At 37.4% G+C, this 83,785-nt stretch carries 67 protein-coding genes, 1 pseudogene, 1 riboswitch and 1 other annotated feature (1 of these 70 running past the window's edge); of the genes and pseudogenes, 43 read left to right on the top strand and 25 right to left on the bottom strand.

Annotated features, from left to right (window positions below; genetic code table 11):
• Positions 1 to 465 precede the first annotated feature (465 nt).
• From ACIP9G_RS16585 to ACIP9G_RS16555, 7 genes are all read right to left on the bottom strand, one after another.
• On the bottom strand, positions 466 to 1,665 hold the full coding sequence (locus ACIP9G_RS16585) for an MFS transporter (protein ID WP_340822955.1): 1,200 nt from the start codon (positions 1,663 to 1,665) through the stop codon (positions 466 to 468).
• 10 nt (positions 1,666 to 1,675) lie between these two features.
• On the bottom strand, positions 1,676 to 2,944 hold the full coding sequence (locus ACIP9G_RS16580) for a TRAP transporter large permease (protein WP_340822957.1): 1,269 nt from the start codon (positions 2,942 to 2,944) through the stop codon (positions 1,676 to 1,678).
• The gene (locus ACIP9G_RS16575; RefSeq protein WP_340822959.1) at positions 2,925 to 3,422 is read right to left on the bottom strand and encodes a TRAP transporter small permease; all 498 of its coding nucleotides are present in this window, start codon (positions 3,420 to 3,422) and stop codon (positions 2,925 to 2,927) included. The genes ACIP9G_RS16580 and ACIP9G_RS16575 overlap by 20 nt, the downstream gene beginning before the upstream one ends.
• 126 nt (positions 3,423 to 3,548) lie before the next feature.
• Positions 3,549 to 4,595 (bottom strand): DctP family TRAP transporter solute-binding subunit, encoded by a 1,047-nt coding sequence (locus ACIP9G_RS16570; protein WP_401020795.1) that lies wholly within the window; start codon positions 4,593 to 4,595, stop codon positions 3,549 to 3,551.
• A gap of 56 nt (positions 4,596 to 4,651) precedes the next feature.
• Positions 4,652 to 5,695: a DctP family TRAP transporter solute-binding subunit gene (locus ACIP9G_RS16565; protein ID WP_340822964.1), complete on the bottom strand. Its 1,044-nt coding sequence runs from the start codon at positions 5,693 to 5,695 to the stop codon at positions 4,652 to 4,654.
• A gap of 356 nt (positions 5,696 to 6,051) precedes the next feature.
• Positions 6,052 to 6,720, bottom strand: a complete 669-nt coding sequence (locus ACIP9G_RS16560; protein WP_340822966.1) for a response regulator — start codon at positions 6,718 to 6,720, stop codon at positions 6,052 to 6,054.
• Entirely contained in the window at positions 6,717 to 8,204 is a 1,488-nt protein-coding gene (locus ACIP9G_RS16555) for an ATP-binding protein (RefSeq protein ID WP_401020792.1), read from the bottom strand. The genes ACIP9G_RS16560 and ACIP9G_RS16555 overlap by 4 nt, the downstream gene beginning before the upstream one ends.
• Positions 8,205 to 9,169: 965 nt before the next feature.
• On the opposite strand from ACIP9G_RS16555, the gene ACIP9G_RS16550 reads away from it, so the two are divergent.
• Together ACIP9G_RS16550 and ACIP9G_RS16545 are read left to right on the top strand one after the other, a co-directional pair.
• Positions 9,170 to 10,441, top strand: a complete 1,272-nt coding sequence (locus ACIP9G_RS16550; protein WP_340822969.1) for an L-lactate MFS transporter — start codon at positions 9,170 to 9,172, stop codon at positions 10,439 to 10,441.
• Between the two features lie 354 nt (positions 10,442 to 10,795).
• Positions 10,796 to 11,488, top strand: a complete 693-nt coding sequence (locus ACIP9G_RS16545) for an AIM24 family protein (protein WP_340822970.1) — start codon at positions 10,796 to 10,798, stop codon at positions 11,486 to 11,488.
• 540 nt (positions 11,489 to 12,028) lie between these two features.
• Here the strand turns inward: ACIP9G_RS16545 and ACIP9G_RS16540 are convergent.
• Positions 12,029 to 13,279 carry a BaiN/RdsA family NAD(P)/FAD-dependent oxidoreductase gene (locus ACIP9G_RS16540; protein ID WP_401020788.1) on the bottom strand — a complete coding sequence of 417 codons (1,251 nt, stop codon included), beginning with the start codon at positions 13,277 to 13,279 and terminating at the stop codon, positions 12,029 to 12,031.
• Between the two features lie 198 nt (positions 13,280 to 13,477).
• Between ACIP9G_RS16540 and asnB the strand changes: the two genes are divergently transcribed.
• The 4 genes from asnB to ACIP9G_RS16520 all read left to right on the top strand — a co-directional run bounded on the left by asnB (position 13,478) and on the right by ACIP9G_RS16520 (position 19,583).
• Positions 13,478 to 15,325 carry an asparagine synthase (glutamine-hydrolyzing) gene (asnB, locus tag ACIP9G_RS16535; protein WP_340822972.1) on the top strand — a complete coding sequence of 616 codons (1,848 nt, stop codon included), beginning with the start codon at positions 13,478 to 13,480 and terminating at the stop codon, positions 15,323 to 15,325.
• Positions 15,326 to 15,578: 253 nt separating this feature from the next.
• Positions 15,579 to 17,192, top strand: coding sequence for a putative polysaccharide biosynthesis protein (locus tag ACIP9G_RS16530; protein WP_401020786.1), 1,614 nt, complete (start codon positions 15,579 to 15,581; stop codon positions 17,190 to 17,192).
• An 8-nt stretch (positions 17,193 to 17,200) separates the two neighbouring features.
• Positions 17,201 to 17,914: a pseudouridine synthase gene (locus ACIP9G_RS16525; protein WP_401020784.1), complete on the top strand. Its 714-nt coding sequence runs from the start codon at positions 17,201 to 17,203 to the stop codon at positions 17,912 to 17,914.
• A gap of 163 nt (positions 17,915 to 18,077) precedes the next feature.
• Positions 18,078 to 19,583, top strand: coding sequence for a GGDEF domain-containing protein (locus ACIP9G_RS16520; RefSeq protein ID WP_401020782.1), 1,506 nt, complete (start codon positions 18,078 to 18,080; stop codon positions 19,581 to 19,583).
• A 74-nt stretch (positions 19,584 to 19,657) separates the two neighbouring features.
• On the opposite strand, the gene ACIP9G_RS16515 is transcribed toward ACIP9G_RS16520, so the two are convergent.
• Both ACIP9G_RS16515 and ACIP9G_RS16510 read right to left on the bottom strand, forming a co-directional pair.
• Entirely contained in the window at positions 19,658 to 20,830 is a 1,173-nt protein-coding gene (locus ACIP9G_RS16515; protein ID WP_340822979.1) for an MDR family MFS transporter, read from the bottom strand.
• Positions 20,831 to 20,968: 138 nt separating this feature from the next.
• Positions 20,969 to 21,190, bottom strand: coding sequence for a DeoR family transcriptional regulator (locus tag ACIP9G_RS16510; RefSeq protein ID WP_025220342.1), 222 nt, complete (start codon positions 21,188 to 21,190; stop codon positions 20,969 to 20,971).
• A gap of 358 nt (positions 21,191 to 21,548) precedes the next feature.
• On the opposite strand from ACIP9G_RS16510, the gene pepV reads away from it, so the two are divergent.
• The 8 genes from pepV (at position 21,549) to ACIP9G_RS16470 (ending at position 30,654) form a co-directional block, all read left to right on the top strand.
• Entirely contained in the window at positions 21,549 to 22,952 is a 1,404-nt protein-coding gene (gene pepV / locus ACIP9G_RS16505; protein ID WP_401020780.1) for a dipeptidase PepV, read from the top strand.
• A gap of 177 nt (positions 22,953 to 23,129) precedes the next feature.
• Positions 23,130 to 23,984 carry a D-amino-acid transaminase gene (gene dat, locus ACIP9G_RS16500; protein WP_401020778.1) on the top strand — a complete coding sequence of 285 codons (855 nt, stop codon included), beginning with the start codon at positions 23,130 to 23,132 and terminating at the stop codon, positions 23,982 to 23,984.
• Positions 23,985 to 24,184: 200 nt separating this feature from the next.
• The gene (locus ACIP9G_RS16495; RefSeq protein WP_340822989.1) at positions 24,185 to 25,192 is read left to right on the top strand and encodes a nuclease-related domain-containing protein; all 1,008 of its coding nucleotides are present in this window, start codon (positions 24,185 to 24,187) and stop codon (positions 25,190 to 25,192) included.
• Between the two features lie 3 nt (positions 25,193 to 25,195).
• Positions 25,196 to 26,149 (top strand): diacylglycerol/lipid kinase family protein, encoded by a 954-nt coding sequence (locus ACIP9G_RS16490; RefSeq protein ID WP_401020776.1) that lies wholly within the window; start codon positions 25,196 to 25,198, stop codon positions 26,147 to 26,149.
• Positions 26,150 to 26,226: 77 nt separating this feature from the next.
• Positions 26,227 to 26,874, top strand: a complete 648-nt coding sequence (gene trmB, locus ACIP9G_RS16485) for a tRNA (guanosine(46)-N7)-methyltransferase TrmB (protein ID WP_340822991.1) — start codon at positions 26,227 to 26,229, stop codon at positions 26,872 to 26,874.
• A 21-nt stretch (positions 26,875 to 26,895) separates the two neighbouring features.
• On the top strand, positions 26,896 to 27,759 hold the full coding sequence (locus tag ACIP9G_RS16480) for a YtnP family quorum-quenching lactonase (RefSeq protein ID WP_401020773.1): 864 nt from the start codon (positions 26,896 to 26,898) through the stop codon (positions 27,757 to 27,759).
• A gap of 539 nt (positions 27,760 to 28,298) precedes the next feature.
• Positions 28,299 to 29,327, top strand: a complete 1,029-nt coding sequence (locus tag ACIP9G_RS16475; RefSeq protein ID WP_340822993.1) for a PTS sugar transporter subunit IIC — start codon at positions 28,299 to 28,301, stop codon at positions 29,325 to 29,327.
• 100 nt (positions 29,328 to 29,427) lie between these two features.
• Entirely contained in the window at positions 29,428 to 30,654 is a 1,227-nt protein-coding gene (locus ACIP9G_RS16470; protein ID WP_401020770.1) for a carboxylate--amine ligase, read from the top strand.
• An 820-nt stretch (positions 30,655 to 31,474) separates the two neighbouring features.
• Here ACIP9G_RS16470 and ACIP9G_RS16465 read toward each other — a convergent pair.
• Positions 31,475 to 31,789, bottom strand: a complete 315-nt coding sequence (locus ACIP9G_RS16465; protein WP_173477578.1) for a hypothetical protein — start codon at positions 31,787 to 31,789, stop codon at positions 31,475 to 31,477.
• 166 nt (positions 31,790 to 31,955) lie between these two features.
• Between ACIP9G_RS16465 and ACIP9G_RS16460 the strand changes: the two genes are divergently transcribed.
• The 9 genes from ACIP9G_RS16460 to ACIP9G_RS16420 all read left to right on the top strand — a co-directional run bounded on the left by ACIP9G_RS16460 (position 31,956) and on the right by ACIP9G_RS16420 (position 42,130).
• Positions 31,956 to 33,032 carry a M42 family metallopeptidase gene (locus tag ACIP9G_RS16460; protein ID WP_401020767.1) on the top strand — a complete coding sequence of 359 codons (1,077 nt, stop codon included), beginning with the start codon at positions 31,956 to 31,958 and terminating at the stop codon, positions 33,030 to 33,032.
• Positions 33,033 to 33,090: 58 nt separating this feature from the next.
• A complete protein-coding gene (locus ACIP9G_RS16455; protein ID WP_340822999.1) occupies positions 33,091 to 33,612 on the top strand; it encodes a DUF84 family protein in 522 nt (173 codons plus the stop codon).
• A 94-nt stretch (positions 33,613 to 33,706) separates the two neighbouring features.
• The gene (locus ACIP9G_RS16450; RefSeq protein WP_340823001.1) at positions 33,707 to 34,225 is read left to right on the top strand and encodes a hypothetical protein; all 519 of its coding nucleotides are present in this window, start codon (positions 33,707 to 33,709) and stop codon (positions 34,223 to 34,225) included.
• A gap of 73 nt (positions 34,226 to 34,298) precedes the next feature.
• Complete coding sequence (locus tag ACIP9G_RS16445) at positions 34,299 to 35,120, top strand: DUF1444 domain-containing protein (RefSeq protein ID WP_401020763.1); 822 nt, start codon at positions 34,299 to 34,301, stop codon at positions 35,118 to 35,120.
• Positions 35,120 to 35,734 (top strand): YtpR family tRNA-binding protein, encoded by a 615-nt coding sequence (gene ytpR / locus ACIP9G_RS16440; protein ID WP_340823005.1) that lies wholly within the window; start codon positions 35,120 to 35,122, stop codon positions 35,732 to 35,734. Before ACIP9G_RS16445 ends, ytpR begins: the two co-directional genes overlap by 1 nt.
• Before the next feature lie 206 nt (positions 35,735 to 35,940).
• The gene (locus ACIP9G_RS16435; RefSeq protein WP_401020761.1) at positions 35,941 to 39,333 is read left to right on the top strand and encodes a DNA translocase FtsK; all 3,393 of its coding nucleotides are present in this window, start codon (positions 35,941 to 35,943) and stop codon (positions 39,331 to 39,333) included.
• 222 nt (positions 39,334 to 39,555) lie between these two features.
• Complete coding sequence (gene murC, locus ACIP9G_RS16430) at positions 39,556 to 40,869, top strand: UDP-N-acetylmuramate--L-alanine ligase (RefSeq protein ID WP_173477571.1); 1,314 nt, start codon at positions 39,556 to 39,558, stop codon at positions 40,867 to 40,869.
• A gap of 116 nt (positions 40,870 to 40,985) precedes the next feature.
• A complete protein-coding gene (locus tag ACIP9G_RS16425) occupies positions 40,986 to 41,492 on the top strand; it encodes a DUF948 domain-containing protein (protein WP_340823007.1) in 507 nt (168 codons plus the stop codon).
• Between the two features lie 134 nt (positions 41,493 to 41,626).
• A complete protein-coding gene (locus ACIP9G_RS16420; RefSeq protein WP_340823008.1) occupies positions 41,627 to 42,130 on the top strand; it encodes a YtxH domain-containing protein in 504 nt (167 codons plus the stop codon).
• Positions 42,131 to 42,338: 208 nt separating this feature from the next.
• On the opposite strand, the gene ACIP9G_RS16415 is transcribed toward ACIP9G_RS16420, so the two are convergent.
• Entirely contained in the window at positions 42,339 to 44,495 is a 2,157-nt protein-coding gene (locus tag ACIP9G_RS16415) for a cell division protein FtsA (protein WP_401020758.1), read from the bottom strand.
• Positions 44,496 to 44,667: 172 nt separating this feature from the next.
• Here ACIP9G_RS16415 and ACIP9G_RS16410 point away from each other — a divergent pair, with 172 nt between their 5' ends.
• Positions 44,668 to 45,753: a bifunctional 3-deoxy-7-phosphoheptulonate synthase/chorismate mutase gene (locus ACIP9G_RS16410; RefSeq protein WP_340823011.1), complete on the top strand. Its 1,086-nt coding sequence runs from the start codon at positions 44,668 to 44,670 to the stop codon at positions 45,751 to 45,753.
• Positions 45,754 to 45,928: 175 nt separating this feature from the next.
• Complete coding sequence (gene ccpA, locus ACIP9G_RS16405) at positions 45,929 to 46,939, top strand: catabolite control protein A (RefSeq protein WP_340823014.1); 1,011 nt, start codon at positions 45,929 to 45,931, stop codon at positions 46,937 to 46,939.
• 243 nt (positions 46,940 to 47,182) lie between these two features.
• Here ccpA and ACIP9G_RS16400 read toward each other — a convergent pair whose 3' ends face one another.
• The 3 genes from ACIP9G_RS16400 to ACIP9G_RS16390 are packed head-to-tail and all read right to left on the bottom strand — an operon-like array spanning position 47,183 to position 49,647.
• Positions 47,183 to 48,343 carry an acetoin utilization protein AcuC gene (locus tag ACIP9G_RS16400; protein WP_401020756.1) on the bottom strand — a complete coding sequence of 387 codons (1,161 nt, stop codon included), beginning with the start codon at positions 48,341 to 48,343 and terminating at the stop codon, positions 47,183 to 47,185.
• On the bottom strand, positions 48,343 to 48,990 hold the full coding sequence (locus tag ACIP9G_RS16395; RefSeq protein ID WP_401020754.1) for an acetoin utilization AcuB family protein: 648 nt from the start codon (positions 48,988 to 48,990) through the stop codon (positions 48,343 to 48,345). Before ACIP9G_RS16395 ends, ACIP9G_RS16400 begins: the two co-directional genes overlap by 1 nt.
• 24 nt (positions 48,991 to 49,014) lie before the next feature.
• Positions 49,015 to 49,647: a GNAT family N-acetyltransferase gene (locus ACIP9G_RS16390; RefSeq protein WP_340823020.1), complete on the bottom strand. Its 633-nt coding sequence runs from the start codon at positions 49,645 to 49,647 to the stop codon at positions 49,015 to 49,017.
• Positions 49,648 to 50,167: 520 nt separating this feature from the next.
• On the opposite strand from ACIP9G_RS16390, the gene acsA reads away from it, so the two are divergent.
• From acsA to ACIP9G_RS16365, 5 genes are all read left to right on the top strand, one after another.
• A complete protein-coding gene (gene acsA, locus ACIP9G_RS16385; protein WP_401020751.1) occupies positions 50,168 to 51,895 on the top strand; it encodes an acetate--CoA ligase in 1,728 nt (575 codons plus the stop codon).
• Positions 51,896 to 52,129: 234 nt separating this feature from the next.
• Positions 52,130 to 53,164: an N-acetyl-gamma-glutamyl-phosphate reductase gene (gene argC / locus ACIP9G_RS16380; RefSeq protein WP_401020749.1), complete on the top strand. Its 1,035-nt coding sequence runs from the start codon at positions 52,130 to 52,132 to the stop codon at positions 53,162 to 53,164.
• Between the two features lie 91 nt (positions 53,165 to 53,255).
• A complete protein-coding gene (gene argJ, locus ACIP9G_RS16375; RefSeq protein ID WP_401020746.1) occupies positions 53,256 to 54,488 on the top strand; it encodes a bifunctional glutamate N-acetyltransferase/amino-acid acetyltransferase ArgJ in 1,233 nt (410 codons plus the stop codon).
• A complete protein-coding gene (argB, locus tag ACIP9G_RS16370; protein WP_401020744.1) occupies positions 54,451 to 55,215 on the top strand; it encodes an acetylglutamate kinase in 765 nt (254 codons plus the stop codon). The genes argJ and argB overlap by 38 nt, the downstream gene beginning before the upstream one ends.
• Positions 55,216 to 55,288: 73 nt before the next feature.
• A complete protein-coding gene (locus ACIP9G_RS16365; protein WP_401020742.1) occupies positions 55,289 to 56,419 on the top strand; it encodes an acetylornithine transaminase in 1,131 nt (376 codons plus the stop codon).
• 261 nt (positions 56,420 to 56,680) lie between these two features.
• On the opposite strand, the gene ACIP9G_RS16360 is transcribed toward ACIP9G_RS16365, so the two are convergent.
• Positions 56,681 to 57,562 carry an NAD-dependent epimerase/dehydratase family protein gene (locus ACIP9G_RS16360; protein ID WP_401020739.1) on the bottom strand — a complete coding sequence of 294 codons (882 nt, stop codon included), beginning with the start codon at positions 57,560 to 57,562 and terminating at the stop codon, positions 56,681 to 56,683.
• Between the two features lie 89 nt (positions 57,563 to 57,651).
• Complete coding sequence (locus ACIP9G_RS16355) at positions 57,652 to 60,729, bottom strand: transglycosylase domain-containing protein (RefSeq protein ID WP_340823029.1); 3,078 nt, start codon at positions 60,727 to 60,729, stop codon at positions 57,652 to 57,654.
• A 102-nt stretch (positions 60,730 to 60,831) separates the two neighbouring features.
• Positions 60,832 to 61,034, top strand: a binding site (T-box leader).
• 72 nt (positions 61,035 to 61,106) lie between these two features.
• Between ACIP9G_RS16355 and tyrS the strand changes: the two genes are divergently transcribed.
• Positions 61,107 to 62,375: a tyrosine--tRNA ligase gene (gene tyrS, locus ACIP9G_RS16350; protein ID WP_401020736.1), complete on the top strand. Its 1,269-nt coding sequence runs from the start codon at positions 61,107 to 61,109 to the stop codon at positions 62,373 to 62,375.
• Positions 62,376 to 62,448: 73 nt separating this feature from the next.
• On the opposite strand, the gene ACIP9G_RS16345 is transcribed toward tyrS, so the two are convergent.
• Both ACIP9G_RS16345 and ACIP9G_RS16340 read right to left on the bottom strand, forming a co-directional pair.
• Positions 62,449 to 63,258, bottom strand: a complete 810-nt coding sequence (locus ACIP9G_RS16345) for a cobalamin-binding protein (RefSeq protein WP_401020734.1) — start codon at positions 63,256 to 63,258, stop codon at positions 62,449 to 62,451.
• A 121-nt stretch (positions 63,259 to 63,379) separates the two neighbouring features.
• Positions 63,380 to 64,585 carry an iron-containing alcohol dehydrogenase gene (locus tag ACIP9G_RS16340; protein WP_401020731.1) on the bottom strand — a complete coding sequence of 402 codons (1,206 nt, stop codon included), beginning with the start codon at positions 64,583 to 64,585 and terminating at the stop codon, positions 63,380 to 63,382.
• Positions 64,586 to 65,475: 890 nt separating this feature from the next.
• Here ACIP9G_RS16340 and ACIP9G_RS16335 point away from each other — a divergent pair.
• Both ACIP9G_RS16335 and ACIP9G_RS16330 read left to right on the top strand, forming a co-directional pair.
• Positions 65,476 to 65,581 (top strand): annotated as a pseudogene (locus ACIP9G_RS16335) (KGG domain-containing protein); the annotation flags it as partial.
• 274 nt (positions 65,582 to 65,855) lie between these two features.
• Positions 65,856 to 66,413, top strand: a complete 558-nt coding sequence (locus ACIP9G_RS16330) for an integrase (RefSeq protein WP_401020728.1) — start codon at positions 65,856 to 65,858, stop codon at positions 66,411 to 66,413.
• A 320-nt stretch (positions 66,414 to 66,733) separates the two neighbouring features.
• On the opposite strand, the gene rpsD is transcribed toward ACIP9G_RS16330, so the two are convergent.
• Positions 66,734 to 67,336, bottom strand: a complete 603-nt coding sequence (gene rpsD / locus ACIP9G_RS16325) for a 30S ribosomal protein S4 (RefSeq protein WP_173477557.1) — start codon at positions 67,334 to 67,336, stop codon at positions 66,734 to 66,736.
• Between the two features lie 467 nt (positions 67,337 to 67,803).
• Here rpsD and ACIP9G_RS16320 point away from each other — a divergent pair, with 467 nt between their 5' ends.
• Positions 67,804 to 69,687, top strand: coding sequence for a sensor domain-containing diguanylate cyclase (locus ACIP9G_RS16320; RefSeq protein ID WP_340823036.1), 1,884 nt, complete (start codon positions 67,804 to 67,806; stop codon positions 69,685 to 69,687).
• A gap of 84 nt (positions 69,688 to 69,771) precedes the next feature.
• On the opposite strand, the gene ACIP9G_RS16315 is transcribed toward ACIP9G_RS16320, so the two are convergent.
• Together ACIP9G_RS16315 and hisJ are read right to left on the bottom strand one after the other, a co-directional pair.
• Positions 69,772 to 70,251: a GAF domain-containing protein gene (locus tag ACIP9G_RS16315; RefSeq protein ID WP_401020724.1), complete on the bottom strand. Its 480-nt coding sequence runs from the start codon at positions 70,249 to 70,251 to the stop codon at positions 69,772 to 69,774.
• A 20-nt stretch (positions 70,252 to 70,271) separates the two neighbouring features.
• Positions 70,272 to 71,069, bottom strand: coding sequence for a histidinol-phosphatase HisJ (gene hisJ / locus ACIP9G_RS16310; RefSeq protein WP_401020722.1), 798 nt, complete (start codon positions 71,067 to 71,069; stop codon positions 70,272 to 70,274).
• Between the two features lie 199 nt (positions 71,070 to 71,268).
• Between hisJ and ezrA the strand changes: the two genes are divergently transcribed.
• The 4 genes from ezrA to ACIP9G_RS16290 all read left to right on the top strand — a co-directional run bounded on the left by ezrA (position 71,269) and on the right by ACIP9G_RS16290 (position 76,042).
• Positions 71,269 to 72,972 carry a septation ring formation regulator EzrA gene (ezrA, locus tag ACIP9G_RS16305; RefSeq protein WP_340823040.1) on the top strand — a complete coding sequence of 568 codons (1,704 nt, stop codon included), beginning with the start codon at positions 71,269 to 71,271 and terminating at the stop codon, positions 72,970 to 72,972.
• A gap of 277 nt (positions 72,973 to 73,249) precedes the next feature.
• A complete protein-coding gene (locus ACIP9G_RS16300) occupies positions 73,250 to 74,410 on the top strand; it encodes a cysteine desulfurase family protein (protein ID WP_401020719.1) in 1,161 nt (386 codons plus the stop codon).
• Entirely contained in the window at positions 74,407 to 75,615 is a 1,209-nt protein-coding gene (thiI, locus tag ACIP9G_RS16295; protein WP_401020716.1) for a tRNA uracil 4-sulfurtransferase ThiI, read from the top strand. Before ACIP9G_RS16300 ends, thiI begins: the two co-directional genes overlap by 4 nt.
• Positions 75,616 to 75,829: 214 nt before the next feature.
• Positions 75,830 to 76,042, top strand: a complete 213-nt coding sequence (locus tag ACIP9G_RS16290) for an alpha/beta-type small acid-soluble spore protein (protein ID WP_173477551.1) — start codon at positions 75,830 to 75,832, stop codon at positions 76,040 to 76,042.
• Between the two features lie 115 nt (positions 76,043 to 76,157).
• Here ACIP9G_RS16290 and thiE read toward each other — a convergent pair whose 3' ends face one another.
• From thiE to thiM, 3 genes are read right to left on the bottom strand one after another with little or no spacing between them, the layout of a single operon-like run.
• Positions 76,158 to 76,790: a thiamine phosphate synthase gene (gene thiE, locus ACIP9G_RS16285; RefSeq protein ID WP_401020713.1), complete on the bottom strand. Its 633-nt coding sequence runs from the start codon at positions 76,788 to 76,790 to the stop codon at positions 76,158 to 76,160.
• Complete coding sequence (thiD, locus tag ACIP9G_RS16280) at positions 76,777 to 77,604, bottom strand: bifunctional hydroxymethylpyrimidine kinase/phosphomethylpyrimidine kinase (RefSeq protein ID WP_401020710.1); 828 nt, start codon at positions 77,602 to 77,604, stop codon at positions 76,777 to 76,779. The genes thiE and thiD overlap by 14 nt, the downstream gene beginning before the upstream one ends.
• Positions 77,604 to 78,359, bottom strand: coding sequence for a hydroxyethylthiazole kinase (thiM, locus tag ACIP9G_RS16275; protein WP_401020707.1), 756 nt, complete (start codon positions 78,357 to 78,359; stop codon positions 77,604 to 77,606). Before thiM ends, thiD begins: the two co-directional genes overlap by 1 nt.
• 91 nt (positions 78,360 to 78,450) lie before the next feature.
• Positions 78,451 to 78,549: riboswitch (TPP riboswitch) on the bottom strand.
• A gap of 194 nt (positions 78,550 to 78,743) precedes the next feature.
• Between thiM and mbcS the strand changes: the two genes are divergently transcribed.
• The 5 genes from mbcS to ACIP9G_RS16250 all read left to right on the top strand — a co-directional run.
• Positions 78,744 to 80,330 carry an acyl-CoA synthetase MbcS gene (gene mbcS / locus ACIP9G_RS16270; RefSeq protein ID WP_340823050.1) on the top strand — a complete coding sequence of 529 codons (1,587 nt, stop codon included), beginning with the start codon at positions 78,744 to 78,746 and terminating at the stop codon, positions 80,328 to 80,330.
• A gap of 184 nt (positions 80,331 to 80,514) precedes the next feature.
• Complete coding sequence (gene sppA / locus ACIP9G_RS16265; protein ID WP_401020704.1) at positions 80,515 to 81,528, top strand: signal peptide peptidase SppA; 1,014 nt, start codon at positions 80,515 to 80,517, stop codon at positions 81,526 to 81,528.
• Between the two features lie 12 nt (positions 81,529 to 81,540).
• On the top strand, positions 81,541 to 82,140 hold the full coding sequence (locus ACIP9G_RS16260) for an RDD family protein (RefSeq protein ID WP_340823053.1): 600 nt from the start codon (positions 81,541 to 81,543) through the stop codon (positions 82,138 to 82,140).
• Between the two features lie 177 nt (positions 82,141 to 82,317).
• The gene (tpx, locus tag ACIP9G_RS16255) at positions 82,318 to 82,821 is read left to right on the top strand and encodes a thiol peroxidase (RefSeq protein ID WP_340823054.1); all 504 of its coding nucleotides are present in this window, start codon (positions 82,318 to 82,320) and stop codon (positions 82,819 to 82,821) included.
• Positions 82,822 to 82,909: 88 nt separating this feature from the next.
• Positions 82,910 to 83,785: the 5' portion of a class I SAM-dependent methyltransferase gene (locus tag ACIP9G_RS16250; protein WP_340823055.1), read on the top strand. The gene runs 54 nt beyond the window's last position; only the first 876 of its 930 coding nucleotides appear in the window; the start codon lies at positions 82,910 to 82,912; the stop codon falls past the right edge of the window.

Here is an 83,785-nt window from a genome sequence, read left to right as displayed (position 1 = left end):
ATTTCCGCTACGGGCGAGCGCTTTCCGCGGGCACAACGTAAGCCACAGGAGTCTACATGGATTTTTACTTGGTAAGTCATAAAACATCCTGGTAAATTGTTTGAGTGCCTGGCACTAAGCGTATTCTAAATAAGAACTATTGCCACCGTTGATTTCCGCTACGGGCGAGCGCTTTCCGCGGGCACAACGTAAGCCACAGGAGTCTACATGGATTTTTACTTGGTAAGTCATAAAACATCCTGGTAAAATGTTTGAGTGCCTGGCACCTCTCTTAGATTCCTGGCATAATACCGGCTCCTAAAGCGTAAAAATCCACTGCGCTTTCCGCGGGCACACACGTAAGCCGCAACCCTCGCTAACGCGCGGTTTGTTGCGTCTTACGTTCTGTGCGTTCCTGCAGGTGTCTACGTGGATTTTTTCTTGGAATTTGAGTGTCTGCACTTTTGTAGGTACATGGCACTAAAATTACTGTGTATCTTTTTTATGCAATGTGTAATTTAGAAACAGTATATATATTATAGGAAGGAAAACGGTTGTGATGGCGATACCCAACCAATTAAAATGTAGCCATATCGGACTGAGTAACGTACTTCCACAAGCAACACCAATATAATAAGAAACGAGATACAGGCTTGCCGCACTGCCTTTTTGGTGGATAGCTGTACGACTAACGGTTGCTGATGTTAAGGCATGGGCGGTGAAAAAGCCTAAACATGCAATGCAAAGTCCCACAATTACGATAATGAGTGAATCGTTTAATGTTAGGATTATTCCACTAACTAATAAAAACACCCCATATGTTCGAACGCGATTAATGCCTTTTTTTTCTGCAAGTGAGCTGGCAATAGGTGATCCGACGATACCTAAGCTATACGCTAAAAAAATAAATGAAATCATTTTTAATGAAAGCGAAAAGGGCGGCTCTATTAAGTAATACGGAATGAAGGACCACATACCACTAAATGATGTTTGGAGTACAATGCCTAGTCCGAACAAGATAAGCAGTTTTGGATTTTTTAGATGGAGCCAAAAGCCTTGTAAATCTTTTGAAATCGTACGATTGTTGACAGTAAAATTTCTTGATTTCGGAAGTGTAAGCAACACCATTATAAAAATTGCTATACCTAACAAAGCTAGTGAACTAAACGCTGTCTCCCAAGAATAGTGTTCAGTTACATAGCCCATTAACAAACGGCCAATCGTTCCTCCTAGCGCATTACATGAAATATAGAGAGAGGTAGCAAATCCCATTGACTGGCTATCAATCTCTTCGCTAATATAGGCGAGTGCCGCAGCAGGAACACCAGCAATAGCAAAGCCTTGAATAAAGCGTAATAGTATAATGGTTACAAAAGAATCAGTTAATGGCATAAATAGAAAAGGAATGACAGTCAGAATGATTGATAGTCTAATAAAAAGAATTCTTCCATGTCGATCCGATAAAAACCCTAAAACAATTAATCCGATAATAACCGATATCGTCGTAATCGAAACTGCAAGGCTAGCAAATGAAACTGAGACATGAAACTGTTCTGTAAAAAAGGGGAGCAATGGTTGAACTGAATACATCGCGGCAAAAACAAAAACCGATGCTCCTCCTAAACTAATAATAATCTGCCAAAATTGACGATCTTGAATGGAATACCCCTTTGTGCCACTGTCCATAAGGAAGCCCTTACTTCATTTGCTCTGGTAACCAAAGCGACAATTGTGGAAGTACAACTACGATAGCTAAGAACACAATCATTAAAATAATAAATGGAATAACCCCTTTGACAACTTCTCCGAGTTTTTCCTTCGCAATACCACTTACCACGAAAAGATTCAGACCTACTGGAGGTGTAATCATACCTAGTTCCATATTGATTGTCATAATAATTGCAAAGTGAATAAGGTTGATATCGAAGTGGACAAGAATTGGTAGCAATATTGGTAATGTAATTAAAATAATTGAAACGGCTTCTAAGAACATACCCATAATAAAGAATAAAACATTCACGACAATCATGAAAATCCATTTATTTAAATCACTCTCTGCAATCCAAGCACCAACTTGCTGAGGAACTTGTGCGTTCGTTAAATATAAACCGAATAGTGAAGCTGCACCGATAATTAAGAAAATCATCGCTGTAATATTAATGGACTCTACTAATACTTCACGAAAATCTTTTAACTTCATTTCACGATAAATGAATAGTGATACTAATAAACCGTAAAATACGGCAATAACTGCTGACTCAGTAGGTGTTACAACACCAGAATAGATAGTTCCTAAAATTAAGAACGGTAAGAAACCACCCCAAATGGCTTTTAATGATTTACGGCCACGTTCTTCCCAAGAGGCAGGCTCATCTCCTTTGAAACCATTGCGCTTTGCATAGAAGATAGCAGCAACAATCAAAATGCCTGTTAACGCAAGACCAGGAATAACACCAGCCATGAACAATTCACCAATGGATTGTTCGGATGTAATACCATAAATGATTAACGGAACACTTGGAGGAATTAAAATTCCTAGCGTACCACCAGCTGCAACAAGCCCCATTGAGTATCGCTTTTTATAGCCTGCAGAAATCATCGCAGGAACCATAATTGAACCGATTGCAGCGGCTGTTGCAGGTGAAGAACCTGAAATCGCTGCGAAAATAGCACAGGCAACGATTGTTACGACTGCAAGTCCTCCAGGCAGGTGACCAATCCAAGCACGTAATGCCTCTATTAAATATTTAGAAATTCCACCACGTGCCATGAGCACACCAGCAAGAACGAATCCTGGAATGGCCATCATCGGGAATGAATCTAGCGCTGTAAAAATTCGCTGTGGAATCATATTCATATTAAAGTCGATTTGGAAGAATACTAAAATCGTTGAAAGTGCTAAGCTAACTGCGACAGGTACACGTAAAAATAATAAAACAAAGAAACTAAGTAAGAGGATTAGCATATTCTTCGTCCTTTCCTCGTATAATATTGACTAATCTTTCTACGAATCTTAGTAAAAATAAAACGCCTGAAATCGGTAGTACTAAGTAGACCACCCACATTGGAATGCCGATATCAAGTGATACCATGCCTGATGTATAGCGATTCTCAACTAATACAAAACCAAAGTACGTATAAATTAAACAAAATACGATACTTAAACTTGTTGCGACTAAATCTAAAATGCGTTTATTTGATGGTTTTAATTTATCGTATAAAATATCTACTTGGATGTGCTGATTGTGACGAAGAGCTAAACCAAAGCCAAGAAACGTTCCCCAAATAATTGCGTAACGTGCTAATTCTTCTACCCACGCTTGAGGTTCGTTAAAAATATAACGCATCATTACACCGTAGAAGATTAGTGCAATACCAGCTACGAAAAAGAATCCAGCAAGAATTTCCTCTAAATAGCCCCATACTTTATGTAAAACATTCATCCTGATGCCTCCTTAAAATATAAGATGATAAGATTTTTCTCCTATAAAGTAAAACGGGATTGTAAGCGATTTACTTTAAGAAAAAGAGTGAGTGTCGATTACTTATCGACACTCAGTTTAAAGAACTTATTTCAAATCACGAATACCATTAATTAATTCTTCCGTAATAGCTTTACCGAACTCTTCGTAAACTGGCTCAAGCTCAGCTTTAATAGCGTCTTTTTGAGCAGATGTTAATTCAATCACTTCAATACCAGAGTTCTTAATGTTTTCAAACGATTTTGCGTTTTCTTCAGCAGCTAATTCCCATGCTAAAGTTGTAGCTTCAGCTAAAGAATCCTCAACTGCTTTCAATAAATCAGCAGGGATCTTTTCCCAGAATGGTTTGTTAACAAAGATTGCATAGTCAAGACGACCGTGTTCAGATACTGAGAAGTACTTTTGAACTTCTTGGTATTTTTGTGTATCGAAGTTGTTGAATGTGTTTTCTTGTCCATCAACTGTTCCTTGTTGAAGAGCAGCATATGTCTCACCGAATGAAATCGTAGCTGAGCCAGCATGTAAAGCTTTAAATTGTGCTTCTAGTACTTTACCTGCCTGTGCACGGAATTTTAAACCTTTAAAATCTTCAACATTGACAAGCGGATGTTTGTTATTTGAAAAATGTTTAAAGCCATTTTCCCAGAATACTAAACCTTTAATATCATTTGCTGCTAATTGATCTGATTCAAGAATTGTTTTTGCTACATCTGATTCAAAGAACTTGCGAGCATGCTCTTCATCTTCAAAAAGGTAAGGCATGTCCACGTACTGCCAACGAGGGTCAATTTTCACCATTTTTGTAACAGATGGTGCAATCATATGTACGTTTCCAGATACTAAAGCATCAAGCTCGTCATTATCGCCATATAATTGAGATGATGGATAAACTTCAACTTTTACTTTACCTTCTGTTTTCTCATCCACTAATTTTGCAAAAGCTTCAGAAGCTTTCCCTTTAACACTATCAATTGATGTTACGTGAGAAAATTTTATAACAAGTGGTTTTTCTTTTGTATAGCCACCATCTCCATCAGCTGCTGGAGCAGAAGCTGCTTCTTTTTTATCGCCACTACATGCAGCTAATGCAAGCATAAGCACAGTTATAAGTGACATTAAAAGCCATTTTTTCAATTCAAATCCCCCTTAAAGTTTTGATTATAGTTAAAAGGATCCCCTTTAAACCCAAGTTAGTGACGTGATTGGTTTTTTGGCAGCGCAAGTATGTATTTCTTGCTATAACTTTTGGCGTAATAATCATAGACTGGTTCAAATGCTGACTCCCATTTCTTAACATCCTCATCCGTGAAATAATGAATATTGATGCAATTACAAGCTTCCATTTCTTGCAAACGTTCTGCTGTAAGATTTTCTGCAAGTTGCCATTCCCATTCCTGTACCTCTGCAAGTGTATCGATAAGCAATGTTTGAACATCCTTCGGTAAGGACTGCCAAAATTCATTGTTCATGAGTAGTAAATAACCTAAATAACCATGATTACTAATTGTTAAGTAGTCTTGTAGGGAATGTAGATTTTTACTAGTAATATTCGTGAGTGTATTTTCTTGTCCATCTACATTTCCTTTTTGTAATTGATGGAAAACGGTATTGAAATCTATTCTCTTTGGGTAGGCGCCAACACTAGAAAACTGCTCTGCTAAAATATCACTTGGCATAATACGCATGCGTAAGTTTTTCAAGTCAGTGATATCATGAATAGGGCGGATACTATTACTAAACTGTTTAAACCCGCTATCCCAAACTCCGATTGAAAACAGATTATGGTCATTTAATTTCTTCATTAAAGATTGACCAACATCACTATCAACGTATGTATGCACTTCTTCTGCATTTTTAAATGCATAGGGTAAGTCCATAACTGACCACTCAGGTACGAGCGTTGTAATTTTTGAAATAGCTGGTGCGATCATTTGAATATCTCCACGTAAAAGTGCATTCATTTCTTCACCGTCTTTATAAAGAACCCCATTTGGAAAGACCTGAATTTCTACATGACCGTTACTGCGCTGCTTAATAAGTTCGGCAAATTTGATTGCCGCCATTCCTTTTGGTGTGTTTTCACCAACTACATGTGAAAATCGAATGACAATTTGTTCTTCATGACTTAACTGCTCATTATCAGTAGGAAAATCTTGTTGCTGACAGGAAACTAACAGAACTGTCAGTAAAATGAGAACGCTAACAAATTGCTTGTTAATATGATTGCGCCACATACAAATTCACCTCTAATCTATTTAAGATGTGAACGCTTCTTATTCTATTGTAAATATTAAAATACACAATATTATGGTATTAATGAACATTTTGGTATTTATGGTATATAACAATTTATTATTTTGAAAAACTGTTACAAAACAGCTACATTGCTATTTTTGTAAATTCTAGTAGGGTTGCTTCTATATAAAAAAAGAATCTGCTAATCTTCTATGGGAAATGAAAGCAAGCAAGGTGTGATAGGCAAAGTGTATACAGATGCCTGTTGCTTTCCCGTGAAAAGTGAACAGATTCTTGGTATTTAGCTATTATTGGAATGGTCAACAAAATAGAGCGATAATATACCAATTCATTATTATTTAATAGAATAGTATTTAGTTGGCCGTCCTACAGTTCCGTATTTTAATTCAATATGCACAGTACCTTTTGTAGCTAAAAAGTCTAAATACTTTCGTACAGTTACTCTTGCCATACCAACATTTTGTGCAAGCTGTTCAGAAGTAATCGGTGCTTGATGTGTCGTTAAGTAACCTAAAATTTGCTCCATTGTAATGTTATTTAAGCCTTTTGGAAGTTCTAATATTTCATGTTGTATACCTAACCATTGATCGATATCCTCTTGATTAATAGTAGCTGTACTTAATAAATTTTTTGTAGAGTTTTTATATTGTAGCAAAGCCCTCTCAAAGCGATCAAAACGAAATGGCTTTATAAGGTAATCGATTGCACCTAGTCGAAGGGATTCTTGTACAGTGGGTGCATCTCGAGCAGCTGTAATCATAATAATATCTGATGGAATACGTTGTGCACGAATTTTTAAAAACAATTCCATTCCTGTCATATCTGGCAAGAACATATCAAGTAAAATAAGGTTTGGTTTTTGAATAATGATTTTTTCATATGCATCACGTCCATTGACCGACTCCCCTATGAGTTGAAAGCCGCTCATTTTATTCAAAAACCCTTTGTTTACCTCAAGCACCATTGGATCATCTTCTACGATAAAAACTGTGATTTTGCTCATTGTTCTTCTATCACCCCTATATTAATTGTAATTGTTGTACCCATATGAACAGTGGATTCTACTTGAATCGTGCCGTTGTTGGATTCGACAATTTGTTTGACAAGTGCAAGTCCAATGCCATGTCCTTCTTTTTGTTTCGTACTAAATCCGTAATCAAAAATTCGTTGGGGTATGCCTTCAATACCTTTACCACTGTCCTGTACTTCTATAATTAAATAATGCTTATCACCAATGATTGTTAAGTGAACATCCTTGTGTTCACATTCAAAGCAAGCTTCCATTGCATTGTCCAATAAGTTGCCAATGATTGTAATAATATCGCCACTCGATAAGCCACTCATAAAATCAACAAGATTAGATTCTTCATCAATTGTGAGTTCAACCCCTAGTTCCTTAGCACGTGAGTATTTGCCGAGTAATAAACCTTGAATTGAATAATCCTGAAATTTATCATGCAAGCTTTGAATTAGTTCCTCTTCATCCGTAATTTCATCGATAATGAGGCTTAAAGCATCATCATTGCGCTCCAATTGAATAAGCCCAGCAATACTATGGAGACGGTTCATGTATTCGTGTTGCTGTGCTCGCAAGGAATCGACGAGCATTTTAATACCTGTTAATTCTTCAGCAAGCATATTTGCCTCTTTTCTGTCAGTTAACATGATAAGATAGCCAGCATTTTGTTCCATAATACGAATGGGAAATGTCCGAACTAAATACATTTGCTCGTACATTAAAAGTGGTCGATAAATCTCATGCTGTTGAATGGTGTCTTCAGCAAGCCATGTGTCTTTAAACAAAGTTTTTCTAGAAACTTTATGTCCAAAGTAATGCGTATACTGACGGGCCAAACGGTTAATAAATGTTACGTTTCCACTTTCGTCTGTAGCTAAAATGCCTATATCCATCGCTTGAATAATACCTGAACGTTCTTCCACTAAACGAGCGATTTCGTAAGGTTCTAAGTTAAAGGTTTGACGCTTTAAATGGTTAGCAACCCAAACAGATCCACCTAACCCTATTACTAGACCCCCAAAAAGGGAGACTAATATATCAAATTGATATTCGTCTAGAAGGTCATACCATTTTGGTGCTAGTAGCCCAACAGTAATAACACCGACTTGCTTCGTGCCTTCCTCGTTCATAATTGGTACGAATGCTCGTATGGAATAACCAAGTACACCACGTGCCTTAGATATGTATTCATGCTGTGAAAAAGCTTCTATTTCGTCGCCCCCTTCAAAAACGGTACCAAGCTTACTTTCAGAAGGATGCGAATAACGAATGCGTTTCATATCGATGATGACAATATAATCAACATCTGTTGTTAATCGAATGCGTTCAGCAATCGGCTGAATAATTTCAAATCCCTCTTTAGTACCTACGTTTTTTTGTACTTCTGTAAGCTGAGAAACAGTTCTTGCTATAGCTATTGCACGGGCTCCAAATTCCTTCTCTAAAGCACCAGCTAAATTATGAATCATAATTGCCCCACTCGTAGTGATAGAAAAAATAACGATAATGAATGAAAATATAAACATTTTGAGTCGTAATGATATGTTTTTCATAACAATGAAAAGGAATGCCAGATTAGCAGCCTTTTATTAATTCATCACCTCTATCTTGTAATATTTCAATATGTAGGAAAATCCTATTTTAATGGAGAGAAGCAAAACCCATTTTACTAGCAATGAACTAGGACTATCATTCTATAATAAAGTACCATAAAAGAATAGCTTGTTGTAATACAATAACAGCTATAAAGTATCTGTTTTAATTGTGTACTATAACAATTTGTTTTCTAATATCACATTAGTATTAGGAAATAAATAGGAAGTGGTATAGAAGTTTATTTTTTTTCAAAATAAAAATTTATATTTGAATAATAAAAAATAATTGGCTATTTATCTTTAGAATGAGGTTATACAAGATAATTTTAAGAAATAATTTACATTTAAATAATATAATGGTTTAACTTACTTATGTTATAGATACTTCAATTTTTTTGCGCAAAGAAAATTTGCTTTGTTATCGTTTTAAAATTCTCTTTCGTTCTTAATATTTCTGTATGTCGATTATTTCTATTTTTACGTAACAAACTAATTCCTATTTTTTATCTAGCTGTCTTATAGTGAGAAGTATTATTTTCTATGTGAAATTATGCACATATTTAATTATTTTAAGATAGTTTATTTAAACCGATAAAGTACAGTAGAAAAGTAATAATAGCTAAAAAATGTTGATGTTATTGTCCGATAAACGTATTTTTTCTTAGAGGCTGTAGTGATTTCTGTATTATTAATATATGGTGAACGATAAAAAACTTTTTAGAGAAATAATATTTTTTAGAAAAACATCTTGCATTTGAATAATTATAAGTGGTAAATTGTTTTACATGGACGTTCATAGAATTTTCACAGGTAGCAAAAGAGGGGAGAAATGAGAATTTATGAATAAAAATAGATGGTTAATTGCATTATCTGCAATCGCTATTCACCTTTCAATTGGTGGAGCCTATGCATACAGTGTATACAAGCTGCCGATTGTCACAGAAATGGGATGGAGTGAAACGAAGGTTACGATTGCCTTTACAATTATGATGGGGCTTGCAGGTTTTTCAGCAGCGCTATTTGGTAGTTTAGTAGAAAAAATGGGTCCACGTAAATCTGCTATGGTAGCTGCAGTGCTGTTTGGAGCAGGACAAGCAGGAGCAGGTGTTGCGATTTCTATGGATTCTGTAACATTGTACTGGCTAACTTACGGCTTACTAAGCGGATTAGGTATGGGGATTGGTTATATCGCACCTGTATCAACTTTAGTTAAATGGTTCCCGGATCGCCGAGGTTTAGCAACAGGTATGGCTGTATTAGGGTTTGGTTCGGGTGCACTTATTACTGCACCAGTAGCAGCGAACTTAATGGAAGCAGTCGGCATTTCTACAACTTACTTTATTTTAGGGGCATGTTACTTCACGTTAATGATTTTAGGGGCTTCATATATAGCACCGCCAAAACCAGGTTATATGCCTGCGAATATGAAAGCGGCTGCAGAAAAAGGCAAGAAAGTAGTGAAAACGGACTTAGCTGTTATGTCAGCTCGTGAAGCTGTGAAAACAAAGCATTTCTGGATGTTATGGTCAATGCATTTAGTAAATGTAACAGCGGGTATTATGATGATTTCTGTAGCATCTCCGATGGCACAGGAAATTGTGGGCTTATCAGTTGCGGGTGCCGCAGCAATGGTAGGAGTAATGGGGTTATTCAATGGTGGTGGCCGATTAATTTGGGCTGCTGTGTCTGACTATATTGGTCGTCCAAACGTCTTTGTTATTTTCTTTACAGCACAACTTATTACATTTATCGTATTACCACATACGACAAACGTTATTATTTTCCAAGCACTTATTTTCTTAGTAGTTAGTTGTTATGGTGGTGGTTTCTCAAACCTACCTGCATTCGCAAGTGATCTATTTGGTACTAAACAACTTGGTGTCATCCATGGTTATTTACTGACAACTTGGTCATTAGGTGGCGTATTTGGTCCACTTCTAGTGAGTACTATTAGAAATGCTTATGACAGTTACATTCCTGTCTTTTATATATTTGCAGGATTGATTGCCATTTCATTCATTATTTCAATAACGTTGCGTGCTGATGTACGTAAACAAACAGCTTTAAAAGCAGCATCACAAAAAGTTGGAGACGTCTCCGCTACACGATAATTTTCACTTTCAATTCACACTTGAAGGTATAGCCGTATTAGTGTCATTTCGCATATGACACTGATGCGGTTTTTATTTGTAGCGATTGTTATACAACACTTGATTAATCTCCGTCTAACATATAACAGCTGTTTGTTGATGTCAACATTATTATGGTAAATAAAGTGATTTTGGTACTAAAAGAGAATTTTTGCAACGATATTCTTTTATTGATGACAGCACATTACTGTGGAGATAATCAAAATTATCGTAAATGAATGTGTTCTTTCCGTTTGGCTGATGAAAGTAACAAGAGTAAGTGAATCTTTTCGTGACATGCAACGTATATAAGGTAATAAAGAGGAGGAGATGTACATGGGGAAGTATTCATTGAACGACTTCGTAAACACGACACAACAAAATGATCATGTAAACGAATATTTTGAGTTAGAAACGGAACGTGTACTAGAGGTTAACTTAGATGGTGAGGTCTGGTCTAAAATGGGGGCTATGATTTCATACATAGGCGATATTAAGTTTGAGCGGGAACGTGTTTTAGAGCATGGTCTTTCAAAAATGTTTAAAAAGGCACTGACAGGCGAAGGAACGCAACTTATGAAAGCAAAAGGGAAGGGACGTCTCTATTTAGCTGATCAAGGGAAAAAAGTGACTATTTTTGATTTGAAAGATGAAAGCATTTGTGTAAACGGAAATGACTTACTGGCATTTGAACCAACTATCAATTGGGACATTCATTTAATGCGTAAAATGGCTGGTATTATGTCTGGTGGATTGTTTAATGTAACATTACAAGGAAGAGGTAAGGTAGCCATTACAACTCATTTTGAGCCTTTAACTTTATTAGTGAAGCCTGGTGAGACGGTTTATACAGATCCACATGCTACAGTAGCGTGGTCAGGCAATTTAACACCTGAATTTAAAACAGATATTAGCTTCCGTACGTTTATTGGACGTGGAAGTGGTGAATCGATTCAAATGGCTTTCTCTGGCGAAGGGTTTGTCATTATTCAGCCATATGAAGAGGTTTATTTGTCTGGTGAAAGTTAAAAGAAGCGCTACGGTATCAGTAATTCAAGGTTGCAAAGAAGCAGAGACAAAAGTGAAAAAGTGTGAGATTGACTGCCATCAATCTCACACTTTTTTTTGTAATGCCGTTGATGTCCGCTACGGCGGTTGCTTTCCGCGGGTACACACGTAAGCCGCAACCCTCGCTAACGCGCGGTTTGTTGCGTCTTACGCTGCGTGCGTTCCCGCAGGAGTCACCGCCTTCGCTACCATCAACTAGTGCATTCTTCTAAATTTCTTATTGCAAAAGTAAGCATAGCGAAGGCTTCATCCATTTTGCGTAGCGGGAAAATGCCAACAATCCAACCCTTTTTGCAATGCCGTTGATGTCCGCTACGGCGGTTGCTTTCCGCGGGCACACACGTAAGCCGCAACCCTCGCTAACGCGCGGCTTGTTGCGTCTTACGCTGCGTGCGTTCCCGCAGGAGTCACCGCCTCCGCTACCATCAACTAGTGCATTCTTCTAACATATTTTAAAGTTTTGTCCTGGCACCTTTGTCGTTGCCAATCGAATCGAGTTATTTATAATGCGGCGTTCATTCCTGCAATTCGCCCTGTTACTAGTGCAGATGTAATATTGTAGCCGCCTGTATAGCCATGAATATCCAAAATTTCACCACAGAAAAATAAACCTGACTTTTTCTTGGACGCCATCGTTTTCGGTTCGATTTCTTTTACAGATACGCCACCACCTGTAACAAATGCTTTGTCGAGAGATTGCGTACCACTAACAGTCATTGTGAAATTAACTAGTAGATGTGCTAGAGCGCGGATTTTTTCTTGAGATAATTCAGTGCCAGTCATTTGAACATCAATGTTTGCACGGTCACATAAGAATAATAGCCAGCGTTCTGGTGCGACACCTTTCCAAACGTTTTTCACAGCTTTTTTCGGTTCTTCTTTAATAAGTTTATTTAAATATTGCAAACATGTTTCTTCATTGTAGTCCACAAGTGTTTGAATTCGCATTGTGACAGGCTCGTAACCAGTTTTCATCAACTCTTTGACAACAAATTGACTACAGCGTAAAACGGCAGGACCGCTTAATCCGAAATGCGTAAAGAGCATGTCCATTTGATGTGTTACAATTGGCTTGCCTTTTTTATTGAGAACTGAAACCGCAACATCTCGTAATGCTAGTCCTTGGAGCTCTCTTGTTTGAATAAACTCTTCCTTCGATAAAATGGGTACTTCAGTTGGAAATAGTGTTGTTACATTGTGGCCAGCTCTCTCAGCCCAAGGATAGCCGTCACCTGTAGAACCTGTTTGAGGGACTGCCTTTCCTCCCACTGCAACAACAACGGCCTCACATCGTACTTCTATACCGTCCGCTAAGCGCACACCAATAATTTTTTCTTCATCCATTAATAATTTGTTAACAGGAGTATTTAAGCGAACTTCAACATGTAGTCGTTGCAATTGACGAATAAGTGCATCGACGACATCTTGCGCACGATTTGACACAGGGAACATACGACCATGATCTTCTTCTTTTAATGCAACACCTAGGCCCTCGAAAAAGGCAATAATATCTTCATTGCTATAAACAGTGAATGGGCTATATAAAAAACGACCGTTGCCAGGAATATGTTTAACAATTTCTTCAACAGGGAGTCTGTTCGTTACGTTACAACGCCCACCTCCAGAGATTGCGAGCTTTTTACCAAGCTTTGTCCCTTTTTCAAGTAGTAAAACTTTCTTTTTTCGTTCTCCAGCAGCGATAGCAGCCATTAATCCAGAAGGGCCACCACCAATAACGATTACATCATACATATATGTGAACTCACTTTCTTTTCATTTTTAGGAACTTTTCCTATTATACATGAAGTCTATATAGAGGGCGGCTACTTTACATTGAAAATTATAATAAAGTGCATTATAATTTTTTATCTATAATGACTGCATGAAATGAACGGCTTTTCGTGCTATGATGGTAGAGGTTATGCACTAAATTATGAGGTGAAAAAATAGATGTGCGGATTTATTGGCTATATTAATGGAACAAATGTGATTGATCATCACCAAACAATTGAAAATATGATGAATACGATTATTCACCGTGGACCGGACAGTGGTGGTATTCATAGTGACGATAAAGTAACGTTAGGTTTCCGTCGTTTAAGTATTATTGACTTATCAGACGTGGCAAATCAACCTCTTTATAGCCCAGATGGCGACATCGTGCTTGTTTTCAATGGGGAGATATATAATTTCCAAGAGTTACGTGAAGACCTTCAAGCAAAGGGTCATACGTTTAAAACTAAATCAGATAGTGAAGTATTAATTTTCGGCTATATCCAGTACGGTGTAGAATTCGTCAAACAGCTTCGCGGGATGTTCGCATTCTGTATATGGGATAAAAAGAAAGATTTACAATTTATCGCACGTGATGGCTTCGGCATTAAACCGTTGTACTATACGGAAAACACAACGGATGGAACATTTATTTTTGGTTCAGAAATCAAATCTTTCATGCCACATCCAGCTTTTATTAAAGAATTAAACAAAAATGCATTACGTCCTTACTTAACATTCCAGTATTCTTCAATGGACGAAACATTCTTTAAAGGTGTGTACAAATTACCACCAGCGCACTATATGGTCATTCAAAATGGACAAAAACAAATTGTGCAATATTGGGATAAAAAATTCCATGCTAAAGAAGCGCCAATTGAAAAATATGTGGAAAATATTCGTTCAACAGTGAAAGAATCTGTAGACGCCCACCAAATTAGTGATGTAAAGGTTGGTTCTTTCTTATCTGGCGGTATTGACTCAAGTTATATTACATCATTATTACGCCCTGATAAATCATTCTCTGTCGGCTTCTCTGACTATGAAGATATGTTCAATGAAACAAACTTAGCAAAAGATTTATCAGATACATTAAACATTCAAAACGAGCGTAAATATATTTCGGCGGATGAATGTTTTGAAGCATTACCAAAAATTCAGTGGCATATGGATGAGCCACAATCAAACCCATCTTCTGTACCGCTTTACTTCCTATCAGAGCTAGCGGCGAAGGATGTAACAGTAGTCCTTTCAGGTGAAGGTGCGGATGAAATTTTCGGTGGCTATTCTTGGTACCAAAACTCAGGTAGAATGCAAAAATACGAGAAGGTGCCATTCGGTATTCGAAAAGCATTACGTGGTGTTGCAGAAGCGTTACCTAAAAACCAGTACACGCATTTCCTTGTAAAAGGCGGTCAAACCGTAGAAGAACGATTTATTGGGGAAGCGGTTGTTTGGGATGAGGAAGATGCTTTAAATGTTCTAAAACCTGACTACAAAAACGGTCCTTCTGTCAAAACGATTACAAAACGTATTTATGATGAAGTACCAGGTGATGATGATATTACAAAAATGCAGTATTTAGATTTGAATTTGTGGATGCCTGGAGATATTTTATTAAAGGCTGATAAAATGAGTATGGCGCATTCTATTGAATTGCGTGTACCGTTTTTAGACAAAGAAGTAATGGAACTTGCAAAAGACATTCCATCAAAATACCGAGTAAATGATATCGATACGAAATATGTGCTTCGTCAAGCAGCGCATCAAGAGTTACCAGAAGAATGGGCAAAGCGTCCAAAGCTTGGATTCCCAGTACCAATTCGCCACTGGTTGCGTGAAGAAAAGTATTACAATATGGTGAAGGACATGTTTACAACTGACTTTGCCAATGAGTTTTTTGATACAAAACAATTAGTTGGTTATTTAGATGAACATTATGAGGGCAAAGCAAATCGTGGTCGCTATATTTGGACAGCTTATGTGTTCTTAGTATGGTATAAACAATTCTTTGTTGATATGTAACATAGAAGTAGCAGTTCAAAGAATCTATCCGATTTTTTGAACCGCTATTTTTTTGGGAATGTGCTAATTATTTAACATCAAATTAATCGATTGAAGTTTGGGATGTTGCTTCGAAAATTTTTCAGCGTAATTATGCATCTGTTTTCTTTTAAATATGTTAAGATAACAGTTGGTTTACTTATTTATTGTTTCAAAAGTGATGACGTTTGATCACTTATAAAAGCTTGATTTTACTAATGAATGGATGGATACGATGTCCAATTTAATGAAAGGTACAGCGATATTAACTTTAGGGATGTTTTTATCCAAGGTGCTTGGATTAATTTATATTTTTCCCTTTTATGCGATTGTTGGGCAAGAAAATATCGCGCTGTATCAATATGCATATATTCCTTACTCAATTATGCTAGCAATAGCCATTTCAGGCGCACCCATTGCTGTTTCTAAGTTTGTTTCTAAATACAATGCAATGGGAGATTATCAATCAGGTCGCAAGCTGATGAAGTCAGGTATACTCATTATGATGATTACGGGTATTGCGTCATTTGCTGCACTTTTTATACTTGCAACACCGATTGGTGAGCTCGTTATAAAAAGTGATGAACAGAAATTTACAGTTGAGCAAATTGCTTCTGTTATCCGCTGGGTAAGTTTTGCACTGATTGTTGTGCCATTTATGAGTTTGTGGCGTGGCTTCTTCCAAGGCTATGACAAAATGGAACCAACAGCAATCTCGCAGTTAGTGGAACAAATTGTCCGAATTGTCGTGTTATTAGGTGGTTCTTTCTTAGTAGTAGTTGTGTTTAATGGCAAACCTGAAACAGCAGTTTCTTTTGCCGTATTTGCGGCCTTTATCGGTGCAATTGGTGGTTTAATGGTGCTCTATTACTATTGGAAAAAATATCAACCTGAATTTAATTTATTGCGTAGTCAAAGTGTTACTTCAACACAGCTACCAATGTCGAATATTTATAAAGAAGTGATAACATATTCGATTCCTATGGTATTTGTAGGGGTTGCCAATCCATTATTTCAATTAGTGGATATGCTAACGTTTAATGGAGCGATGAGTTCAATTGGCTTAGCGAAAGTTACAGATGAATATTTATCGATGATCAACTTTACAACACATAAAGTTGTAATTATTCCAGTTATGCTAGCTACTGGCTTTTCGATGGCACTAGTACCGACAATAACAAAATATTATACACAGGGCGAGTATTTATCGCTACGTCATGCGATGGATAAAACGTATCAAATATTGATTTTCATTACCTTGCCTGCTGTTGTTGGTATTTCATTATTAGCAAATGAAATTTACTTTATGCTTTATTCAGAAAGTGAGATGGGCGCAGCTATTTTAGCACATTATGCACCAGTTGCGATTTTATTTGCGTTGTTCCAAGTAACGGCTGCACTGCTACAAGGCATCGACTTTCAAAAGTGGATTGTCTTCAGCTTACTATCAGGTATTTTAGTCAAACTAGCACTTAATATAACGTTCATTCGTTGGTTAGAAGCAGATGGAGCTATTTTGGCAACTGCAATTGGCTACAGTGTATCCATTATTATTAATATGTTAGTCCTTAGAAAAACGCTTAATTATAAATCAGAAATGGTATTACGTCGCGTAATGCTTATTACACTTTTAACAGCTGCGATGGCAGTAAGTGTATTAATTGTCCATAAGCTATTAGAACTTGTGATGGGACCAGTGGATGGCAAATTCTCTGCGCTCGTATACTCTGTTATTTGTGCGGCAGTGGGTATTGCTGTTTATGGATATTTGTCATTACGTCTAGGCTTAGCACAAAAATTACTTGGTGAGCGATTGACACGTATTACAAGTAAATTTGGATTTAAATAGGAGGAACTATGCGTTTAGATAAATTACTAGCGAATATGGGCTATGGCTCACGAAAGGAAGTTAAGCAACTCCTAAAACAAAAGGCAGTTTCCGTTGATGGCACATATGTGAAGGATGCAGCAATGCATGTTGACCCCGAACAACAAAATGTTGTCGTCTATGGTGAACGTGTTGTATATACAGAATTTGTGTACTATATGATGAATAAGCCTCCTGGTGTTATCTCTGCAACTGAAGATTTACGAGATGAAACGGTCATTGATTTATTAGATCCCCTACACCAGCATTTTCAACCATTTCCTGTTGGGCGTTTAGATAAAGATACAGAAGGCTTGTTACTGTTGACGAATGACGGTGTATTGGCACATAATTTATTATCTCCAAAAAAACATGTACCAAAAGTGTACTATGCCAAAATTGAGGGCATTGTTACGCAGGAAGACGGAGAAATATTTGCTCGTGGTGTTGAGTTAGATGATGGCTATGTAACAAAGCCAGGCGAGCTAGTCATTTTGAAATCTGCACCGCAATCAGAAATTGAATTGACGATACAAGAAGGTAAATTTCATCAAGTGAAACGTATGTTTGAAGCAGTTGGTAAACATGTTATCTACTTAAAACGCCTTTCTATGGGTAGCCTACTACTTGATGAAAGTTTAGCATTAGGTGAGTACCGTGAGTTAACGTCTGAAGAATTAGCAGGTTTACAAAATAGAGATTAAAAAAATCCTCGATGCTGTACTTTTAGTATCGAGGATTTTTTTATACATGTTTGTCCCAATAACTGTATAATATAATATATCAATAAAATATTATAGGGGATTATAGCGTACCGAAAATTTTATGTTCAAATAATGATAGTGAAGATGAGTAGAGGACATGTTAATGAAAAAACTACGAATTAAATTATTAATATCTTTAATTGCCTTTGCGTTAATACTTGTTGCTGTAATTTCTTCTGTAAATAGGCAAATACTTGTGGCAAATATTGAAGACCAAGAAGCTAGTAATCGAACATTAATTGAAAATCATATTCTAACGGATATGCAAACTGTAGACAATGCACACTTTTATTTTGATAAAAATATTTCGGAAGACATGGAACAAGAACTGCAAGCATTAGCTATTTATTATAAGGAAAATCCTAATCTTGCTACGTGGGATTTACAGCAAATGAAAAGCAACCATGGCATGGATATATACATATTAGATAAAACGAATACCGTCATTTATACAACATTTGAAAAAGATAGAGGGCTGAATTTTTCCCTTTGCTGTAAAAACTTTTCTGCTTTATTAGATGAAAGAAGAGCGAGTGGACAGTTTTATACAGATGGCATTGATATTTCGACAACTACAGGTGAGTATCGAAAATTTAGTTATTTGGCAACGCCTGATAAAAAATATTTATTAGAGCTTGGCTTGAAATTAAGTGAAGTGCCTGTTTTTCAAACGTTCAATTTTGGGAAAACCGCTGATTATTTAATTGATAAATACGCTGATTTGCTAGATTTACGAACGATTAATGCAGGGGGTATTTTTTTCTCAGACACAGATCCCAGTCGAACTACTGTAAAAAACCAATCAAAAAAATTTCAGGAGCATTTTAAGTTAGCTCTTCAAACGATGGAGCCAGCTGAATATCAACAAGAGTTAGGCAATGGTTATATAGAGACATATCGTTTTATACCATATGAGGCAGAGGCTATTCGAGGTGCATCTACAAAGCGAGTAGTGTATGTGAAATATGGTAACGATACGAAGCTGACTGCACTTGCCAATAATACGAGACAGTTTTGGTTTGTTCTGATGATTGCATTAGTAACATCATTTATTATGCTGATGGTTATTAATAGATTGTTATCTAAAACGATACAATTAGCAACGTATGACCCACTAACAAATGTATTCAATCGTGCTACATATATAAGTAAAATGGATAAGTTATTAAGAAAAAGAAAAGCCAATACGCCTGGTTTATTATTAATAGATTTAGATAACTTTAAGCAAGTAAATGATCAATTTGGTCATGCAGAAGGCGATAGAATTCTTATTAAAACAGCCAATATTTTAAATGAAGCCGTGAAAAACAATGGCTTTGTTGTAAGATTTGGCGGCGATGAATTTGCAATTGTTTTATATGATACGAACGATGAGCTTATGGTGCAGTTAGCAAATGCCATTTTAGCGAAAATACGAGGTTTAAAGAATGTCGATAATATGAAATGGTCTGTAATTTCTGTTAGCATGGGCGGGGTAATTTGTGAAAAACCAAATGAAACAGAATTGAGTTTATTTGAACGAGCTGATAAAGCATTGTATCTGTCTAAGAAAGCAGGTAAAGACCAATACTCCAGTTATGATGAAGTTGCATCGACAGAAGAAAAGTGAAAAAGCACGAGACAAGTAGGAACAGGTAAACTGCTGACCTACGTGACTCGTGCTTTTATAAGTGAAGTGCATTGTTAGGAAGCACCTTGTGTTTTGGAACGATAGAACAGTGAACTACATAAAACAAGGACAGCTATTACAACAAACATTGCATCAATATAATGCGTTAAAAGCCATCCGCCAATTATAGGACCAATAAAACCACCTAAATTTTTAAACTGGGATGCGCCTAAATAGGTTGCCTTTTGTGTATCTGGCGCAATTTCATCGATCATAACATTCATCGTTGGGAAAGCAAATATTTCGCCAATCGTAAAAATGACCATTGCACAAATGAACAGTGGATATCCCGTAGATAAGCCAAATAACGTTAAACCAACCGCAAAGAACAGGATACCAATAAGAAGGATGGTTGATGATGAAAAACGCTCTGAAAAAATACTAATCGGTAATTGTAGTAAAAGTACAACCGCCGCATTTAACGAAATTAGTAAAGAATAGAGCTTAGCACCATCTTCGATTTTAAGCTCAATAAGTTGCGGAAGTGTTGAATCAAATTGGGAGTAGCCAATATTTATTAAAATTGCCCCAAAAATAAAGCTCAGTAATACTTTGTTTGTTAAAAGAATCGTAAAGGTTTGAAGCACTTTTGTTTGTGTTTTAGCTTTTTGTTGCTGCATTTCATAACGATTCAAAACGAAAAATAAAAATATTGCATAAATAATGTACATAGCACCTGTCAGCATAAACGGAATGCTAGGACTGGATAACTGTGCTATATAAACACCAATAAGAGGCCCTATAACTGCGGCTATATTAATGGCTGTATAGCGCAATGAAAACAATCTTTTACGTTTTTCTGCCGGAGTGAAATCAATCATTAATGCTTGTGTGGAAGGCTCAAAGAACGAGCGACATAAACCGTTCAACGCATTTAGTACGACGAAGAACCAAATCGTATGTGCTGTAGCAAAGCCGAAGAAAACAATACTCCAAACGAGTATCGTAAGTAAAATGACACTTTTGCGACCAAAGCGATCTGTTAAGTAACCACCAAAAAAACCGCCTACTGTGGAAATTAATGGTGCAATACCAATGGTCAGCCCTATTTGTAAAGGGGAGGCATCAATTTCGTTATGTAAATATATAGCTAAAAAAGGCATTGCCATAAAGCTTGCAATACGTGTAAATATAGTACCACCTAAAATAATCCAAACGAGTGGGTGGAACATCTTGGATAGTTGCATAAAAATCCTCCTCTCAACATGTAGAATGTTTCGAGTGTAACGGATTGTGAAGAGACTGTAAATAGAAAAAAAGAATGACCCCGACGAAAGGTCATTCTTTTTTTCTTACAAAAATGCTTTACGCAACGTGCGCAAAAACTAAGACGTCAATTTTACTTTTTTACTCGTCGTTGTCCATTTGCCTCGACTTGGACTCATCACCAAATCGTTAAAGGCTAACACGTTCAAATCTCTTTGAACGGTGCGAGGAGTGATGCTAAACTCTTCGACTAAATCCTGTGTAGACACGGTTCCTTTGTCTAAAATAAACATGTACACGTCTTTAATACGATTAAGCATTCGATCAGTAGTTGGTTTCATAAATGAACCACTCCTTCATCTTAATTCACTTGGCATAGACTAGCGGACGACACTATGTGCGGAGTGCACTGAGGCTTTTTAAATAGCTGCCTTAGACATCCCCTTTTCTAATTTTATGTTCAGAACAACAATTCTGATAACTCTATTATATAGAAAAACGAAGCAATTTTCTAGTGAATGCAATAGAAATTTACAATATATACATAAAGAATTGGCTGTATTTTGTGGACATTCGTGTAAAAGATGCTATATGTGGTAGTGTAAAGGGAAGATAGGTAAATGATAGTTAGAAAGACGATTGTATTTTTCTAAGTAAAGAGTAGAATAATCTTATTATAAAATGGAGGAGGTACATAGTATGGATTGGTTACACGCTGCAAAGGAAAGACAAGATGAATTAATAAGAGAGTTGCAAGAGCTCGTGCAAATTAATAGTGTATTGGATGAAAAAACGATAACAGCAGATGTGCCGTTTGGTGATGGACCGTTAAAGGCGCTGGAATGGTTGTTAGCAAAAGGTGAAGCTGAAGAGCTACAAACGAAAAATGTTGATAATTATGCTGGACATATTGAAATGGGCCAAGGTGAAGAATTGCTCGGTATTTTATGTCATGTTGATGTTGTGCCTGAAGGTGATGAAACGAATTGGACGTATCCACCTTTTAGTGGCACTATTGCCGATGGGAAATTATTCGCCAGAGGTGCTATTGACGATAAAGGCCCAACAGTTGCTGCATGGATGGCGATGAAGCTTGTGAAAGATGCAGGCATTCAATTAAACAAACGTGTACGAATGATTATCGGGACGGATGAAGAAACAGGCTTCCGCTGTGTCGACCATTATTTTAAAAATGAGGAAATGCCAACATTCGGTTTTGCACCAGATGCAGACTTCCCACTCATTAATGCCGAAAAGGGCATCGCTGAGCTTGTGTTCTCTCAAAATAAAACTGGGGATGCGACGAAAGAACAGCTACTACTATTTAATGCTGGTAAGCGTCCAAATATGGTACCAGATTTCGCAAAAGCGACAATTCAATTCGTATCTGGACAATTCGAACAGAATTTTCAAACATTTTTAAGCAAAAATCAGCTAGAAGGCTCTTTATTAATAGAGGGTTCTCACTATATAATAACTATCAAAGGAAAAGCAGCTCACGCAATGGAGCCTGAGAAAGGTGTCAATGCAGCTGTTTACCTTGCAGCATTTTTACAGCAAGAGTTGACGACAGAAGGAAGTAAGCAATTTGTCGATTTTATCGCAGATGTATTCCATCAAGACCATTATGGCAACGCATTAGCATTACAATTTAAGGATGATATGTCTGGTAAAACGACATTAAATCCGGGTATTGTAACATATGATGTGGCGCAAGGTGGCAGTATGGTAATTAGTATGCGCTACTCTGTAACTTATCCATTTGATGAAAAAATTACAGAGGCTCAACGCTTAGCTGCTAATAAAGGATTTTCACTCGATATTCAAGATGATTCAAAACCGCATTATGTAAGCGAGGATGACCCATTAATCCAAGCGTTAGCCGGTGTTTACCGCCGTCAAACAGGTGATAACGAAACACCGCTCCTTTCTACTGGTGGTGGTACGTATGCACGCGTTATGAAAAAGGGTGTGGCATTCGGTATGTTATTCCCTGGTGAGCCAGATGTGGCACATCGTGCGGATGAATTCGTTGTCATTGAAAATTTAGTAAAAGCTGCGGCTATTTACGCAGAAGCAATTGTTGAACTTGCGGGAAAGTAAATGTAATCAGCAAGAGAGTGATGTCTTGACGCGCTTAGATAGACAAGCGCTACGTGCAACGCTCTTCACTGAATAAGTACTTTGATTTCCTATTTCTAGTCTTACTTTATTGTGTAATAGGAAACACCGCACTTGTAAATGCGAAAAACAACTCAAAAATGAAAAGGATGTATGAACATGGCATACTCATTATGGAATGATCAAATCGTTGAAGAAGGATCTATTACAGTTTCACCAGAAGACCGTGGTTACCAATTTGGTGACGGTATTTATGAAGTAATTAAAGTTTATAACGGAAATATGTTCACAGCACAAGAACACATTGATCGTTTCTATGCTAGTGCCGAAAAAATTCGTCTTGTCATTCCTTATACAAAAGACGTTTTACACAAATTACTGCATGATTTAATCGAAAAAAATAACTTAGAAACAGGTCATGTTTATTTTCAAATTACACGTGGTACGACATCTCGTAACCACATTTTCCCTGATGCAAGTGTACCAGCTGTGCTAACAGGTAATGTTAAAGCTGGTGAGCGTTCAATTGAAAATTTTGAAAAAGGTGTTAAGGCAACATTGGTAGAAGATGTTCGCTGGTTACGTTGTGATATCAAGTCTTTAAATTTACTTGGAGCAGTGCTTGCAAAGCAAGAGGCTTCTGAAAAAGGCTGCTATGAAGCAATTTTACACCGTGGTGATACTGTAACAGAATGTTCATCTGCTAATGTTTACGGTATTAAAGCCGGTAAACTTTATACACACCCAGCAAATAACTACATCTTAAATGGTATTACACGCCAAGTTATTTTGAAATGTGCAGCAGAAATTAATTTACCTGTTATTGAAGAGCCTATGACGAAAGGCGATTTATTAGCAATGGATGAAATTATCGTGTCATCTGTTTCATCTGAAGTAACACCCGTTATTGATGTAGATGGTCGTCAAATTGGTGCAGGTGTACCTGGAGAATGGACTCGTAAATTACAAAAAGCATTTGAGGCGAAATTACCACTTTCAATCAATGCTAAATAACAGTAAGTAATTAAAAAGAGCTACCTAAAACTTGGTTAATAGCCGAGCTGCTAGGCTAGCTCTTTTTTATAGAACAAAATATGCATGTATTCTCCTGAAACGTCATGTAAAATAAAAAGGATAGAGCCTTTAATTGGTATTAGTAAAAACCGCAATGAGGTAAAGTTGATATGGGGCAGTAAGATTGGAGTGACCTAAACATGGCACAATTAGTGAAAATACAAGATTATATTTCACGTTATCAAATTGATTTAGCTAGATATCCTACACAGTTTGTACGCTTAAAAAAAAGTCAATGGGAGCGTATTAAACGTCAATGGGAATTAGGAGAAGATATTACCGAATGGCAACATACTGAGAATGAAAAAGACAATGATTCATTTGATGAAAAGGAACGCTTCTCATTATTTAAAAAGATTTTTGCAGGGCGCCAAAAAGAAGAAATACAAGAAGATATTGAGCAAGTAGATATTACGAACGAATTTGCTAATGAGGAAGATATAATTCCGGAAGAAGAAACAACATTATCATTTGAACCTAATATTGTTTACGCACCTCAGTCCATCCATGAACTGAAGCGGATGTTTATTGACCAGTTTTTTCATTTTCAAATGAAATGGGCAAGCTCCACATTGCGAGAAAAATCGTATGTAGACCCTCGATTTATGCGTGATTCTTTGTTACGTACGTTGCTGCAAAACTTACCAGATAACTATTTAGTTTTTTACTATCCGATTTTACAGGTGAGAAAAGCACCAATCGAGTTAGATGTTGTGTTAATGTCACCGACAGAGTGTATTTGTATTACTGTGCTTGAAGCAGAGAATCAGGCGGTGTACGTAGGTGGCAGTGAACGCTTCTGGGTGAAAAAAGTTGGAACAAAGGATTCTAAAATACTGAACCCGATGATTAGCTTAAGCAGAATGGAATCTGTCTTAACACAATTATTTAAGCAAGACCAAATAGACATGCCGATTCGCAAGGTCATTTTAACACGTAATGGTTATTTTGATTACCCTGGTTCATCTTTTAGTGTTCGATTAGTCGATCGTCGTAATTATCATGAATGGATGCAATCATTGAAAAATGTTTCCTCTCCTATGAAACATATGCAAATTCGGGCAGCACAAACAATTTTAAATAACGTGCAAACGACGTCGTTTAATCGTGATATTTGGCAACAGACATCTTCAAAAGCTGAGGACTAACAAATGCGTGTATTATTTATTGTTAATGAGTGTGCAGGGAATGGAAAAGGTAAAATTGTTTGGAATAGACTACAGCAGCATTTAACCATTGACTATCAAGTCGTGCTCACACAATATGAAGGGCACGGTCAAGAAATTGCTAAGCAATGGGTGCAAAAAGACCAAACAAAAAAGTTAATCATAGTAGTTGGCGGGGATGGCACCGTTCATGAAGTTGTTAGTGGCATTGTACATAATAATTTAGTCGTTATTGCCGTTGTTAGTGCAGGCTCTGGTAATGATTTTGCACGTTATTTTCAAACATTTAAAAATGCGAAACAGATTGAAACATATGTGAAAACTGAAATGCCTTCTACTATGATGGATATCGGAAAGCTGCAGCTAGGAGCTATTCAACACGAAGTGTTCGTCAATAATGCAGGCATCGGCTTTGATGCCTATGTCACAAGGCAAATAAATAAGTCACGTCTTAAATACTATTTCAATAAAATAGGACTAGGAAAGCTATCATATGCTGCTGCGGTTGTTAGAGGGCTATTTCGCTTTACTTGTTTCGATGTTACAGTTCTTGCGCAAAATGAAACGCTTCACTTTCAAAATGTCTGGTTTGTTGCTACGAGCAATCAACCGTATTTTGGCGGTGGTATGAAAATTTCACCTATGTCTAAAGCAGATGATGGCAAAGTTGAATTAACTATTGTTCACAATATTTCAAGAGTAAAGCTGCTATTAATTTTCGCCACTGTTTTTTTTGAAAAGCATACTAAGTTTCGAGAAATATCTTTTTTACAAAGTGAACAATTTGAGATTATTGTGCATGCAAATAGCGTTGATTGTCATACTGATGGGAATTATATTGGCGCGATTGGGCATGATGCGGTTGTGCGATGTACAGTGCAACAACATGCGTGGAAATGTATAACATTGGAAAAACCGAAAAACGTCATTTCGCAATAATTTTATGCGAATGTGACGTTTTTACGTTATACTAATAAAAAATCAATAATTTAACTATTAAGAAATGAGGAAGAGAATTGAGATTAAGAAATAAGCCTTGGGCAGAGGAAATGATTACAAATCATCCAGAGGTGATTATTCCAAATCCTGAAGACTTTAAAGGAAATTGGCAAGCTGCTTTTGGTAACGATCACCCACTACACATTGAAGTAGGTACTGGGAAAGGTCAATTTGTAACTGGAATGGCCCTCCAAAATCCAAATATCAATTATATCGGTATTGAGCTTTATGATAGCGTAATCGTTTGCGCATTAGAAAATATATTAGAAGCTAAATCTCCAGCGAATTTACGTTTGTTAAAAGTAAATGGCGCAGATTTATATAAATTTTTTGAAAAAAATGATGTAGACCGTGTGTATTTGAATTTCTCAGATCCTTGGCCGAAAATACGCCATGCAAAGCGTCGCTTAACGCACGAGGGTTTTTTGAAATTATATGAGTCGATTCTAGTGGATAATGGGGAAATCCATTTTAAAACGGATAACCGTGGTTTGTTTGAGTATTCGTTAATTAGTATGTCTGAATATGGTATGTTATTAAAGTATGTATCACTCGACCTACATGCAAATATGCCAGAAGATAATGTTATGACAGAATATGAGCAGAAATTTTCTGCAAAAGGACAGCCGATTTATCGTTTAGAATCGCAATTTATTAAAAAATAGTAAATAGTAGGGGGAGTATGGATGGATCAGTTACAGTTTCACAATATGTCATTATCATGGCTAAACGGGGGTGTCACTTGCCTTGATGGCGGTGCAATGTTTGGCGTAGTACCAAAACCACTTTGGTCACGCAAATATCCAGTAAACGAAAACAATCAAATCGAATTACCTACAGAGCCTATCTTAATTCAATATGATGGGAAAAACTATATTATTGATACGGGTGTTGGTTTTAACAAATTAAATGAGAAGCAATTGCGCAACTTTGGCGTAACAGAGGAATCGACTCTAGCTAATAGTTTGCAAGAGCTTGGCTTAACAACAGCTGATATCGATGCAATATTAATGACGCATTTACATTTCGATCATGCAGGTGGACTTACGCAATGGGAAAATGAAGTGTTAGTCCCTACATTCCCTAATGCAAAAATTTATGTAACAAAAATTGAATGGGATGAAATGCGTGAGCCGAATATTCGCTCTAAGAATACGTATTGGAAAGAAAATTGGGAGCCTGTTCAGCATTTAGTAGAAACATATGAAGGTACGTTAGAGGTTGCTCCTGGCATTGAAATGATTCACACAGGTGGACATAGTGATGGACATGCTATTATTAAGTTAACACAAAATGGTGAAGTAATGTTGCACATGGCAGATATTATGCCAACACATGCACATCAAAATCCATTATGGGTTTTAGCATATGATGATTATCCAATGACGAGTGTATTTGCCAAGGAAGGTCTTATGAAAGAAGCTTTAGCAAACGGCTACAGTTTTATTTTCTACCATGATGCGTATTACCGTATGATTAAATGGAATGAGACTGGCAAGGAAATTGTTGATAAGTTAGAACGCAGCAGACAAGCTGTTATTACATTTTAAATGTTGGCTTAATGTGTAAGCACTTTTAAAGCCCGCATGACAGACTATAGGCAAGCCCCAACAATTTGGAGGCAAGTCTATAGTCTTTTTTATTTTAAATCGTATGAGTAAGACGCGTGCATCCGCAATAAAATTCTTTAATTAGTAACTACTGCTTTTGATTTCCGCTACGGGCGGACGTTTTCCGTCAGGCACACCGTAAGCCGCAACCCTCGCTTGCACGCGGTCAGTTACGTCCTACGTTTTGTGCTGTTCCCGCAGGAGTCGCCGCCCTTCGCTCCAACCAATAAGTATCGCTTTCTTTTCCGGACAGAAAAGGCAGTTTGCGTAAAGTCTGATTTTTTGTTAATATTTCAAAATATTTTTTTGCATTATTCAGCTATTTGAAAACGACTACTTTCTTAGTGGTGGTATAATATGCTGTTTACCAATTTTAACATGTAATATTCTGAATATTACATATTGACTGATTAATCTAATATTAATATACTGAGATAACATCAAAGAGCGTTAGATTGACAGAAGGGAAATGAAATACAATGAAAAATTTTATCAATAATGTACTGACTGGTATGAGCATGGGGATAGTTGTTTGTTTAATTCCCAATGCATTAGTAGGTGAGATATTAAAACTAATAATCCCCTATGTGCCGCAGTTAGAAATCATTTTAAATACATCCGTATTAGCAATGAGTCTACTGCCAGTTATTATTGGGGTTATGACAGGAATTTGCTTTAAATTAACACCTGTCCAAACATGTAGCGTTGGACTAGCTGCTTTTGTCGGTAGCGGTGTATATACAATTGATTCTGAGGCAGGCATTACAATTGCCGGTATTGGTGTTGTTATTAATATTGGGATTACGACAGCTTTAGCTGTGTTATTTGTGCAATTTTTAGGGAATAAGCTGAAAGACTTTACACTTTTATTAATGCCTGCACTTGCTATGTTTGTTCCTGGGTTAATCGGGAACGCCCTTTTACCATATGTGCGAACAGGCTCAGGATATGTTGGTCTTATTATTGAGCATTTAACGACGTTACAGCCAGTGGTAATGGGCTCGCTCATTGCTATGATTTTCTCAATATTAATTATTTCACCAATTTCTACAATAGGTGTAGCGACAGTAATTATGTTATCAGGTATCGGTGCGGGTGCAGCAAATCTCGGTGTTTGTGCATCTGGGGTAGGTATGTGTATTGCCAGTTATAAGGCTAATAATATTGGTACTGCCATTGCACATGTTGCATCTGCAAAAATTCAAATGCGTAATTTTTTCATGAAGCCAAAAATAGCATTTCCGATGATTATTACTGCGGGAATATTAGGCGCATTAGCAGGGCTCTTTGAAATTGTAGGTACACCGTACAGCGCTGGTTTCGGTCTAGGAGGCTTTGTTGGCCCGTTGAAGTATTTAAGTTTAGTTGGTTGGACTCCTTATACACTAACTATAGCAATTACGTTATTTATCGCTCTACCGATTCTATTAAATGTTGTCTTACTACGAATCTTCTCGATGAAACTGAAATGGATTACATCTGAAGACTATAAGGTGCATTATGAATAATTGAAAAGTCTCCGTTTGGGGGCTTTTTTTTCGTGAACATTTTGGAAAATATGATACACTAAAAGCTATACTAAAACACAAAAGAGAGTTGAAATAGATTATGGTAACGGAGCAACCATTTTTACCAGTATTATTAGGATCAGATATGAATGCATACGGCATGGCACGAGCATTTTATGAGGCATATGGCATTAAGCCACTTGTTTTAGGACGTTCGCATTTAACAGCAACACAAGATAGCCATATTTTGGATTTTAAAGAAATTGATCGTTTAAATGAACAGGACGTATTTGCACCAGCACTTGCTCAAATCGCAAAACAATATGCTGATAAAAAATTACTGCTACTTGCTTGTGGCGATGATTATGCAAAGCTCATCATTAAAAACAAACCTGCACTACAGGAGCATTTTACAGTACCATATATTGATGAATCATTAATGGATGAAATTTTATTAAAAGAGAATTTCTATAAAATGTGTGAGAAGTACGACTTTAAATATCCGGGTACAACAACGGTGACAGCGAAAAACTATGAAAACTTCACACCACCGTTTAACTACCCAATAATTATAAAAGCATCGAATTCAGTAGAATATTGGGCATGTAAATTCCCAGGGAAGAAAAAGGTGTTCATTGCACATGATGAAGCGGAAAAAAGTGCAATTTTAAAAGCTATTTATAGCTCCACTTATCAAGATACAATGATTATTCAAGAATTCATCCCTGGTGATGATTCTTATATGCGCGTGTTAAATGCCTATGTTGGAAAAGACGGAAAAGTGAAGCTAATGTGCCTAGGTAACCCGATTTTAGAGGAGCATTCGCCAGAAGGTATCGGAAGCTATGCAGCAATCGTAACGACATACGATAAAGAGCTTATGGACCAAGTACGCCACTTTTTAGAGGATATCGGCTATACAGGCTTTGCTAATTTCGATATGAAATACGACATTCGCGATAAACAATATAAGTTATTTGAAATTAATTTACGTAACGGTCGCTCAAGCTATTATGTAACGGCAAGCGGACATAATTTAATGAAATATGTAGCGGATGACCATATGTTAAATATCGAGCAACCGTTAACATATGTAGAGGATAAGCATTTATGGATGATTATTCCGAAAGGCGTGTTATTTAAATACGCATCAAACGAAAAGCTTAAGCTTGAAGCGCAAAAATTGATTCGTGAAGGGAAGTATACAAATTCTCTTTACTTCAATAAGGACATGAATGCGAAGCGTTGGGTAAAACTTACACTAAACAATTTAAATTATTATCGAAAATATAAAAAGTATTTTAATAATAAAGGTCTAGAAGAATAAGATTTATTAAAAGGAGGTATAACACATATACCTCCTTTTAAATTGTAGAAAAGTTTGAAGAACGATTCCTGCTATTGATTTTCGCTACGGGCAGGCGCTATTTTGCGGACACACCCTAAGCCTCATTAATTGTTTGAGTGCCAATTGTTTGAGTGCCTGACACTTAGCATAGGTATCTAACAAAATAGCGGCACCTAAATCGTAAAAATCCACTTCGCTTTCCACGGGCACAGTGTAAGCCACAACCCTCGCTGTCGCGCGGTTTGTTGCGTCTTACGTGCTGTGCTGTTCCCGTAGGAGTCTACGTGGATTTTTACTCGGACAGTCAAAAAATTCATGATTAGCAAAGTAAATTGTTTGAGTGCCTGTCACCCTCCCTCGTGGTTTACGCACGGAGCAAGGTGTGAATTCCGCGAAGCAAGGAGTGAATTCCGCGGAGCAAAGGGTGAATTCCGCGGAGCAAGGAGTAAATTCCGCGGAGCAAGGAGTAAATTCCGCGGAGCAAGGAGTGAATTCCGCGAAACAAGGGAGTAATTCCGCGGAGCAAGGAGTGAATTCCGCGAAGCAAGGAGTGAATTCCGCGGAGCAAGGAGTGAATTCCGCGGAGCAAAGGGTGAATTCCGCGAAGCAAGGGAGTAATTCCGCGGAGCAAGGAGTGAATTCCACGGAGCAAGGAGTGAATTCCGCGAAGTGAGGAGTGAATTCCGCGAAGCAATGGAAAATCCATGCCAGTAGCGAGTCCTTCGCTAATTTATGTAGTTATAAAAAAATAGCATGTGGAGACATCATAATGTCCACATGCTATTCTAACTTGTATTGTTTAGACTTCAGTCAATTCTACGACAACGCCAGAGCGTGCATCTGCAGCGAACTCGAATGTTTGCATTTCACCTTCGTGCATGCGTGAAATACCACCACGATAAACAGGAATAGTCATAAATCCGTTTGTGAAATTGTCAGTTTTCATAAAAATCCAAGAACCGTCTATTGGCGAATCTTTTTTAAATTCCTTTTTTATGTTTTCAAGTACTTGTCCTGCGGGTACATACGGAGAAACTTTTTCACTGGCTTCTTTAATAATGACTGCCGCGGCGAGGCCTGTTGCAACACCAATTAAAAAATCACGTAATTTCATGGGTAATTTCCTCCTTTTCCTATAGCTCTATTTTAGCATAGCACAAAGAAGGAAAGCACGTTCATTGTAAAGGACTTTCAAGAAATGTATCAATATTTCGACTTCTGAAATAATTATGATACAATAAGCAAGGAAGAAAATTCTACTTCGTGGGGAGAGAGTCATCATGAATGAGGAAACATTACAATTATTTAAAACATTAACTGAATTACCTGGCGCTCCAGGCAATGAGCATGCGGTGCGTGCATTTATGCGAACTGAGCTACAGAAGTACTCAGATGAGGTAATTCAAGATCATTTAGGTGGTATTTTTGGTGTAAAGCATAGTGCAGTATCAGATGCCCCTAAAATTCTAGTAGCTGGCCACATGGACGAAGTGGCTTTCATGGTTACATCGATTACTGATAATGGATTAATTCGTTTTCAAACACTAGGTGGCTGGTGGAACCAAGTTATGCTAGCACAACGTGTAGAAGTGTACACGAAAAATGGTGCAATTCCAGGTGTTATCTCGTCTATTCCACCGCATTTACTAACAGATGCTGAACGTGCAAAGCCAATGGAAATTAAAAATATGCTAATTGATGTTGGTGCAGACAACAAAGAGGATGCTATTGCACTTGGCGTTCGTCCAGGACAGTCAATCATTCCAGTATGTTCATTCACACCGATGGCAAACCCGAAAAAAATTATGGCAAAAGCATGGGATAACCGTTATGGCTGTGGACTTGCAATTGAATTAATGAAAGAAGTAAAAGATGAAAAATTAGCTTCTCATTTATATTCAGGCGCAAATGTAATGGAAGAGGTTGGACTTCGTGGTGCTCAAGTATCAGCTAATATGATAAAGCCAGATTTATTTTTCGCTTTAGATGCATCGCCAGCCAATGATATGTCTGGAGATAAAAATCAATTTGGTCAACTAGGTAAAGGGACATTATTACGAATTCTTGACCGTACAATGGTAACACATCGTGGTATGCGTGAGTTCGTGTTAGATACGGCAGAATCTAATCATATTCCTTATCAGTATTTTGTATCACAAGGTGGCACAGATGCTGGCCGTGTACATACATCTAATGACGGTATACCAAGTGCTGTAATTGGTGTTTGCTCACGTTATATCCATACATCAGCTTCTATCATTCATATTGATGATTATGCTGCGGCTAAAGCACTAATCGTAGAATTAGTGAAAAAAGCTGATCGTTCGACATTAGAAACGATTCGCGCTAATGTATAAGTAAAAGAAAAGGTGCCTATTAGGGCATCTTTTTCTATGCAAAGAAAGAGGGATTATAATGGAAATAGCGATTGGGACAACGAATAAAGCGAAAATCCAGTCAGTTCAAGCAATTGTTAATCAATATTTTGAAAAAGTAACTTTTACATATTTTAAGGCACCATCACAAGTTTCCAATCAACCAATAACTACGGAAGAAACAAGACTTGGTGCGATCAATCGTGCAAAAAATACATCGATTGCTACGGGTGCAATGCTTTCTTTTGGACTAGAAGGTGGCGTTACGGAAATAGATGGTGATATGTACGTCTGTAACTGGGGAGCTCTTACATTAGCTGATGGTACTACATATACAGCTGCAGGTGCACAAATTATATTGCCAGAAGAAATTGCCCAGGAAATAAGAGCAGGCAAGGAGCTGGGTCCGATAATGGAACAATACACTCAGCGATTAGATATTCGTCAAGGAGCAGGGGCGGTAGGTATTTTTACGCAAGGAATTGTGACTCGTCAGACGATGTTTGAGCATATTGTCTCGCTGCTTATTGGACAATATTTGTTCACATTAGCGCAAAAATAGTGTCTTTGAACTAGTGAGAATGGAGCAGTGATGTTGCAACTTATGTAGAATTTTTTTAAAATAGAAAAAAGTTAGCAATGAAAGGAAGATAGAAATGTCTCGTGTATGGCTACAAGCACTAGGATTAATGCTTTTACTATTGGGGCTTTCTGGCTGTAATCAATCGGTTGATGAACAAATTGCTAGTGGACTTCAAATAACGGAAACGGTATTTGCAGAAGAGCCAGAAGCATATACCGACAAAATTGGTCATGTACAATTGTTTTTACCGTCAAAATTTAAAATTGATGATAGTTCAGATGCCTATAATATTTTAATATCAAAAGGAATGGATTCTTATATTCTTTTTATCAATGATCGTGAAAAAGCCAATAGTAAACTCTATTATAATTTACTAAAAGAAGATAGCTCTAAAAAAGTCATCAATGAAACTACCTATGAAAAGGATGGTATTTTCGGTTTTGCTGCTGTTTCTAAAACGGATAATAAAGATGAATTTGAGTTAATTGTAAGCTGTGGTGGCGTAAAGATGACAACCATTTCACAAGTGAAAAATATTGAAAATAATCTTCATGAGATGACGAAAATCGTTCATTCGGTTAAGATTAAATAATTGCATAGTTTTGACCAAAGCGGTTCACAAAATTATGTGAGCCGTTTCATTATGAAGAAAGGACGTGAGCTAATTGAAACAAATAAAATCAGAGCAACTTGTGTCCCTATTAAAAAAGCAGTTAAGTGAGCAAAAATTTGATTTTCAATTTGACAAAAAGCAAGATAAACTACGCTTGAATCATAAAAAAATAGGCAAAGGGATGGAGCTCTCTTTACCAGGTATTTTAGCAAAATATAATAAAAAGCAAGAGGCAGCTGTTGAAGAAGTTGTTTATACGATTGAGCAAACTTTTTTGGCGATGGAGCAGGAGCAAGAGCGAGGCTTCAAAGAATCAGGGCAAATTTATCCGGTTATTCGTGCAACATCGTATCCGAAAGCTTCAAAAGAAGGACATGCATTTATCACTACAGAGCATACTGCAGAAACTCGTATTTTCTATGCGCTTGATTTGGGAAAAACGTATCGCTTTATTGATGAATCGATGTTAGAAGAACTAAAATTAACAGTGGAACAAATACGAGAGATGGCACGATTTTCTGTCAAGCAGCTACCAACTGTCTATAAAAAAGATGAAGTAGCAGGAAATGTCTTTTATTTTGTTAATGCAAATGATGGCTATGATGCCAGTCGTATTTTAAACGAAAACTTTTTAAAAGAAATGAAAGCAAAAATTGAAGGGGATATGACTGTATCTGTACCTCATCAAGATGTGTTAATACTAGGTGATATTCGTAATGAAACAGGGTATGATGTATTAGCACAGATGACGATGCATTTCTTTGCGGTAGGGACAGTACCGATTACGTCATTATCATTTATTTATGAAGATGGGGAGCTTGAACCAATCTTTATACTAGCAAAAAACAGAGTAAAAAAGGAGCAAGAAAAATAATGAATGTATTTTACAACAAAGAGCATGTAGGAGACGTATTATTAGTACAGTTGGCAACAGAGGCGATTGTAAAAACAGAATTAGTACGCGCTGGGGATATTGCCATTTTAAAAGAAGCACAAACAGGGGAAGTAAAAGCATTTAACTTATTTAATGCGAGCAAGTATGTTCAAGTAGAGGCGAGAGGGAATGTTGAGCTTACACCAGAGTTTGTAGCACAACTTGAAGCCGCTATTGAAAGTAATGGCGCTGCGATTAGCCTTGATGTAGATTTCACACCAAAATTCGTTGTAGGCTACGTAGAAACAAAAGAAAAGCATCCAAATGCTGATAAATTAAATATTTGTACTGTAAATGTAGGTGAACAAACACTTCAAATTGTATGTGGTGCACCGAATGTTGATGCTGGTCAAAAAGTAGTTGTTGCTAAAATTGGCGCTGTAATGCCTTCAGGAATGCTTATTAAAGAAGGGAATTTACGTGGTGTTGATTCATTTGGCATGTTATGCTCAGCGCGTGAATTAGCTATTCCTAATGCTCCATCTGAAAAAGGTATTTTAGTTTTACCTGAGGATGCAGTAGTAGGCAGCGCGTTTGAAACACCAACTCGATAATTATATAAATTGTAAAAGAATCGTTAGACTACCAAATAGCTGGTGGTATAACGATTTTTTGTCTAGGTCGGGCCTATAAATACAAGTTTCTATATCATTTTTATGGTATGCTTTTTTATGTGGACATTGAACTTAGTTTTATTAGTCAATTATTGAAAACTAAAACAATGCTATAAATGAAGTGTAAGAGAAATGAGTGAAACAACGTGAATTGGTTTAAAAAGAAAATTGAAAAAATTTTAAATAGAGATGAATACGAATATGATGAATATTATGAGGAGTATGAAGAACAACCGGATCACCAACAGCCGTTAAATGAAACATCGGATACGAGACAAAAAACTTTCCGATTCCCTTTAATCGATGATAAAGAAGATATGCCTCAAGCTTCACAATCAAGAGACGTATATGATCAAATGGATGACTCATATGGACAAATTGAAGATTTAACATTACCAAAACATTTAAATCATAAAATGGCAGATTCTCGTGTTTACGATATAGAGGTATCTGGTATTCGTGAATTATTAGAAAATCGTTCGAAGCGAACTGGCAGAACGACGACTACACGAAGTCAGCCTAAGCAACAGCAAGAATATCCAACTAAAGCAAGTATGGTTTTTCGCGATGCACAAGTTGAAGCTAAACCTGTTCAAAAAGAGCCAATTGTGAAACAGGAAAGTAAAGTAGAGGATATTTTACAACAGAATCGAAAACGCTTTGTGCCAACGGATGTCCCTTCACCAGTTTATGGCTTTGCAAAACCAAGCCCAATTGAGCAGTTATTAAATAAACGGAAGGAAGAACAGGAAGCCGAAATGCCTTCTGTGGCTAAGTTTGCAAAAGAAGCGACAACAAACGAGCCTATTGAAAATATACTAGAAGAAAAAGAGCCTATCAAAGCCTCCATTGATGTCCGTGAATTGCTTGAGATACCTCGCTCTAACGAAGCGCCATCAAAGCAACCACGTGCAACTGAGGAAATTGAAGCAACTGAGCAAAGCCAATCAACGGATGAAGTGAATACGGAAGAACCTTCAAAGCAGCTTATTACATTTGAAGAAGTTGAAGTAGCTGAGCAAAGCCAATCAATGGATGAAGTATATATGGAAGCGCCATCGAAGCAACCGATTACATTTGAGGAAGTTGTAGCTGATGAGCAAAATCAAATAACAGATGACGATAATTTGGAGCTACCTGTACCACAAACGACATCATTTGCAGTGAATTTTGAAGAGCAAATTAAGGAAGCGGTACAGCAAGAACTTGCTGTCGAGCAACTTTCTGCTGATCAGTCTGAAATTCATGTGAAAGAAGTAGTTGTGGAACAATTACAAATTGAGAATTCTACGATTCATATAGGAGAAGTGACAGTAGTCCAGCCAACTAATGAAGAGGTCAATCAAGAAATAGTAGAGGAACCATCTGTAAAGCAAGAAAAGAGTCGCATTCCATTTAATGTTTTAATGTTAAAAACAGATAAAGAGAAATGGCGAATTTCACAGCAATTAAAATCGATATCAAAAACAACTACAGAAGAAAAGCAAATGGAGAGTGCGTTTATTCGCGATAATTATGAAGCTGTAGCGTTGTCAGAAGACAAATCAACACCTTCACATGAACCTATTGTTGAAGTAGAGCAATCGAATCAAGAGCCATCACCGAGAGAGGCAGAGACAGAAAATATTTCTGTCATTACGATGTCACCTGTAGCAACAATGACACATGTGCCAACTAAAGAAAATATAGCGATTGAAGCTGAGGTAATGGAAGAAATTGCAGCAACAACGTTTGTAGATAATGTTTTACCACAAGAAGAAACTCCAGGTATTGAAGTTGATTCAATTGAAGAAGAATCAGCACCAATGATGTTTGTAGAAAATGTTCTGCCACAAGAAGAAACTCCAGTGATTGAAGCTGGAACGATTGAAAATAAGCCAGCAATAATGATTGAAGAAAATGCTTTACTACAAGCAGAAAATCCAATAATAGAAGCTGAGCTAATCGAAGAAAATACAAACCCAGCGTCTGTGAAAAATGATGTTGTACTTGCCGAGCAAACAGAAGAAACCATAGCAATTCAAAGCATTGAAGAATCTGAAATAGTCGAGGGGAATCTTACTGATACATTGGTCATTTCTGATGTTGAAGCTATAGAAAATGAAGTTAGTCCTCCAAAGCCTATTCATGTTTACCAAAAACCAACGGATGAATTTTTAGAGCCGCCTGAGGAAAAAACACAAGATACAGAGTGGATGGAGCAACAAGGGGACACACTAGTTGAAGCACTATCTTATTTCCAAGTGTCAGCACAAATTGAATCGATTATGCAAGGTCCAGCGGTAACTCAATTTGAAATTACAGTAAGTCATGGTACGAAGGTAAGTAAAATTCGTAACTTAGCAGATGATTTGAAACTTGCTTTAGCTGCAAAGGACATTCGAATTCAAGCACCGATTCCAGGAAAAAGCTCTATCGGAATAGAAATTCCTAACCGAGTATCTCGTGCTGTTCGTTTATCGGAAGTGACAAATAGCGCTTCTTTCCTCGACTCCGATTCACCACTAGAAGCTGCATTAGGTCTAGACTTAACAGGGAAGCCTGTGACGATTGATTTACGTAAAATGCCACATGGCTTAATTGCCGGGGCGACTGGTTCAGGTAAGTCTGTTTGTATCAATTCTATTTTGGTTAGTTTATTGTATAAAGCTGCACCACATGAATTAAAACTAATGCTGATTGATCCAAAAATGGTAGAGCTTGCTCCGTTCAATCATATTCCTCATTTAGTCAGTCCGGTCATTACGGATGTTAAGGCTGCTACAGCAGCGTTAAAATGGGCCGTAGAGGAAATGGAACGACGTTATCAGTTATTTGCTCATGCAGGTGCACGTGATATTACACGTTATAATGCTTTAGCAGATAAAAATAATGAGCATAGTTTAAAATTACCGTATATTTTAATTGTCATTGATGAGTTAGCAGATTTAATGATGATGTCGCCTGCTGATGTCGAGGAAGCGATTTGTCGTATTGCTCAAAAGGCACGTGCTTGTGGTATACATTTAATTGTTGCAACACAAAGACCTTCTGTAGATGTTATTACAGGTCTTATTAAATCCAATATCCCTACACGAATTGCCTTTGCGGTATCTTCACAAATCGATTCGCGTACAATATTAGATGGGCAAGGAGCGGAGCGATTATTGGGACGAGGCGATATGCTATATTTAGGTAATGGCATGTCTGCACCAGTACGTTTGCAAGGGACGTTTGTTACAGATGACGAAATCGAATCGATTATCGATCATGTTCGTGAGCAAGGCGAACCAGATTATATATTCGACCAAGAAGAACTTTTAAAGAAATCAGAAGTTTCGGCAGAGCAAGATGATCTGTTTGAGGATGTTTGCCGTTTTGTATATGAGCAAGGTGGGGCCTCTACATCTCTTATTCAACGGAAGTATCATATTGGGTATAATCGTGCTGCACGATTAATTGATATGTTGGAATCGCATGGTTTTGTGTCGGAGGCAAGAGGCAGTAAACCACGTGAAAGCTATATTACCGAGCAAGATTTAATTGCTATGTTTGAATAAGAATTGCATTGTTTTCGTAAAGATTATCTGACTTTCGTCAAAATTAGTTTTTTTAGAAAAGTTGCACATTTATCCTTGTGCATAAATAGTGCTATAATAGACAAGATGTTTTAACATAGTACGTATTTTTCTGTACGTGTAAAGGTATTAATACCTAGTGCAAAATACGATACACCTAATAGATGATAGATGGGATTTTGTATTTCCCGGGGGGTTTAATTAATGACAGTTTTTCATTTCACAGGCATTAAAGGTTCTGGCATGAGTTCGCTTGCACAAATCTTATTTGATGCTGGTGAACAAGTACAGGGCTCAGATATTGATAAATATTTCTTTACGGAACAGCCGTTGCGTGAACGAAATATTCCAATTTTCACATTTAATGCGGATAATATTAAAGAAGGTATGACAGTAATTGCAGGGAATGCTTTTCCTGATGACCATCCTGAATTAGTTCGAGCACGAGAAATCGGTGTTGAAATTATTCGTTATCACAAATTTCTTGGTGAGTATATTGGCAATTACACATCGATTGCCATTACTGGCGCACATGGTAAAACTTCTACAACCGGCTTAATGGCACATGTTGTAGGCGGCTATAAACCAACTTCTTATTTAATCGGGGATGGTACAGGTGCAGGCCATGAAAATGCTAACTTCTTTGTGATGGAAGCGTGTGAATATCGTCGACACTTTTTAGCGTATAATCCTGATTATGCGGTGATGACAAATATTGATTTTGACCATCCAGATTACTTTGCGAATATTGAAGATGTGTATGCAGCCTTCCAATCACTTGCATTACAAGTGAAAAAGGCGATTATCGCATGTGGCGATGATGAACATTTACAACGTATTCAAGCGAAAGTACCTGTTGTTTATTACGGGTTTGGAGCTGAAAATGACTTTGAGGCACGTAATGTTGAAAAAACAACTGAAGGCACAACATTTGATGTTTTTGTGCGCAATGAATTTTATAGTACTTTCTTTATCCCATTATTTGGCGACCATGCAGTGTTGAATACATTAGCTGTTATTACACTTTGCCAATATGAGGGTATTTCATCTGAAATTATTCAAGAACGTTTAAATACGTATAAAGGTGTAAAAAGACGTTTCACAGAATCGAATATTGGGGATCATGTTTTAATCGATGATTATGCGCACCATCCAACAGAAATTCGTGCAACGATTCAATCGGCTAGACAAAAATATCCTGAACGTGAATTAGTAGCGATATTCCAGCCTCATACATTCACGCGTACCCAAGCGTTTTTACAGGACTTTGCAGACAGCCTTAGTCTGGCTGATACAGCATACTTATGCGATATATTTGGTTCTGCAAGGGAAACACAAGGTGCACTTTCAATTCAAGATTTAGCTTCTCTTATTGACGGAAGCGCTGTAATTACTACAGAAGGTATTGATGTGTTAACAAAGCATAAAGATGCAGTATTTTTATTTATGGGTGCTGGCGATGTTCACAAGTTCCAAGATGCCTTTGAAGATGTACTTAAAAGCAACGAAACAGCTTAATCCGCAAGGAATAAGCTGTTTTTTCTAAAATATGAGAAGGATTTAAGTTTTATTTGTCGAAGATAAGGTAAGTAATAGTATACAGAGAGAAATTATTACTAGCAGGAGGTCTATTTATGGAAGTCATTTTGTATATTGCAGCAATAATAGCAGCGATCGGTTTTTTATTTTTATGTGTGAGCGTCGGTATGACGTTATTTTCACTCAAGTCAATTCTTAACAGTTTATCTGGCACATTAGCAGGCATTGAGAAACAAATGGAAGGGATTACACGCGAAACGACTTCTTTGTTAATTAAAACAAATAGCTTAGCCGAGGATATTCAACAAAAATCTGAACAGTTAAATACTGTTGTTCATGCGGTGAAAGGAATGGGTGACTCTGTAAATGGTTTAAATGCTTCAGTACAGCAAATCACGTCATCGATTTCAAAAAGTGTTGAACAGAATGAAGAAAAAATTGCGCAAGTTGTTCAATGGAGTAATGTCGCAATGGGCATTGCAGATAAATGGAAGAAGCGTAAAGTGATTGAGCAGGCACCAGGGATAATGCCTGAGGACGTATATAGTTTTGAGGAAGTTCAGGCGGACAAGCCGAAAAGAAAATGGGGTCGCAAAAAATAATTATTATTTAGCAGGTGCTTTCTTTATGCCAGCTGAATATAAATAAAGCCTTAGGCAATTTTTATTGTATGACACGTACAAGTGGAAATACATACGTCTAGGCGCATTAGATTATAAAATGGGAGGAATTGTCCATGACTACACAAAAGCCAAACTTTAACGAAGTGAAAGAACAACAACTAGAAAGTACATTGCCACAGCTTTATAATTCGCAGGATTCGATCTATGAAGAGGAGCGTGTAAATATGAAAGATTTCGTCATTGGCGCTTTAGTTGGGGGTATAGTGGGTGCAGCTGCAGGTTTACTATTAGCTCCGAAATCAGGGAAAGATTTACGTAGTGATGTGGCAGTGCAAGCTGTTAATTTAAAAGATAAAAGTGCTGATTTATCATCAACAGCTAAGGATAAAACAGTGCAATTATCTAAACAAATTCAAGAGCAATCTTCGCAATTGGTAGAAAAAGTTAAGACGCTTAAGACTGCAAAAGCACCAACTGTTTTTGATGATGGCACTGTCTCTTTCGAAGGGGAAGAGCCGCTTGAGGACTTTATTGATGATGCTAAATCAGAACAAGAAGAAGTTCCAGAAAAAACAGAACAAACTGATGAAGATAAAGCACAAGAGGTTCGTGCTTAAAGTAAAAAAGCTGTAACTAAAAGAAAAAGTGTTAGATTGATTGCAATCAATCTAACACTTTTTTTCTATGCCGTTGTTTTACGACAATTGCTTTCCGTGTGCACATTACATTGTAAGCTACAACCCTCGGAATGCTTGCGTCTTACGCTATGTACGTTCTGAGCAGGAGGTTACCGCCTTCGCAACCAACAACTAGCGAAATACCTTTTTATAATGATAAAGGTGCGTCTTCAAGCACTATTTCAAGTTGGTCGCCACCGAAGATTTCTGTATCAAATGTTGCGAGTTGCCCATTACGCAGAATCGTAAAATTCCCTTTAAATGTTGTAGGTAGTTGCCAATTTGAAAAGCGGAAAACATCCTGGTAAATCCAAGGACTTCGATCTTTTTCATGAATGGCAATTGTCGCACCGTTGGGAACGGTTGAGAGTGGTGAAACAACTGCCTGGTTAACAACCATTTCATTCGTTGTTTTTTTCAGCTCTAATAGCTCCTGTTGGAAATGTATGATGATTTTATCCTCAAGTAAAACATTCATATGGTCAGCTATTCGCTGTACAGTTGGTAACGACGGTTGCGAAAAGGTAATGATATCGTTATGTTGAACAGCAAATGACAGTTTACCAGGTTTACCGTTAATGAGTAGTTGTGCGGAACAAGCTGGTAAATATAATGGCTTTCCATCTACATAAACAACAAAAGATTCGAATTGCTTTAACAAATTATTATTGTTAGTAGATTTAAATATATCCTCTACCGTTTCAGCTATTTCAAACGCGATAATATCACGATCGTTTAACATAGTATCCATTGATACAGGGGAACCATTGACAGTAATTTTTGGTTCGATAACATACTTTGTTTCTTGAATTGTTACTGTTTTAGTTACCGCTTGATCCACAATATCTTTTATTGTAGCAGTGGCTGGATGACCGTCTTGACCTTCTATTAACTGAATGGCATCGCCTGTTTTAATAATTGTTTTTGTAGAGGCTTGTTGACCATTTACTAAAATTTTTGCTGGTTGACCGTGACCTCCAGGTATGAAAATATCTTGTCCGTTAACACTAATAGATAATCCATGACCTGGCTTGCCATATAATTGTTTAGCCCGAATATTGGCAGCTAAAAATGCATCTCCAACTGTCATTTCTTTTAATTCAAAAAGACGTACAATTTGTTCATTTACTGTTAAGCTCATATATTGTATCGGCATTTTCTTTGCAGCAATTGCGATGCCAATGGGTGTTACTAGCTCAGGAGATGCTTTAATATGCTCTTCCTTTGTTAAATTTTGAATGGCATCGACACCGCGTACGGCAATTCGGTTTGCTGGTAAATCCAGTACTAAGCCAATCTCCGTTGTAAGATTAGGTGTTAAACTACCACCACCAACGAGCATTACAGCTTTTGGGGCAGTCCGATTATTAAGGCGCAATATTTCTTCTCCAATAGCCTTCGCAAGTTGTTTAACAGCAGGCTCAATGGCTGTAAGTACTTCTGCTTTTGGATAGTATTGGTCAAAGCCTAAAATATCTTGTATTAAAATTTCCTCAGCACAGTGCAGTTGACGTTTTGCTTCTTCAGCCACTGGGAAATCAAGTAAATAATGGTCGCTGAGCGCCTCTGTAATTTCATCACCTGCTGTTGGCACCATACCGTATGCAACTACTGTACTTTTATCGGTAATGGCAATATCTGACGTACCAGCTCCAATATCGACAAGTGCAACATTTAGACGGCGCATTGTAGGTGGTATTAGAACATTGATTGCAGCAATAGGCTCTAGTGTTAGAGCACCCATTTCTAAATTTGCACGTTTTAAGGCAGCGATAAGGGATTCAACTACAACACGTGGAAGGAAAGTTGCAATGACTTCTATTTGTGCTTCGTCACCTTGCTGATCAAGAAGGCTACCAATTTCTTCACCATCTAAACGATAATAAAGAACAGAATAGCCAACGCAATAATAGTGACTCGTTTTGGCATCCTCTTTATGCTGTAGGAGCTGTTGCTGTGCCTGTTGAACTGCCTGCAATTCTAAACGGCTAATATCTTCTTCAGTGAATATGGGGCGGTTACGAATATTAATGGTCACGCTTGCCTGCTCTGTTTTTAATGAACGACCTGCAGCAGCGACACTTACTTTTGATAAGGGCCCATGCTTGTCTTCGAGCTCTTGTTTAATTTCATTAATTAATTCAGCCACATACATGACATTATGTATTTGACCATCTACCATGGCCCGTTCTTTGTGTTCTTTTACTAAAATATCTTGTACATGAAAATGATCATTATCTTCCTCTAAAATAATGCCAACAACAGAACGTGTACCGATATCAAGTGCAAATAATTTTGAACTCAATGTAATCGCTTCCTTCCTTGAAATAACTCAAAATAATTTAGCGAGTTGAAGCGCTAAATTAAAAATGCGTGACATTCTGAACAACATTGATTATAATGATGCTAATATCTAAAAATGTAACATACATTTCAGAGTTCTGAAAGTGTCTGTCATGGGGAGAGGAGCAAGAAGCATGAGCCAAAAAGATTTAGAAAGCTTACGTAGTCAGATTGACGGATTAAACTTAGAAATTCTTCGTCTAATTAACGAACGTGCAGCTGTAGTAGATGAAATCGGTAAAATTAAAGAAAAACAAGGTGTTAATCGCTATGATCCATTACGTGAACGACACATGCTTGATCTAATTAAAGAACACAATAACGGTCCGTTAAACCAAATGACGGTTGATTATATTTTTAAACAAATCTTTAAAACAGCTTTAAAACAACTTGAAGCTGATAAAAAGAAAGAATTACTAGTTTCACGTAAGAAGAAATCAGAAGATACTGTCATCAATATTAATGGTGAACTAATCGGCCAAGGAAAACCATCCTTCGTGTTTGGTCCATGTGCTGTTGAATCATACGAACAAGTAGCAGCAGTTGCTGCATCTATTAAAGCTAAAGGTGAAAAGTTAATCCGTGGCGGTGCTTACAAACCTCGTACTTCTCCTTATGACTTCCAAGGTCTTGGTTTAGAAGGGCTTAAAATTTTAAAGCGTGTATCTGAAGAATATGGTTTAGGTGTTATTACGGAAATTGTAACACCGGGTCATTTAGAAGAAGCACTTGATTATATTGATGTTATCCAAATCGGTGCTCGTAATATGCAAAACTTCGAGTTATTAAAAGCAGCGGGTGCAACGAACAAACCAGTATTATTAAAACGTGGTTTAGCAGCAACGATTGACGAGTTCATTCATGCAGCAGAATACATTATGTCTAAAGGGAATGAAAACATCATCCTTTGTGAGCGTGGTATTCGTACTTACGAAAAAGCAACGCGTAACACATTAGACATTTCAGCAGTACCAATTTTAAAACAAGAAACACATTTACCAGTATTCGTCGATGTAACACACTCAACAGGTCGACGCGACTTACTATTACCATGTGCGAAGGCAGCAATTGCAATCGGCGCAGATGGTGTAATGGCTGAGGTGCATCCAGATCCATCTGTAGCACTTTCAGATTCACAACAACAAATGGATATTCCAACATTTGATGCATTCTACGAAACGCTACAAAAATTCATGAAGAATCACGAAATTCACGCATAATATTTTCACACCGCTTGCGCAATAAGCAGGCGGTGTTTACTATATCGTGACAAAAAAATGTCTATAATAGTACTATTTGTACTTGGTATTTCATTTCATGTATGTACTCTTCTTGAAAATGGGGCGAAAATTATCGTATGATAAGGCTATAAAAGGAAAAAGGGAGGCACGTACGATGACTGTTACAATTTATGATGTTGCACGAGAAGCGAATGTTTCGATGGCAACCGTTTCTCGTGTAGTCAATGGTAACCAAAATGTAAAACCAGCAACACGAAAAAAAGTATTAGAAGTAATTGAACGATTAGAATATCGTCCGAACGCAGTAGCGCGAGGGTTAGCAAGTAAGAAAACTACAACAGTTGGCGTGATTATCCCAGATATTGCAAATAATGTTTACGCGGAGCTGGCACGTGGTGTAGAGGATATCGCTACAATGTATCGCTACAATATTATTCTTGCCAACTCAGATCAACATGAAGATAAAGAGCTACAGTTGCTAGATACAATGCTAGGTAAACAAGTGGACGGTATTGTGATGATGAGTGATGAAGTAACAGAGAAAATGCAACAAACGATGGATCATTCACCAGTACCAATTGTTCTTGCGGGTTCTGTAGATGAATCACAAACAATTGCCACTGTTAATATTGATTACTTTCAGGCAGCTTATGAAGCAATTTCGTTACTGATTCAAAACGGTCATACACGAATTGGCTTTGTAACAGGTCCTCTTACTTATACGATTAATGGTAAATTTAAGCTTGAAGCTTATAAAAAAGCACTGCAAGATGCAGGGTTAAGTATAGATGAATCACTAATTGCTGCAGAGGAATCTAGCTATGATATGGGCTTAGAGGCTTGGGAAATATTATCTGCCCTTGAAAACCCTCCAACGGCTTATTTTGCAGGAAGTGATGAACTTGCAATCGGTTTGATTCATGGTGCACAAGATGCTGGTAAAAATGTGCCTGAGGATATCGAGGTCATCAGTTTTGAAAATTCTAAGTTAGCTCGTATGGTTCGCCCACAGCTTACAAGTGTAGCATTACCGCTATATGATATCGGAGCTGTAGCGATGCGATTATTGACGAAGCTTATGAATAAAGAGCCTGTAGAGGACGAAAAGGTAGCGGTTATATTACCACACCGTATTGAACATCGCCAATCAGTTAAAAGCAAATAAGAAAAAACACGTAAATCTAATTTTATGATTTGCGTGTTTTTTTTATGGAGAAATGTGTGCTTCAGTAAACATTGTTGTCCGCTATGGCGAACGCTTTCCGCAAGGCACAAGAAGTAAGTCGCAACCGTCGCTGTCGCGTCTTACTTCTTGTGCTGTTCCTGTAGGTGTATACGTGGATTAACTATACTCGTAATGCTATGAAAATTCAGAATTGTTTGCGTGCCTGGCACCGCTAAGCCCCCGCTAGCTACGCTTTTCTGTGCGGATAATATGTAACGCTTTTTCTAACATTTGCGCGTTCTTTTCTTCAATTTCAGCTTTTCTAGGGATTGGCTCATAGAGTGGGTTAGGATCTTCCCATGTTGGGATAAAAGGAACGGGCGCTTCTGGCTGCCAACGGTCTAACCATGCTTGTGGTAAGGCACCTGTTGGTATTTTTTGATCTGTCATTTCTAGCCATAGCATTGACCATGCCCTTGGCACAACACGCCATATATCGTAACCACCACCACCAACTGCAATCCATTTTCCATCGCAATATTCGTGTGCAAGTTTATGTGCAAGCTTTGGAATTTCTCTATAAATATTCATTGTTCCGTATAAATGTGTTAATGGATCAAAATAATGTGCATCTGCACCGTTTTGAGTTAAAACAACATCTGGTTTGAAAAATTCAAAAACTTCACGCATAGCTTTTTCATATATTTCTAAGAAACTTTCATCCTCTGTAAATGCATCAATAGGAAAGTTAAAAGAAGTACCATAACCTTGCCCATTGCCGCGCTCCGTTATATTACCCGTTCCAGGGAATAAGTAGCGACCTGTTTCATGAATTGATAATGTACAAACATTCGGGTCTTCGTAGAAACTCCATTGTACACCGTCACCATGGTGTGCATCAGTATCAACATAGAGTACACGTACATTGTACTTTTCCTGTAAATAGCGAATGGCAACGGTACTATCATTATATATACAAAAACCGGAAGCACGCCCGCGGAAACCGTGATGTAGTCCACCGCCAAGATTTAGTGCGTGCTGAGCCTTTCCTTCCATTACACAATCAACAGCGGTTAATGTACCTCCGACAAGCTGCGCACTTGCTTCATGCATATTTTCAAAGATAGGTGTATCTTCAGTGCCTATACCATAGCTTGCACATTGTGCCTCGCTCAGCTTACCATGGCCTGCATTTTTTACGATTTCAATGTATTTCGGATCATGTGCAAGCAAAAGTTCTTCTTCCGTGGCAATGCGTGCTGGAACGATGTCGACATCATCGAGCGCTCCAATATTTTTAAGTAAATCCATCGTTAGCGTCAAGCGTTTGTGATTGAAAGGATGCGTATCTGAAAATTTATATCCGAGTTGCTCTGGCGAATAAACAAAGACAGCCTTTTTCATTATAAAGAAACACCTGGTAAATTAGGCCATAGCACGTCGAATCCTTCTTGACGAAGATCTTCAATGATAGCAAGTGGGTTTAATGTTTTTACTCGGACGCTTAAAATTTTATTTTGTGTATTTTCAGAATCAGGATATACTAGAACGCTTTGGACATTTGCATGATGGAGATTGAAAATTTTAGTAATTTCAAACAAGACTCCTGGTGTATCGCTAACTCGGATTTCAATTTTGGAGCCAGGTTCAGTGGCACCAGTTAGTTCTATATATGTGTAGAGTAAATCGGTTGTTGTCACAATGCCTACTAGTTTTCCACCAGAGACGATTGGTAAACAGCCTATCTTTGCTTCATAAAAAGTTAATGCTACTTCTTCTACAAAATCAAGTGGATGGCCAACAAGTGGGTTTTTAATCATTATTTCTTCTACCATCGCACTAAAGACTGGAGAATTAGGTTCGTCTTTCAATGAGGAAGGCAAAGCTTCTTTAATATCGCGCTCCGTAATAACACCTAGAACATGACGTTCATTATCGATGACAGGTAAATGACGAACTTTTTTCTCGCGCATCAATTTCAACGCTTCTAAAACAGTGTTTGTCGGAGCCAATGTGTAAGGCTCATCATTCATAATTTCTTCAACAATCATATACTCATCCCCTTTGTGTTGGTTTTAATACATGAAGCGATTTCTAAAACGAAGTCTGTCGAATCTTTCCATTGTTTCAGGGGGCACTCGTTTGCCCTCTCGTGCCATAAGGCAGTTAGCAGGATGAGATGTAATTTCCGGATCATCTGTAGCAAAATATTCGAAGCCAACTGAACTCATCATCCGCTCCATCATTTTGCGGTAATCCCATACATTTAATCCTGTACCTTTTAAGTCCCAATGCCAATAATATTCGGTTGTTATAACAAGGTAGTCCTCCATTTCATCCCCCATGAAGGACACCGCTAACAAGGCTTTACCAGCCCCTGTTCCGCGATAGTCTGGAATGACCTCAATAGCACCTAATTCAATCATATTGTCGATTCTGTCCTCTGCCCACCGTTCAAGCGGATCAGGATATAAATAGGTGACGTAGCCTACAATAATGTCGTTATTTCGGATAATAATAATACGGCCTTCAGGAAGCCCAGCGATTTCTAAGATGGCTTGCTGTTGTTGCTTAGGGGGTCTAAAGGCAACTAATCCCTCGTGGAATGAATATGTAGCTAATTTTTCTGGAGGAACAGGTCCTTCCACATAAACAGTACCATGCTTTGTCTCCTTTGTAACAGAAAAAAAAGTCTTTTTGTGTTCCATAATTACACCACCTGAGTTTAATAATTCCATTATAGCTGATTTAAAGCTGAAAAACGCTTAAATTTACGAAATATAACTACATTTTTGGAAAAATAAAAATATTGAGACATTCTGGTTAAATTCGTGTAAAATAGATTTATATTGCAACTGTTATTTAACAGATAAATGTTGATGTATTAAGCATTGTTCATATTACAACTACATAAACTGTTCTATAACAATTGCTACATAACGTATTTGTCTTTGGAGAAAGTGGCGAATTTTAATATCATTCAGTAGCTGTTTTATATGGCGAAATTGTTTCAATTGCCATTATTTCACTTAATTTTCCAAAAGGGGATGGATGCTCACTTTTTTATCCTTTATAGGGGGCTTCAAGAGAAGATTATTGCATAAGCAAAGTGGAACGAATTGGCAGGCAGCTACGATTACGTTGAGGCGTAATTGCGGGGGATATCGTGAGTACGATTTGAAATTTGCTTACGAATGTACTAAAGCCAAAAAAGGAAGGGGTAATTTCATGGGGATGAAAACAATGGAGAAATTAAAAGCAATACCAGGGCAGTACAACCTGCCAAATTATGAGGAGGTAGCAACAACTCATGATTGGGCAGAAACAGAAAAGGCATTTAGTTGGCATGAAACAGGATTAGTGAATATGGCTTATGAGGCTATTGATCGCCATACCGAAACATCTCGGAAAAATAAAGTAGCATTGTATTATAACGATGGAAAGCGCAAGGAAGCATACTCTTTTAATGAAATGAAAAGGTTGACGAACAAGGCAGCAAATGTTTTTAAATCAGCGACAAACATTGAAAAAGGAGATCGTTTATTTATTTTTATGCCTCGTTCACCAGAGCTTTACTTTTCTTTATTAGGTGCTTTAAAAATGGGCGTTATTGTAGGACCATTGTTTGAAGCATTCATGGAAGGGGCAGTGTATGATCGTCTTTCTGATAGCGATGCGAAAGTGCTAGTAACAACACCTGAATTACTAGAGCGAGTTCCATTAGATAAATTGCCAAACTTGCAACATGTATTTTTAGTAGGGTCCGATATAGAAGAAACGCCACAAATTTTAGATTTTAATAAGCGCTTGAAAGAGGCTTCTGCTAAGTTTGACATCGAGTGGATGGACCGCGAGGACGGTATGATATTACATTATACTTCAGGTTCGACAGGTGCTCCAAAAGGTGTTTTACATGTTCATAATGCAATGATTCAGCAATATCAGTCGACACAATGGGTACTTGATTTAGGTGAAAATGATATTTATTGGTGTACCGCTGATCCAGGTTGGGTAACGGGGACATCCTATGGAATTTTTGGTCCGTGGTTAAATGGTGTGACAATGCTTATTGTTGGTGGAAGATTTTCGCCACAAGCATGGTATCAAGCGATTGAGGATTATAGTGTAACAGTTTGGTATAGTGCGCCAACTGCATTCCGTATGTTAATGGGGGCTGGTAGTGGAATGCTGGAAAATTATGATTTGTCATCATTGCGTCATGTATTATCTGTTGGCGAGCCACTTAACCCTGAAGTTATCCGTTGGGGTAGTGAGGAGTTAGGACATCGCATTCATGATACTTGGTGGATGACCGAAACAGGTGCACATATGATTTGTAACTATCCGAGCATGGATATTAAGCCTGGATCAATGGGCAAGCCATTACCAGGTGTTCACGCGACAATTGTAGATGATGCGGGTAATGAAGTTCCTCCATTTACAATGGGTAACTTAGCTGTACGTCGTGGTTGGCCAGCCATGATGCGTCAAATTTGGGGTAATCCAGAGCGTTATGAATCATATTTCTTAAAAGGTGAGTGGTATGTGTCTGGTGACTCAGCTTATATGGATGATGAAGGCTATTTCTGGTTCCAAGGTCGAGTGGATGATGTTATTATGACAGCAGGTGAACGAGTTGGACCATTCGAGGTTGAAAGCAAGCTGCTAGAACATCCAGACGTAATAGAGGCTGGGGTTATCGGGAAACCGGACCCTGTACGTGGTGAAATTATTAAAGCATTTGTATCTTTACGAGAAGGCGTGGAGCCATCGGATGCTTTAATTGAGGATATTCGCGAATTTGTGAAAAGGGGCTTATCAGCTCATGCAGCACCGAGAGAAATTGAATTTAAGGAAAAGCTGCCGAAAACACGTAGCGGTAAAATTATGCGTCGCGTGTTAAAAGCATGGGAGTTAGATTTGCCAACTGGCGATCTTTCCACGATGGAAGACTAATGGCATTCAACGTGTAATTTATTTTTATTCAATATATGCATCTAAAGAAGGTAGGAATTCATTCGGTTATCGAAAGGGTTCCTACCTTCTTTGTTCTTGATTTACAATAGAAACTATAGATTTCGAACAATTGTAACAGAAGATTGAGAAAATAATATAAATAAATAAAAATTCAGTTGACTTAATAAATATGCAGACGTATACTATTTTTAACTTATTTTAGAGGTGAGTGTAATGAAAGTAGGAATTGTTGGAGCAACAGGATATGGAGGATTGGAGCTTATCCGCTTTTTACATAATCATCCGGCGGTGGAGCACATTGATCTTTTTACATCTTCTGAAGAAGGTGTCGTTTTTTCTACAAAGTTTGGCCATTTAGTTACGATTACAGATTCGCCATTGCAAAAAATAGATTATGAAACATTATCGAAAATGGATGTAGTATTTACTAGTACGCCTTCAGGTGTGACAAGTGAACTGTTACCACCTTTAGTTGGAAAAGGTCCGAGGTTAATTGATTTATCAGGGGATTTTCGATTAAAGAATCCAGTTAGCTATGAAGAGTGGTACGGAAAAAAGGCTGCTCCATTAGAAATTATTCAGCAAAGTGTGTATGGCTTAACTGAATGGAATGCTCATAATGTGAAAAATGCTTCACTCATTGCGAACCCAGGATGTTATCCAACAGCGGTTCTGCTTTCGTTATTACCTTTGTTAAAAGAGAGACTAATAGATTCTAATTATCTCGTGATTGATGCAAAAAGTGGCATTTCGGGAGCTGGCAATAAACCATCGCAAACAACACATTTTAGTGAAGTGAACGAAAGCTTCTCCATTTATAAGACAAATACGCATCAACATATTCCAGAAATCGAGCAAGCTATTTCAATGTTTGCTGGTGTAGATACTGCTATTACATTTAATACACATTTAGTGCCGATGACACGTGGAATTTTATCCACTGCATATGCGCCATTAATGCCAGGTATTACAGAGCATCAATTAGTCGCTTGCTTACAAGCAACATACGAAAACCATCCGTTTGTACGGGTTGTAACCGATGTTAATAGCCTTGCTACAAACCGTGTGAAAGGCTCTAACTATTGTGATCTTTTCGTAAAAGTTGATCACCGTACAAACCGTGCAACGATTGTTGCTGTTATTGACAATTTAGTTAAAGGAGCAGCAGGGCAAGCGATACAAAATATGAATGTGCAATTGGATTTACCACAAACAACAGGCTTAGACGTCGTGCCGTTTTTTATTTAAGAACCCATTTAAGTGCCAGTCACCCAAACAATTTTGAATTTTCCTAATTGTTTTAGTGCCAGTCACTCTTATTCTGAGGAGGAATACGTTTATGACATTAACAGCATCAACGAACGTTATGAAAAAATTATCAAGTAAAAACATCGTTTCACCGAAAGGCTTTAAAGCAGCGGGTATCCATTGCGGATTAAAGCATAAGAAAAAAGATTTAGCTATTTTAGTTAGTGACGTACCAGCAAGTGTAGCGGGTGTATTTACAACAAATGCAGTTCAAGCAGCACCGTTAAAAGTAACGAAAGAAGTTGTCTACACAACAAAAAAAATACAAGCAATGATTGTAAACTCCGGTAATGCGAATGCATGTACTGGCAAGCAAGGTGTGAAAGATGCGCAAACAATGCAAGCTTTAGCAGCTGAAAAGTTAGGGATTTCTGCAAATTTAGTTGGTGTATGCTCAACAGGTGTAATCGGAGAAATTATGAATATGGAGCCGGTTACTAGCGGGATATCCCAATTAGAGCCGAAGGATAGCTTAGAGAGTGCAATCGATTTTGCGCAGGCAATTTTAACAACTGATACGGTTATGAAAAATACGAGCTATAGCACAATTATTGATGGTAAAGAAATTATTATTGCTGGTGTAGCAAAGGGATCAGGAATGATTGAACCTAATATGGCGACAATGCTAGGTTTTATTACGACAGATGCGAATATTGAATCGGATGTATTGCAAGAGGCGTTATCGGAAATTACAAACTTAACGTTTAATGCGATTACGGTAGATGGAGATACTTCGACAAACGATACGGTAGTGGTGATGGCAAATGGTGTAGCCGGCAATGAACTTTTAACATCTACGCATCCTGATTGGCATAACTTTTACTATACATTAAAAACTGTAGCAGAAGATTTAGCGAAAATGATTGCGAAAGATGGCGAAGGTGCAACGAAACTGATTGAGGTTGAAGTAGAAGGCGCCGTTTCAGATGATGAAGCACGTAAAATTGCGAAAACAGTTGTTGGTTCGCCACTTGTGAAAACAGCTGTATTTGGATGCGATGCGAACTGGGGACGAATTATTGCAGCGGTTGGTTATAGTGGCGCAACAGTTGACCCTGATAAAATTACAATTCAAATTGGTGGCGCAACAATGGTCGAAAATGGTGAACCGATTGCATTTTCTGAAGATGAGTTAATTCAAATTTTAAAAATGCATGAAGTAAAAATCTTTGTGTCACTTGGCATAGGCGAAGGCAAGGGGCATGCTTGGGGATGTGACTTAACGTATGACTACGTTCAAATCAATGCATCTTACCGCTCGTAAACGTATGGTTATTAAGCTCGGCGGCAGCACGCTTGAAGGCTTAAACGAGGCATTTTTTGAGAATTTTAAAAAACTACAAGATAGCGGAGTAGAACTGATTATTACGCATGGCGGGGGCCCTGCTATTAATCGCGAGCTTGCTGCAAGAAATATTGAATCACATGCATTAAATGGCATACGTGTAACAAGCGCGGCAGCTATTGACATTGTTCAGTCTACATTAATAGGGAATGTTAATCCTTCATTAGTGCATGAGTTAACAACAGCAGGAATTGCAGCAGTCGGGCTTAATGGCTTTGATGGTCAATTACTTGTAGCGGACTTTTTAGACAAGGAAACTTACGGCTTCGTAGGAGAGGTGCAATCAGTAAATACATCGTTGTTAGAAGCATTAATTACAGCTGGAATTGTCCCAGTAATAGCGTGTGTTGGGGCTGATCACACTGGGCAAGCGCTGAATATTAACGGAGATACAGTAGCGAGTGAAGTAGCGCTTGCTATTGGGGCCGAAAGTTTACTGCTTGTGACGGATGTTTCGGGTATCCGTATTCAAGATGAATATCAAACAGAAGTAACGCCGCCGTTAATAGCACAGTGGATAGAGGAAGGGCATATTTATGGTGGAATGATTCCCAAAGTACAAGGGGCAATCGAGTGTCTAAATGCAGGCATTCCATCCGTGCAAATTGTTGGAGACACATTAGTCGGCACAACGATTTTGCCGTAATGTAGTTATGTAATAAGTGGACGCAGTGCTGTGAAGGTGGTGTCCATTAAAATGAAGTTCAGGAGCTGATAATATGAGCGCTTTATTTGGAAACTATGGCAAACGTCGTGCCCAAATCGTTAAAGGGCAAGGGACTGTTGTGCAAGATAGTGATGGCAAAAAGTATTTAGACTTCACAAGTGGTATTGCCGTTGTTAGTCTTGGGCATGCGCACCCTGCTATCGTAAAGGCTATTCAAGAACAAAGTGAAACGCTTTGGCATATGTCGAATTTATTTGATATACCTGGGCAAGAGAAGGTAGCCCAAAAATTAGTTGCTAATACACATTTTACGTATGCCTTTTTCTGTAATAGTGGTGCGGAAGCTAATGAAGCGGCAATTAAGCTCGCTCGTAAGCATACAGGGAAACATCATATTATTACATTTGAAAAATCATTTCATGGTCGAACGTTTGGAGCAATGTCAGCAACTGGTCAAGGCAAGGTACATAACGGGTTCGGACCACTTGTTGATAAATTTACAATACTCCCATTCAATGACGTAAAGGCCCTTGAAGCAACGATAGACGATTCAGTTGCAGCCATTATGCTGGAAATGATTCAAGGTGAGGGTGGTGTTAATAGTGTATCGCCTGAATTTGCAGCAGCAATTGCAAAAATTTGTGAGGATAAAGGCATTTTATTGATTGTTGATGAAGTGCAAACAGGTATCGGCAGAACAGGAACGCGTTATGCATATGAACAAACAGTCTTGAAGCCGAATATCGTGACATTAGCAAAAGGTTTAGGTGGAGGGTTCCCAGTAGGAGGAATGTTAGGGACAGCTGAATTATATGATACGTTTAGTCCGGGAACGCATGGTACTACTTTTGGTGGGAATCCTTTAGCAATGCGTGTTGCTGAAACGGTCCTTGATAACGTTTTTGAGCCAAGTTTTTTAGAAAATGTGCAAGAATTATCAACCTATTTTGTGAAGCAACTCCAAGCCAATTTACCGACAGGCTATACAGTACAAGGTCAAGGTTTATTACTTGGGATTGGTTGTGGCGATACGGAAGTAGCACCTTTCATTACAGCAGCGGAGGACAAAGGTTTACTTCTTGTAGGAGCAGGCCCAAATGTTATTCGACTTTTACCACCGCTTACGGTGTCTAAAACAGAGATTGACGAAGCAGTAGAAATTTTAAAAACGATTTTACAGTAGGTAGAATAAAAGAGTGTTACTAGAACCTAAAAAGAGAAAAAGTGTTAGATTGACTGCAATCAATCTAACACTTTTTTGTTGCCATTGATGTCCACTAAGGCGGTTGCTTTTTGCTCAGCGCACCGTAAGCCACAACTCTCGCTATTCTACGGAAATAACCTTTGTACTGTTCTGAGCAGGAGTCACCGCCTCTTAGCACACCTTTGTTCTCTTTCTGGCATTTTTTCGTTATGTCCCAGCCTAGTGATACTAAGGTATAAGTTATTGCAGTTGTTTGACCAATTTGTTTACAAGGCTAGGAAGCCAAACGTTTAATTGACTAAATGCGAAGCCTGCTGCTTCTGCTTTTGCATTTGACATATACCAATGATTTGGAACACCATAAGGCGATTGAGAATTTTCATCGCCGCCAATTAGCGAAACTTTTGCGAGTTTTCCTGTTTCCTTCTCAATTAATTCGAGTAACGCTTTCAATGAAATAGTACCAGATGCTGTCGCATTGTATGGCCCTTCAATTGGCGCAACGCCAGCAAAATATAAAAATGCTGCAGCTTCTTCATCCGAAATGAAACTCATTTTTGCATCAACATTCGGTAACGATATAGGTTGTTCATTTAAAATATGTTCTACGTGAAAATGTAAGCGACGCGTATAGTCGTGCTCACCAAGAACAATAGGGAAACGGACAGCGACAACAGGAAATGTCGCTTCTTTATAAAGGACAGCCTCTGCTTGACGTTTCCCTTCACCGTATGTGAAATCATTAATATCGCCCATACGAATCTCATATTCATATGGATTAAAATCAGCTTCTGTTTTTATTTTTCCATCTGCATCATATGTAGCTAGTGTTGAGGTGAAGACTAGCTTTTTCGTCTTGTTCTTTAATATTTGCGCCATTTCATGTGCTTCATTTGGTGAATAACAAATATTATCGTAGACGATATCCCATGTTGTATCCGCTAATGCTTGTGTTAATGCTGGGCCATCGTTGCGATCAACGGTAATTTGGTGAACTTGTTCTCCAAACGGGTTGCCACTTTGACCGCGAGTTAAAATTGTTACGTCATGTTTGTTTTGAAGGCAAAGCTCCACTAATTTTTTACCAAAAAAGCGCGTGCCACCTAAAACTAAAATTTTCATTTTACCTACCCCTTTGTTTAGTTGTCCTCTTAATAATGACAAAAAAATAGGCTTACTACAATTGAAATTTCATTGTAGTAAGCCTTGTATTATTCGGTTGATGGATCCGTTGGGGGTGTCGTACCTCCGTTATTGCCGGAACCATTGCCGTTATTAGAGCCGTTTCCATTATTTTCGGAACCATTGCCATTGTTAGAGCCGTTCCCATTATTGCCGGAACCATTGCCATTATTAGAGCCGTTCCCATTATTACCAGAGCCATTACCACCATTACCATTACCAGAGCCATTGCCGCCATTAGAACCGTTCCCATTATTGCCGGAGCCATTGCCGTTGTTAGACCCATTTCCGTTATTCCCATTTGCCGGTGGTATTGGAACAGTAGGTGTAGTTGGTTTTTCTTCATCGTCATCTTCTTCTGGTTTTGTATCACTGCCACCTGTTGAAACAACATTTGATTGTGGTGAAGTTAAACCTGTAATATCAACAGCAACGACTACATAAGCTTGTCCGCTAGCAACTGTCATACTTTGAGTAGCTTCTAGTACCGAAGAAACAAGCGTGTTCCCACCATTCGTTACATTATAAATTCGATAGCCAACTACATCGTTAGACGAGCCACTCCAAGATAGTGTATTGCCATTAATTGAAGCATTTACAGCTGCAGGCGCACTACCATCTGCTGGGAAATCGACTGCTGATACAGATGAATTGGATAGTGATGAATTTTTAGGTAGTAGACTTGCTGGATTCCCACCAAGTTTACCTAACATCCGTTTTATAAAGGCTTGGTTAATACCAGCACCACTAGCTTTTACAAACTCTGCTGGTGTATTTGGATGTGCATTATACGTTTTACCTTGAATTGTTACGACGCTAGATGAAGCTAAGCTGTCATCAGGTTGTGACGGTAAAAATACTTTCGCGTTAAATAAATCTGAGCGTACAAGTCCGGCACTAGCACAAGCCGCAGAAGGTGCAAGACCAGAAATACCACAAAACGAAGCAGTTACAACATTTTTTGGTGCCTTAAAGTTTGTAGGAGCATCAATTAATTTAGGATCTACATCGTACATAGAGTTCATTAATGTACCCCAAAGCTTGTTAATACGTACACTTGGCTGTAAATACGTATTATTAAATGCATAAAGTGAGCGTTGTTTATCGTAGCCCATCCATACACCAAGTGAAACATTTGGATTATAGCCAACTAACCACACATCATTATAGTTTTGTGAAGTACCTGTTTTAGCTGCAAAATCAGAAGAGAATTTTAACGTATTATTTGCAACTGTCCCTGTTCCTTTTGATAATACATCTCGCAACATATCTGTCACGATATAAGACGTTTCAGGGCTGAATACTTGTACAGGTTCAGCTTCATGTTGATAAATAAGATTTCCGTCTTGGTCTTCTATTTTTTCAATCATATAGGCATCAATAAATTGACCACCGTTAGCAAAAGTTGCAAATGCATTTGTATTTTCTTCAACAGTTGTCCCTTTTTGTAAAGCTCCAATACCTGTTGCAAGGTTTGTGTAATCTTCAGGTTTTAATTCTGAGAAGTCCATTTTTGCTAAATATTCAGCAGGACGTCTATTTAAAATATCGTTATATAAACGCAGTGCTGATATATTTTGTGAGTCAGCTAAAGCTTCTCGCGCAGGTATAAGACCACGTTCATCATTTGTAAGATAGTTGCTCGGACTCCAAGAACCAATTGAGAATTTTACGTCAACTAATGGACTACCTGCACCTATAACGCCATATTCAATCGCTGGCGCATATACGAGTAATGGTTTCATTGTAGAACCATTAGAACGGTAAGCTTTCGTAGCGTGGTTTAGTTGATTCGTTTTAAAGTCGCGACCACCTAGGAAACTTAAAATTCGTCCTGTGCTATTTTCTATTAAAATACTACCAACTTGTACAGGCATTTGAACATCAATTTCCTCACCCGTCACAGGGTCCTTGTCTTTGCCTGTATATGTTTGACCATAGTATTTAAAGTTATCAGCCGCTTTTTGCATGGCATCGAACATATCCTTGTTAATAGTGGAATAAATACGATAGCCTTTCGAACGAACGTCACGGTCCGCTAAAATTGAATACTTTTCTAGTAATTTTTCTTCTGTTTTTAAACGTTCTGGATCAACGCCATCTTCACTAGCTAGCTTTTCAGCAATAATTTGTTTCGCACGTTCTTCTAGCTCATACGTTAACCATGGATAACGATCTTCTGGACGTGCTTCTGGTGCACGGAAGTCGGCTGTTATATCGTAATTAAGCGCATCTTTATATTGTGTCTCGTTAATGTAGCCAGCTTCTTTCATACGATAGAGCACCGTTTTCATACGATCGATGCCTAATTGTAAAGCTTCTTCACTTTTTAGCACACCTGTATTAGTAAATGGTGTGTAAGTATAAGGTGCCTGTGGAATACCTGCTATGTAAGCGGCTTGAGGAAGCGTTAAATCCTTTGCTTTCACATTAAATATACCTTCAGCAGCTGTTTCAATACCTGCAATATTGCGTCCAGTTGAATTTCGACCGTAAGGAATAATATTTAAATATGCCTCTAATATTTCTTCCTTTGTCATAAAGTGCTCTAAACGCATTGCCAATAGCAATTCTTTTGCTTTTCGTTCATAGGAAACTTCATTTGTTAACACTTGGTTTTTAATAAGTTGTTGTGTTAATGTAGAGCCACCTGTTTGCGTAGCAGAGTTAGTTACGTCCTGTAGTAGCCCTCGAATAACGGCTTTAGGAACAATCCCATTATGTTCGCGGAAATATTCATCCTCTGTTGCGAGTACTGCATTAATTAAGTCTGGTGCAACAGCGCTAAGAGATGTTTCACGACGTTCTAAATCAGTACGCAATTTCCCAATATAAATATTGTTGGCAAAATAAATTTCACTTGTTTCCTCATAGTTGAAAATAAGGTCTCTTAATTCTTCTTTAGAGCGCAATGGCTCCTCTTTTACAAGTGAGGCAAAATAGCCGGCGCCAACAGAACCAACAAATACTGTGCCTACCAATGCAAAGACTAAAAATAGTAAAAATAAGTTCCAGACTACGCTGCCTGAAATACGTAATGTCTTCATCCATTTTTGTTCGAGTAATTCATCGATCTTTGCATTGATTTTCTCAATCCAATCTTTCAAGGTATCGACCTCCTAAAATCTTGTTTATTATAGCATATAATGAATTGCCTCGAACATAGTTATTGACATTGAAAGAGAATCGTTTAGAATAATGCTTATAGTTTTCTAGTGATGAAGAGTTTGCAGTAGTGTCTATATTCCCTGTTTAGAGAGCCAGCGGTTGGTGAAAGCTGGTCATAATGTAGAGACGAATTACGTACTTGGAGCTTAGACGTGCGCGCCTGCGATAAAGGCGGTTGAATGAGAGGAAGATGGATGACATCTTCAAGCCGGGTGGTACCGCGTTAGTTATTAACGTCCCTGCATGCAATATTTTTGCGTGTAGGGACTTTTTTGTTTCTACACGCTAAAGAAAAACATTTTAGGAGGAAGAAACAATGACAAACGAATTATTACAAGATTTAGAATGGCGTGGTTTGCTGTACCAACAAACTGACGCTGAAGGCATGAAAAAACTTTTAGCAGAACAGTCTGTTTCTCTTTACTGTGGTGTAGATCCAACAGCTGACTCTATGCACATCGGTCATATCGTGCCTTTATTAACGCTTCGTCGCTTCCAAAAAGCAGGCCACCGTCCAATTTTACTTGTTGGTGGTGCAACAGGAATGATTGGGGATCCATCTGGTCGCTCTGAAGAACGTCAACTTCAAACAGTGGAGCAAATTGACAAAAACGTGCAAGCTATTCGAGGCCAATTAGAACGCATTTTTGAATTTGCAGAGGATGGAAATGGAGCGCAACTTGTTAACAACCGTGACTGGATTGGAAATATTAGTACAATTGAATTTTTACGTGATTACGGGAAATTAATTAATGTTAATTACATGTTAGCAAAGGATACGATTGCTTCACGTCTTGATACAGGTATTTCATTTACAGAATTTGCTTACACATTAATTCAAGGTATTGATTACAATCATTTATACAACAACTACAACTGTCGCATTCAAGTGGGTGGTTCAGACCAATGGGGTAATATTACAACTGGTTTAGAAGTAATTCGTAAAACACATGAAGAAGAAACAAAAGCATTCGGTATTACGATTCCATTAGTAACAAAAGCAGATGGTACGAAATTCGGTAAAACAGCTGGTGGTGCAGTATGGTTAGATAGTAAGAAAACATCTCCTTACGAGTTCTACCAATTCTGGATTAACGCTGCTGATGCGGACGTTATTAAATATTTAAAAATCTTTACGTTCTTAACACGTGAAGAAATTGATGCGTTAGCTGCATCTGTCGAAGAAGAACCACATTTACGTAAGGCTCAAAAAGCTTTAGCGGAGGAAATGACACGCTTAATACATGGTCAGGAAGCATTAGATCAGGCTATTCGTATTACGGCTGCACTATTCTCTGGCGATTTAAAAGCTCTGTCAGCTGAGGAAATGAAGGATGCATTTAAAGATGTTCCTTCTATTGAAATGGCGAAAGAAGCGAAAAACATCGTGGATTTACTTGTGGAAGCAGGGATTTCATCTTCAAAACGTCAAGCTCGTGAAGATGTAACAAATGGTGCAATTAGCGTGAACGGTGAAAAAATTACGGATTTAGAATATATCGTTGATGAAAAAGATCGTTTAGAAGATGCATTTAGCATTGTGCGCCGCGGTAAGAAAAAATACCATATGGTGAAATTCGGATAGATTGGGTGCCAGTCACTCACACAATTCTCACATAATTCAACATCCCCTCGTTATCGAGGGGATGTTTTCATTTTTAGCATTCTAAAAAGCTTGGCAGAGCTATATGCTGATAGCTTTGAGGGTGTAGAAGCTGAGCCAGTTTTAGTGCGCCCTCAACGAGACGAGGCGATGGACGACAGTACAACCATTCTTCCATTACGTGGACATGCTGTTTTTGAACTGCCTGAAGTTCGTTGGCATGTGGACGTTTCAATAAATGAGCTGGTTTAATGCGTGCAAAGGCAACACCGACCCATGCCATTAAAATATAATCAGGATTACGTCGTACGATTTCTTCCCAGTCTGTTTGGACATTTGCTAACTCAATATCGCGAAAAAGATTTTGTCCACCTGCAAGATTGCTAATTTCAGTTAACCAATTGACCTTTCCAGGCGTAAAAATAGGATTTGGCCACCATTCCCAATATAGTGTTGGTTTTTCTTGAATAGTTTGTGCAATCGTTTGAAGCTGTTCGATAAAGTGCAAATATTCCTCAGAAATCTTTTTAGCATGTTCCTCTACTCCACAAGCAACACCTAATGTTATGAGGTCCTGCGCAATTTCATTTAGCGAGTTGGCATTAAAGACGATGTGGGGAATGTTTCTTTCCTGTAATGCCTCTATATTTTTTTCCATGCCAGGTACACTTAACGAGGCAAGTACTAAGTCTGGCTTTAGTGCCTCTAGTGCATCCATATCAATCGATAAATCTGGGCCAAGCTTTGGCAATTCATGCACAGCTATAGGCCAATCTGAAAAATCATCAACACCTACAAGTTGATGGGTTAACCCTAGATAGGCAACAAGCTCAGTGTTGCTTGGGCAAATTGAGATTAATCGCATATGTTTCCCCCATATCTTTTTAAGAAAAGTATAGCTGTCACTAGACGCACATACAATAAGCGATTGCTTCTTGCTCAAAAAAAGACGTGCCTCATTGAGACACGCCATTTTTATTAATGTTTTAAGAAAGTGCAACAGCTTCAAGGGATTGTGCTGTTTTTTCTACAGGTCCCATTGCTGCTGTAATGATTTGTTTAATGTCCTCTAATGTAGCTTTACGAGGATTTGTTGCAGCACAAACGTCTTGCATTGCATTTTTTGCTAAAATTTCGATATCCTCATCCTTAGCACCTAATTCACGGAAGCCACTAGGAATATTTAAGTCTTTAGACAGTTTTTCAATGGCAGTAATTGCTTTTTCAGCAGCGTCACGTTTACTGATGCCTTCAATATTTTCTCCTAACAATTCAGCGATACGAGCAAAACGCTCTGTACGTGCTGTCAAGTTGAAGCGGCAAACGTGTGGCAGTAAAATCGCATTACATACGCCATGCGGTAAGTTATAGAAACCGCCTAATTGGTGAGCGATAGCATGTACATAGCCAAGTGAAGCGTTATTGAACGCCATACCTGCTAAAAATTGTGCATACACCATTTGCTCACGTGCTTCTAAATCAGCACCATTTGCGTATGCACGTGGTAAAAACTCAGGTACTAGCTGAAGTACTTTTTCTCCACATGCATCAGTAATAGGCGTTGCGTCTGTCGATACAAATGATTCGATGGCATGTGTTAATGCATCTAAACCAGTTGCAGCTGTTAGAGCTGGAGGTAAACCAATCATTAACTCTGGATCATTAATTGAAACTAGCGGTGTAACGTGCTTGTCAACAATCGCCATTTTAACTTTACGTTCAGTATCCGTGATGATTGTAAAACGTGTCATTTCACTCGCTGTACCAGCTGTTGTATTAATAGCGATTAATGGCACCAGTGGGTTTTCTGATTTGTCAACGCCTTCATAATCATGAATGCGCCCACCATTCGAAGCAATAAGTCCGATACCTTTTGCTGCATCATGTGCACTACCGCCTCCAAGAGATACGATTGAATCACAGTTTTCTGCATGATAGACAGCGATTCCATCTTCAACGTTTTGATCTGTTGGATTTGGTTCTGCTTTAGGGAAAATTGCAACATCAATTCCAGCTGCTGTTATGATGTTAGCAATTTGCTCTGAGAGACCTAATTTGTGTAAGCCCTCATCTGTTACGATCAATGTCTTCTTCACTTCTAAATCATTTAAACGTTTACCAACTTCTTGAATTGCTCCAGGTCCAAATAAGTTTGTTTTTGGCATTACAAATTGCTTTAGAACGTCTGACATATTTCCAACCCCTTTTAACAAATTATTATTGCTTGAATGATGGCTAACCACCTTCCGAAATCCATATTATTCTATTTTTTTTGAAAGTTCAAGACGAATTTTTATTAAAATTGTTAATTTTCTTCCTGTTATTATTTCACAAAAAAGTAACTACAAAGATGATATTAAAGAAGTTAATAAGGAGTAAGATGGTTGATTTGAATACATTTTAAGAAATACTATCGTATAAAAGTAAAATATATTTTTTGGAAATTCGTTCTATTTATAAGGCTAGTTGAATAGTAAATAACTGATATACAGTTGTTAATATAATAATAGTGTTTATGTTGTTTGAGAAGTGGAGAATTGCTATTTTAATGTACAGAAAAATTTACAATTAATTTAAATGTTAATTTTGTCAATTTAAGACGAAAGGATTTTTTCTGAAAAGATAATAGCTCTTGGTTTATAGAAGAGATGCAAGTGTAATGGCGTTAAATGCAAAGGTTTTCGCTACTTTAATAAGTTGAAGTGGGGGAGCAGTGCTTTATAGTAGTTATGCTAATGAGAGTAAGCAAGGAAGTTGCCGCACAATTGTACGGCGACAATAGGCGCTAATTAGTATGAAGAAGAGAAATGTTCAAGAGTACGAGTACTAGAACATAGAGGCTCTATAGAAACGTTAACTTTTTACAATTAAATACGATTAAATTCGATATCCATCTCTATTATGAAAACAATAGTTATTTTTATAAGTTTAAAGAAAATAATAGACTTTTTAAAAAATAATGTTTAGTCATGTATAGACTGGGAATATAAACAGTGAGCTAGTCAATAGCTTAAAAAATTATTTAGGAGGAATTATAATGGCTAACATGCAAAACAATCGCAACAGAAACAACAATGAAAACATGACTGTAGAAGAAGCGGGTCGTAAAGGCGGAGAAGCTACCTCCAAAAATCATGATCATGATTTTTATGAAGAAATAGGACGTAAAGGTGGAGAAGCACGCAGCAACCAGCGTAGTAGCAACTCCAATGAAAACCAAAATCAACGTAATAAAAATAACAATAACAACAACAATTAATTAATATGAAGTAAAAGGCTTAACCAAGCAAAGAGGCGTTTGTAGTTTATAACTACAAACGCCTTTTTAATGGAAAAATTCTCATTTTCTCTGATTTAACAGGATAAATATGTTGAATTTCCCCTAAATGTAGTATATATTTAATCCGCTTGTAATAAATTATCATTAGCTTGTTTTCAGAGGAAATGAGGAAAGCGTTAATAATGACAACATTGCATAAAGAAAAAGAACTATATGATGTAATTAATTCCGTTATGCAAACTGTAGGGATAACGGTGGCGATAAAACAAGATCATTCTGGTATTAATATGAGTTATAACTTTATTGGGGATTATATAGGATTTGATGCGAACAGATTAATAGAAGCAAGAAATGAGCTAATGTTACAACTTCCACTTGAGGTTTATGTAAAAACCATTACTTTACATGAACTAGGTCATGCTATTGACCGTGAAGCGCTACAAGCATCACTTCCAAGAACAATTGAAATTTTTAAAATGAAAAAACAGCATGCAAAAAAAGAAATTTATCGAAATGAACGTCTTTTATCTATGATAATTGAAGAGCACGAAATGAATATTCAATTTGAGGAAACTGCATGGGATAATGCACGGACCCTTAATAATACACTTCAGCTAATAGATAAAAACGACTTTGACTATATAAAGCAACATAGCCTAGCGACATATAATCATTTATATGAACAAGATTTACTTGCCTACCATAACCTTGTAAGCCAGCCTGTTTTACAGTTGGCTTAGTGTAAACGATCGTCAGCACTCTAAATTGTTTGAGTGCCTGGCACCTAAAGTCACTCATTTAAAAATAATGAGTGACTTTCTTTTATTCTTGACGTCTATGGATGATTAATCCTATATGTATGAATTTTAAAAAAGGACACCTGTCCGTGTATTATTTTAATCACCCAAATGTCTTAAAATTGCTCCCCAAAACGCTCCCCAAAACCAAAACAAAATAATCTTAAATAAACGAAAGCATTTATATACACAAAAACCCCGCAAACACTTGAATAAACAAGGTTGCGGGGTTTAAGAAACGAAAACAATCTAACGTTAAAAAATTAACGAGAGTAGTACTCTACGATGAATGCTTCGTTGATTTCAGCAGATAGTTCAGAACGTTCTGGAAGGCGAGTGAATGTACCTTCTTTTTTGTCTGCATCAAAAGTTAAGTAGTCAGGTACGAAGTTGTTTACTTCGATAGCTTCTGTTACTACAGCAAGGTTTTGAGATTTTTCACGAAGAGAAATCGTTTGACCTGGTTTAACGCTGAATGATGGAATATCAACGCGTTTGCCATCTACTAAGATATGACCGTGGTTTACTAATTGACGAGAACCACGACGAGTGCGAGCTAAACCTAAACGGTAAACTAAGTTGTCAAGGCGAGTTTCAAGAAGGATCATGAAGTTTTCACCGTGAACACCTTTCATTTTACCAGCGCGGTCAAATAGAGTACGGAATTGACGTTCAGTCATACCATACATATGACGAAGTTTTTGTTTTTCTTGAAGTTGTAAACCGTATTCTGATAATTTTTTACGTTGGTTCGGGCCGTGTTGACCTGGTGCGTAAGGGCGTTTTTCGATTTCTTTACCAGTACCGCTTAGTGAGATACCAAGACGACGTGATAATTTCCAAGATGGACCTGTATAACGAGACATATTGTTGTCTCCTCCTTTATATTTGGTTTTTTTGTTGTAAAACAAAAACCAGTAGTACCCATTCTTATACGTATTTTATTTTCATGTATTTTCGCCTATGCAGCCTTTAGGTTACATAATACACCATCAATTTGTATCTGAGAGACTTTGAGAAGTAATACTCAGTAAAATTGAGGAATAAAATACAGTAATAAGCTCATACCACTGCTGCGTTTATTTTACACAAACTTCATTGTAACTGCTTATAGCGTAGACGTCAATTATTAGTATTGCTTTTTTCAAAAAGGTCTATAGTAGGAATTTCCTTGAAAGTCATTTTACACTACTACGAAATGGTTAATGATACGGTATTAAATGTAAATTGTAAAAGTAAGGCAGAATTAAATAGTCAAAATGACACAAATTATGTATAATACATTATAAGTTAATAGTAATTGATTTGTACGTTATATAGAAAAGGTGATTTCATGACAGACCATTTACAAACGCTGAAATATATAAAATCTGATGTTTTGAGCATTTGGGTGAGTTCGAATGGAGGACTAATTAGTTTTAATGAGTATTTTTATTCATTTAAACAGTGTCTAAAGAAGCACTTGAAAATTGAAAATGCGGCATTTCTTAGCTTTGAAGGTAATAGTTTAATACCTGTGGAAGAATTAGCTAATTTGACGATTGAAACAAAACTAAATGCTGTGTCATGGCTAATGATAGAAGCCAGCTTTTACCAACAGAAAGTGGTGAAGCTTCCTTATATATTAAAAGAAAAACCAGCCTATAATATGATGACAGATATGGTGCTTTTCCAGGCGGAGGGCAAAGATCCTATTGGTGTGTTGCTTGTAGAAGCCACTGATACTTGGACGGACTTTATGACTTCGGATTATGGTGAAGAGTGTGTAGAAACGCTTACGAAAGTTTTACAACTACTGATTGAAAACCTAGAAGTAAAATTGAATGAAGACCAATATAGAAAACTTTATAATATGACGGACTTATTTCATTCAACAATGGATATTGATTTGATTTTAGAAAACGTTTTAAAAAATATTCGAGATAATTTCCCGGAATTTAATGTGGAGCTTATTTTATCCAACGATCAAGATCGCCATACGACAATCGATATAAAGCTTTTTGATTACTTATCGGAAAGACCTGCTACAATTGAAGCCTTTGTATCAGGTGAGTTGACAACTGAACTAGCTGGAGACTTAAATTGTCGCTTATTAAACGCTCCTATAAAAGGGAGACAAGCCATTTATGGGATTTTACAAGTTAATGCACCAACCACATACCTTTTTTCAGCAACTGAAAAAGATTTTGTGCGCATGCTCGCACAAGCATCTGGCAATGCACTAGAAAATGCCAAATTATATCATCAATCGCATCGCCTCGTAAGTGACTTACAACTTATCAATGAAACATCGCATCGATTAAATATGCGAATTGATATTAATGAAATGTTACTTTTCCTACAAAAACAATTAATGAAGTCTTTCCAACCAATGGAAGTTTGTTTCGCTTTTAAAGATAATGCTACCTATGTAGTGAAAGATGCTAGTACATCCTTATTTAAATCAGACGAAGGCAAGACTTATATAAATCATGTTGAACAACATTTTGAGCATACAAATGATCCACTGTTTATTGCCGATTTTAGCAGGTTAACCCCAAATCAAATAGAATATCGTTCAATTATGGCGATTCCTATCTTAATGGAGGAAAAAATTAATGGCTTTAGTATCGTATTACACAAAGAGCCGTATTTCTTTTCATTTGATAGTTTTAAGCTAATGCAATCGTTAATCCATCATTCTTCATTAGCAATAGCAAACTCTATTTTACGAAATCAGCTACAAGAAATGGTTGATCGAGATCATTTAACAAAATTATATGCACGTAGTTATTTAGACCAATTTGTAGAAAAATCACTGAAAACAGATCAATCAGGAATGTTCTTACTGATTGATATTGATAATTTTAAACGCATCAATGATACCTATGGTCATCAAATAGGTGATAAAATTCTCGTGCAGATTGCCGTGCAATTAGAGGAAACAATAGGTGCCAGTGGAATTTGTGCTCGCTGGGGTGGAGAGGAAATGTCGGTGTATGTGCCTAATGTTGATGAGCAAGAAGCTATCGAGCTAGCATCAACAATAGTAGAAGTAATTCCGAATGCAACAGATCCTCAAGTAACAATTTCAGCAGGTCTTATTACATGGGATCAATTCTATAGACCAGCCTTTCAATCTGTTTTCCTACATGCTGACACAGCTTTATATGAAGCGAAAAACAATGGGAAAAATAGATTCTGTATTCATGATCGAACGTTACAAACAAATGCATAAACTATGTTTTACAATAAATTTGCCCCGAAATGATATATTTATAATCCATTTCAGGGCATTTTTTAGTGGCTACTTGTGGGTCTTTTAAATATGAAGCAACAATGTTTTTACAAAATGTTCTAAGCCGATTTGATCATCAGCAGAAAAGCGATTTTTGATAGGACTATCAATATCAAGCACGCCAATTACCTTGTCTTGTTGAATTAGAGGAATGACAATTTCAGATTGAGAGGCAGCATCGCATGCAATATGCCCTGGAAATGCGTGAACATCATCTACGACAAGCGTTTCTTTTGTTGACACAGCTGAACCACAAACGCCACGCCCAACTGGAATTCTCACGCATGCAGGTAAGCCTTGGAATGGTCCTAATACTAGCTCTTCCTCTTGTAATATGTAAAAGCCAACCCAGTTAATGTCAGGGAGGAATTGATTAAGCAATGCAGACGCGTTGCTTAAATTAGCAATACGATCTGTTTCTCCAGTGAGTAGTGCATCTAATTGCTTTGCTAATGTATTGTATTGATCGACGATGGATCCTTCATAATTAATTTGTGTAAACATAATAGCACCTCGTTTAAAAGTTATATAATTGGAAATAAAGTTTTATAATGCTGATGTAGATCAACAGCGGTATGCGCATCAGAACCGAAAACGACAGGTAATCCGATCGTTTTACTATAATCGATAAAGGCAAATGGTGGATATGGCTCTTGACAGTATGTTTTACTTAAACCAGCACTATTTAAATCTAACTCATATCCTTTTTGCTGCATAGTAGTTAATACTTCCTGAATGCGGACGGTATCATCAATTTTCGTATTATGGGCTAGTTGAAACTTATGAACAAGTGTTGGATGTCCGATGCGCTTCGGTTTGTATTGACCTAAATCTGCATCTATAGATTGTAGGACAGTATCATAATATAAGTGATAAACTTGTTCAATAGAACCTACCTTTTTAGCAAAAGCTATAAAACTATCAGCAGAAAAATCAATACATTCATATGTGTTTTGCCATTGTAAAAAATGCACTGATAAAATAGAGTCATCTAAAAAATGCCCATATGTATTAAGGAATTTACGCGTTTCTTGCTCAAAGCCTTGAATATAGTCTATCTCTAAACCGATACGAATGCGAATATCTTGTGCGTATTGCTTTTGGAGCTGCTGTAAGTCCTCGAAATACGGCATTAAAAAATCTGGTTGCATTCCACTATCCTGTTCGGGTGTTGGATCGTTAAAATTAGAGGGCAATGGTGCATGTTCTGTAAATGTAATATCCGTAAAGTTTTCAGCAATAGCTTTTTCAATATATTGTGTAAATGAATCAGATGTCCCATGTGGGCAATAGGGGCTATGGATATGGCCGTCTCTTTTCATACATATTACACTCCTTTATCTAGTAAAATGATAATTACATATTTAAGCTCTATGTTCAATGACATAGGCGGAACTGTCAATATGTAGGTCGTGAATACACTTTTCTGAAAATCACTCAAATTTTAGTACAAAAGGCGAAAACATAGTATATAATGTATACAACTAGCCAATTCGTTTATTGTAGAATAGGAGGCTTACGATGGAGTATATCATCATTCCAATTATCCTACTATTAATTTTAGCCATAGTAGGATTAATGATGCGAAGAAAACATACAACAATCATTTCACAACTTGAAAATGAAAAATTACAAATACAAAACAATCCCATAAATGAGGAAATTTCCAAAGTTAAATCTTTAAACATGAATGGTGAAACAGAGGAAATGTTTGAACGGTGGCGTAATAGTTGGGATGAAGTCATCGATGTACATATGACAAAAATTGATTCGCTTCTATTCGACGCTGAAGATCAAATCAATCGTCTTCGTTTTAAAAAAGCAACGTTGATAGAACGTGAAATAGAAGATTATATTCTTAAGTGTGAAAAAGATAAAGATAAAATCTTAGAAGAACTTAATGAATTAATTGGCAGCGAAGAAAAAAACCGTATTGAAATTGAACAGCTTAAAGAATATTATCGATCAGCACGTAAAACATTGCTTGCGCATCAACACTCATTTGGTGTAGCTTTACCAGCACTTGAACAAAAATTAGAAGTGTTTATTCAAAAATTTGAGGAATTTGATGTACTCACAAGCGAAGGGAATTATTTGCAGGCGCGTGAAATTGTCATTAGCTTGAATCAAGAATCACAGCAGACATTTGAATACATCAATGATGTTCCAACTATTTTGACGGAACTACAAGTAAAGTTACCAGGTGCGGTTCAAGAATTGCGCAATGGTCAACGTGAAATGGAAGAACAATCATACTACTTGCATCATTTAGAGCTAACAGACGCGTTGGACAAACTGGAAGTTGAATTTGCTACGTTAAAAGGTGAACTTGCGGAGCTGAATTTAACAGCTGTTAAACCTCGTGTTGCTGAAATAAATGAAGAAATTGACCGTTTCTATGATTTACTTGAAAAAGAAGTAATTGCTAAAAATTATGTAGACCAAAATTGTGAGCGATTATTAGGATCCATTACTAACGTTATTAGCTCTACTCGATTAGTTAGTGATGAAGCAACATTTGTTCAGCAAAGTTACCATTTGAATGAAAAAGATGCTGAAATTCCAAAAGCTGCTTTAAAACAATTAGAAGCACTTCAACGCCGCTATGATTTATTGGCAATGCGTGTTTCAGAGGAAAAATCGGCTTATTCAAGTTTACAAGAGGAATTAATTGAAATTAGCGAAGAGCTAGAGCGTATCCACGAAGAGCAAGGGCATTTATCAAATACAATGAAAAAGCTTCGCATTGATGAAAATAAAGCTCGTACACAAGTGGAAAACTTGAAAAAAACACTACAAGAAACAGATCGCCTGTTAAATAAGGCAAATATTCCTGGTATTCCAGAAGAGATGGATGCTCGTTTAGATGAGGCTGCTGAACATATTTATATTGTCATGCAAAGTCTACAAGAAGTTCCGCTCAACATGGGAACAATCCATAATAACTTGAATGCAGCAACTCTTTGTGTTGAGGATGTGCATTCGAAGGCCCATGAATTGATTGAGAATGTCATGCTTATCGAACGTATCATTCAATATGGCAATCGTCACCGTGCAACGAATCCAAAATTAAATGCTCGTTTAAAAGAAGCGGAACAAGCATTCCATCAATACCGTTATGCGAAAGCTTTAGAAGAAGCTGGGACTGCAGTAGAGGAAATGGAGCCAGGTGCATTAAAGCGTATAGAAGCAATAGTTGCAGAAGAGACGCTAACAAAGTCTTAAGTAGTTCGAAGTGAATAAAAGAAAATAAACTAAAGAAACAGCTACCTAAAAAGTGACGTAATGAACTTTTTAGGTAGCTATTTTATTTATTGCTACTAACGTTAGCAATGGTCAAAAAAAGTAAATTTATTCGTGCTATTCTATGGTCAAAATAAATTATATAGGTCATCAAAAAGGGACGATAAATGACTAAATCAGAATAATTAGTAGTCAATCGCCACAGATTGCGTTATGATAAATACCGTTAAATCAACGTTTTGAAAGTGTGTGAAAAATAATGAAAGTTAATACAATTTATCTTGATAATAGTGCTACAACAAAGCCTTATAAAGAAGTAATGCAGACGTTTATGGCAGTGAATGAACAGTATTATGCGAACCCTGCATCGATTCATGCCATGGGTGTAGAATCAAATGAATTATTAATGCGTGCGCGTGAGCAAGTAGCAGATATTTTGAAGACTGAAGCAAAAAATGTGCTATTTACTTCAGGTGGTACCGAATCAAATAACACAGCAATTATTGGTTTAGCACGTGGCAACACACATAAGGGTAAACATATTTTAACTACGGAAATAGAGCATCCTTCTGTGTTAGAATCAGTCAAACAGCTTGAAAAAGAAGGCTTTGAAATAGAGTATTTACATGTAAATGCACAAGGTGTAATTTCATTAGATGAGCTAAAGGCAAAAATACGCAAAGATACGATTTTAGTTAGTATGATGCATGTGAATAATGAAATGGGAGCTATTCAACCTATATTTGAAGCTGCTACAATCGTCCATGCAGAAAGTCGAGCGGCATTCCATATCGATGCAGTACAAAGCTTCGGAAAATTACCTTTAACATTTAACGGTGAGGAAGGTCCTGATTGTATTACAATCTCTGGACATAAAATTCATGGATTTAAAGGCTCGGGTGTCTTAGCATTCAGAAAAAAAATGCAATGGCAGCCATATGCTTTAGGCGGAGGACAAGAATTTGGTTTACGTAGTGGCACAGTTGCTGTTCCGCAAGCAGTAGCACTGTCGAAAGCAGCTCGTATTGCAGTAGAAACAATGAATGAACGCGCGGAAAAATACCGTAAATGGCAGCAGCAAATCCGTGCTGAGCTAGGGCAATTTGGTGACGTTGTCCATATTTTATCTACCCCAGAGAGTGCAGCTCATATTTTATCATTTAGTATTCGTGATTTAAAAGGTGAGGTAATTATAAATGCCTTACAAAAATATGGTGTCATTGTATCTACATCAAGTGCTTGTTCGTCAAAGCAAACAAAAACGAGCCATGTTGTAGAAGCATTAAATATTGATGAACATTTTAAAAAAGGTGTTATTCGTGTGAGTTTTGGCGCACATGTAACATCTGAAGACATAGCACAATTTATACTAGCTATCAAAAAAGTATTGATGGAACTAAAAGGAGAACTTTTATTATGATTTGGAAAGAAATATTAATTCGTTATGGCGAACTATCGACAAAAGGACGCAACAAAATGGATTTTATCCGTCGTTTACGTGAGAATATTCGCTATGCGTTTGCAGATTTAGGGCATTTACACATTCGTACAGAACGTGATCGTATGTTTATCGCCATTCAAGATGAGGCACAAATGAATGTTTTAGTAGAAGGATTACCGAAAATTTTTGGGATTCAATCATTTAGTCCTGTTGCTGCTTGTGACAAAGATATGGATGCCATGAAACAGCTTGCAATTACGATTATGGATACATTTAAACATGAACAATTAACTTTTAAAGTTGAAGTTAAACGTACAGATAAAACATTCCCATTAGATTCTCACGGAATTCAGCGTGAAATTGGCGCTCATGTTTTACCTCAATATCAAAATTTATCTGTAAAAGTGAAACATCCAGATGTAGAGCTACGCGTGGAAGTGCGCCACGATTCAACTTATATGATGGCGCAAGTTATTCCTGGCGCAGGTGGTATGCCTGTTGGTTCTAACGGAAAATCATTATTAATGCTTTCAGGTGGGATTGATAGTCCTGTTGCAGGCTACTTAATGATGAAACGTGGTGTGCGTTTAGAGGCAATTCATTTCTTTAGCCCACCATATACAAGTCAAAATTCATTAGAAAAAGTAAAAGTGTTAGCAAATGAGCTAACAAAATTCGGCGCAAGTATTCGATTACATGTTATTCCGTTTACAGAAATCCAAGTGCTTATTAAAGAAAAAGTGCCATCTAATGTGTCTATGACTACAACACGTCGTATGATGTTAAAAGTTGCAGATAAAGTACGTGAAGAAATTAACGCACTTGCCATAGTAACAGGTGAAAGTCTTGGACAAGTAGCAAGTCAGACGCTTGAAAGTTTGACTGCTATTAACGCTGTAACGAATACACCGATTTTACGTCCGCTTATATCGAATGATAAATTAGACATTATTGAAATTGCGGAGAAAATCGGCACATATGAAACGTCGATTCAGCCATTTGAAGATTGCTGTACAATTTTCACACCTGCTAGTCCGAAAACGAAACCAAAGCTTGAAAAAGTAGAGCATTATGAAAGCTTTTCTGATTTCGATGACCTAATTGAACGTGCTGTGACCAACCGTGAAGTTTACATTTTCCCGAAAAAAGAGCAGTCAACAGATAAATTTGCAGATCTTTTATAAAAAAATTACGGGCGTAACAAATAAATTTATCGTTGTTTTGCATTTATTTAAAAACGCCATTTAATAAGAAGGAAACCGTCTCAAAATCGTATTTGGGACGGTTCTTTTTTTAATTTTCTAGTCAATTTCCTTTAGAGTTACATTTTACCTTTATTTTTTTTGTATTAAAAAACAAATATCGCACATTCTATAATCACAAGGAGGTGAGACAGACATGACAAACAACAATGGTAGTTCAAACAAGCTTGCAGTACCTGGTGTACAACAAGCACTTGATCAAATGAAATACGAAATTGCACAAGAATTTGGTGTTCAATTAGGAGCTGATGCTTCAGCTCGTGCTAACGGTTCCGTTGGTGGTGAAATCACTAAACGTCTTGTACAAATGGCAGAATCTCAATTAAAAGGTATGCCAAAAAACCAATAATTGCAGAATAAGCAATTATTAAACTTAAAACCAGTGACCGTAAAAGGCACTGGTTTTAGTTTGTTTAAATTTAGTTTTTTTATGCCAGACGATTACATGCATACATATAACAAAGCTATAAATACAATGATTTGAAAGTTGAAGCGGTTTTTTGAATGTCATTACTTTCGCAAATAGCAGAAATAACAGCGACACCATCTGCACCTGCTTTAATAACAGCAGATGCATTCAGGCAGTCAATACCACCAATTGCGACAATCGGCAACAGCGGATTCATGCTATGTGCTTGATGTAAAAATTCTGTTCCACAAGGTGGTTTGGCATCGTTTTTAGATGTGGTTGCATAAATAGGACCAATACCTATATAATCTGCTCCATATTTTAAAGCAACTTGCAATTCAGTAGCTGTATGGACAGAAACACCAAGGATCATTTGTCCAATTTTTTGTCGTACTAGTGAGACGGGATAATCATCTTGACCTATGTGAATACCATCTGCATTAAGCTTAAGGGCAAGGTCGATATCATCATTGACGATAAAGGGAACGTTATATTTCCTGCATAGATTTTGGCATTGACGTGCAAAATGCTCGTAGTGCTCATTCGTCAATGCATGTTGTCCTTTTTCACGAAATTGAAACATCGTAATACCTGCTTGCAATGCTGCCTCAAGTATTTCTAAAGGTTGTCTATTTTTCACATTCGCTGTGCCCATTATAAAATAAAGCTGTAAGTCACTCCTTTTCATGTATGGTCACCTCGCAAGTATCATGAAATTTTTTGTAAGCAAAATGATTTGTTGGTCCATTGCCATTTCCAATCGATAAATCATGGCTAATAGCTAATTGAATAAATTTTTTCGCTTCAATAATTGCTTGTTTTAAAGGTTTTTTTTGACCAATAAAAGCGGTTAATGCAGCAGAAAATGTACATCCCGTTCCATGCGTGTTTTTCGTTGCAATTCGAGTAGATTGCATTGAAAATGATTCGCCATCTTCAAAAAATACATAATCTGTTGCAAAATGATCGTCATGTAAATGTCCGCCTTTGATAATGACACATTGAACACCTAATTTTAATAATGATTGAGCAGCTTGCTGAATGTCTGATAAATTGTTTATTTTTCTAGCAGTAAGTGTCTCTGCTTCTGGAATATTAGGCGTTACGATTGTAGCAAGAGGTAATAAATCTTTTTTTAATGCCTCAACTGCTTCTTGTTGTAATAAGTTTTCTCCTCCTTTTGCAATCATTACAGGATCAACGATAAGCGGAATATTTAAATTAGACAGAGCTCGTGCAATTGTATGAATAATATCTGAAGAAAAAAGCATTCCTGTTTTTATTGCACTAATTGAAAAATCATCCAGTAGTGAATGAAGTTGTTTATTTACAAAAGCATGTTCAATTGGAAGTACACCGTTCACTCCTAATGTGTTTTGTGCTGTTAAAGCAGTTATAACGGATGTCCCGAATACGTCTAATTCCTGAAATGTTTTTAAATCAGCTTGGATACCAGCTCCACCACCGCTATCTGAGCCGGCTATTGTTGTTACAATATGCATTATTTTTCACCGTCCTTGGATAAACGGTGTAATTCATTTAAGACCGAAACTGCAAAATCACCGTTATATGGCGCGGATGAAGCGGCATGTTCAGCAACTTTTTTATAGCACGTTAATGTATTGCACAACTGAGAAAATGGCTCATTACCTGCAATATAAGCTGCACAGCAAATGGCACTTAACAAACAACCAGTTCCTGTAACTTCTGTCATTCGAGCATGTCCACCAATAATCCATTGGGAGTGCTCTCCGTCAGTTATAAAATCTTTTTCACCAGTTACAATAACAATACAATTATATTTTTTAGAAATTTCTTTTGCTTTATCTTTAACAGAAATTGAACCGCTACCACTATCTACTCCTTTTTGTTGCCAATGAACATCAGCAATAGCGGCAAGCTCACCGATATTACAACGAATAACAGCAAAATGAACGGCTTCTAATAATTGCTGTATCGCTTGTTTACGTAAATTTGTTGCTCCAACACCAACTGGGTCCAAAATAATCGGTACACCTAGCGCATTTGCCTTTTTTCCAGCAAGTAACATCGATTCTTTTGTACGGGTAGTAAGCGTGCCAATATTAATCAATAAGGCTGATGCAATCGATACCATCTCCTCAACTTCCAGAGATTCATCTGCCATTACAGGCGAAGCACCAATTGCTAATAAGCCGTTTGCTTGAAAATTTGCCACAACATAATTTGTAATACAATGAATGAGTGGTCGTTTTTTACGAATAGTTTGAAAAATCATCGTAGTCCTCCTTTTTTTGGACGGACGTAAGCATGCAAAAAAGCTCTTTTTTTCGTGCGAAATATACACGTAAAAAGAGCTTATCATCAATAATAAGATGTGTGTTGCTCCCTACGTCAGTATTAACTAACAGGTTCAAAGGGTCAGGTTTTACCTTCTCAACTCGTTATGAGTCCCCCCGCAATCATGAAGTTTTTAGTTGTCCAAAATGTAACATACCTATCCACAGTATTCAATAGCATTTTATCATTATCTGGAAAGCAGTGACTGATGCCATATAATAAACCATGATAATTGTCATGACTTTCTTAAAATAAGGTTCATCCATTGAAAATAATAAAAAATGAGTTTTATAATAAACCTAGCAATAAGGAGGCAGTTATTATGAAAAGACAGGATTTAATCGCACCAGAATGGTATAACATTGTTGAGGAGATTGAGAAATATGCTCAGGACCCAACTAAAAATGCATTAATTGTTTATAATAATCATGAAGAAATTCAACATATTACATATGCAACTTTACTTGAAAAAGCAAATCAGGCGGCCCATGTATTTACTTCGCAGGGACTAACAAAAGGCGATGTGCTTTTAGTTATGGTTCCAAGATCTGTCGAGGCATATATCGTCTACATAGCGGCATTAAAAGCGGGCTTAACGATTATCCCTAGTTCGGAAATGTTGCGTACAAAGGATATTGAATACCGAATTACACATGCAAATGCAAAAGGAATAATTGCCTACGAGCCATATATTGAGCAATTTGACGAAGTGAAAAACTTAAAGGGTATTTTGCAATATGTTATTGGTCATGCTCATACACCATGGCAACCGTTGCTTGAAAAAATGGAGGAGCATCCTACAGACTATACGAATCCTACACCGACAAAAAGTACTGACAATGCTTTTTTAGCCTATACAAGTGGAACAACTGGCAATCCTAAGGCGGCTGTTCATACACATAGCTGGGGTTACGCTCATTTACGGACAACGGCACCGAATTGGTTAGGTGTTCAAGAAAATGATATAGTATGGGCTACTGCGGCGCCCGGTTGGCAAAAATGGATTTGGAGTCCATTCCTAGCAACTTTAGGAAGTGGTGCTACGGCATTTGTTTATAAAGGCAAATTTGATGCGTCAACTTATTTGTCATTGCTTGAAAAATTTAAAGTAAATGTATTATGTTGTACACCGACAGAGTATCGTTTTATGGCAGCACTCAATAATTTACAGGACTATAATTTAAGCGAGATTCGCCAAGCTGTATCAGCGGGTGAACCACTGAATAGTGAAGTAGTAAAAGTGTTCTCAGAAACGTTTGATATACAGGTTCGAGATGGTTACGGGCAAACGGAAAATACATTACTTGTTGGGACAATGGTTGGCATGGAAGCGCGCGTCGGCTCAATGGGTAAACCGACACCAGGAAATACAGTAGAAATAATCGATGACCTAGGACATCCTGTGTCGGAAGGTGTTGTTGGGGATATAGCAGTGCATCGAGAAACACCTGCACTCTTTAAAAAATATTTCCAAGATCCTGAACGAACAAACCTACAATTCCGCGGAGAATGGTATATAACAGGTGACCGTGCATATAAAGATGCTGATGGCTATTTTTGGTTTGAGGGCCGCGGAGATGATGTCATTATTTCTTCAGGCTATACAATAGGACCATTTGAAGTAGAAGATGCATTAATGAAACATCCTACAGTAAAGGAAGCGGCTGTTGTTGCTAGTCCAGATGAAGTAAGAGGAAATATTGTTAAGGCATTTATAGTCCTTCGTGAAAATGAGACTGGGGATGATACACTTATTAAAAAGTTACAAAACCATGTGAAATTATTGACTGCACCTTATAAATATCCACGTGCGATTGAATTTGTAGAAGTGTTACCGAAGACTGCCTCTGGTAAAATCCGTCGTGTCGAATTACGACAACAAGAAAAAGCGCATTACACACATCAATAAATATTTCCTAGGAAATAAAGTCGGAAAATCAAAGTTCATGTTTTTTTATGAACTTTTGATTTTTTGTTGTAGCCCCATTTATTTATAGTAAAATAATAAACAACAGAACATTTTTACATAAAAATTACTTAAAAGTGAAACGTTTTGGACATTTAGACGTATAACGTGATGAGGAGGCGTTTGTATGAATGTGAAAAGGTGGATAGCTTTGGCTATTGCAGCTGTGTTGTTAGTATTTTCATTAGGGATTAATACGATTTTTGCCATATTTAAATCAGACTTTTTTAGTAATTTTGACAGCATTGTCGCTGGAAATAATTTAGATGTTTATGAAACGGTTATTGAGGGTGAAGATTATAGTAAGCGTATTGCCTATTTAAAAGTTGATGGAACGATTCAAGATGTTGGATCGAACACATTATGGCAAACCGTTGCTTATGATCACCAGTTTTTCTTAAATCAGTTGGACAATATTTTATATGATGATTCAGTACAAGGTATTGTTCTTAGTGTTAATTCACCAGGTGGTGGTGTAAAGGAATCGGCAGAAATTTATAAAAAACTGTTGCAAATTAAAGAGGAACGTCAAATTCCAATTTATGTGTCAATGGATTCGATGGCAGCATCAGGTGGCTACTACATTTCAGCACCAGCAGATAAAATTTATGCACACCGTGATACGATAACAGGTTCAATTGGTGTCATTATGCAATCTATTAATTATCAGGAACTTGCAGAAAAAGTTGGCGTGAAATTTGAGACGTTTAAATCTGGGCAACATAAAGACATGCTGAGTCCAACGCGTGAAATTACAGCAGAAGAACGCGCTATGATGCAAGATATGATTAACGAATCATATGAAGAGTTCGTTGATATTGTTGAACAAGGACGTAATATGTCTGAAGCTGACGTGAAAAAAGTGGCAGATGGTCGAATTCTTGGTGGAACAAAGGCACTTGAAGCAGGCTTAATCGATGAAATTGGCGACGAGCAAGCAGCTATTGCAGCTTTACGTCAAGATTACGGTTTAGAGGATGCAGTTTTGTTTGAATACAGCTATGATCAAGGTGGCCTACCGTCATTAATTGGTATGAAAGTAAGCTCTCTTTTTGGTCCATCGGCTGAAGAAAAAATGCTAACGAAAATTATGACAGAATACAAAGCACCTAAAATGATGTACTTATATGGTGAATACTAAGGAGGGCATACCATGACAAACAATGAATTCGTTTTGCAAGGGACACCCTCAATTGAACAAGAACTGTTAGATAAGCCAACGACACCAATAGTGACTACAAATTACGAATTGAAGACAGCAGGATTTTGGGTGCGCTTTTGGGCATTTGTCTTAGATGGATTAATTATTTCAGCAGTTGGTGGCATCGTTGCCAATCCGATATTTTACTTAATGGACTGGTCATTATCGGATTCGGTCTGGTATGCACCTATCTCAATTATTTCAGCTATTCTCTATTATTGTTACTTTGTACTAATGACGAAATTTTTTGGGCAAACGTTAGGGAAAATGGCTTTCGGGCTACGTGTTATCTCGCTAGAGCATGACAAACTTACATGGTCAGATGTGCTGTTCAGAGAATGGATTGGTCGTTTAATTAGTAACATAATTATGCCACTTTATATTTTTGTGGCGATTTTACCTGACAACCAAGGCATACATGATTATTTTGCAGATACGACGGTTGTCCATGAAAAAGTATACGTAGCGAAAGAAACAGCACAATTAGCGACACCAACTCAGGAAAAATTAAAAGAGCCTGAACAGATAGTGGAGAAGATTGAAGAAGAATAATAATGGGCCCACCTTCAACATATGAGGTGGCCCTTCTTTTTTGGACTGTTGTCGAGCAATATTAGGTGGCAAATGACAGGCATTCACAAAGATTAGCCTATAATAAGCTGTCCTAGTTGCAATTAATTCCCTACATTTAGTAAGATTATGTACATATGATGATTAGGAGGCGTTTTCATGGCACAAATTACATTTAAAAAAGGTCCAGTAACACTAATAGGTAACGAAGTAAAGGTTGGAGACCAAGCACCGGATTTCACAGTTTTAGCAAATGATTTATCTCCTGTTTCTTTAACGGATTCAGAAGGTAAAATTCGTTTATTTAGTGTTGTTCCGTCATTAGATACAGGCGTATGTGATGCACAAACACGTCGTTTTAATGAAGAAGCTGCAATTTTAGGAGATAACGTAGTTATTTATACAGTATCTGTTGACCTACCATTTGCTCAAAAACGTTGGTGTGGGGCTGCAGGAATTGATGCAGTTCAAACAGTTTCAGATCATCGCGATCTTTCTTTCGGTGAAGCATATGGTGTATATATTAAAGAATTACGTCTTCTAGCACGTGCAGTATTTGTGGTAGATGCAGCTGGAAAAGTGACTTATGTCGAGTATGTACCTGAGGCTACAGATCATCCAAACTATGAAGCAGCAATTGCAGCAGTTAAAGCACTAGCATAATTTGCTTCTTTTAGGCTAAGATAATACTAGACAAAAGGGCTGTGACAGAGTTTGTCACGGCTCTTTTCTGCGTGAAAGGAAGTTATGTATGGAAAAGATTGAAAAACTATTTGGGATGCTAAATGAGCATGCAGAAAAAATAGAAAAAGAGCAGGATACGACTTTATTAGAGGGTGTACTTGATGGACTAGAGGCTTGGCTTGATGGGGATGTAGATTTCTCACAGCAAGGTGCAACGAAAGAAGACGTGCGCAAGTCCATTCAAATTGCTATTTTAAAAGGAATGCGAAAAGGTTCCCAGCCAAATCATCAAATGACGCCAGATACTCTTGGTCTATTAGTTGGCTATTTCGTAGAACAAATTTTTGCGGATCGATTAGCAAAAGAAAAACTGACAATGTTGGACCCAGCAGTTGGCACTGGTAACTTACTGTTAACTGTTATGAATTTACTCGATGGAAAAGTAGAGGCATCTGGTGTGGAGGTTGATGAGTTACTTATCCGATTAGCCGCAGCAACAGCAGATTTAACAGAGCAGCCAGTTTCTTTATATCGACAAGATGCTTTGCAAGACCTATTAGTAGATCCTGTAGATGCCATTGTTTGTGATTTACCAGTCGGTTACTATCCGAATGAGGAAGTGGCGTTAGATTATGAGCTTTGTGCATCTGAGGGCATGAGCTATGCACATCATTTATTTATTGAGCAGTCTGTCAATTATACGAAGGATGGGGGATATTTATTTTTCCTAGCTCCGACGCATCTCTTTGAATCCGAACAGTCTAAGCAACTGCATAAGTACATTCAAAAGCATGCTTGGATTCAAGCAATAATTCAATTGCCAGATACGATGTTTGCTAATAAATCACTTGAAAAAAGTATTGTGATTTTACAAAAACAAGGGGAAGCTTTTAAAGCTCCGAAAGAAGTATTGTTGGCGAAAGTACCAAATATGCAAAATAAA

It is taken from the genome of Lysinibacillus sp. NPDC093197 (genome assembly GCF_044754025.1).
In the GTDB taxonomy this organism is placed as follows: domain Bacteria; phylum Bacillota; class Bacilli; order Bacillales_A; family Planococcaceae; genus Lysinibacillus.
The sequence above is the reverse complement of the archived record's forward strand: the minus strand, read 5'-3'. Positions and strand labels throughout refer to the sequence as shown.

Bases quoted from the DNA above. Each gene is read 5' to 3' on its own strand.
- ACIP9G_RS16320 (WP_340823036.1), top strand. From the start codon at position 67,804: ATGACAGACCATTTACAAACGCTGAAATATATAAAATCTGATGTTTTG.
- ACIP9G_RS16585 (WP_340822955.1), bottom strand. From the start codon at position 1,665: ATGGACAGTGGCACAAAGGGGTATTCCATTCAAGATCGTCAATTTTGG.
- ACIP9G_RS16480 (WP_401020773.1), top strand. From the start codon at position 26,896: ATGGATCAGTTACAGTTTCACAATATGTCATTATCATGGCTAAACGGG.
- tyrS (WP_401020736.1), top strand. From the start codon at position 61,107: ATGACAAACGAATTATTACAAGATTTAGAATGGCGTGGTTTGCTGTAC.
- ACIP9G_RS16470 (WP_401020770.1), top strand. From the start codon at position 29,428: ATGGTAACGGAGCAACCATTTTTACCAGTATTATTAGGATCAGATATG.
- sppA (WP_401020704.1), top strand. From the start codon at position 80,515: ATGAATGTGAAAAGGTGGATAGCTTTGGCTATTGCAGCTGTGTTGTTA.
- asnB (WP_340822972.1), top strand. From the start codon at position 13,478: ATGTGCGGATTTATTGGCTATATTAATGGAACAAATGTGATTGATCAT.
- ACIP9G_RS16550 (WP_340822969.1), top strand. From the start codon at position 9,170: ATGAATAAAAATAGATGGTTAATTGCATTATCTGCAATCGCTATTCAC.
- argC (WP_401020749.1), top strand. From the start codon at position 52,130: ATGAAAGTAGGAATTGTTGGAGCAACAGGATATGGAGGATTGGAGCTT.
- ACIP9G_RS16450 (WP_340823001.1), top strand. From the start codon at position 33,707: ATGTCTCGTGTATGGCTACAAGCACTAGGATTAATGCTTTTACTATTG.
- hisJ (WP_401020722.1), bottom strand. From the start codon at position 71,069: ATGAAAAGAGACGGCCATATCCATAGCCCCTATTGCCCACATGGGACA.
- ACIP9G_RS16520 (WP_401020782.1), top strand. From the start codon at position 18,078: ATGAAAAAACTACGAATTAAATTATTAATATCTTTAATTGCCTTTGCG.
- thiI (WP_401020716.1), top strand. From the start codon at position 74,407: ATGATTTGGAAAGAAATATTAATTCGTTATGGCGAACTATCGACAAAA.
- ACIP9G_RS16510 (WP_025220342.1), bottom strand. From the start codon at position 21,190: ATGAAACCAACTACTGATCGAATGCTTAATCGTATTAAAGACGTGTAC.
- murC (WP_173477571.1), top strand. From the start codon at position 39,556: ATGACAGTTTTTCATTTCACAGGCATTAAAGGTTCTGGCATGAGTTCG.
- argJ (WP_401020746.1), top strand. From the start codon at position 53,256: ATGACATTAACAGCATCAACGAACGTTATGAAAAAATTATCAAGTAAA.
- ACIP9G_RS16575 (WP_340822959.1), bottom strand. From the start codon at position 3,422: ATGAATGTTTTACATAAAGTATGGGGCTATTTAGAGGAAATTCTTGCT.
- ACIP9G_RS16315 (WP_401020724.1), bottom strand. From the start codon at position 70,251: ATGTTTACACAAATTAATTATGAAGGATCCATCGTCGATCAATACAAT.
- ACIP9G_RS16300 (WP_401020719.1), top strand. From the start codon at position 73,250: ATGAAAGTTAATACAATTTATCTTGATAATAGTGCTACAACAAAGCCT.
- mbcS (WP_340823050.1), top strand. From the start codon at position 78,744: ATGAAAAGACAGGATTTAATCGCACCAGAATGGTATAACATTGTTGAG.
- thiM (WP_401020707.1), bottom strand. From the start codon at position 78,359: ATGATTTTTCAAACTATTCGTAAAAAACGACCACTCATTCATTGTATT.
- ACIP9G_RS16395 (WP_401020754.1), bottom strand. From the start codon at position 48,990: ATGATTGTTGAAGAAATTATGAATGATGAGCCTTACACATTGGCTCCG.
- ACIP9G_RS16340 (WP_401020731.1), bottom strand. From the start codon at position 64,585: ATGTCAGACGTTCTAAAGCAATTTGTAATGCCAAAAACAAACTTATTT.
- ACIP9G_RS16475 (WP_340822993.1), top strand. From the start codon at position 28,299: ATGAAAAATTTTATCAATAATGTACTGACTGGTATGAGCATGGGGATA.
- thiE (WP_401020713.1), bottom strand. From the start codon at position 76,790: ATGAAAAGGAGTGACTTACAGCTTTATTTTATAATGGGCACAGCGAAT.
- ACIP9G_RS16330 (WP_401020728.1), top strand. From the start codon at position 65,856: ATGACAACATTGCATAAAGAAAAAGAACTATATGATGTAATTAATTCC.
- ACIP9G_RS16565 (WP_340822964.1), bottom strand. From the start codon at position 5,695: ATGTGGCGCAATCATATTAACAAGCAATTTGTTAGCGTTCTCATTTTA.
- ACIP9G_RS16455 (WP_340822999.1), top strand. From the start codon at position 33,091: ATGGAAATAGCGATTGGGACAACGAATAAAGCGAAAATCCAGTCAGTT.
- ACIP9G_RS16515 (WP_340822979.1), bottom strand. From the start codon at position 20,830: ATGCAACTATCCAAGATGTTCCACCCACTCGTTTGGATTATTTTAGGT.
- ACIP9G_RS16540 (WP_401020788.1), bottom strand. From the start codon at position 13,279: ATGTATGATGTAATCGTTATTGGTGGTGGCCCTTCTGGATTAATGGCT.
- dat (WP_401020778.1), top strand. From the start codon at position 23,130: ATGGCATACTCATTATGGAATGATCAAATCGTTGAAGAAGGATCTATT.
- ACIP9G_RS16530 (WP_401020786.1), top strand. From the start codon at position 15,579: ATGTCCAATTTAATGAAAGGTACAGCGATATTAACTTTAGGGATGTTT.
- ACIP9G_RS16420 (WP_340823008.1), top strand. From the start codon at position 41,627: ATGACTACACAAAAGCCAAACTTTAACGAAGTGAAAGAACAACAACTA.
- ACIP9G_RS16345 (WP_401020734.1), bottom strand. From the start codon at position 63,258: ATGCGATTAATCTCAATTTGCCCAAGCAACACTGAGCTTGTTGCCTAT.
- ezrA (WP_340823040.1), top strand. From the start codon at position 71,269: ATGGAGTATATCATCATTCCAATTATCCTACTATTAATTTTAGCCATA.
- acsA (WP_401020751.1), top strand. From the start codon at position 50,168: ATGGGGATGAAAACAATGGAGAAATTAAAAGCAATACCAGGGCAGTAC.
- argB (WP_401020744.1), top strand. From the start codon at position 54,451: ATGACTACGTTCAAATCAATGCATCTTACCGCTCGTAAACGTATGGTT.
- tpx (WP_340823054.1), top strand. From the start codon at position 82,318: ATGGCACAAATTACATTTAAAAAAGGTCCAGTAACACTAATAGGTAAC.
- rpsD (WP_173477557.1), bottom strand. From the start codon at position 67,336: ATGTCTCGTTATACAGGTCCATCTTGGAAATTATCACGTCGTCTTGGT.
- ACIP9G_RS16410 (WP_340823011.1), top strand. From the start codon at position 44,668: ATGAGCCAAAAAGATTTAGAAAGCTTACGTAGTCAGATTGACGGATTA.
- ACIP9G_RS16390 (WP_340823020.1), bottom strand. From the start codon at position 49,647: ATGGAACACAAAAAGACTTTTTTTTCTGTTACAAAGGAGACAAAGCAT.
- ACIP9G_RS16560 (WP_340822966.1), bottom strand. From the start codon at position 6,720: ATGAGCAAAATCACAGTTTTTATCGTAGAAGATGATCCAATGGTGCTT.
- ACIP9G_RS16525 (WP_401020784.1), top strand. From the start codon at position 17,201: ATGCGTTTAGATAAATTACTAGCGAATATGGGCTATGGCTCACGAAAG.
- ACIP9G_RS16490 (WP_401020776.1), top strand. From the start codon at position 25,196: ATGCGTGTATTATTTATTGTTAATGAGTGTGCAGGGAATGGAAAAGGT.
- ACIP9G_RS16365 (WP_401020742.1), top strand. From the start codon at position 55,289: ATGAGCGCTTTATTTGGAAACTATGGCAAACGTCGTGCCCAAATCGTT.
- ACIP9G_RS16495 (WP_340822989.1), top strand. From the start codon at position 24,185: ATGGCACAATTAGTGAAAATACAAGATTATATTTCACGTTATCAAATT.
- ACIP9G_RS16555 (WP_401020792.1), bottom strand. From the start codon at position 8,204: ATGATTCATAATTTAGCTGGTGCTTTAGAGAAGGAATTTGGAGCCCGT.
- pepV (WP_401020780.1), top strand. From the start codon at position 21,549: ATGGATTGGTTACACGCTGCAAAGGAAAGACAAGATGAATTAATAAGA.
- ccpA (WP_340823014.1), top strand. From the start codon at position 45,929: ATGACTGTTACAATTTATGATGTTGCACGAGAAGCGAATGTTTCGATG.
- ACIP9G_RS16580 (WP_340822957.1), bottom strand. From the start codon at position 2,944: ATGCTAATCCTCTTACTTAGTTTCTTTGTTTTATTATTTTTACGTGTA.
- ACIP9G_RS16260 (WP_340823053.1), top strand. From the start codon at position 81,541: ATGACAAACAATGAATTCGTTTTGCAAGGGACACCCTCAATTGAACAA.
- ACIP9G_RS16290 (WP_173477551.1), top strand. From the start codon at position 75,830: ATGACAAACAACAATGGTAGTTCAAACAAGCTTGCAGTACCTGGTGTA.
- ACIP9G_RS16465 (WP_173477578.1), bottom strand. From the start codon at position 31,789: ATGAAATTACGTGATTTTTTAATTGGTGTTGCAACAGGCCTCGCCGCG.
- ytpR (WP_340823005.1), top strand. From the start codon at position 35,120: ATGAATGTATTTTACAACAAAGAGCATGTAGGAGACGTATTATTAGTA.
- ACIP9G_RS16425 (WP_340823007.1), top strand. From the start codon at position 40,986: ATGGAAGTCATTTTGTATATTGCAGCAATAATAGCAGCGATCGGTTTT.
- ACIP9G_RS16460 (WP_401020767.1), top strand. From the start codon at position 31,956: ATGAATGAGGAAACATTACAATTATTTAAAACATTAACTGAATTACCT.
- ACIP9G_RS16400 (WP_401020756.1), bottom strand. From the start codon at position 48,343: ATGAAAAAGGCTGTCTTTGTTTATTCGCCAGAGCAACTCGGATATAAA.
- thiD (WP_401020710.1), bottom strand. From the start codon at position 77,604: ATGCATATTGTAACAACAATAGCCGGCTCAGATAGCGGTGGTGGAGCT.
- ACIP9G_RS16545 (WP_340822970.1), top strand. From the start codon at position 10,796: ATGGGGAAGTATTCATTGAACGACTTCGTAAACACGACACAACAAAAT.
- ACIP9G_RS16360 (WP_401020739.1), bottom strand. From the start codon at position 57,562: ATGAAAATTTTAGTTTTAGGTGGCACGCGCTTTTTTGGTAAAAAATTA.